Below are 113,320 nucleotides of genomic sequence, written 5' to 3' on the forward strand. Positions count from 1 at the left end.
CCGCATCAAAAAGTCGGGAACCGCCTGAATTAATGCCCGGTTGGTTGTTTCACTCGCTTGAAGCGCGGCTTCTGTCTTCTTTCGCTCGGTAATGTTAATGTGGCAACCAATCATGCGCAGCGGATTCCCCGCATCATCCCACTCAATCACCTGCCCAGAGCAAATCACCCAAACAATCGATCCATTTTTGTGGCGATAGCGCACTTCGTTGTAGTACCGGGTTGCTCCACGGCTTTGAAAGTGCTGTTCCAACTGCTCATTCACCCTGAGTAAGTCTTCCGGCAAGAGCAGCGCTTCCCAGACTTTGGGAGAATTGGGCAGCTCATGGGTTTCATAGCCAAACATGCGTTTAAAGCCAGGACTCAAATATGCGTACTCGTTGGGAATATCCCAATCCCAATAGCCTGCAAAACTAACGTCAAGAATTTGTTCTAGCAGTTTGAGTTCTCCGCTAACTTCTTTCGCTTTCAGTTCCAGCGCATCTGCCCGCTGGCGTTCCGATTCAAGCTGTTTGTTGGCGGTAATGTCCTGCACGATGTAGGAAAACTGCGATCGCCCACTTTCGGCAACCCCAATGTGGGAGACCACAACCGATAACCAAGCATGGTGAGTTGGTGTGATGTGTTCATAGGTAAACTGAACCGGCTGCTGACTAGCTTGGCTCTGATGGTAGTATTGCATCCACTGGCGAATGTACTCTGGCGGTACCCCAATCTCGCTAGCCCATCGGTGGTCTAGGGTTTCAGGAGTCACCCCAAAAAAGGCCAACGTAGCCGGGTTATGGAACGTATGGAAAATATCGTGGTCGGATAACTCTACCACTCCCATCATCAGTGGCGATGTTTCGTAAAAGATGCGGAGAGTCGCGGCTTGCTGTTGCAGAAGGGCTTCGGCAGCTTTGCGATCGCTAATATCTCGATGGGTGCCTGCCATGCGCAACGGTTGGCCCTGTTCATTGCGGGCAACCACCTTCCCGTAGTTGGTCATCCACCTCCATTCGCCCGATTGGGTGCGAACTCGGTAGTCAAACTGGTACGGAACGGAGGAATCGGCTAGGTGGGCTTGCAAGCGATCGGCAACCCAGGGCCAATCATCCGGATGGCTAATCTGCTCCCAGATCTCAGCATTGGGGTGTAATTCTCCCGGTTGAAATCCCAACAGCTCACACATGCGAGGATTAAAGAACACCTCCCCGGTTTGAAGGTTCCAATCCCACAGGCCATCTCCCGAACCTTCGAGAGCCAGTTGCAAACGCCGCTCACTTTCTTCCAGGGCTGCTTCGATTTTTTGGCGAGCAGTTACATCAATGCCAATGCCACCGATCGCCACATGACCCTGCTGGTCATAAATCGGAAACTTGCGACTCAGAAACGTATGAGGCTCTCCATCCATCGATACGGCGCTCTCTAGGGCTTCTAGCACCTCGCCCGAGTCCAGAACCTGTTGGTTGTTGCGCAGGTACTCTTGAGCAATTTCTGTGGGGAAAAGGGAAGCTAACGATGCGCCAAAGGCCGTTTGCTCGGTGAGACCAACAAACGCTAACCAGGCTGGATTGGCATAGTTGATAATGCCCTCCGCATCTGCGATCCAGGTTGCAGCAGGCACATGGTTCATAAACGACTGGAAGCGATGCTGGCTGGCCTGGAGCGAGGCTTCTGCTTGGTGGCGTAAGCGCTCTTCCTGCTTGCGCGTGCGAATGTCCTGAATGATTTTTGACGTGCCAATGACGTGCCCATCTGGATCAATCACGGGCGACATTGTAATGGAGACATCAATCAAGCGCTGATCTTTAGTAAAGCGTTGGGTTTCGTAGGTTTCTAAGCGTTGGCCCTGGTTGACTCTGGCCTGAATGTTCTCGGCTTCTGGTTGATGCTGTGGAGGAATGAGCATCTTGAACGGTTGGCCAATGGCTTCTGTTGCGGGATAGCCAAATAGGGCTTCTGCGGCCGGGTTCCAACTGGTAATGATGCCGTCTACCGTGAGGCTAATGATGGCGTTTTGGGAAGATTCAACGATTGCGGCCAGCCGCCGAACCTGGTTCTGTTCTTCTAGCAGTTCGGCTGCGGTTTGCTTGTAGCGCTGAATTTCCTCACACAGTTGGGTGTTGGTTGTTTCGAGTTCGCGAGTTCGGTTGGTCACGTCGGTTTGCAAAGCTGCCTTGGCGGTTTGCAATTGCTCAATTAACGCAGCCTGATCAATGGCAATTCCAACGTGTAGGGTCAGCAGTTGCAGTCCTTCTATTTCGAATGGCTGCCACGATCGCGCGGCTTGGCAGTGGTGAACGATGAGTAGTCCCCACAGACCTTCACTGCTAAAGATGGGGCTGATGAAAGTGGCCTGAACGTGGAGTCTGGCGAAAGCTTCGGCGTGGCCCTGAGGTAAGGTGGCGGTGGCCACATCGGCGATCGCCCAGTAGGGTTGATCCTCCTTTGCGATGAGCCCGCTTAGGTAAACCCCAGGATCATCGGCGGTCTGCTCCATCAGCGACCATTGAGGTTCGGATACGGCCTCGACAACAATCGTGCCGGACCCTTCGGCATTGAACTGATAGATGAACGCGCGATCGCCCTGCAACAACCGCTGCACTTCGCCAACCGTTGTGTGTAGCATTTGGGTTACATCACGAGCCTGACGGATGCGCTGGGCCATCGTGTGCGCCAAATTGCTCCAGGATGCCCCCAATCGGGAGCTGGAATTGCCAGTATTACCACCATTGGGAGTGCCGCGATCGTGTGGCGTCTCTGCACTGCTCATCCGTACTATCTCCTTCGAGCTAAACTCAACTCAATCTCGCGTAAACGGGTAGGGATTTTCTATCGATGAGCCGTTTATCCATGCCCCCCTCTTAGTCTCTACTCCCAACTGCCCAATCCTAAACGCCCAAACTATTCAGTGCCTAATACCATAAGTGCCCAAGACAAACAGGTGGATTCCCGTAGATTATCAAAACTTTGGATTATCTAGCTTTAACCATATCTGGCTCCCAATAGGTGCGATCCATCTGCAAAATCAGTCTGGGCCGTTCATGATGTTCAATAAGCTATGCCCACGATAGCTTTTGGCAGATTTTGACAGGTTGCTAGCCAGCCTCAAGCGGTTCAGTCCCACCAAATCAATGACCTCAGACAGAGGTTGCTTGTTCTTCCCGTTCACTAGCATCCATGCAATACATCCAAAAGGAATAGGTGGGTCTTTGATTGGTTCGCGCTGGTTGTGTACGATTGCGCTGAGATGCGATCGCACACAACCATACCGCTGGTTTATGCCTCGGTTAGGCATCGCTGTAGATTCGCTGCGGGCAAAACGGGTTTTGACCACGGCTTCTGTGATGTTTGATGCGGTGCATGGTCCAGGTGGCTCACCCAGTTTTGGCTGCCCCTTTCATCAACCATCTGCTTTGATGCACTCTTACATTGGCTGCATGATTTTTGGGGTGTGGGCTTGGCCTGCCCTCCCCAAAATCATGACCTGGTGGGATGCATCTTACCTACATCTCACATGCATCTCAATCGATGAGAGGCCGCGTGTTTACGAAATATCAGAAGTTCATCAAAGCTTCTCAAGATTGAGCTATCCTCGGTCGGTGATAGGCGAGAGAGGGAACTGCCATATGCCAAATGGACAGTCGAATGGACAACCGTTGATCATTGATCCCACTGATTTGGAAGAAGTGCACCAAGCCTTACCCTGCGCCCCCGCGTTAAACAGCTGGGATACAGACGATCGCAACATTTTGGTCTTGCATTACGAACCTCATCCGGCGCATGAAGTGCCTGAATACGCAACCCAGCACCATGTCCTGCCCATTTGGAGCTTTAACAGTCAGGCAAAAATTGAAGCGAGATTAGACGATCGCTCGTATGATGGCATGTTTGGCAATGGAGCCAGTGGCCTCATTCCTGCAAACTTCAATCATTGGGCCGTGTGGGATCGAGACATTATTTTAACGGTTGTATTTTTGCATCCTAAGTTTGTTGAGCAGGTGGCGTCGGATCTCGCTAAAGGTGGCTTGGTTGAACTCATTCCCAAGCACAATACGGAAGATATTGTGTTATCTCAGTTGGGATGGTTGCTGAAAAGTGATTTGGAGCATGGATGTCCTTCGGGACATTTGTATCGAGATTCGATCGCTACGGCGTTGGCTGCTCGTATCGTTAGCTATCATTCGGTCTGTTCGATTTTGCGCAAGCCAGCGTTACAGGGTTTATCAGCGCAGCGTTTACAAACTGTGATCAGCTATATTCACGATTTTTTGGAGCAAGATATTCGCCTGGTAGATTTAGCTGCGTTGGTTGGTTTGAGTGAGTATTATTTTTGTCGAGCGTTTAAGCAATCTGTGGGAGTTTCGCTTCATCAATACATTATTCAACAGCGGCTAGAAAAGGCAAAACAGTTACTTCAATATCGGCATTTAACTCTGGCCCAAATTGCCCAGGAATGCGGCTTTAGCAGCCATAGTCATTTGACTCAGCAGTTTGAACGGGTGTTTGGAATTTCGCCAAAAGTGATGCGATCGCAGGGGCAAGATTTTGACAATTTGGAAGCGCAAGAATCTGAAAGCTGATTTTCGACAAATCCATTAAAGTGGCCGGAGCTTTATGTAGAACAGGACTTATGCAAGCCCACTAAATCTGGTGTGTTGGTGTTGTGGGTAGGGTGCTTCGCACCCTACCCACAACACCAATGCGTAAGTCCAATATGAGTTAATTCAAAAACTTGATCCGTTTGTTTGCAGTCACGCACAAAGCCAAGGCACTTTAGCAGAAGCAATTGACCTCGTTTTGAGAAGCTACTTGCCAGAATTGTTAATTCATCGAGACGAGATTGTTCGCTTCATGTGGATTTTTATGGCCTGCAATAGATTATCGCAAGGCTCACAAACGATTGTAAGTCTAGCAATCATGGGATATGAGCGTAGCTCGCATCCCATGATTGAATCGTGTCACTCCTAGCCCAATGGACTTCTTGCATCAATGCATTTTTGAAGGCGTGAATTGGTGTGTGGCACTGCCACACACCAATTCACGCAAGAGGTCTAATGAAGGTGGGTGATGGGAAAGACAATGGGTGCTTTGTCAGGAGCGATGCTGCCCTTTTTGGAAAAGTGCAGTTATAAAGAGAAAAGCTCCCTCTCGCGCATTCACCATTTTTTCCCATGAACATTGCTCCACAGGCCTGGGTTCGGCGTTGGATTGCAAACTGGTGGTTTCGTCAAGGACTCGCCAATATGCGTAGAGCGGCGTATCCCCGTGCGATCGCTCACTTTTCGAAAGCCCTGCCTCACCACTCGGACCCCACCCATGTCCTGGTGATGCGAGGGTTAGTCCATTGGCGCAATGAGCAAATTTCTCAAGCGATAACAGATTTTGATGCGGCGATCGCCCGCAACCCCACCTGTGCCAAAGCCTACGGCAATCGTGGCCTGATGCGCTATCAACACGGCGACGAAGTGGGTGCCCTTGCCGATTGGGCCCTCGCTCTGCATTACCGACCGGGCTATGCCGAAGCCAGCTACAACCGAGCGTTACTGCATGCCAATCAGCATCGCTATGTCGAGGCCCTTGCCGATTTTGATCGGGCACTCACCGCCAACCCAAACTTAGCCGATGCCTACTTACATCGAGGCAATGTTCGTCAAGAACTAGGCGATCGCCTCGGTGCCATCAAAGACTGGGAACTGGCCTTAATCAACGATTTAAGCCTAGAGCCTGCCCGCAAACGACTCCTTGCCGCCCGCAAAGAATCGCGCGATTTGCACCTGGCGCAAACCTTACAAACTGCTCTAAAGACCGACGACCTCACCATCGAGGCTCACGTTCACGGCAACGATATCGACATCATCATTCATCGGGCTTTGGGCGCGGCAGTCAACTATTTCAAAATGGCAAACCAACTGCGCCATCATCTCCAATCTCTCAAAATCAACGGTATTCGCCACTTTCGGATGATTGGCCGAGTGGGCGATCGCGGCTATCCCGAATGGGAGCAAAGCTACCGATTGTATGACGAAAATCCTTGTCCACCCAGTTACTGGGGCCTTGCCATTCTCGCTACAACTGCGCTGTTTCCTCCTTTGGGAATTGTCGCGCTTGTCTATGCCGCTCAGGTGAAACGGCATTATCGCAACGGTGAATTGAGTGCCGCCGAACGGGCATCCAAAACAGCCAAACAGTTGTCTCTTGTGAGTGCTGGAATCTTTGGATTAATCGTGAGCGTTGGCGTGGTGTATGTGATGCTGAATCCTGTCAATCATTGGATGCTTGAACAGGGGCCTCCTGTGCGCACGCGGGGTTGGCTCTTTCGTCGATGAACCGTTATCGCTGACGTGAGCGTGTCGAGGGCATCAAGCATTCCATCTTGCATTACAGCTTGAGCCAACTTTCCATGGGTTCCGTGGATTTCACCACGTGCATTCCGGCGGTGGTAAACCGTTCATAGGCAGCATCGGCCTGGTTTGTAAAGTCCACCACACCCGGTACCACAACTGGAGACGCACAATCCTCCAGCAAATAAACTTTTTGCGCCAGCTTGGGGTTACGCGCCTTAATTTCGCGCAGCAGATCATCCACGGTCCAGGCGACGCAATGGCTCTTGGCTTGCCCTGCAATCACCACGGCATCAAAGTCTAGCAAAGTGTCGATCAAGCCTGTATTTTTGTGCGCGATCGCCCGCTGATGGTGATCCATCATTACCTCTGGCTTGAGCACCGAGTAGTTTTCGGTCAGCGGATTGCTGCCCTTTAGCTCAAATCGAGTTTGCTGCTGTCGTGCGATCGCATGGAAGAAGCATGCCTCCTCAAAAGCCGACACCAACGCATGGCCAACTCCGCCCAGCATGGAGTGATACGGCCAAATTGTGAGCGGAAACTTTCCTTCCGATTCCAACTGCTGCACATAGTGTCGTGCATAGGCCTGCAACTGCTCTGCATCTCCGCCAAAGATGCGGGAACCGAGCGCCGGATTGGCCCGCCACACTCCTCGCTCCACGTCGTCTCGGGTAATCATGGTCATTGCAGGGGGGTGCTCACCCGCCTCATTGACCCACGCAATGGCGTGAAACACCTGCGCCGCCGTGTGGGTATCCATCGTCACGACCAGTTCTGTCAACCGAGCCAGATTGCGATATATAAACTCACACAGGCGCACATTGTCCTCTACTGCGCCCATGCCCGATCGCCCACCGACAAACAGCTCATAGCTTGGAATGCAAAACGTATTCTGCACATCGATCGCCAGCAAGCAAATGTTGACATCATCCTGGCTGGCTGGGGCAATGCCATACTCATTGGCCCATGCCGCCGCCGCGATCGCGCGTTCCTCATACGGCACACGCCACACCTCCGCCACACGACGCGAATCAAAATGGGTAGGAATAGGCAGCGGTGTGGTCGTCAGCATAATTTTAGTAAATTTCACCAAAATTCAGGATGCTTCGATTATGCCGCAATTTTTTTTGATTGTCAGCTCATCTTTCAAGTTTGCTGGCAAGTTTGCTGGGGATCGGGAAGGGCGAACGTTCGGCAGAATGGCCCATAACCCGGCATCCCCATGCACGATTCCGATGGCATTTGATAGGGAGATGCCCGTTCACCTGCTGGAAAGCTGGCAGCTCAGTTTATTGACACAGATTATCAAAAAACTCACAATCAGGAATTGACATGACCAACAGCTAATTGAAATCCATGGCGATCGCACTTTCCAATGCAACGTGGCGCGAACTTTGGGCAGAAAGCCGACAGCAGGCTTCTCAGGCGGATCTTGAAGATGCGGGCGATCGCATTGCCCAATGTCCAGCCCAGTTTGCAACGGGGTACAAGCGCGATATCGCCTTGCGAAATGGCATTGATCTAACGCTACATCGGTACGAGCTTTATGACGATCTCGTCTTCACCGATGTTCAGCCCGAAGATCAGGGTTGTGTAGAGTTTGTGTTCAATCTGTCATCCCGTTTTAGATATTGGGATGGCGTTTGTCTGGAAGCTGGGCAGCATTGTTTGCATGGGGTGTTTGCCCCAGAGAGTAAAGAAGCCTTCATTCACTTTGCTCAAGAGCCAACTCTGGAAGTCGATATTCATTTAGAACCTGCGGTACTTCAGTCGTTGCTGGGTCTCGACCAGCCAACATCCTCCAACCTGATGGAACGGCTTCCGTTGGATGTGCAGCGCATCATTGCCGGAGAGAGCGACGTTGCAATTTCTGCCATTCGTCATTGCTCACCTACCATGCGGGTGGTGTTGCAGCAAATTTTGGACTGTCCCTACCAGGGCATGGTAAAGCAACTGTATTTGGAAAGTAAATCGCTGGAAATGCTGGCCCTTTGGCTCAATCAGGTGTTGTCTGACGAGGCTGTGTCTCACCCATCGCTGTCTGATTTGCGCTCGGATGATGTCGATCGCATTCATCACGCCCGAGAAATTTTGATGCAGCAAATGGAGCATCCTCCTTCGTTGGCTGACCTGGCACGACAGGTTGGCCTCAATGATTGCACACTAAAACGCAGATTTCGTCAGGTATTTGGCACTACGGTATTTGGCTATTTGCATCACTATCGGATGGAGCAGGCGCGATCGCTGTTACGTGACGATCAACTGTCTGTAACCGCGATCGCTCGCCGCGTAGGATACAACAATCTGTGTGCTTTTAGCACCGCATTTCGCAAAAAGTTTGGCGTCAGCCCACGGGAAATGAGAGGCTAGCGGGTCATTTTGGAAGAATTCCGTTTCAACAAACAAAAATTCCGTTTCAGCAAAGTTCTCCCCTATCCATGGGTTCCCATTTCAGGCAAAGTAATTGAGAAGAATTCCTAACTGTTGAGCTGTGGGCTAAGTCAGGAGTGTTGTGGGTCGCGGATGCAGAGCATTTGACCCACAACACAAACTCCACGAGGGATGGACTGACGCCAGTCTTGGGGCTGTGGGGGTGGAATGCTTCAACGTGGGATGCCTCAACGGAAGAGGTCAAGGTGTGAGAAGCATGCAGAGCAAGTATCTATTGATCGGTTTGATGAGTGTGTTGTCGGGGGTAACAGCTCAGCCCGGTTGGGCAGATGAGAACACCCACATCACCGCAAATGACCCGCCATCTTTGGAAACAGGGGCGATCGCAGAAGTACCGTACTTGAGTGAGTTAGAGTCAGCCATTACTGATTCAGCAAGGACTGATGTAGATGGATGGATCGCACAGGTCGCGCAAACACCAGCCCCCATCACCAATATTCGGCTGATCCCAGCGGATGGCAGCCTTGAGCTGATACTAGAAACCCAAGCCGAGATCACGACAGCTCCCGTTACTTCAACGCTGGGCAATGCTGCGATCGCTGAAATTGCCAATGCGGTGCTAGCCACCCCAGAAGATGGTTCATTTGAGCAGTTTGAGCCGGTAGACGGGATCGCGCTTGTAAGCATCACCGAGTTGCCCAATAATCGGGTGCGAATTTCGATTACGGGAACCGAGGCACCACCCGAAGTTCAGGTGCGTCTGGAAGCCGGTCGGCTGGTGCTGGCAGCGATGCCAAGCTCATCTGTAGCCAGCAGTGCCGAAGAGACCGCAATTCAGGTACAAGTTACAGGAACCCAGAACGAAGGATATGCCCCCTCCACCGCTAGCACTGGAACCCGTATCGAAGCACCTCTGCGCGATGTGCCGCTGACGCTTCAGGTCATTCCTCGCGAAATTATTGAAGACCGTCAGATTACGCGATTAACGGAACTGGCAGACAACGTTCCCGGTGTTGAGCCTGCTTCTGGCTATGGCGGGCTACCTTCCAATGACTATTACATTCGCGGCTTTAACGTAGGGGAAAGCTTCCGTAATGGGTTTCGGGATTTCACGTTCATTAGCCCGCGCGATCTGGCCAATGTAGAACGGGTTGAGTTTCTGCGAGGGCCAGCTTCTGTGCTGTACGGTGGCGGCTTTAACCTGAGTGGTGCGGTCAATACCGTAACAGAGCGGCCTCTAGCCACGCCTCGCTATGAACTGGATGGCACCATTGGCACCGATGGATTTTATCGCTCAGCCCTTGATTTAACTGGCCCCCTGGTTGATGATTCGTTGCTGTATCGCCTCAATCTTGCGTATACCCATGCGGATAGTTTTCGCGATTTCAACGAAAGCGAGAGTTTATTTGTGTCTCCAGCATTGACCTGGAATCTTGGCCCAAACACGACGTTAACCGCTGAATTTGAACATCAAAATTTTGACTATGTGTTCGATCGTGGTTTTCCACCAGGAGAGCTATTTTTACAACTGCCGCGCGATCGCTTCCTATTTGAGCCAGATCTGAATCGTGCTCAGTTTAGTTCAAACTACTTTGGCTATAACGTCACCCATGAATTCAACGATCAGTGGAAGATCCGTCAGGGATTTGGTGGGCTAATTATCAACGGAGAGACTGAGGCAGCGGTGATTACCAATTTCTCGTCGCCGTATGTTGCGGCCGATGGCCGAACCCTGGAACGAGAAGCCCAACGCACTGATGAATTTCAAGAGAACTTTTCCCTACAAACAGAAGTGATTGGGGAATTTAGCACAGGTTCCATCAACCACAATTTGCTGTTTGGAGTGGAATACGCTCGCTATCGGTTTGCCTACGATTTCTTTAGCGCGCCACTAGGTTCGATTGATATTTTCAATCCGGTTTATGGTGCGAGACCAGGAGCCTATTCTCCTAGCTTTTTTGATGAATATGGCACCGAGAATATTGGCCTCTATCTGCAAGATTTGGCCTATCTCACACCCAATCTCATTGTGTTGGCCGGAGGTCGGCTCGATTTTAACGACAACTTTTATCGCGATAACCTGAACAACACGACCTACAGCGAAAATTCAGAAACTGCTTTCTCACCGCGCTTAGGCTTGGTCTATCAACCCAGCGAAGATTCATCCATCTATTTCAACTGGGCCAATGCGTTTAGTCCCACTATCTTTGGTGGCAGAACTCGCACAGGAGAAGCCTTTGAGCCAGAGCGGGGAGAACAATTTGAAGTCGGTTTTCGCCAGGAATTGTTGGGCGATCGCCTTGCTGCCAACTTGGCGCTTTATCACCTGACTCGGCGCAATGTTGCAACTCCAGATCCACTAGATCCCAACTTTAGTATTCAAACTGGGGCGCAAACTAGCCGTGGCATTGAATTCGATGTGACGGGCGAAATTTTACCCGGATGGAACGTGATTGCCACCTATGCCCATACAGATGCCTTTGTTAGCGAAGATAATGATCTTCCCGTGGGCGATCGCCTTGCGGGTATTCCGCGCAACACGGCCAGCCTGTGGACAACCTACGAGATTCAAAGTGGCACGTTGCAAGGGCTAGGCTTTGGTTTGGGCCTGCTATATGTGGATGAACGCGAAGCTCAACTGCCCAATACCAACGTGACGCTGCCTTCTTACTTCCGGACGGATGCCCGTTTATCTTACCGTCGCGATAACTGGCAAGCCGCTGTAAATATCAAAAACCTGTTTAGTGTTGAGTACTTTAACACTCAGGGATTTTTCATTACACCACAAGCGCCGTTCACCGTATTGGCCAATGTTTCTGTAGAGTTTTAATGCATTCACAGTACCATACAAGCCATGATCAGCATCTTTCGCCGTATTCAATTCATGCTTTTGTGTCTTTTGGCTTTTGCTGCTGTGTCAGCTTGTAGTGGGCGATCGGTTCAAGTTTCTCCTTCGCCTGACGTGGCGAATGACTGCCATATCATTCAACATGTCTTTGGAAAGACCTGTGTACCGCTACATCCTCAGCGCGTTGTCACTTTGGGTGTGCCTAGTATGGGCAATGCGTTGGTTCTGGGCGTAAAGCCGATCGCCTCGACTTTGTACTTTGAGGATCCACCGCCTTATCTTGTGGAACATCTTCAATCGATTGAAAGTTTAGGCACTGCAGAACAGCCAAACCTCGAAACGATCTTGTCATTAAAACCTGATTTGATCATTGGGATTGAATATTCGACGGAAGCCATCTATGCGCAGCTATCCCAAATTGCTCCTACTGTTGTAGGGAAATGGAATGGCTACCCATCCTGGCGCGAGCATTTTGATTTTGTGGCGGAAGTGTTGGGTAAAACGGAAGAGGCGGAGCAGGTATGGGCAAATTATCACCAGCGAATTCAAGCCTTGCGTTCTGCATTGGGCGATCGCCTGCAAAATCTGGAAGTTGCCTTTGTTCACATTTGCTGTGGCACGATTGACATTGACCTGAGCAATTCGTTTAGCGGCAGCATTTTGCAGGATGCAGGAATCAAACGACCTCCGGCTCAGGCGGCTACCGTAGATGGGGGAATTGTGCTGCTTTCGGAGGAACGATTGATGGATATTAACGGCGACATTTTGTTTGTGGCTGCAAACGGTAGAGAAGCTGCCCTTAAGTTAGAAGAACTTAAGCAAAACCCGCTGTGGCAGCAGATCAAAGCTGTTCAGCAAAATCGCATTTATTCCGTAAACTACCCCACTTGGCGCGGAGGAAATCCCCTTGCGGCTGATGCGGTCATGGATGATTTGTTTCGGTACTTGGTGAATAGCCAAGAGTCGTAACTTTTGGAGCGATCGCTGTCCTTCTTGAATCACCCTATCGAATTTCTACATTCATTTTCCGCATTTCCTTTTTCGAGATGCTGATTTAGAGATGCTGAGCTTGCATCATTCTTACAGCAACAGGTAGAGCCTAGTGTGCTCCAATTTCTGCTGTTGATGTAGCGCCGTTGTCGTTCGTTGAGTAACTGCTTGTTATGCGTACCTTTATGACCATTTGGCTAGGTCAGTTGGTTTCCACCACAGGCAGCTATATGACCGAGTTTGCCATTGAACTGTGGACTTGGGAGTTAACTGGCTCTGCTACAGCGTTGGCGCTTGCTGCATTCTTTGCTCAACTGCCTCGCATTCCTGTTACTTTAGTTGCTGGCATCCTGGTTGATCGCATCAATCGAAAGCTGCTCATGATGTTAGGAGATGCGATCGCCGCCCTATCCACGCTTGCAATTCTGCTACTGTACGCTACGGATTCACTCCACATTTGGCACATTTATTTGATCAGTGCCGTAAATGGTGGATTTGCCCAAGTTCAAAGCTTGGCCTACTCAACATCGCTAGCGCTCATTGTTCCTCAGCAGCATTACACTCGCGCTAGCAGCATGGATTCTATCGTGCACTATGGCTCAGCTATCGTTGCACCAGCCCTAGCGGGCCTGTTGTATCCCGTGATTGGTTTAGTTGGCATTGCACTCATTGATCTGATGACGTTTGCGATGGCGATCGCGACTCTACTCTCTATCTCTATTCCTCAACCCCAACCCCTAACCCACCAACCCGTCAAAAGCTTTGCCGCATTAGCCTCTACCCTTTGGCAAGACATGACCTTTGGCGTTCACTATATTTGGACACATGCCAGTCTACGTGCGCTCCTAGGAGTTACGCTCCTCTTCTGGTTTGCTCACGACTTGGGAGGGGCTATCTACCATCCCATGCTTTTGGCTCGCACCAACAGCGACGCGGCCGTTTTGGGGAGCATTGCCTCTGCTGCGGGAATTGGCGGAGTGACTGGCGGCATCGTCCTGAGCATATCGGGTGGCCCCAAACGGCGCGTTCACGGTATGCTGCTCGGGTTCATTGGCGCAGGTTTGAGCAAAATTGTCGTTGGACTTGGGCGATCGCCTGTGGTTTGGCTCCCGGCTCAGTTCTGTTCCTCTTTGAACTTTCCCTTGCTGGGCAGTTCCGAAACCGCGATTTGGATGACTCAAATTGCTCCTGACATTCAGGGGCGAGTGTTTGCCGCCAATTCGCTGGGATTGCAAGTTGTGAGTGCGATCGCCACCTTAATTGCAGGTCCACTGGGCGATCGTGTCTTTGAACCTGCGATGCAATCCAACAGTCAGCTTGCGTCACTATTCAGCCCAATTGTGGGTACAGGAGCCGGATCTGGCATGGCATTGCTGTACATTATGACCTCGGTTGGCCTGCTGATCGTAGGCATCAGTGGCTATGCCCTTCCCAAACTGCAGCAGGTAGAGGAAGGGCATCCGGCTCAACCAAATGACGTATCTAGCTAGCTAGACAACATCAATAGCCTTAATTTAATTTACTGTTACCAAACGTTAGCGGCTGCTGTAGCGCTCTTCAGCCCAAGGTTCACCTCGACGATGGTAGCCGTTGCGTTCCCAAAAGCCCAACTCTTCATGGTCGAGAAACTCCAATCCTCGAATCCATTTTGCGCTCTTCCAGGCATAGAGGTGAGGCACCACAAGCCGCAGTGGCCCGCCATGCTCAGCTGGAAGAGGCTCACCAAATAGCTTGAATGCAAAGAAATTTTCGTCGCGGAGAAAGTCTTCGAGCGTCAGATTTGTGGTGTACTCAAAGCTTCCATCAGCATCCCCATAACAGTGCTGCATCACATGGGTTGCAGATGGCTCTAGCTCTACCGCCTTCATAAAATCAGTCACTTTAATACCGATCCACTGTACGTCCAGCTTGGACCATGTCGTGACACAGTGGAAATCAGCCGTAAATTCACAATGGGGCATGTTCATCAGATCTGCCCACTTCAGCGAAAGAGGCTTAGCCAAACCCCAAACTCGAAACTCCCAATTCTCCAAACTGATGTTTGGAGTATCGCCATAGGTTAAAACTGGAAAGCCTTTAGCAAGATGCTGCCCCGGTGGAACGCGATCGCTCATTTCTGGGCCCGGCTTTTGGAAGAATTTACCAATCATGGAGCTACTAGATGGAACGGTGATCTGTCGGTTTGGGCTCATTCTAACGCTGCTACTGCGATCGCGCGAGCCTAGCAAAAACGGCAGGTCAACGAACCGTAGCTCCAATCACGGCCTTGTACACTAGGCGTCCTCTTCGGTCTCATCCTCATCTTGAGGATAGTAGAACCCTTTCGAGCGACCTGTTAATACTGATTTGCCTAGAGAAAGCGCACGCTGAGCTTGCAGAGCAGCTTTGCGCTTCCAGGTTGCCTTGCGCTGATCGCGCTTACCATTCGAGGTTTTCTTCTTAGGAACAGCCATGACCGTTAACTGCTAAAAATCGTCACAACCTTTCAATTCTAGTCCATCTCACCTCAAACTCAGCACTAATTTTTTATCTTGGCCTAGGACTTACGCACGTCATCTGAAAAATCAAGGGGGTTAAATTGATGTTTGGAGCGCTTAGAGATCCAAACATCATTCAATTGCGTAAGCCCTGTTGGCCCTTTGCGACAACTGCGATCTATACATATCTAGACCACCACCCATCTATACTCTGATAGCCATATCTGATATCCATCCTCTGATGTTCATCATGGGGGCAAAACGAGGGGTGGTTTCACGGGAATGAGAACGAACTAAGATCCAGTTTGCAGAGTTGGTTCAGGGTTTCGATTCGGTTCAGGAGCTGCAATTTGAGGTCGGTTTTCTTCCATTAAAGGGCGAGCTGCCTCAAAGTAAGTCGCCCAGGCTTGGGGGTTGGGCAGGCGTGTCCAATCCTGCCGAGAAACCCGCAGTGACAGGACCGGAATGGCTGCTCCAGCATTGTCGCCTTGCACGATGACAACCACACTGCCGACATTGCCATAGGTGCGAAATGCAATATCAGCCGCAAGTTTGGCTGATTGCTCAGCCCGACGAATAAATTCGGGATAACTTTCAAAAGATGCCCAGGTGATGGGCACGCTGACTTCTAGCGTTCGTTCGGTGCGATCGCGCTCGATGGAGCGATCCGCATCCATTTGCTGGATGGTGCGAAAGGTGCGGCGAGGAGGAGCCTCTGGAGCCACCGCAGGCGCTGCTTCCAGTGAGCGAAAGGTGCGACGAGGGGGAGTTTGCGCCAGGGTGGATGTGCCGAGCAGTCCGCTAAAGACTCCGGCCAGGGCCATACAGCTGAAGGCAAGTTTCATCGTCATAGCAAATACCAAGATGAGTGGTTCACTGGTCAAACCCATTGCCGAGTGAATCAGAGAATTGGGTTAGGCTGTTTTTTAGCCTTGGAGATTGAGCCAGCCTTGGGATTGAGCCATCTATAAGCCACGCTCTATAAACCAAGCTCTATGAGCCACAATTTGGTGTTTGGCTATAGGCGAAGGGCATCAAAGCAGGGGTTAGGGCTTGCGGTAGCTTCAGTCCGGCTAAGCTTTGACCAATGGGTCTCAGTTAAAATACTGAGCTTTTGTCCAAGAGCTCGATAATACACCAGCTGCTAAGCCACGAATGCCTTCAATCAGAAAATTTTTAAGAGATTTTTACTTTTTGGGGCAAGACATGATCCAAAGTTGCGAGAGTTGGCTAAAACATTACCAGTAGCTCAAGTTGTTATGGATGCTTGATGGTTGTGGGTTTGCTAATGTCCATGCATACCATTCGGTTCAAGCTCTGCATGATGGTTTAGGTGCAAATCTTGAGTGGATGTGAGATTCATCTAGGGTCAGTTTGGGAATTCTAAAGGATGTGCCCGATTGATTCGGTTCGCTTTTGCGCTGTTGTTACTGTGCTGCGTTGGATAGGACGTTTGTATGAAAAACTATTGGGCGATCGCCGTTGGCATTAATCAATATCAGCGATTTCAGCCGTTATTCTATGCTGAGCGCGATGCCCAACTGATCCAGCAATTTTTGGTGCAGGAGGCTGGGTTTCCGGCGGGGCAGGTGCATGTATTGGGAGACTCTTCGCCTAATGGAAAGGCGGATGCTGCGTATCCCAGCAGGCTCAACATTTTGGAAAGCCTGACTGATCTGTGCCAGAATCGGCTGCAGCCCGATGATGTGTTGTGGGTGTTTTTTAGCGGCTATGGCGCACAGCTCCAGGGCAAAGATTATTTGTTGCCGATTGATGCCGACCCAGCGCGAATTAACGAAACAGGCATTTCGATAGAAGCCGTGATGGGCATTTTGCAGGCCGCACCGACGCGACAAGTGCTGCTGCTGCTGGATATGAACCGCAGCCAAGGGTTGCTGGCAAGCGAGGGAGCAGGACGACAAACCCTGGCGATCGCCCGCGACTTTGGGATTTCGACGGTGCTGTCTTGCCAGCCCGATCAGTTTTCGCACGAAACGATTGTGCTGCGGCAGGGATTGTTTACCGAAGCATTAGTAGAAGGAGTCCGGCACCATGGCTGCCTAACGCTAGAGCAACTGCTGCTGTTTTTGCGCGATCGCTTGCCTCAGCTTAGCGAACACCACTGCCGCCCAGCCCAGAATCCCGTTGGGTTTGTGCCGGATGAATTGCGCTATCAGCTGATTGTGCCGGGTAAGGCGAACCAGCCTGGTGTGGCGCAACAACCCAGCGAATTTGAAGGGAATGCAGGGGGGACTCATACCACCGTGGGTCAGGCAGCGTTCAATGCATCAGAAGGTCACGAGCCAAGCAGCAATGGCTTACCCGTGCCGCCGCCCCTACCCGACTCGGCATCACAATCCAACACGTCCTCGACTTCACAGGCGTCTGTGGGGCATAATCAGCCACCACCACCTGACACGATTAGCCCCAGTGATGAGCGCACTTGGCGGCGCATGTTGCAGTGGGGCGGTTCGGCCCTGGCAGCATTGTTGCTGTTTGTGCTGGCTCGCAATATTGGGACGGTGATGCAGCCACCGGAACCTCAGGCAACGCCCAGCCCCACGACTGAACCCAGTCCGGCCGTAGAGCCGGTCTCTCCTGAGGCAACCGCTCCGACTCCAGTTCCAGAAACGACGGCTCCGGCTCCGACTCCAGCCCCTGAAGCGGTGAGTGAGCCTGCTGTTCCAGCCCCAAGCCCAACTCCTGATGGATTGGCACCTGTTGGCCAGCAGCCAGCAGCAGAAGGGGAGTTCTACGGAACGGTGACGCCGACATCGGCGCAAATTTCTGCGGCACAACCGATATCGACCATTGCGCCAGTTGGCAATGAAACCCAGTGGTTGCAGGGTGCACGATCGCTCGTGGCATCGGTTCAAGTGGAGCCGGGAGCGTCGGTCTCGCGCATTAGCGAGGCAATTCGGATGGCTAAGCAGATTCCATCTGACCATCCCCTCTATGCCGAGGCTCAGCAAGACGTGAACCGCTGGAGCCAAATGATTTTGAACATTGCAGAGTTACGGTCGGTACAGCCTAATGGGGGCAATGCGTTAATTGCCGCCGAAAACTTTGCCAATGCCATTGCTGCGGCTCAACTTGTTCCTGCGGAGCAGGCTGAATTGCGATCGCTTGCGGATGCCTCAGTGACTAAGTGGAGCAAGCAGATGGTAGACCTGGCTACGCTGCAAGCCTACTGGGGAGATTTGTCATTGGCGGTGAATGTAGCCAAATTGATCCCTAGCAACACTCCCAGCCGCGCCGAGGCCGAGCAGTCTATCGCATCGTGGCAGGCCCAAATCGAGCAGCAGCGGATTGCGGCTCAACAGGCCGATGCCTATTACACCGAACCGAGCTACGAAAACACCTACTAAAACCTCCGAAGTGCCCATTTTTGCGTGCGCAATGCGCACGCAAAAATGGGCACTTCGGCTTATCTATAACTCACGTTACTAAACGTTCGTTTTGGTGAGGGGCTTTTGAAAGAGGTTGCGCACTGCGCAACCTCTTTCAAAAGCCCTTTTTTGTGTGCGCTCAGGTGGGAAGCCACGTTTGCACGGTGCGCCCTACAATTTCTTTGCCGAGCCAGGGGGTGTTGTAGGACAGGGATGCGATCGCTTGAGGAGTGACGGTCCAGGTTTGGGCTGGGTCAAATAACGTTAGCTCTGCGGCTTGCCCGGCGGCAAGGTTGGGATAGGGTTGCCCCAAGCACTGAGCCGGATTGGTACTGAGCGATCGCCACAAAGCCAGCGCCGAACATGCCCCCGTTTCCACCAGCGATCGCCATAGCAACGGCAATGCCAACTCTAGCCCAATCATCCCTGGAGGCGATTCGGCAAAGGCAACGGTCTTTTCCTCGTAGGTGTAGGGCGCGTGGTCAATGGCGATCGCATCAATTACCCCAGAGGCAACAGCCTGCACCAGTGCCGCCTGATCGGCTGGTGTGCCTAACGGAGGCTCAATGTGCAAATTGGGATCATAGCTTTGCAGCGATAGGGTGTTCAGCAACACATGCATCCAGGTTGTGCTGGCCGTTACGGGCAATCCCTTTGCTTTGGCCTGCGCGACTAACTCTACACCCCGCGCCGTGGACAAGCGCATGAAATGAACCGGAGTGCCAATCATTTCCACACACTCCAGCACTGCTGCGAGTGCGGCCGTTTCGGCGATCGCTGGAATGCCCGGTAATCCCACCCGCAACGAATCATGCCCTTCCCGCATCACTCCGTTGCCGTGCAGTTCTGTATTGCAACACCACAGCGCCAGTGGCTTGTTGAGCGATTGGGTGTACTCCATCACCCGCCGCAAAAGTAACAAATTTTGCAACGGCTGGCTATCGGCAAAGCCCACCACTTGGGCCTCTGCCAATTCGGCTAGTTCGGTCATTTGTTGCCCCTTGCCGCCCAGCGTGAGCGCGCCCCACAGATTCACCTGCGGGGTCGCAGTCGGTAAGTGCGATCGCACCCATTCCACACTAGAGGGATTATCCAGGGCGGGATCGGTATCGGGCAGTAGGGAAATTCGGGTAAAGCCCCCCGCGATCGCCGCTGCCGATAAACTAGCCAACGTTTCGCGCGATTCGTATCCCGGTTCGCCGCTGTGGCTATACATATCCACCAGCCCTGGCCCCAGCACTAAGCTACGACCATCCTGTACCGTCACCGAGTCCGGTTCATCGACTGAAATGTGATCGTCAACTGCGCGAATGTGACCATCTTCCAGCCAAACGTCGCATGGGCGATCGCTGTTTGAAATTGGGTCTAGCAAACGAACCTGGCGCAGAAGGATGGAAGACATAGGTCAGAAATTGAGAAATAAAGATAGAGCTAGGAATAAGAGTTACCAAAGCGATGATAGGCCTCGGCCAAAGCAGCCGGAGTGCCAATATCTAAAAATTCACCCTGAGGGAAGGGATGGGCCTGCACCTTCAGCCCATGGGCGATCGCTGCTTGAAAAACGTGGCCCAAATACAGTTCGGGAAGATTGGGATTGACCTCGCGGGGAGGGCGATCGCGCTGCAAAAAGTCATGCATGAACCGGGTAAATGCTGGAGTCCACACTGCCAAAATCCAACTTTCCCGCAAATCCGATTGGGGCGGCTTGATCAAAATTTGGGAAATGTGCCCGCTCACCTGATCCCACGCAACTAGATCAGACCGTTGAGCTTGCTCCGCACTTCGCACCGGAAACAAACCCAACACCACATCGGCACCTGTTGTTTCTTGCCGTTGGCGCAATTGCACAAACGCATCGCTGGGTTGCAGCAAAATGTCGGGAAACCCCAACATGACGTTGGCCTCTTTGACAAAGGCGTAGACCTGATCCAGCGTGTAGGGAGAACCATAGGGAACCGTGATCACCGAGTAGGCGATATCCAACCCCATGCCCTGGCCCGCCTGGTAGTAAGCGGGAATATCCCATTTTCCAGGCTTCAGGATGAAGAAGGCTTTGGTTGCTCCAGCGCGCTGGTAGTGCTCTAGCAAATATTGTGACACTACTTTTGGACGCTGCTTTCCGTCGGGGGTTGAATGAAACCCAATCGGCAACAGCTCCTTGCTACAGGGCAACGGCTGCAATCGAGTTGCTGACCCACCCGCTGGAATCACACCAATCCATTCACCCGCCATGCCTTGGCTCACACTCCGCATCTTTAACTATGGGCAAAGTGCGATCGCCTAACTGCATAGCGCTATCCTTTGCCTTTGGCCCACAACTTTGGTGCACCCAGTGAAGCAGGATTCTGAGCAGTATTGAGTGGAATCCCATCCAACGTCCTACCCGACTTATAGCGCCCCAGCCGCCGTGCGATCCAACACTCCCGAACCCAAGTGACTGGTGATGTTGATGGCTTGCACCAAAGGCCGACCCCCAGCCCCTTGTGGGTAGTCAATCACACTGACGGCACCATTGCCCTGCTTAAACGCCCAGAATTTGCTGGGATCTGCATTGACCAAGTGACACAAAATCGCTTTGTTCACAGCATCGTGGGCAACCACCAGAATGGTGATGGGCTGACCATCGGCTGAGGCCACGATCGCATCCCAGGCTGCGATGGTTCGCTCCCATACATCCTGAAGGTTCTCGCCTTCGGGCATTTGCACCGTCTCAGGAGCGACCTTCCACTGCTGAAGCTCAGTTGCGTAATCGACTTCAATTTCTGCCTCTAGCTTGCCTTCCCACAAACCGTGACTAATCTCTTTCAGCCGATCTTCTTCCTCCAACACCACGTTGGGGTGAGCCGCCAAAATCAGTTCTGCCGTTTCTTTGGGACGCAGCATGGGGCTAGTGACTGCTCGGTCGATGGGAATTGACTTGAGGAAAAAGGATGCTTTTTCACCTTGGGTGCGGCCTTGCTCATTCAAGGGTACGTCGATTTGACCTTGAAAGCGCTTGTCTCGATTCCAGTTGGTTTCGCCATGGCGCACCAGCAGAAGTCGTGGCCCTTTGTGCCCACTCCGCACGGGGGGAACGGGCATGTCTAGATGAGCAGTTAGATTCATGGATTCCATCTGCACGACATCGCCCAGTCCCCCGGCAAAGTTGAGGATGCTAATGCCGCAGTTGGTTTGGTGGAAACGGGGGTAGTTCTCTGCATCCAGCCCGATCGCTGTTTGAATCAAGGCTCGATTAATGCCGCTGTGGCCCACGAGCAACACGGTTTCGCCGTTGTGCTGCGCTAGCACCTCATTCCACAGTTGCCGCGCCTGCTCATAGAGCGATCGCACTGGGTAAAACTGCTCTGGCCCATTGGGGGTTTCGCGGGTCATGACCAAATCGTGAGGGCGATCGCGCCAGAGGGCATATCCTTCGGGAAAGCGCTGCTCTACCTCGTCAAACAGCAACCCTTCCCACTCTGAGAGGTTAATCTCTTTGAGCAAATCGGTGTAGGCGACCGCAGGCGCATCGCTCAACTGAGCCGTAATCAGCTCTGCCGTTTCTCTGGCTCGCTTGAGCGGACTGCTATACACCGCGCTAAAGGAGAGCCCTTGCAGCGCCAGCCCCGTTTTGCGCGCCCCCTCGCGCCCCTCATCCGTCAGCAGTGAATCATCAAAATGACCCTGCACCCGACGCTGAACATTGAAGCCACTAATTCCATGACGAACCAAAATGACGCGAGTAGCCAGAGCCGTATCCTCCCAACCTGCAAAACACCAGCATTTTACCCGACTGGGGTATCCCAGTGCGATAATGCCAGGAAGATACTTGCTTTGGAGTCTTGGCCCGAAAGCACATGACCTTGAAACGACTCGTTCTTAGCGCTTTAACCCTGATAGTGGTGGTACTGGTTGGGAGTTCGCTGCTGGGCAGCTTGGGCCAACCGCAAATTACCAATCGCTTACAGTTGTATCAAACCAACTTGCTCCTCTCTGCAACGGAATATGAGGGTGACGGTTCTGACCAGTCTGCCCAACTCCGCAAAGTGTTGCTGGGAGACGACCCGCTGAAAGCAGCCCTGACGCAGTATGAGGAGGTGCGAGAAACTGCGGAATCGGATTTGGGCAACATGGTTTCGCGGCTAGAAGCGCTCCCTCAAAATTCGACTGAAGTTGGTGCTTCTGAGAATCCAGCACCTCGGGCTCAGCTTGGGCAGATCGTTCAACAGCAGCGATCGCTCTTGCAACAGTTAGATCTCAACATTGGCTTGATTCAGGCAGAGCGGGGAGAAGTGGAAGCTGCTCGCACCCACTGGCGATCGCTCATCGACACAACCGAGGCTAGTTCTAGTGCTACCTCGAAGGCGATCGCGCCGACTGCGCAAACCTTGCTTGGCCTATGGGAATCCCCTCCTCGCATCGTGCCCGATGCTGAACCAACCCTGCAAAACAATTTGGATGGCTGGTTTCGGGTTGTAGCGCTCACTCGGCTGTATACCTTGCAGCAACGTCCCGATGCCCTTGCAACTCTGCAAGCAGCCCAACAGCAGCAAGCAGAATCCACGCTGTTAAAACTGGGTATTGTGGGAACGGTACCCACATTGGCTGGCATTGCTGGCGTTGGCCTCATCATTTTCTTAATTGCCCAGCGGCTCACTCAAGGCAAACAGGCCGTCTTATCCATGCAAGGGGCTGCCCCTTGGGAAACCGCATGGGATTGGGAAATTATTTGGCAGGTCTTGATTGTTGGCTTTTTCTTTGTCGGGCAAATTGCCGTGCCTTTGTTGCTGGGTGGCTTTAGCAGCTTGTTTACTGGATTTGGCACCCGTGCCCGCGCCCTCTATTCCATGACCTATTACCTGCTAATGGCGGGGACGGGGTTACTGGTTCTGTATTTATCCATCAAGCAGCATTTTCCCCTCAGCAAAGACTGGTTTCAGTTCAAGTTCAATCGCAAATGGATTCTGTGGGGCTTTGGCGGATACTTGGTCGCGTTGCCTCTAATGGTGCTGGTATCGCTAGTTAATCAACAGATTTGGCAAGGTCAAGGCGGCAGCAATCCACTTTTGCAAATTGTGCTGGAGGAGGGAGACCCGATTGCGTTAGGCATTTTCTTGTTTACGGCAGCGGTTGCGGCTCCTGTTTTTGAAGAAATTTTATTTCGCGGATTTTTACTACCTTCGCTCACGCGGTATGTACCTGTGAGTGGCGCGATCGCCCTCAGCAGTTTGTTATTTGCGATCGCCCACCTCAGTTTTTCTGAAGTGCTACCCCTGGCAACCCTGGGGGCTGTTCTTGGGTTTGTTTATAGCAAATCGCGCAACCTGCTTGCCCCCATGCTGCTTCATAGTTTGTGGAACAGCATCACAATGGTGGGCCTGTTCATTTTGGGCAGCGGAGCCAAATAGCACAGCCCAAAGACGTAACTCCACTGCGCAATCCCTAACTCCAATAAACGTCGAAGCTGGCAACACGGTTGCCAGCTTCGACGATTTAGAAGACCCCCTCATTAGCATTCGCACCCTGCAGCAAATGCTGATGAGGCAACTATCAAACCTCCGCTTCCAATCGCTCTACTATCAAGTTGTGATGCCATGCTGACGTGCGATCGCAGAAACTCCTCTGAATAAGCCAGCCAGTAAACCAACTGGGTTACAGCAAAAAGGGGTGTTCAGCCACGCTGAACACCCCTTTTTGCTTTACTTTGATGCCCTGAACATCAATGTCATGAATTAAGCTTGGTCGCGCTTGGCTGCTTTGCGAGCTTGCTTCATGCGGTAGCCCATACCGGCGGCTGCCACCGTGCCCAAAATGGTGAAGGGCTCGGGAACAGGTTGCCCGGCAGGAGGAGGTGTGGGAGTTGTGTCTTGGCTGAGCACAAAGATCGAGGCGTGAGACAGATCCTTACCCGACTTGCCATTGCCAGCCAGCGACACCCCAATCGTGTCGAAGAAGCCGCTAGTCACATTGCTGACGTTGTCGAAGTAGTAGGCACTGTAAGCATTGCCAGCTTTCAAGCTCAGAACAAAAGAGCCTGTAATTTGCTGACCACCCAGCAGGCTCCAGCCACCCGTGCTGGACTTACCAGCGCTGAAACCACCGTCATCCGACTTGCCTAGCAAGCTCCAAGTGCCACCACCTGTGCTGAACAGGCCATTGTTGAGATCGTTCAGCAGAGTGCCCTGGGCTCCGGTATCATTGCCGCTAAAGGAACCTGCACAAGCGGATGCAAAAATGCCGCCCGACAACGATACGTCGGTTGTTTTGCACAGTGTTCCAACAGAGGTTTCTAGTTCAGAGCCACTCTTGGTTTCTTGAGCAGGGCCACCCTTGTTCTCATTAGCAGGATTGGCTTCCTCCTTAGCAGGATTGTTTTTCTCCTGCTTACTGTCCTCTTTCTTTTCTTGGACGGGATTATCCTTCTTTTCTTGACCAGGATTGACAGGCTTTTTGGCGTAAGCGTCCATGCCAGTCATGGTGATCATTGCAGTAGCAATTACAGCAGTTTTGGCCAAAGTCCCTACCCAAGTGTTGCGATGGGCGCTCATTGCGTTCTCCTAGTGACGAATCGTGTTGGTTTGCAGTTTTTCACTGTGTCCCAACATTAACAAGACAGGAGAAAACTGTAATCTGAGATACCACCATTTTTATCGTCTGTTTATTCATAGGCTTTGAATAAAGGAATTTGCTTTATTTGTATTTTGCTGCGAGGGCAAAATCAAGCCGCTAAGGTAGATATATCAAGGCTTTTGGGTCATGTCTGATTGCGTCAACTGTCTTGAATCGCTCTGTTTGCTAGATCCGTAAATCTGCGGCCGAGCAAGGCATCCCGTTGCAGAGGAACTTTATTCAAGAGCCCGATTTTGCTGTCTTTGTCAGCCAAAACTGTAAAAACTATGACTCAACGAATACTCATTCTGGGAGGCCGAGGCCGCATTGGAGCAAGCGTAGCGCAGGATTTGCTGCACTATACTGATGCAACTGTGGTAATTACGAGTCGGCAGCCCGTTGCCTCTTGGGTTTTGTACTCAGAGCGAGTTACCCCTCTACAGCTTGATATTGCTGATCAGGCTGCACTGAAGACGGCGATCGCCTCATCCGATTTAGTAATTCACTGTGCTGGCCCATTTTTTTATCAAGAACCTGTCGTTTTAGAGACGTGCATCCAGCTTGGGGTTACCTATGTGGATGTGAGCGACACGGTTCCATTTGTGCGACGTGCCCAAGCGCTGCATGAGGTCGCCGTTGAGCGCCAAGTAACTGCAGTGCTAAGTACGGGGGTGTTTCCTGGAATTTCCAATAGCTTAGCAAAGTTATGTTTAGAGTCGCTGGACGATCGCGATGAGCTGCATCTTAGCTACATCGTGGGAGGCTCTGGTGGTGCAGGCATTGGCGTATTGCGCACGACTTTTTTGGGATTGATGCATCCATTTAAGGCATTGATCAACGGCGAATGGGTGACAGTGAAGCCCTATAGCGATCGCGAGGCCATCGACTTTCCTCCTCCCTTTCATCGAGGCTACGTGTATTGGTACGAGGTTCCCGAAACGGTGAGCCTGGCTGAATTGTTTCCGATCAAAACGGTCATCACCAAGTTCGGCTCTGTTCCTGATCTGTATAATCGCCTCACGTGGATAACGGCCCATGTGTTTCCTAAGGCATGGCTGCACAATCCCAACTTTCGAGAGGCAATGGCCCACATTAGCTACCGCATGACTCGGGTGAGCGATCGCTTCGGCGGTATTGATATTGCAATTCGCGTACAGGTCACCGGAACGAAGGATGGTAAGCCTTGCAAAGTGCTGTCTACTATCGTGCATCCCAATACGGCGATCGCGGCTGGTTTGGGAACCGGGAGCGTTGCCCAACTCATCCTTTCTGGCCATCTTCAAAAACCCGGCGTTTGGTCTGTTGAGCACGTTCTACCCACTGAACAATTCCTGCAAACGATGGATAGCCGGGAAATTTCAATAAATCTTACTGTTCAGTAGGCAACAGGTGCTATACTGTATAGCTGTTCGCCGGTGTAGCTCAGTGGTAGAGCACTCGATTCGTAATCGAGCGGTCGCGGGTTCAAATCCCGCCATCGGCTTTAAGAAGAAAATCCTTATAAAACAATGATTTCAAAGGCTTTGGGCTATTCGGATATGGCTTTCAGGGTCTTGTTTCATAGTACAAACTTTCTATAAGTTGGTCATTTTGAGACCATACAAGCCAGTTTTTTGGGGTAAATTTGGGGTAAAGAAATTCCTCTTACCCCAAAAATCGTTATGACCTCCTCCAACTCCTCACCCCCTGGAAAACAGCGACGGAGCAAAGGCACCGTTCAGATTAAGGTCTCCAATAGTCGCCTTCAGCTTGTCTTTAGCTGGCAAGGACAACGGTACTATCTGAGCATTGGACTGCCCGACACCCCACTCAACCGAAAAGGTGCCGAGCGGGTCGCACGGCAAATTGAACTTGACTTCGTATCGGGAAACTTTGACCCGTCCCTAGACAAATATCGGCCTCAATCTGTTCTTCGGGTTCAAGAGCCAGACATTACCCCAAAAGTTACCCCAAAACTGAAAGCCCTGTGGGAACAGTACATGGATTACAAATCTCCCCATGTTTCCCCAAAAACGATAAATGGAACTTATGAGCCTGTCGTTGCTCATCTCAAACGGTGCAAGACAGATGGTCTCCAAGACCCCTTGAAGTTTCGGATGGAACTGCTCCAAGTCACAACCGAGTCACAAGCACGTCGTACATTGATGCAACTGTCTGCTGCTTGTAAGTGGGGGACTAAACATTCCCTTATTGATACAAATCCCTTTGATGGGATGTATAAGGATCTCACCCCGTCTAAACCAGCACCGCCTATAGCATTCTCTATTGAGGAGCGCGATCGCATCATCAAAGCTTTTGAGAACGATACCCGACCCGGAATCAATTATCGGCATTATGCTCCCTTCGTGAAATTCCTGTTCTGGACAGGGTGTCGCCCGTGTGAAGCGATCGGCTTACGGTGGGGAAATGTCTCACCCGATTGTAGCCGAGTCCACTTTTGCGAAAGTATCGTTGAGGTGTCAGGAAGACTTGAGCGACGGTATGAGGACAAGACTGCGGTGAAGCGATGGTTTAGCTGTCCTCCACGACTCAAAGAGTTGTTACAAAAGATCAGACCTGAAAATTTCGGGCCTGATGACTTGGTTTTTCCGTCCCCTACAGGAAAAGCAATGGTCGAAAGCAACTTCTCTGATCGAGCATGGTCAAAGATTCTTGAAAAAGTAGGGCTTGCTAGTAAAGATGGCATCAAAATGACCCCTTACAACTGTCGGGACACCTTTATCACCCTTCAAGCAACACAGGGTAATTCTTCGACAACGATCGCCCGGTGGGTTGGCAATTCTAGCAAGGTGATTGAAGAGCGGTATCTTGACAGAATGAAGCTGGATCATCTGAGACCCACCGATGTGTAGATGTAGATATAGCTGTGTAAGTTACCCGACATGTGTCGGGTAACTTTTTTAGAAACAAATCTCCTCAAATGCCAGACGAGAGGAGAAGAAGGTTCTTTAGTAGTTACTAAAGTTTGCATCAAAACCTCAAAGCATCTCTTAAGAATTACCAGATCTTAGGAGATGTGATGAGGAAACTTGATATGGCTTTAGAATTAAAACCTCTACCAAGTCGTTATGCGTTTTCGGGAGAATCAGTGGTTGTCGTAGTCGATGACAACTCGATTACTATTCCTAGCCCTGATAATGAATTGCATAAACAGCGACAGCAGAATTGGCCGTCAGAATTGCGGTCGCGTCTAGTGCAGTACCGAATAACTAGTTATGAAATAGGACGATATGTCAGAGTGTTACAGGAGAAACTACCAGAAGAGATCGTTTCAAAGGCGATGGCCAAAACCTTTAAGGCGATTAGAACTGTTCAGCTAGAGGTTGAGAGATACGGAAAAGAGCAACTAAGTCAAGTAAGTCCTAAGCAGCTTCGTTTCCTTGTTTTGGAGGAAATAAGCATTTCTTCTCCTCATTACCTGTATGTGGAGAATGAGCGGCTAACTGAACTCAAGATCATAGCTGTGATGTTGGAGTTTGTCGGCATGTGGGGTGACCGCGTAACTTGCCAGCTTGAATCCGTAGACTAGAGGTTTAAGACTTAAAGCAGCCAGTGGTTGAAGGAAAGCTCAACCACTTTTTTTACATAATCTGTACTAAGCTTACAGAAAGTATCAGACTAAGTCTTTGCTGATATAGATAATGCTGAGCCTCAACTGCCTGATTGCTACTCAAGTAGTTGCTCTAATGCAGTTAGGAGATCTTCTAATTGTGCTCGTCGTTTAGTACAGCTCCACACATCATCAGTCTTTTTCACCGTACTAAGGACTTTTGTGAGTCTTCTCTGCAAAGAATTAACTTGAGGCTTAGCTTCTACCTTTGTTTCTTGTATTCGTGTCTTAATATCTTCAACTGATAGCCGATTCTCAATAGCATCATTAAGAATTAAATTTTGTTGCTCCTGATCTTTAACCCGCCTAATCTCATTGGCATGACGGACATCAATTCTGCCCGATCTGACGGCATTAAGAAGGGTTTCTGGAGCACTTAGCAGGGGCAATTCAAATCGCATAAAGTGACTGAAGCGAATTCCAAGAATTTCAAATACTCGGTCAACAATTACCCGAGCTTCATTACCCGACTCGTGTCGGGTAACTTTGCCCTTGTTCTCATTTTCGAGCCGATATAAAACTGACTTGGCTTCAGAGACAGAGCATCCTAATTTGAATGCTAATTCTTGCAAGACTGCATCGACCCTATCCACTACATTCAGATCTTGCCGCTGTACATTTTCAAGCAATGCTAATTCCCAAGCTTGCTCATCAGTCAGGTTCCGAATAACAACTGGTACTTTTTCAAGGTTAGCTAGCTTTGCGGCTCTATACCGCCGTTCACCAGCCACAAGGCTATATCGCTCATTAGCGATCGGTCTAACAATCAACGGTTCCAGGATGCCATGTTCTTGAATCGAGACTGCTAATTTCTCTAGCGCTGCCTCATCAAAATATCGTCTAGGTTGTTTTTCTGGTAAAGCGATCGCTGACCAAGGAATCTGTCGTGCTAGTTCTTGGTCACCAACGGTTCCCTCCGGATTGTTTGTTTGAACAACTGAGAGAGACTTTTCTGGCTGGGATTTCAGTCCTTTTAGCCCCTCGAATGCACTCTTTTTACGTTGTACTCCTGCCACCCCATCTCCTGCTTAATCTCTTGTCCTAGTGCTTGATAGCTTAACCATGCTTTCTGAGCGATCGCTCCACCAAAATCTTGTACCAATGCTCCATGATCAGGTGCTTCCTCAAACACGGCTAGCTGTTGAATTTCTGTTTCAAAGACTGGAATCTTCTCTTGGTATAAAAATTCTCGTGCTGTCATTCGCTTCGTATGTTTATCTGTTCGCTTAGGTGGACGCACCATTGTAAGCAACACCTTATACGGAGCTTGTAGCTGCTCTAATGTCCGCACAGTTTGTAATAAAGCGTGCAAGTCCAAAAAAGATGGCCTAGAGGGTAAAACGAGGAGATCGCAGTTTTCTGCCAAAACTTGAATATCTTCTGGCTCAGGATGTGCTTTCGTATCAACAATTACGTAGTCGTATTGTTGCTCTTGTAAGTGAGTCTGGACAATAGAGGAATCAATCGTCTTAAAGGGAAAAGATTCTCTGTTTGCCCAAGTCAATGCTGAATCATTTGGATCTCCATCTACTAGCAAGGTAGAACCCAAAGTTTGGAAATAAGCCGCAAGATGTACTGCTGTTGTGGTTTTTCCAATTCCGCCCTTACGACCTGTAATTGTTATAACCACGACCTCTCCTCACATAAAGCCTGTTTCATTTCCTGTTTTATGGCTGCTTCTCCTTATGAATGCAAGGGATAATTCTGGAAGGACGTAATGCCCATCCGGGAACTTTCGAGCGCCATCTTTATGAATCAGCATAGAGAGGTAGCCAATCTTAGGTGCAAGAAGGGCAAGGGGCAATCTGGTTAGCCTCCAAAATGACGAGCTAACAAACATGAAATATCTTAATAAAAGGCTGATAAGTAGTTATTTAGCCATAGGGAACTTTCGAGTTCTTAAAACTTGAATCCGGGAACTTTCAAGGTCAGTTTAAAGGTATTTCCGGGAACTTTTGAGCGAAATTATATAGGATTTCCGGGAACTTTCGAGTTCTAATCCGGGAACTTTTAAGGTCAAAATCGGGAACTTTTAAGGTTAAAAACGGGAACTTTCGAGTTCCAATTCGGGAACTTTCGAGGCCAAAAAATCAAATAACTCATTGATATCTGTATCGAAGTAGGCTAAAGACTCTTATGACTATTAAGACTATATAAGACTACGTAAGACTAGGATGGTTCGTTCTCTTTTATATTTTTAATCTATGTTTTAAGACCTAACTATGGCTCCAGCGAAACCACCTGTCTCCGTCGCAAAGAGCGTCCCCTTTGAAATCATTCGAGCAGAAACTACTCTCTCCAAATACCCAATTCACAATTTGGTTAAAGGCAAGCCAACAACGATCGACATTCGGACAGTGGATCGACAGGGAAGGAGTATTCGATGGGAGGTTTCCGCTAACCAAAAGTACGGTTTACCTGGTCAGCTTGCTTATAAACTCGACACGCTTGTTATTAACCGTCAAATAGAAGAATCTGGACAACCTATTCCAGAGATCATCTCACTCGGTAGTCTACGGCAAATCTGTCAAGCTCTAGGCTTGACCGACTCTGGTAAAAACAAGAAGAACATTACCCATGCACTCCAGCAGAATGCTTTGACTGGTATTACTGCCTGGTTGCGGTACAAAGGTAAGGACAAGGTTGAACACGAATTGAAAGCCACTTTTACTCGCTACAACGTTATCTTTACAGGTCAACAAATGCCTAATGGGCACAGTGCAGACGGTGTTTATCTCATCCTAAGCCAGACATATCGGGAAGTTCTTGCTCAATCTCCTACACGCCCCTTGGACTATGAGTACCTCAAAGCATTGACTCCGACTGCTCAACGGTTCTACGAGATCATCAGCTATCAGATCTTTGCAGCCTTGAAATACAACCACTCTCATGCTCGTCTACGATATTCAGACTACTGCCTTTACTCAGCTCAGACTCGATATGAGGATTTGAGTGCCGCTAGAAAGCAGATGTACAAGGTGCATCAACCTCATTTGAAGTCTGGCTATCTTGCACAAGTTGAGTTTGAGGGAGGTTTTGACCAGGAGGGGAAACCAGATTGGATAATGTCTTATCAGCCAGGACCTAAAGCTAAAGCCGAGTATGAGATTTTTACCCGTAAACGGAAGTCCAGAAATGAATTCTACAGCCAACCCGTTATTGATTCTTCTACGTTAGAGGCTGAGTTAATGGATGAGGAAGTTCCTGAGGAAGAGAACCTTTTCCAGCAAAGCCTTGCCTGGGATTTAGTGAATGACGTACTCAATAAAATGCGTCGAGTGCCTTAAACATCTATTCTGAACCGTTCTAAAGCTTGTGGTAGCGATTTCTGATCTGCTCTTGGCAAAAACCATAGGCCATCCCAACTCTCCTACAGGGGCGTTCTCCAAGCCTCTGAAGCAATTGCCTTAAGACACAAGCAATTCTGGCTAAGAGATGTTCATGCTCTACAACGTCTTCGGCTCACTCTGAAAAATGTTCCACAGTCATTTCAGAGTGATTTTACTCTGGACTGTTTTTGAAAAAAGATGAATTATTACAGTTGTCTGGCTAGATATCGATAGTCGCATACTCGTGGAACATTAGAAAACTTTTTCCCATTGGGGGATTGTGTGGAGGATCGTGAATTTCTGAAACGACAAGTTCTCAATCTTCGTCTTGCAGGAGTTACCACTCCAGAGATCTGTAGAAACCTCAGTTTAGATCTTGATACTGTTCTTGCGTGGCTCATTAACGAACAACTTGTTCATACAGTAGCCCTCTTAGATCCTGAAGAACCCGTAAGGGGTAGCCACAAAAAATATAATTGGGTTCATCTGAGTACGATCATGTCACGACTGAGTGAGCCAGCATCCCGTTATGGTTACTCTGGAGATCTTTGGACACCGTGCCGTTTGATCTCTCAGTTCAATTTGCCACGAGGTACTGTTTACCGATGGATTGAGAAGACAGACCTCACATTTACCAATCGGCTCCGTTCTCAGTTTTTGAATAAGGGGCAGTATCAGCGGTGGATCACTACTATCCTTCCTAAGATCGCTGCGTTGGTGGAGCGTCGTAAAGCATTGCTGTATTTGCTTGATGAATTGAGACCAGAGGATTGCCCGAATGCCCACATAATTTGGGAATCAGCCCAAGATTGCGAAGAGTCAGAGGCAGGAGACCCTGTTTTTATTTGCGGTATTAGCTCTACAGGACGTATTGCTGGGCAACTGCATTGGTGTCGTAAGCGAGTAGCCTCTGGGCAGGTACTCCAAGTCTTACAGGGATTTCTCAGTATTCACTCTCAACGGGAGGTTGTCATTTTAGCTCGAATGAAAAGTACGTATCGAACTCGGTCTATCCAGGATTTTTTGGAACAGCAGCCAAACTTACGGCTTGTTACCTTTTAACCAGAGCGGCATTGTGGTTGCCGCGAAGTAAATGGCGTTTGGCTTCCATCGGGTTAAAGGTAATGGGTTGTAGTCCGGCTACCTTACGGCGTTGATTCACGTAGTGAAGTAAATGCTGTTTCTGCCGAACAACGCCAGGAAAGTTGTAGTAGGGGAGGGAGGCGATCGCCTCTTCAACGACTGATTGAGGTTGAAATATTAAATCCTCCATGTGCCGCTCAATCCTTCTCCAAACCCTGCTCGTGACTTGTACTGAAACTGTAGATCCCTTGAAACCAATTGAGTAACCCTGGAAATGAAGGGGAGCATCTTTCATGTCATAGCTATGCAATCGGGCAAATGCTTCATGAGTGCCCTCAGTAGCAAGTAATACAAAGGAGTGTCTAAATCGTAGATACTGTACCCGTGCCTTACCTTGCCGTTTCATCCGCATCCGAGCCGTTCGGCAAGAGGTAACGTGGTAGGCAGATCGAATTTTTTGGTCGATCGCGGCTGGGTCTTTGTCTAGAGGTATGTCTCTTAACACGTACCGGGTATATCCAAATCTAGCGTAGTCGATCGCAATTCGACGTAAGAAGTCACCCAGTGATTGGGCTTCCCACTGTGCCATAACCCTCCATCCAGAAATAGCGACTGGTTGATAGGCTCAACCAGTCAAAAGCCATAACAGCAAGCCACCCAGTTGCAGACAGCCGTCTGCGAGCATACGGGCAGCGGTAGCAGTCCAGTTGCCGCCGACCACTTTCCAATAAGCTGCAACTTTAGTTGTCGTTTCAGGCAGTTATAACCCTTGAGGAAACGATGTCTTATTGGTGTCAGCAAGAACGCTGCGATCGATAAATGCTGTCTTTTGGATTGTTAGTGAACTGTCTTTTGAGTTTGTTTCGTCATACGAACTCCGTTTCGTAGAGTACCTGTGACGGCTGTGGTGGTTTACGAATGCCCCCTGTTTCAGGGACACTCGTAAACCCACGACAAAACGTCAGACTACATGATCAATGTGAGTTCCGTCAGTGCTTTCGTTGTTGGTTGTCTATATCGGTTACCAGCCGATACCCAAATGTCCATTGGACTGCCCAGCCCGCTGTACACGGCTTCAAAAAAGCCCTTCTACTTGCACCACGCTCCCAGACTCCCGCGTTTGACACCTGATCTGTACCTGACCAGGCACCGGATTACCATTTCCGGCAGCGAGAGTCCTTCCCCGATTATTCACAACAGTTGGTAGAGAAAGTCTTGTCACTAGTTGATTGCTATCAACAGAACATGCATACCGAGGGGTATTCCCCTTTTCATTCCAGATTTCAGGAAGCAGAAAGCAGAAGCTCTTCCTTACTAATATGCAGTCTCTTCGTCGTTGGGCACAACTCTTTCTCTCCTCACCAGCAAGCGGTTTCCCGCCTTTCATCGTTGAGCTTTTCATGTTGGCCTTATTGAGACCATACCCGGAGATGTCATACTCCGGTCGCCACGGTCACCCGTGTACGAACTCCCGACGCTGGCAGAGGTTACACGCCTTAGAAACTCCGTAGGCTATGTCCCCTCTGATGGATTTTCACCATTTCTGTTGTGACGGCCTGTTCCCTGAAGTCAGGGAGCAGGTCTGTCTCGGTCGCCCCCTTTCAGGGATTAGCGTTAACTTTATGGAATAGAAGCACAGGATTACTCTTTAACAGTCACCTCTCTTTGAGATGTCTTGTATAAAGGATTACTCCGTACAGCCTTCCTCGTGCTGGGCGAGCGACTCTCATCGCACCCAGCGCTACGGATAACAGCACGATGCTTTCAGGTAAATCGAAAGCTCTCCTTAGCCAGAATGGTAAGTTCTGGTTTACCGGAGTGTGCCGTCACACGATCAAGTAGCTATTCCGTTCGCCATGTTGGGCGATTCAGAAACACAGCCATTAAGGTTGGAAGATAGCGAAAAGAAATAGTAAATTAAAGCAAATTTTCAGCGCAGTAATTGGTGAGTAACAGGCAAGGAGATTCGTATGGTGCGATCGCACCAACAGTGAAAAGAAAAGCAGGGACAAACCCGCAAGAAAGAAAGACAGCTCACAGGGATGTCCCCGCGAACCTCTAAGTAACAACCAAAGGAAACGTATCAACATCATTAAAAGCACACAAGAGAATCACATAATGACTCCATAAAAAATGAGCTTTCAACCTACAGGTGAAAAGCTCATTGTTAAGTTTATTAATAATACGAGGGGAGCAAGCCCCACTCAGGGGCTGATGTTCTGTTAATGATGAAATCAACAAGACTGAATCACATAGGCATCCTCGAACCAGATCGCTCGAAAGCGATCGCCTGCAATCTGCCCAAGTGACGCATGGATCTGAACCTGTCTTTGGGTTACCCAATCCTGAAGCTGTTGGTCATCACCCATCATGAGTTTTGTAGCAACTTCAGCGAGAGCCACAGTTGGACTGGTTACGACTATCCAGAATTGTTTTTCTCCATCATAGGGTTGCAAGGATTCACGAGGCACCATATCTATTTGTCCCTCAAAGTAAGCTGTATTAATTTTGTTCATAATTGATCTCTCATAAAAGCCAGAGTACCAACGAGGTACTCTGGTTTGTTTGTTAGAAGTGTTCAGTTCATCTCAGTACCGTTTCGGTCATATGAGGCGAACGGGAAAAGGCTAAGGGAGGTCGTTAACCTAAACCCTTAACCTTCTAAAATGAGCTAGCGCAAGAGCGTCAGCACTTTTTCGATCACCTCTGTTCCCATTCTTTCGTTAGACGGAATAAATACCCTGCGTCGCCACGAGATGATCTCCGTGAAACACCCTGCTGCTTTGAGCTGATCGCAGAGTGCATCAGAGACCGTTCCTGTTAACTCCAGGCGAAGTTCACTCATCACCGTTGATGACCGCAATGACAGCCCTCCAGGGAGAGGAAAGCTTTGCCTTTGGGACATCACAACGTGGAAGATTTCAGAAGCAGAGAGATCGACTTGATGTAGCCCTAACGAAGCTGCGATGTGCTGCATCTTCTCTGGCTCAATCACTCGTCCAAGGAGTTGTTCTCCTGTATCCGTTTGGAGACGAAATACCCGTAGGTTCTCCGAATCCAAGGAATTCCAGATCGGCAGGAGTAATCCGCAGATGAGGAAGAACCGCTTTGTTGAAAAAGTAGGGGCTTCTGCCACCTCCTTTTCCCAGAAATGTTGCCATTCTTCCTGAGGAACCGATTGCCATGAGCTATGGGTTAGCTCTGCTTGTGTGAGCTTGCTTCTTCCAGTTGGTCGCACCAATGCCACCCGTGGGACGACTGCTCCAGCTTCATCAACAGTTGATGAGGTAGGAATAACCACCGCTGCACGGACTGACCGGGTGTTAAAAACCAAACGCCCTTGATGCTCCATGAAGAGCTGCAATGCTGCTGACGCAGACAGAACCTCCGTTGTCTGAGTTTCTTCAACCTCGACACAGATGGTCTCTGCACCGGATGCGTGGGTATAGACCGCGTTACGGTTTAAGACCTCGAACTTCTCAGCCCTGAGGGTTTCTACCCCAAGCTCAAACGTTCCAGATGCGATCGCGGCCTCAATCCTGGTTTCAAGCAACAGCTCAAATACCTCGAACAAGTCGTTCTGAAGCTGAATGGGCAATGCCAGTAGCCGATTGAGAAACTGCTGAATGTTTGGCAGGTTTTCCCTAAACTGGCCTTCATCAGTCTTCAGGGCTAACCCCGTTGAGGCTTCAAAGCGAGCCAATGAACAGCACTTCACCTGCCCTGAATAAAGGAGCATAAAGAGGTGCTGGAGGGCTGCTGCTGCGTAGATCGACTCCAAATTATCCTTTGGATCAAAGAGTCCTTGACCTCCGGTTTGTCGTTGACCTCGCGTGAGTGCCCCTAATGCATCGAGTCGTCGAGCAATGGTTGAGATAAACCGCCGCTCTCCGCGCACATCCGTAACAACAGGTCGAAAGATGGGAGCGATCGCCTGGTTTGTCCGGTGACTCCGGCCTAACCCTTGAATCGCGTTATCCGCTCTCCAACCTGCTTCCAGCAAGTAATGCACCCGTCGCCTTGTATTGCGGCAGTTCAGATCTGCATGATACGAACGTCCTGTGCCACCCGCATCACTGAAGATGAGCACCTGTTTTTCGTCACCCATGAAAGCAAGGGCTTCATCCAAGTTGGCTGAGCCTGGGCGATTACTCACAAAGAGCCGTCCAGTTTCTCGCTCACAAAGAATGCGTTGCGATCGGCCTGTCACTTCTGCCACACGATCATGACCAAAGTGATGAATCAACTGATCCAATGCTCCTGGTAAAGGAGGCAGGCTTGCTAAGCGTTCAATGAGTGCATCTCGCTGGGCTACCGCCTCGCGAGACAAAACCGGATTCCCGTCAGCATCAACAATCGGACGAGACAAGATCTGTCCTTCCTCCGTGGTGTACTCCTCATAGAGATGTACCGGAAAGGCATGAACTAGATAGCTCATGACGTTCTCACGGGGAGTGATGTCGATGTTTAGATCGTTCCATTCCTCTGTCGGTATCTCTGCTAAACGTCGCTTCATCAGCTCTTCGTTCGTGGAGACAACCTGGATGACCACTGCCATACCTGCTTCCAGATCCGATTCAATTGCTCGAATCAGGATGGGGCATTTGATCGACGTGATCAGATGATTGAAAAACCGTTGCTTGTGTGATTCAAACGCAGATTTCGCAGCCATCTTTGCAGCTCGATTGCGCGTGCTACCATCACGACCGACAATGTTGCAGATTTGGAGGGCTAGTTCCAGGTGATTGTGGATGACGATAAACGCATCCGCGTAGGCATCGTAGATGGCAATCTGCTCAGCCGTCAGCGGAACGTCTAAAGCTTCATACTCCACCCCTTCAAAGCTGATGTTACGGGCAAAGTAAAGCCCTAAGGCTTTCAGATCCCGACAAACCACTTCCATTGCAGCAACACCACCAGACTCGATCGCGGAGATAAACTCTGATCGGCTCGCAAAGGGAAAATCCCCTGTTTGCCAGAGTCCTAACCGTGACGCATAGGCCAGATTGCTCACTTTCGTTGCACCCGTGGCAGAGACATAAAGTACCCGTGCCCCTGGTAGTGCATGTTGTAAGCGCAGACCCGCTAAGCCTTGTTGGGAAGCTTGCTTGAGTCCACGACCCCCTAACTCTGCGATCGCATTACCCATCGCGTGAGCTTCATCAAAAGCGATCACCCCCTCAAAATCAGACCCAAGCCAATCAATGATTTGCTCTAGCCGTGACTTTTTACCCTGCCGACTGGTGCCGCGCAGCGTAGCGTAGGTTGTGAACAGAATGCCTTGAGCGAGAGAAATGTCGGTTCCTAAATTGAACTGTGACAGCGAGTAAACGTGGGCTTCATCGCCACCTAAAGCAGACCAATCTCGCCGAGCGTCTTCGATCAGTTTGTCTGACTTTGACACCCACAGTGCTTTGGTTCGCCCCTGCATCCAGTTGTCCAAAATAACACCAGCAACTTGGCGACCTTTGCCTGACCCCGTACCGTCTCCCAGAAACCATCCTCTGCGGAATCGCACCGCGTCGGGATCGTCGCTGCTACAAACTTCAACCGAATCAAACGATTGATCAACCTTGTAGGCTCCACTCAAAAATTGCGTATGAGCCTCACCCGCGTAGACTACACTTTCCAGTTGCGCCTCTGATAACAGCTCCTCAATTACCTGTTTAGGTAGCCGAGGACGGTAGGTTGGTGCAGGTGGACGCACTGATGCCAGAGCAACGGACTCACACAACGTCGTTGGATGAGGTTTTGCCCCTTGAATCGCAATGCGTTGAGGATGATAAACCTCATAGAGCGTCGCTTCCAAGGATTTCTTCTCAGTCACCTCAATGAGGTTGTACTGGAGTTCAGTAACCTCATCCCAGATTGAGATAGGGGTTGCCGCAGGGGACTCCGAGAGTGGTGTTTCCGGCTCAGGCAATGCTTCCGTAACCGACGCAGACTCCTCAATTGGGCGAGTGCTTCGTTTCAGGCAGATATCAAGTTCTGGAACAGAGATCACTTCTGAGTCAGAGACCTCATTCACTGGCTGAACTTCACCTCGTGGGGGAAGCGACTTCAGCAAGTAAGCAACCTTAGCCATCTCTAGCGATCGCACTTTGGTTGGGTGCTGATTCACAGGCAGGATTATCCATTCCGTGCCGATGTCCAGGGTGATAGATTCTCCCTCAGGTGCTTGCTTATCAATGATCGTCAATCGAGTTTCGATCGAAGTGCCATGCTTGGCATAGACCTCACCCGACAGCACAACTGTTGCTCGCACACACACCTGATCTTCCAGTCCAGCAAAAGCTGATTGCCAGAATGAGGAAGTAGGAGAGAACCAATGTCCGGTAATCAGTACCATACGTCCCCCTGGTATGAGCCGAAGGAACGCTGAGCGCACATGCTTCCCTGTAGCCTGAGGATTCCGCCTGTCCTGTTTCGGAGAAGCCGAAAAGGGAGGGTTCATCAGTACAACCGACGGGCGGATTGTCTCAGGTAGAAAGTCATGAATCTGTTCCGCATTAAACGGGTAGATTGGACTTTTAGGAAACAGGAGCTCAAGAAGCTGCCGTCTGCGATCGCTTAATTCATTGAGAACGACTTCAGATCCCCGTAATGAGCAGAACCGAGCCAGAATGCCAGTCCCGGCTGATGGTTCTAACACAAGATCTTCTGCACGAATTCGCGCACAGTGCGAGGCAACATACGCTAATTGCAGCGGCGTTGAAAACTGCTGCATTGCGATCGCCTCTTCACTGCGACGAGTATGTGTGAGACCTAAACTCTCCAAACGAGCAAACTGCTGAAGTACAGTCATAGCTGGGAGATTCCTCAGGTGCTCAATGTAATACGGCAACATGAACACCAGCGAAACTTCCTGGGCTTCGTAAGCATCCTTCCACTGCCATTTCCCTTCCGCATCTGAACCACCAAACTCCTTTTGCATCAGAATTTTGGCTTGATTGTTTGGTAGTTTTTGATGTTTCCAAAAGATACGCGCCATCTGCCGCGCAACCTCTAGGACTTTAACCTCATAAGCGACTTCAACAGGTTCGATATCTGCGAGAGTCAACTGCGTTACATCTTCCATAACCGTTTCCTCTGTGTAGGACGAAAGGCTGGAGAACCTGAGGATCCCTTGCCTTTTCCTGTTCGCCTCTACCCATGACCTGGTTGTGGAGATGTCAGTATTAACTTGATCACAGTCTTGAGTTATGTCATTTTTCATATCGATTTCCATAAAAATGGGGATTTAACCAATTGGTTAAATCCCCGCATGTTGATGAGTTGCTGAAGTACCAGTTCAGCAACTCGATTTCTTGGCTGCATCGTTAGCTACGGTGCAGCACCTTATTGTTTGTGGATCTGGTAGACATCTTTTCTTGCTACCAGAGTGCTAGGTGCGCTAAGAATGATAATTCCTTAGATCTCTACAGGTAAGAGTGCAATATAGGCTGTTGCTTCTGGTGTTTCTGCGAAACAGGTTGATTGCACCCATATTTCTAGGAAGTCATGAGGGCAGTTAGTAAAGCCCATACTTTCCTCATAAATGACTTTGTTGTTTTCATACTCACAAGTAAGAACGAACGGATTACCAGAACTTCCTTGCAGTCGCCATACTTGATGCTCGTTCCGTTTCGGATGATACTTGACGGTTGGGTAGCTTTGGAGCACAGCGATCTTCTCAAATAACCATTGAAGACATCCATGATCAGCTACCGCTTTTGTTCCGTCGGAGAGTAGGAAATGAGGGAAGAGAAGTGAGAACCGATGATACCGTGTTATCCATCCAGAATGGCATAGATCACTCAAGAGCCATCCACGCCTCATGTGCTCTAGGAAATCATCAAAGGACAATGATGTAAGCACTTTGATGGCTTTCCCAATACAGTTCTGGCGCTCTCTTGGATCTAACCATGCATACTCGGCTCTATCTTCATGAAGGCAGATTTGAAGGCTTTGGATAGCTTCTAAGACCTCGGAACTGAGGGGTTTTCTTTTATAATGCTTATCTTCTTGAGCAAGGATTTGAGTTGTGTTATTCATATTTTTGTTCCAATAAAAAGGGGGATTCAACCAATTGGCTGAATCCCGAGTTTTTTGGGTTACTGAAGGTTCAGTTCAGAAACCTACTCAAGAGCTGCACCGTTGACGTGCTTAGTAACGTGCTTCGGTGTGGCTTTTATTTTTTGGCGTAGCTGTCTAGCACTGAGCCGTTCAGAGATAACTCGTTCGAGCTTCTCCACCTGACCCGTTAGGTCGGTCAGGGAGCTAGAGCTAGGCAACTTCTCCATATGAGCTGCAATGACATTGAGAGTCTCATGCACTGCTTGCAGCTTCTTTCCTGGACGCAACCGTTCTAACCAGTCTGCTGCTCCATTCACTATATAGGGCAAGCACACACCGAGAGCGAGGCTACATACAGGCAACAATCGTTCGTAGATGTTTTCCATCTTTTCTCCTTATTTTTTACGTTAATGTTTTCCAAAAACACATTCCGGTTTTGGAGTGTGTTCTTGTTGCCAGAATATGGCGCGACGAATATCGCGATATATTCCGGTTGCTTTGGTTAGCAATTTGGTAGAGGCATACTTCTGTACAAGAATTCAGTGCTTTTTCTAGGAAAATGTTCCGGCACGTTTCTTGTGACTTTTAGCGGAAAAACAGTGCTGATTTTTATCAGAGAACTGTTCAGGGATGACGAGGAGATGCTGCGTACTTTAGAGGATTTCCACAGACTATCTCGGAAATAATTTCTGGCAATATTTCCGCTAATAAATACCAGAAAAAAGAGCGAGAAACGTTCCGTTTTCTTATCCCGGTAATGCTTGACGGGAAACGTTTCGAGAGATGATTTCCTAAGGGGAAATCGGAAGAAAAAGCATTACACTAACGGTTTTATCTTAGCAGATACAATAGAATTTGAGTTGTTGAAAGAGGATTGATTTATGCTTGCAATTGCGAGGGTTAAATCTCCCCGCTACTACATTGGTACAGCACAAAAACAGGATGAGTTTGATCCAACGACAAAGGGAGAGCCACCAGGTAGATGGCTTGAGACAGCAGGTGCCGTTTTTCTTGGGCTTGCTGGTAGAGTCAAGCGTTCTGACTTCCTTAGTCTGACTCAAGACTTCTCGATAGGTGAGAAGACACTCATTCATCCTGCTAAGGAAATACGACGAGTACCAGGCTGGGACTGACCTTTTCTGCCTCCAAAAGTGTAAGCCTGCTCTGGATGGTGGCAGATGTAGTGACAAGACTAATCATTGAGCAGGCCCATGCTCAGGCGATTGCAAAAGCGATTGCGTACCTTGAGCAGGAAGCATTTGACGGCAACAAAAGCCTCATTATTGCCTCTTTTCAGCAGGGGAGTAGCCGGGAAGGGACAAATTCCATTCCTGATCCGCTGTTGCATACCCATGCGATCGCCTTACCGATGGTTTATGAAAAAGCCAGTGGGAGGATGGAAAGCCTATACCCTTATGCCAAAGCACTTTACCGTCACAAGATGGCAGCGGGAGCCGTGTACCGGGCAGAGTTTGCAGCACAATTGCAACAGAGCTTAGGGATTGCTCTCCAACGTGAGAAGAGCTGGTTTGAGCTAAAAGGCTTCTCCCGTGAAGAAGGGGTCTATCAGGAACTGATGAATCATTTCTCCTCACGTCGTCTTCAGATTGAGGCAGCAAATCCGCAGGATGCGATCGAAGCTCAGAAAATTGCCTATGCAACCAGGCAACGAAAGGAAGTAGCTATTGCTCGAAGTGAACTATTTGCTCAGTGGCAAGAGACCAGTGAGCAGTATGGATTTGGGCAGAAACAGGCACTCAAACTTCTCCATGATCCACGAGAACGAACAACAGTGCGGCAGAAGTGGCAGGAGTGGCGAACACTGAGGGAGGCGGCAACCGCCGTTGTGCGCCATCAGAGCCACTTTACCCGACGCGATATGGTGCGGGCTATTGCTGAAGCGGCTCAAACCAGGGGATTGAATAGCTACGATGTGCTGAGACTAACCGACAAGTATCTTGCCTCTAGACAAGTAGTGGCGTTGGGTCTGATTGATCGGGATGAACGGTGGGCTAACAAACGGCTCTATAACTTGGAAAAGCAGATGCTTGCTCAGGTGCGAAAGTTGGAGCGAGATACTACGTTTCGGGTTTCGACTCGTTATGTGCGATCGGCAGCAGAAAATCATCGTCTAACCCATGAGCAGACGCAGGCACTTGAAGCGATCACGGCTAGAGGGCGAATTAAGGTGCTTTGTGGGCTTTCTGGAACAGGAAAAACTCATACCTTGGCTGCTGCCTATCAAGCATGGAAAAGCCAGGGGTATGAAGTGGTAGGAGTTTCCCTGTCAGGTAGACAAGCCCAGCGGCTTACAGAGCAAACTGGTATCGGACAGCAGAGTTTTCTTTCCAAGGTTTTTGTGGGGGAGAAACAGCAAAGTGTGACGCTCTCGAAGTTGTTGTGGGATATCGAGAGCGCAGCAGATAATCAGCGTCGCTACGGTAGCCGTTCCGTTGTTGAGTCGCCTCTGTCTGCAAAGACCGTGGTGGTCGTCGATAATGCTCAAGCGATCGGTGTTTCTCATATGAAGCAGTTGGTTGATGAGACACGAAGGGCAGGTGCCAAGCTGGTGCTTTCTGGAGACTTACAGCAACCCCAGGCGTATGAGCATAGCGGGGCACTACAGGCGATCGCCCAGAACGTAGGAGCAGTAGAACTTAAAAGGATTCACCGCCAGGAAGAGACGTGGGCACAACAGGTGGTGCAGAAAGTAGGGGAAGGTCAGGCGAAAACAGCACTGGAGTTACTGGCTGACCGAGGGCTGCTCTCCATCGCTGAGACTAAAGAGACTGCAATGTTGGCTGTGATTACTGCATGGTCGGAGCGGGGGATGAAGCGACCTCACGACCACCTCATTATTGCTGAGACTCAGGAGGATGTTCAGATTCTTAACCGTTTGGCTCAAGCCAGGTTAGTTGAGGCAGGGTATCTTGGAAACTCTGCCGTGCGGGTGGGTGCGGAACATGTCCGGCGAGGAGAGCGCATTAGATTCCAGGAAACATCCCGCACCTATGGCGTGATGAAGAACGGTATGGGAACCGTGAACCATATTGATCCGATTTCTAAGGTTGCGCTGGTGCGACTAGATACCGGAAAAATGAAAGCGATTAATGTACGGCATTATTCCGGGATTGAGTTAGGGTATGCCGTAACGACAACGGATGCCAAGAATATGGAGGTGAGACATTCCTATGTCCTTACCCATGGCAAGGGACGGGATGCAGCCCTGGTACAGGTATCGCGAGCAAAGTCTGAGACGAGAGTGTTTACCTATGCTCTGGATAAAGAGGTGGAAACATCCCTGAAGCTTGCACGGCAAATGAGCTGGGAAAAGGCAAGTGAGCTGGCAATTATGCTTGAGGAACGAAGGCTGGAGCAGGAGAGGTGATAAGTGGGGAAACTCCTTAGACATGGAAGTCCTGAGAAATTTTGACACAGAGATTTTTGAAAGGTTTAGATAGGATCTCTCGCAAGGCAGAGGTAACCTTGCAGAAATGCTAGACTCTCTTCAGTCCAGAAGATTATTTACCGATATGGTAAACTGTTTACCAATATGGTAAATTATATTTATAAGCTCTTATGGAAATCGATTTTAAGGACAAAACGCTCAAAGACCTATGTGAGCAGACAAAGCTGGCCCAGCGTAAGCTGGGTCCCCAAATGGCACGAAAGCTACGGGCGAGGCTTTCTGACTTACTTGCGGCCTCATCGGTTACTGACCTGCCCCGTGCTGGCCGTCCTCATCCATTAACTGGAGACCGGGCAGGACAGTTTGCGTTGGACTTGGTTCACCCACGTCGTTTGGTGTTTGAGCCAGCCCATGATCCGGTGCCTCAGACTGATGAGGGTGGTATCGATTGGAGCCGAGTTACACGGGTCTGCATTATTTGGATAGGGGATTATCATGGCTGAGATTTTACAAACATTTGCCCCAGATTGGGTATCACCGCCTGGTGACACAATTGCTGACTTAATTGAAGAACGGGAGTGGAGCCAAGTTGATTTGGCAAGAAGGCTGGGATTTACCACCAAGCATGTGAGCTTGTTAATCAACGGAAAAGCACCCATTACAGAGGAAACAGCACTTAAGCTTGAAAGCGTTCTGGGCGGCAGTGCAGGTTTCTGGTTAAGTCGGGAAGCACAGTATCGTGCCAAACTGGCGCAGCAAGAGGCGGAAGCTGACTGGCAGCAGTGGGTTCCGTGGCTAGATGAGTTGCCAGTAAAGGAGCTGATGGATCAGGAGGTCATTCCTAAGCGTCGTAGAGATGACAAAAATAAACCCGCTATTGTTCGAGATCTGCTCCGTTTTTTTGGGGTAGCCTCCCCGGAAGAGTGGCAAGAGTACTATGCCGGTATGGAGGTCGCTTTTCGTCGCACTCGGACTGAGCAATGTGATGTGGGAGCTATTTCAGCATGGTTGCGTCGAGGGGAAATTGAGGCAGAAAAACTTAATTGCCCTAAGTACAGCAAAGCAAAGTTTGAGAAAGCTGTTCACACAATTCGACAACTCACCGTGCTACCTCCTGAGGACTTTGTGCCGCAAATACAGCAATTGTGCTGGGATGCAGGAGTTGTCTTTACCCTTGTACCTGCAATTCCACGAGCACATACCAGTGGTGTTGCCCGGTGGCTTAATCCTCACAAGGCACTCATTCAGCTCTCGCTCTATGGCAGAACCAATGATCGCTTCTGGTTTACGTTCTTTCATGAGGCAGGACACATTCTCCTGCATGGGAAAAAGGATATTTTCTTGGATGAATTTGATGGAGGAGAGAAACTAGAGTCGCAGCAGGAAGCAGAAGCAGATAGATGGGCTAGTGAATTCTTGATACCACCTGAATACGAAGCAGAATTACCAAGTCTCAAGTCAAAACAATCTGTTACTAAATTTGCAGAGAGGCTTGGAATTCATCCGGCGATCGTCGTCGGACGTTTGCAACATGATGGAGTGATTCCTATGAAGTGGATGAATGAGTTTAAGGAGTATTGTCGTCAGATTATATCTGAAGTAACAACAGCCGATCGTGTTCGAGAGAAGTTAGAAATTTTGGAGATTACTGAGGAAGATATTGCAGAGGCAGTTACCTGGGCACGCCAAGATTCCTAGCAATGGTGATGCGAGTTGTTTTTGACACAAATATAATCGTGTCTGCGTTGCTGTTCAGTAAAGGGCGATTATCTTGGTTGCGGGAGGTATGGAGCCAAAACCAAGCTACCCCGCTTATTTCAGAAGTAACAGAGGCAGAGATTCGACGAGTATTAGCCTATCCAAAGTTTAAGCTTTCTAATGCTGAGCAGAAGGTGCTACTTGGGGAGTATTTGCCGTTTTGTGAACGTATTACTATTCCCAATCCACCTCCTTCTGTTCCAGAGTGCCGGGATCCGAAGGATGTTTCCTTTCTGCTCCTAGCTGTCGCAGGCGGTGCAGCGTATTTAGTGACAGGTGATCAGGATTTGTTATCTCTAGCAGATGAATTTCCAATTCCTATTGTTAGGGCAGAGGCACTTCAAGAGATTTTGACATCAAGGCAATGAGTGACGTTTGAAATATCACCTTTTCAAGATAGCAAGCTACGTAATCGAGGACTAACTAGATAGTGCCTTGGATAAAAGCTAAATCTGTATACAGCATTGAAGTAGTGTGAGGAAATGAATGGCAAGGGCAATTGCTGCTCGCAATCAAGGGGATGATTACCAAGCTCGTTGGTTTTGGTTTCAAGCGTGCCGTCTGTTTGGCGATCGCACAAAAGTTGTTCGCGTTGTTTACGAAGCGAATAACATAAAATCCTTTGATGATATTTCAGTCTATTTTGATGGCAGATTTGATGAGGAGGGCAATCCGCTTCATGCTGAGTACTACCAGGTGAAATTCCATGTCACTTCAGCGGGAGCGTTAACTTGGGAAAACCTAATAGATCCAAGCTTCATCAATGCTACCTCGGTCTCTCTTCTTGAGCGATTAAGAGACGCTCAAAAAAAGTATGCTCCTCGTGGTACAGAAGCTCACTTTATTCTTCATTCACCGTGGACAGTGCATCCTGACGATCTGTTAGCAAAGATCCATTCTGAATCTGATGGGCGATTGGATTGGCATCGACTCGCTGAAGGTGGATCGAGATCAGAATTAGGCAAAGTTCGCGCAGCGTGGCGTGCTCATCTAGGCATTAAAACCGATGAGGAACTGCGGATTATTTTACGTCCTCTTAGAATTCGCCAAGGACGAACCTTACAAGAATTAGCAGAATCCTTAAACGATAAACTCTTTCGAGCAGGCTTACGACCAGTAGATGAAAACTGTCTATGTCATCCCTACGATGATTTGATTCGCAAGCTCTTGCAGTATGGAAAAACAGAATTTACACATACTGATATTAAAGATATTTGCAAACGGGAGAATTTATGGATGGGACACTCTGCTGTTGAACCCACTATTCGCCAGATAGGCATTCGTAGTTTCTTACGGTGGGCGGAGAACCTCGAAGATGAGACTGATGCAATGCTTGACCTTCTTCGCTGGTTTGATGGGCGAAATATTCGCTCACCTGAACTTTGGCAGGAGATTTACCCGAACATTGAATCCTTCCTTTCTAAGGAGTTGCGACCATCTCAACGATACGATTTTCATCTTCATGCTCATGCGTCCATTGCTTTTGCAGTTGGATATTGTGTGGACTCGAAGTCAGGGATTGATGCAGCAGTTGTTCAATCTACTCGCGCTGGGCGTCAAATTTGGCGACCATCATTGCATATAAATGCCGAAAGATATCCAAGTTGGACGGCTAGTAGCGAGTTGATATCCCAAGATGAAACAGATACTGCTGTTGCGCTCTGTGTTACTCACAACGTTACTGCTGACATTCGACACTATATTGAGCGGGAAAATTTGCCCATTGGCCGTATCCTGGCCTTCTCTCTTCCAAGTGGATCAAATCAGAGTTCCATTCTCGATGCTGACCATGCCAAGTTACTGGCAGAGCAATTAGCAGCACTTTTACGAGAACAGCGAACAGGCCGTGAGCGTCAAGGCAAGCTACATCTTTTTGTTGCTGCTCCCAACGCCTTAGTTTTTTTCATCGGGCAGGTTTCCCGAAGCTTTGGCTCATGCGTTTTCTATGAATATGACTTTGATAGTAATGCCCCTGGCGCGTATCAACCCTCACTGGCTTTTCCACCCAGCAAATGATGCCAAAGAATGAGGAACGGTTGATTTTTTGTACACAGAAACGCTATGGGCAGCATAAGTTCAAATGAACTATACTATGGATGGTGGTTTTCTTTTTTACTCATTGCGTGATAAGGAACGTAATAATTATGGATCTGCCGAGCTACTTCACCGATTTTCTTGCTGCAATTCGACCTCAAGAAAATCATATTGAGGATTTCAAAACAGGTCACAGGACTCTCAGAAAGAGGCTTAAAGAGTATCAAGACCTCTCTCCAGTTATAGTGACTACATTCTTGCAAGGGAGCTATCGGCGAGCTACAGCAATCCGTCCTCAGGGCGATAAGCGAGCTGACGTTGACGTAATTGTTGTTACTAAATTGAGTGAGAATGAATACAAAAATCCGAAAGAAGCGATGGATCTGTTTATTCCGTTCCTAGAGAAGCATTACAAAGGTAAATATGAAATACAGGGACGATCGTTTGGGATTCAGTTATCTTATGTTGATCTCGACCTGGTAATAACTTCAGCTCCATCTGAAAGCGAAGAGGGAATCCTTAAATCTGATAGCGTGAGTTCGTATGAAACTCCGGAGACGTTTGGTGCCGATGAAGATTGGCGACTGAATCCATCATGGCTTTCTCTCGAATCAAGATCTATCCTCTCCTTTAGCTCTCAACAATATCGCTTGGATGCCGCGAAGAAAGAAGCTGAATGGAAAATATCGCCCCTTCGTATTCCCGATCGTGACACTGAGGAGTGGCAGGATACTCATCCACTTGAGCAAATTCGGTGGACATGGGAGAAGAATCGAAAATGCAATAAGCATTACGTTAATGTTGTTAAGGCAATTAAGTGGTGGCGTAGAGAAAATCATCCAACACCTAAGTACCCTAAGGGCTATCCGGTCGAGCATTTAATTGGAGAATGTTGCCCTGATGGTATTACCTCTGTAGCAGAGGGTATTACGAAGACATTGGAGACGATCGCACAAACCTACCAATCGTATGCTGCGCTAAAATTAACTCCTAATCTCCCTGATCGTGGTGTACCGTCGCACAATGTCTTCAAGCGGGTTTCGGGTGAAGATTTTGCTGAGTTTCATGCCCAGGTCTGTGAGGCAGCAGAGATTGCACGCGCAGCTCTCGATGCGACAGATATACATACAAGTGTCGAGCACTGGCAACAACTCTTCGGCAAAAAATTTCCAGATGCTCCGCCAAAAAACAATAGTGGTTCAGGAAGTGGTGGATTTACACCTCGGCAAGGTCCTTCTGTGATCACAGGAGGTCGATTTGCCTAGTGAATCAGAGGAGTATACCAGAATCGCTCCGAGTTGCTCGTAGGTCTCTTGAGTCAATTCCGTTAGTCAAAATTCTCCATGATTGGATCTGGGAAGAGAATGTCGCACAATGGGTACTTCACTGTGAAATATCCATTGCATCATCCAATTATGAGTTAGTTCCTGACATCACAGAATGGTATGTTCTGGTCTCTCCAGATTATCCTTGGGGATTGATTGAATTTTTCCCAAGTAAGAGAAACGGACTGACTCATACGTTTCCACACCAAAGTTTTAATAGCATAGGAAGAGCTAATTGTCCTTGGCGTGACGGAAACCTCTGCTTGAGTACACATCTACGGATATTAGGTAGCTATGAATACGATAGTGAACCATATGACGTTTATTGGCGGCTGCATTGGAAGTTTGAAAGAGCTATTCAATGGTTACACGCAGCTTCACATGGCACCCTTACCTTACTAGGTGAGCCTTTTGAACTTCCTGTTTTCCCAAAAGGATCTTTAAGTACGGTAGTCTTTTCGGAAGGAATCAAGTCCTTTAATCTTTGGCAGCAAATTCCAAACTCAGCAGGTTTACTGGATGTAGTGCCGTTAGATAAAAAGCCAGATACGTTTTTCGTAAAATCTTTCAGATCTGCTAATGGCCATGAACTGCTGGTTCCAGCATGGGGCAAAGTCATGACCGAGATGACGAATGAAAAGGCAACTGGAATTTGGGTTCGTTTGAATCATGTTCCTGTTCTAGATCCGTGGCAAACTCCATCAGATTGGAAAGAGCTAAGAGACATTTGCAAAGAACAGCATATTGAGCTAGATGAACAGCTCAGATCAACAGTTAAGGGAATTCGAGATGGCCAACGCCACATTCTACTTTTGGGTTTTCCGGTCCCATCACAAGTCGGGCATTCCCCCTGTCAGATCCATTGGCAGGGGCTTGAGCTTCCAGTGCTGTCTCATAGTACCAAGACAGCAAAAGGATTTAGGACAAATGAATTGGGTTACTGGCAGCGCGATCGCACTGAACTTCTGCGAGGAACGAGAAATTTATTGTGGATGAAATCTGAAAATTGGCATTCTGAGCACATATCAACTCGTGGTAGCTTTTCTGAAATGATGGCGAATAAAAAGGTATTGCTACTAGGCGTTGGGGCAGTTGGCTCTCTCGTAGCAGAGCTTTTAGTAAGAGGCAATGTTCAGCGTATAGGCTTATTGGATTCCGATAAGCTTGAAATCGGCAATCTATCCAGACATACATTGAATTTGGAAGATCTTTTAGAAAGTAAAGCTGTCAATGTTGCGAAACGTCTTAATGTTGTATCGCCTCATGCAGTTGTTGAAACTATGGAATGTGAGTTTCCCTTTGTTTCTGAAGCACAGCGGGTATACATTCAGCAGTGTGATCTTATTTTAGATTGCACTGGGAGTGATAGTGTTCTTTATCATTTGGAGAAGTTCGCATGGGAAGGTGAAAAGATTTTTATCTCTATTTCACTTGGAAGGGATGGAAAACGCCTTTTTTGCTTTGTGTCTCAAGGTCGCAGCTTTCCTAGCCATATTTTTAGAGAAATGATCAATTCTTGGTTGGGAAAGGAACAAGAAGAATTTAAAGATCAGCCATTACCCTGGTCAGGAATAGGTTGCTGGCATCCCGTGTTTCCTGCAAGAGCTGATGATGTCTGGATGATGGCATCAGTTGCCGTAAAACATATTGAGTCTTTGATAGAATCCAATTCGCTAGATAACAATCTCGCTGTTTTTGAACAGGTTTTTGATAAGAACGATAACTTTTGTGGTGTTCGTCTGGTATAACCTCATGTTAAAAGCACGTAGCTTAGAGTTTATATCTGATGATCAAAAGTTTGGCGTAAAAATGAAACGCAAAGAGATCTTTCGCATGTTAAAAATATGCAGAGATGCTAGAGATCAAGAGGTTGGTGGAATACTTATAGGGACATACGACTTAGAAAATAGATATGCTCTTGTAAAAAGTATCTCAGACGCACCCTGTGACTCATTACAGAGTAGAAACTGGTTTCAGAGAGGTGTTCAAGGGCTGCAAGATATGCTTAATTATTCCTGGCAAGAAGATCGTCAGTTCTATCTTGGAGAATGGCACTTTCATCCATACAGTAACTCGCAGGCTAGTCCATTAGATGTTCAGCAAATGCGAGATATTTCTCTATCAAAAACCTCTAATTGTCCTGAACCAATACTTCTTATTCTTGGCGGCAATCCGAGAAAATCTTGGGAAATTAGTGCTTATGTCTTTCCACGTAATCAGATGTGGCTAAGACTGAGGAATGTATCACGAACTTGTCTTTGAAAAAGATTTTATACTGGCTTCTCAAAAGTCTTAAGAAACTCCTCGTTTCTTGTTGAGAGCTTCTTAGCTCTCATGACATGACGAAGTTCATCCACATCATCAAGCAGGTCTCTTTCCCTCTGATATCTCTTATCAGGATCGCGTGCTAAACAACGCCCAATAATTCTATCTACTAGATGCCATGCTTCAAGTGGAAGCCGATTCTTATCGATATTAAGAATACTGGCCGCTTGACTGGGGGGTTGGTAGGCTTGTTCGGCTGTTATGATCTCTTGTTGGTTTAGCCTACGGAAGTCTCCTCCATATCCTCCATAAGGATACTTGAGCGTTAAAAGCTCGTACCAAATGACACCAAAGCTAAACTGGTCGCTGCGATCGTCAGCAAAGCACTGTTCAGAATCTTTCGCCAATAGTTCTGGTGCTGCATACTTTGGACGGTTCCCATCTCCAAGATCTCGATTCAATGTATGTTCCACAAGCCAAGCACTTCCAAAATCGATCATCACGAGTCGGTTTGGGTTGCGTTGAAGAATTAAATTTCTTGGATTGAGATCGCCATGAACTATGTTCAGCCGATGAAGTTGCCGCAGTCCATGAGCAAGACTGATCATTAACAGACAAACTTCATAGGCACTAGGGCGAGGCTCGCATTTCATCCCAGTTTCGCGCTTCTTAGCGCATATCAGTTTTTTCTGAATACACCTATTTCCCTCATGCTCACAGTGATTTCCATTTTTGACACGTTCCAAATAGCACCCTAAATCTTCACCCTCAGTCCATGAGGTAACAAGGTAGGCTCGCTCACGGCCTATCCGGTCGTAGCTAAAAATGACAGGAAGCCTACCATCGTTTCCTGACAACCGTTTCAGTTTCTCAACCAGTCCTGGCTGCCGATTCTTATTTCTGGCATCGAGGTTCTTACCATCAATGCCCAAGATGCACCACATCTCGCCTCTGTTTTGGCTCCATCTATCGAACGCCATATACCGTTCACGTTTCCCTGAGAGATCTTTGACGATGTAATAGGTCTTCTTCCCAAGAGTCAGGGTGTGGGTGACGTTATAGCTTTTCCCAAGCCAGCGGATTTCTTCTGGCTCATCAAGTTTTTTAAGATATTTCCTACCCCATTCATTCACAGTACATATCTCCCTATGTAATTGCTGTATCGGGACATGGATTTAAAGAATTGTGCGTGGAGGAAGTTATTGGAGATATTTGTCTGATGCTTTTTCATGAGGGGGCAACCATTTGAAGCGATCGCCACATTCGCTGTGATAGTAGCGGCGATCAATCCCACTAACATGTAGATTTACTGGAGAGTTTAACCTTCCGGTTCTTGCATCACTTTCGCCCTCTCGATAGGCAAAAGGCTTTCCTTTTGGACAATTGAGACAATTTCGTTCATCTGGGGGTGAGGGGTTTTGTCCACCTTTAGCTGAGGTTACAGTGTGTCGAGCTTCTTTCAAGCCTTTGTGAAATGCAGCACGAGATCCTACACCGTTAGAAACGGTAATTCCTTCATACACTTCTCTTCCAAGCAAAATAATACCGTAGGGGCTACGTCCACCTTCTGCCTTCTCAAGGAGATGGCAGTATGCAGCCATACGAGCATAGTGCTGTCCTTTCAGTTTTCGTGTTGACGCATTCTCATCTTTCCGTCTCCATACAGGTATACGTAAAGACCCCTTCTTAAGGACACGCCACGGTTTTCCTGCTACTCTATATTTGCGGTCTCGAAGCGGCTCTTGATAAGAAACTGATTCAAACCCAGCAGCAAGCAGATCCCACCAATTTACGGATTCATTATCAGTTGAGAGAGCAGGTTCTTTTGGCTTTGCCCTCAACGCGGCTGCTCGTCTCGCTTGTAGAAGTTTTATATTCGATTCTAAAGAAGATATATTTGAATCCGAATAATACACTTTAGGGATACGAGAAAGAGCAAAAAGATAGGCGATACCAGCCATTAGAAGGTGTAACCATGAATTGAAGCCTAAGAAGTAGAGAACAACTATTGTGACAAAAGCTATGGCTGAAGTTACAATTAATTTTTTCTTCCGTAGTTGCTGTTGCTGAAGTAGTGATTCGTCTCTCTTTGCTACGCGAATTCGCAGTTCATTTATAGACCAGTTGAGCCTTGTTTCTATTTCACTGGAGTTGTAACAGGGTAGGTACTGGAGGTTCGTTCGTTGCTCTTCGTAATACTCGTCATCGTCCTCCTGTCCTAACTCATACGCGATGAGACCAGCGCGTGGGCAGAACATAAACTCAGTCATGGCGTGAACCCCGATCCAAGGGGTATGCTCACGAGCTGTCAACCCTTCACCTGGGCTGCTCTTGCCGCTATATGAATACGTCATGTCCTACCCCTGGTTCCTCCTAAACGCCAAAAAGATAGAGCTTTTGATATTTCCTTCGCTGAGTGAGGTCTTTCGTCAGGATAAATACTTAGACAAGCCTCTACTTGTTGGTAGAGTTTTTTAGAAAACACACTGATGCAGTGAGGAAGATCGGCTCTTTGGGGTTGTAGGTTTCCGGTGGCGATCGCAACGAGGATCATTGCCCAACTGTAGAGATCGGCTTCCACGGTCGGGTTCTCATCCCCCTCTACAAGTTCTGGCGCTCGGAAGGGATTAGCTATTAGTCCTCGATTGGACACTGATGATTTTCCAGTAATGATCTTTGCTAGCTCGAAGTCGAGGACAAATGGTTGCTTATCAGTTCTGATAACTATTGATCGTGTATGGAGGTCTCGCAGAATAATACCTGCGGTATGAAGCTCATGCATTGTAGTTAAAAGACAACGAGCAAAGGGAAGGATATCTGTGCAAGAGAATTGTTTGTTCTTCACCAATGTTTCTACGGTGTCCCCTTCAATCCATTGATCAATAACCCACCACTCATAAGGTTCTTCTGGATTATCGAGGAGGGCAGTGCGGTTTACGGGAATACCCTTGACTTGTCGCGCGGTGAGCAGATCAACCACCTTCTTATGTCGGGAAAGTTTTGATTGAAGTGCCTTCTGCTCATCAGTACTGAGATACCTGATGTCATAACATTTCCCTCTATCAATACGATTAAGGTACTTTTCACAGAGACGAAAGACACGATATTGAAGTCCATTTGAGGCTGTAATCCACGAAGTAACACAATCTTCAATAAGCCAATTATTGATGCTCTTTTGTGCTGTTGTAGTGGATAGTTTTACAGGAAAAAATGTGCTCGACGACGAAGACTCTTGGCTGGAATATGCGTTGATGCTATGAGATTTTTCCCTAACAGACAAACCAGTTTCAGGGATTGAGCCGGGATATTTCTGTGGAGGATTTCGAGTGAGATATTTGTCTTTGAGTTCCAGCTTTAGTGCAGAGAAGAGCAATTGAATTGAACGCCTTGCAGCACGCTTTTTCTGTCCAAAGATATTTGAAATCACCTTCCTATCTACATCTATGCCTCCATTACTTTCTGCAATCAGGTTTTGGAGGTATTCAAAGGACACGCAGTCCTTTTCCTCGTGTCCAGCTAACTTGTCCCGCTGCTCTTCAAGGAGTTTTTTCGCCTCGTTAGTTATGAAGAAGCTATCGCGGTTACGTTGTTGCTTCGGAAGGTTCATGGATCGCCGGGTGGGGAACGCATATTTTTTCCCTCTACAGGCGATCGGCTTGATGATCCGGATAGATTTAAGAAATGTGTTCTTGCTTTGTTATGAAGATTTCAGGCATTGTTTAATCGAGAGACCACAACTTAGAAGTATTCAGGATGAGCAAGTACGGGAAAAACTGTGAATGTAGATAGTAAAAACAGATTGTGGAAAGCCATAGAAAAAATCAGGCTCTTAAGCAAGAAAATATTTGCGGTATTCCTATCCATTTCTATGAGTACTTATATCCTGGGAGTTTGTATTTTTGCTCCTTACTATAATTGGCAGTATTCCCAGAAAAATGGCTTCATAAGTTGGCTATTCTTTGGAGAAGTTATTTCTTGTTTACATGCAGTTGGATGGCCATATTTTGTTTTAAATCGGGCAGAATATGATACGAGAACAAGCATGGTTGTTGCTCAGAAACAAGAATTTTCCTCATTACCTGAGTCACAGGGAGAGATAGTTCCACCTCAAGAAGCTGAAAGAATTGCAGTCCAAAGAGCATGGGAAGGTTTCTTACAAGGGGCAAAAGAGAAGGGACTTACAGAAGTGGAAGCAAGAGCGATATGGGTTCAAAAATATGAGCCTATTGTTAAGCAGCAAATTAAAGAACTTTTGAAGAAAGTAGAAGTCGTTAGGTGATGTCTAACTCTGGATGAATCTATGTTCTAGATAGCCACTCGTTACTATGCTTCAGCTCTTAAGGTTCTCAAGAATCTAAGAATAAAAGTCCCTGTGACTTTAGAGCGCATTTCCAAATAAAAGATTAAGCCAACGGGGTTGATAGATAAATTGGAACAAGATCAGAAGTAGTGTTCTCGATGCTGGGAAAATGGTAACAACTTTGAAGCCTCGTGGCTTTAGCCGTGTCAGTGAACGTGCTGCTAAACGCTATAGCACTGACTTAAGCGATCAAGAATGGCAGATTATTCGCCCACTCCTTCCGCCTCACCCAACAGGGCGAGGACGCAAGCGGGAGGTTGACGAACGGGAGATTCTCAACGCCATCTTCTACCAAATCCATAACGGGTGCATCTGGAGCGACCTGCCCAAAGACCTGCCTGCTTGGCAAACGGTCTACAAATACTTCCGCCGCTGGCAGCGTCAAGGGGTCTGGCAACAGATTCATGACCAATTACGCCGCAAAGTCCGTGTATCGGTTGGAAGACAAGCCAATGCGAGTGCTGGCAGTATAGATAGTCAGTCGGTCAAGACGACGGAAAAAAGGGGGAAGTCTATGGCTTCGATGGGGGCAAACTAATCAAGGGACGCAAGCGGTTCATTCTAGTAGACACGCTAGGACTGTTAATCTGTGTTGTTGTTATAGATGCGAATTGCTCAGAGCAACGAGGAGGGGCGATTGTTGTGCATGAGATGGATGCACAACAAGCAGCAGCATTGCAGTTGATTTGGGTAGACCAGGGGTATCAAGGTGAGAATTTTGCTCGGGTGGTAGAGCAATTATGTGGTGCGAAAGTCGAGGTGGTGAAACGTTCTGAGGCGGGGTTCGTTGTTCTTCCAAAGCGATGGATTGTAGAACGGACGTTTGGTTGGCTGAATCAAAACCGTCGATTAAGCAAGGACTATGAACTGTTACCCGAGATGAGCGAGGCAATGATTCAGGGAGCAATGATTCGCTTAATGTTGAAACGTCTCGGTCAACAGCAGGGATAAGTTTCACAATTTATTTGGAAATGCGCTCTTAGGGAGGGGCACGAATCTAAATTTTTGTGCTATTCCAGTCAAGGAATGAGGCTGACCAATCGCTACAAAGCTTTTCTAAAGGGGATTCTAGCGAGTTCATAGTTTAACGCTTAAAGTCCCATCCTTAAAGCCCCTATTCTCCCAGACAAACCATTGTGGATGTGCAATTCTGAATTATCGAGCAAATCAACAAGCGACTGCTGGAAGAGGCAGAAAGAACTGCTTAATTCATAGTCATGAGATTCACACAGCCACAACAAAACCAGTAACGTTCGCTGAGGAGAAACACAAACTTGTTTACTAGCCATGCTCAGATCGGGCAGATTGCTTTGAATGTATCAGTTTTGGGATTTGATGTATCTCTTAAATGTGAACTGAAGATGGAAAGGAGTCCAGAGATAACTCTTCCTTCTACTCATTCACTAGATGTGCAACCCAGAAGTGCTAAGCCTAGATACCACGATCGCGCCGTACTCGTTGATTTGACGCACATCTATACAAGGGCACAACATGAAGGACTCTGGATTGATGATGTGCAGCTTTACCACCAACTTACTAGAGATGGAGATGAACTATTGGGGGTCTTTGCCTATTTAGTGATTCGTCCAGATCAACAGGAGAAGGTGGAGAGTTTGCGACGAATTGGCTATCAGGTTAGCCCACGAGTTGTTCAGCCTCGATCTGATAATTCCGAAACCAGGAAGGATATCGATACATGGCTGATCTCAGATGCAAGTCTCTATGCACCTTTCGTCAAGACACTTGTGGTTGTAAGCAGTGACTCGGACTATGCCTATCCGCTTAGGAAGCTTAAACAGGAGCTAAATAAGCGCATTGAGGTGATTTACTTCTCAGAGCAAAGCCTGAGTAGTGAGCTGAGATTTGTTGCAGATAAGTGTACACCCATAACCGCCCTTCCTGGTGTTTGTAAACCACGTCTGCCTAGCAGGAAGCCTGAGAAATGAGTGTCCATAAGCTATGTAGGGTGCAGATGCCATATCCATCTACTAGCGTTTGAACCATTATGCAAGCTAGAACAGCACAAACTGAAAATGAATCAATTGATCGCTCCCATGTTGCCGCTCTTGTTCAATCAATCGATGCTGCAAACCTACCTGCAACGCTTGTTGCGAAGCAAGGCATTATAGCTGCCATCTCAGTGAGTAATTCGACACTAAAGAATTACCGTAAACAGTTCTGGATCGAAGGCATTCACTATTTCTATCTTGGCCCAAAGTTGGTGCGCTACAACTTAGAACTGATTGTTGACTGGGCTATTCATCGAGGAGATCCACAAGCACATCAGCGTGCTATTGAGGCTTTCCTCTTCAAATTGGAGAGCAATCAATCCACTAAGAAACGGCAACGACAATCTAAATAGAGAGGCTCAACTATGTCAATTCGTCCCAACGCTGGGACTGGGGACGATGCAGAGCGAGAAGCTGCTTTTCTAAAGCGACTTGAATCTTTGGAGGCTAAACCTCGGCGGCGACAACAGAAAGCAACACTGCGAGACCTTGTGGTCAAATATTACCCTATTCTCAAACCTGCTCAGGAACGGGGACAGACCTATGATGAACTCGCTTTGATCTTCGAGGAAGAGCTGGGGGTGGACATCTCGCCAGGAACCTTACGGAAATACATGGCTTATGCCAAGAACCATTCAGGAGACAACGCTGCTCTTCCAAAGTTATCTGTTGCGAAGCCTACAAACACTCGCTCCCCTCAAGTATCGCTCCAAGTCCAACCAAAATCCACAAGTATGCCGTCAGAACGACGTGAGATGTTGTTACGCAACGCTCAGAATGACGATATCGAATCCGAATTTGAAAATCTTGAATGATTGGAGGTAATTTCAGTGAATAAGCGACTAGCGGCTACAGTTTCCATCAACCCTGAGCGAAAAGTTTGCTCTGTTGGAGGTGACAAAGGGGGCGTAGGAAAATCTTTCACTAGTTGTGTCATGGCAGAATTTTGCTTAGCTAAGGAACTAGAATTTGTTCTTGCTGAATGCGATCGTGTCAACCCAGATGTAGGACGAATTTATCGCAATTCCGGCGTTGATGTTAAGTTTGCTTACTTCAGTGAAGATCCTAGAAAACGTACTAAAGCTGATACCTTATTTAAGGCAGCTATTGATTCACCCTTAGTGATTTGTAATCTCCCTGCTCAGGTTCATCAACCTATGAAGGAGTGGTTTTTGGAAGATGATCTTTATGAATTAGCGCAGGAACACAACATCACCTTCTATCACTGGTATGTCACAAATGGCGGGTACGATTCCGTAAAGCTCTTTCTCAAGTCACTGAAAGAGCTAGGTCCCTATATGAAACACATATTCGTGAGAAATTGGGGACTCTGCGATAGTTGGACTCATGTGGATGAAGATGATGAGGTACAAGCTGCGATAACTGAGCATCACATTCCAGTTATCGATTTGCCAAAGTTTCCCTATGCTGAGAGGAATCTGATTGAAGAGCATCAACTTACCTTTACACAGGCACTGCAACATCCCAAGTTTGATTTGGTATCACGGCAACGGGTGTACAAGTTCCTTCAGAAAAGCTTTACCCAAATCGAAAGCACAGGAATATTGAGTGGTGAAAAGCCCTAAACGTCCTGGGGCTGGCAATCATGATTTGTTCAACGATGTGCTTGCAGGTGCTAGTCCAGAAGCAAGGGAGAAGCTTCTACGAATTCTTTACCATTCTGGCATTAATGAGGGAGATCCGATATTTTTGATACTCGCTGCTCTCACCAATTGCCAGATGTCAGTTGAGCCAATTCCAGAAGAACTAGCAAGTTTGAGGGAAGGTATTAAAGCCGTCTTACTAGCCCTTTGTGAAGAAGTCGAAATTAGTCTCCATCGACACGAGGAGTTGAATCACAGCTTCTATGTCACTGCTGAACGGCTAAGCACTATTTTGAATCAGAAATTATCTGAAGTTGAGCGGCATCAGAACCGCCATAAGAGTGCAATCTCTCTTTCTCTCAAAACAGCTTTGCTCTGGTGCCTTGTCACTTCTGCGATCGGTGGTATTGCTGGAGCACTCTTGATAGCAACTGTCATGATTGTTGCTGCTGCCCATTAACAAGAGGAAGTAACTCGTTGGTTCAATAAATTCCTGACACAACGAGTTCTTCCTATCCCGTGATTTTGAATTCCGATCCCTTCATTCGCTTACAAGCCTATGATTACATTTCTTCGGCGATTAGCCTCAACTGTAGGGCTAATCATACTCTGGGCACGCCTGTATCCATTTATTCTCGCGATAATTAGCGTCCTACCCTACAGAGATAACCTCGCATTCGGTTGGATTAGTCCTGAGTTGGTGCAAAGCATTTTCTTTAAGGTGATAACGCTTCTCTACCTTACATTTTGGTTTGGGACGTATCTCGATGGCTTCTTCAATGAGTGGTCTTTGTTGAGATTTCAGTCTCTCCAAATCATGGCTTGTGGGTGTCGTTGGTTATTTCAGTCAATTACCAGGCTGTTACTACCTTTCCTAGTCAGCATTGGTGAATATTGGGGACTGGTTCATTTTACGACAACACCTCCGTTACTTCAGCGAACAACAGCCATTGTCTTCTTCATTATTTTGGCTCTTCTGGGTTGGTGTTATCCAAACACAAAAGTAGCTCAGATCCATTATTGGAAACAGTTTCAGTGACACATTTCTCTTCTTCTAAAAAAGGACACCGATATGAGTAGTAAACAACCTGTAGATCTTCGTGAAAGGATGCTTCAGTCTGTACAAAAATTTCCTGCATGGGGCAGGGGAGCAATAGCTAGCCTCTTTGTCATAATCACTGCTCCATGCATCTATGCACTCGGTTCAGGAGTTACGGATCTCTTCTTGAAGCTGTTTCAGCTCTCTTTCTTTAATCCTGGTAATGTTGTTGGTCATTTCGTTGGTTTACTGTGTTCAGCAGGGAGTTCCTACGTCATCTTCAAGGCCATTTCTGTATTGGTTACTCTCAAGAATTGGCAAGAAGGGCTAATCCCGTTGAATTTCTGGGGACTGTCAGTCTTTGCGGTGATTGGTGCTGGATTTGGGACTCTAAGCCTAAGTCTCATCATCCTTCCCAGTATCAGTCTTAAACTCGCTTTGGTGTTTGCTGTCTTTATTGCAGGATTGGTAACAGCGGCCTTGGTGGAATCACAATGGGTTCTTTGGGATCGAGTGATACGAGGGAAAAGGCTTCGATATTCTGGCGATATCAGCAATCGTTTAACTGAAGCAGCAAATCATCCTCTGCCGTGGGGAAAGTTGTGGGTCAAAAAGATTCAGGAATCCTTAGGCTACTTCGTTTTAGGCGCACCTGGAATGGGGAAGAGTACTTGGCTAGAGGTGCTGATGACGATTGCCTTGTCAGGCATTGGCATTATCCCAAATCATCGTGGGTTGCTTTACGATGCAAAGCCAGATCAAACAGCAGGTTTGGTTCCGTACCTAGAAGCACTAGGTATTCCCTATAAAATCCTTAACCCGCTTGATCGTCGTTGTACCGGATGGGCAATTGGTAAGGATATTCGAGGTGAAGCAAGTGCTGCGGAGTTTGCGGCGGTACTGATTCCAGAGACTGAGAGCAATAATGACAATCAGTATTTTATTGATGCTCCTCGATTGCTGATCACAGCAGTAATTGTTGTTCTCATCAAAATATTTGGAACGAACTGGACGTTGCGTCATCTGATTCTGTTTTGTAGTGACAAAGTGCTCATGCAGAAATTGTTGGAGAAGCATCACCCACGCCATCAGGCATACATGGAGTTTTTTAAGGAGAAGAAGGGACAGAAAAACGAGGTGATCACAACAATTCAGTCAAATCTACTGCCCCTCGCTATTGTTGCTGCTCGCTGGGAACATGCTCAAGACATAATTTCAATTCGTGACTGGCTTAAGGGGGAATATGCTCTCGTCCTGGGCAGTGACTTTGAATTCCCAGAGACCCTCAAGCGAATTAACCAACTCATGTTCCGCTTCGTAACAAGTGGTCTTAAGGGGCTATCTGATGACCCGGATCGTCGTGTCTGGATGTTTATTGATGAATTAGCAGCAATGGGTGATTTGCCTCAACTGGAAGATATTTTAGCGTTAGGTCGTTCCAAATCAATCTGTACGTTTTTATCTACTCAGAATGTCCCTGCATTACTAAGGATTTTAGGTCGAGAGAAGACATGCGAAATCATCGGTCTTTGCCGATGGAAAGCAATTATGGGAGTCGATCCTGAAACCGCTAAATTCTTAAGCGAGTACTTCTCTGATTACGAATACGTCGATACCAGCTATAGCACTTCAGTCTCATCCGGGCCTCAAGGCAGCACGTTCACTTCAGGGGCACAAGAGCGGATAGGCAATCGACGCACTGTCACAGCTCAACAATTTATGGATATGAACATTCCATCTCCTGGTCCTGAGAATGGATTGCACGGTTACTTTGTTGGGCCTGGAGAAGGAATCCATTTTCATACATATGGGTGGGATGAAATTGAAAGGATGAGAGCCAAGCGGGTGGACTATGTGACTGCCTACGATCGCATCAGCGACGATGACCCTACAACCTCACTGCTTCCCTGGACGGATACAGAGTCCGAAGCTTTAGGAATCTAGAAATCTCATCTCTCTTCTCACACTCAACTCCGCCTCAATTTTTACCTCTAAATCAAGGAATAGAGAAGCCATGCCGTTATCTTCTGACGACTCAAAGTGCAGCATTCTTGAGAACCAGGAACAGCACCCTGAACAGCTTATCGACTATTTGAAGGGAGAAGCACTTTTAGCTCCCTTATGGGAAATTGCTGCTTCTAGAGGAGAACTGAAACTTCCGCAACCACCACTCTGGAAGAAACTGCTCAAACCACTGACAGATCTTGCGTGGGCAGATTCAGAAACACTATACGGTCGCAGTTACGTCACCCCTGAGCTGGTTACTGAGGCAAAAACAACAGCAACGATCCTCGGTACTGCTAATCTCATCAACATTTTGACGACCTATCCCTATCTTTATTATGCTTTTGCGGGAATGGGCGGTAGCGGTACAGTCCTCGCAGTTGTGCTGGGAATCTTGCTCAACAAAACGGGAAATGCCCTCGGAGAAGCTGCTTGTCGTAACCGCCATCCCAAAGGTGCGATCGCTGCTTTAGCGGGAACTATTCTTCTAAACGTTGTGCTCACGCTGACTGCGGGGCCAGGGACAGAACTCTTGCTCAACTCATCAGGGCTGGCTGAGCAACGTGGGCGGGAACTGATTCAGGAGAAGATTCTCGACACTACCCTCCAAGAGCAAAATCTTGCTCAACGCCAAGAGTGGCTGAAAGCTGCACAGGCAGACTGCCAAGGAGTGCTTGATGAGCTTCACGTTTTAGCACCGGATCACCCCAATAGAGACCTGTTGTATCAGCGAGCCTATGGAACCTGGAGTGAACGCGATCGCGACTGGAACCAGGTGCCCACGACGAATCTTCCCCTTTGCCGGAAAGCAGCTCAGTTAGAACAGGAGGTTCAGGTATATGCCACCAAACTCCAAACAGAGCAGGAAGCAAAACAGGCTGAGATTCATCGGCATGGAACTGCTTTGCTCTATTTGAAAGCAGTTCACCCAGACATTTACCACACTTATTTTGATGAGTATGGTCAGATTCGTTCTGGACTTGAGGCAAGCCGATTGTCACTTCAGGGTTTTACTCAAAAGTTTAGTACCGGAGACCTCGCTGATTTGGGCTTCCCCCTGTTCTATTTCGTTATCAGTCTCGTAACCAGTGGTGTGGCGATCGCCAAGGTCGCTACGTTCGCTAGACGGAAGGATGTGTTGCGGAGTTGGGATCCGGCAATTTACCAATTGAGGGAAGAGCTTTTCTATCGAGCAGGGAAGGGGCTTCAGCAGAGGGAATACCAGGATGTTGCAACCTTACCCAATGGCAAAGTGCCTCATTAAAACCCTCGGTACTCAGGGTGCGATCGCACACGAAATTCTCCCAAGTATTTTGATGTCTCCTTACCCCTATTCACCACAATGAACAGCAATCATTTCATCACTTCAGCACAGGAACGCACGTCTCAACAACGGTTTTTGGCTCTCTGCCTCGAAGCAATTCGCCAAACGGGGCAATGCTCCTATCCACCGCTGCTACGGCTGATTGAGCTGTCTGAGAAGAATGTATCAATGGAATCGGTTCCTCTTAAGCAGAACTATCCTGAGGGACTGAAGCAGCAGGTAACAGCAAGTCACCAGACCATCGTCACTGCGGTTCAAACACTGCAAGCCCAACCAACCTGGAACTCCTCATCAGAAATTGAACAAGCTATCCAGGTAATCGCTCAAGAAACTAAAGCTCTGGAGATGCATCTCCAACCGATTTATCCAGCAGGCTCTCAAGGAGCATCAGTCCTCAGCAGACTGAATTACCTGCGGGAGTATCTCTTCAAGAAATTGACCGATACCCATTTCCTCTCTCCTCAGGGCTTACGGGCTGAACAGCCGATGGTGTTTCTCCAGCAGCATCAACGAGTCTACCGCTACCTCAGCCAACTTCAATCTGTAACGCAAGAACTAATCGAGATGCTTTGAAATTCCAGTCTCCAATGAACAGGTAATTGGCAGGTAATTGGTATGAAGAACGTAACCGAGATGAATCCGTTCCATAAACGCGCCCTTACTCACCAGGAATTTGAACAGGACTATTACCGAGACCAGCGGGATTTTAGGCGTACCCGTCTGATTGGCGTTGACTTACAAGGGATTGAACTGGCTTCGCTGAACCTTCAAGGTGCTGATCTGAGGCTTGCGATCAACTTGCATCGTGCAGTTTGGCAGGGTGCGAATCTGAGTCAGGTAGATTTGCGTGGTGTTGACCTGACAGAGCTAAACCTGAGTCAGGTGGTGTTCTGGAAAGCCAAACTTCAGGCAACCAACCTCACCCATGCACTGTTGACGGGAAGCAACTTAACCCGTGCGAACCTAAACGGTGCCAACCTGAGTGGAGCGTTGATTGATCATGCCAACCTCGCTTATGTCAGATTTCAGGGTGCCAATCTCAGCAAGGCTGTTCTCATAGGCAGCAACTTAAGTTTTGCCCGGATGGAGCAGGCAAATTGTGCCCAAGCCTGTTTTACGGATACCAACCTGGAGCAGACAAAGCTCATTGGGGTTAATTTCAGTGATGCGCTCCTCGATCGCAGTAATCTGAATCGTGCTGATCTAGCCTGGGCAAATCTAACCAGAGCTGACCTATCAGGGGCTTCGTTAGCCCAAGCAAAACTCTGGCAGAACAATCTCTACGATACTGACTTCCAGAATGCCAACCTCTCTCAAGCAGATAGACATGGGGCGAGTGAACGAGGCGTGAGTGCGAACCTGAGTCTGAAAGAGATATTTATGGGGAACTATTCAAGCCAAAATGCTCAGCAACAAACACAGGGATAGATAACGGAATTCTCTGGAATTAGCCAGGGAAGCGAATTTTCAGAAGGGGGAATAAATGGTGGAATGTCCTAACGGACGGTTCGGACACCTGAAATACCCCCGTCGCGTGTCAGCAGACAGAAGTCTTGGCGCACCTGGGTTTGGGGCTGCATACAGATTGTCAGCGATTGCACTTTGAGAGTGCGTACACTTCTTGCTGTGAATGGGGTCAGCAGTGCTGGCTTAGGTTTCATGAAAAAGCAGCTTTCTACAAAAACGGTTAGTTTTCGGATCGATGGTCAGTTAGCGGCAAAACTCAATCGACAAGCCCTAGATCAACGATTGAGTCTCCATGAGTATATCCGTGAACTTTTCCTGGATGCTCTGAGTCAACAGCCATTACGGGATGAGGTGATTGAGTTGCACAGTGAGTTGAAAAACATCAGTGCAGAAATCGATGACCTACGGCATGACCTGTCTGTCATCTTGCAAAAGTTCCTGATGGAGCTAGCGGATATGGACGAGGACGAGGCACGAAGCTGGATGATCAGCAGATTGTCTTCTCAGGGGTTTCAGGTGGCAGATGAGGATAACGCTCTGGATTAGGGCATGAGCGGATAGTGGTAGCTACCGCGTCAGTTGGAATAAAGTTACCCACGCTTGAGCTGGGGTGAAGGGCAAAAGGACGACCCGGAACCACAGCGAAGGGGTGGATAACTTGCGAAGTTGGTCATGGGTTTTGCATAGGGGCTGAATGCCGCCTGTGTAAAACCTGTGAGCAAGTGAGCGCAATTTCCCTAGCAGTTCTGAAAGCACCAGGGAATTATGCCGCTGGGAACAATTCCATGCCGGGTGCCTTGTTCCAGGTGAATGTTAAGAATTTTCATAATGTACCTGTCATTCCCCTATCCCTGCTTCGCAGGCTACGAGGAATGACAGGTTCGATATCGAGAAGCCAGAAAAAATATTGACAGAAGAAAATCCTTATCCAAACTCCTAAACAAATAACGTGACTCAGGAGGAGGATGTCGTCACTGAACAGCCATAGAGAAGAGGACGAGTTTGAGCAGCTCTCCTTGGACATACAGCTAGAGGCTGCGCCCTCTGAGCAAAATTGGTCAGGTCATTGCTATGAATCCCCTCTTGCCCAACATTCATTTGGGGTGTCACTGAATGATCTACCACCAGGGGAACGACCTCGCGATCGCCTCGTCGATGTTGGTGCCTCAGCATTATCTACGGCTGAATTACTCTCGATCGTGGTTGGCACAGGGCAACGGGTTGGAAAATTTTCGGCCTTAGCTCTGGGACAACACCTTCTCCAAATTCTAGGAGCTGACGGCATCGATCCTTTAAGACGGTTGCGAGGGATTACCGTCGAGGAACTTACTACGGTGCTGGGGATTGGGCCAGCGAAGGCTGCGACCCTGGTAGCAGCGATCGAACTGGGGAAGCGGGTATTTTTGCCTAAGCCAGAGAAACGGGTTGTGATTGATGATCCAGGGGTGGCTGTCGAGGCACTGTCCCAAGACCTGATGTGGCGAAGCCAGGAGTGCTTTGCGCTTGTTCTGCTGGACGTTAAGCACCGACTGCTGGGCACCCAAGTGGTGACAATTGGTACTGCAACAGAGACACTTGCCCATCCAAGGGAGGTGTTTCGAGCGGCGATTCATCGAGGGGCAACCCGAATCATTGTGGCTCACAACCATCCAAGCGGTGCGGTTGAACCTAGCCCTGAAGATTTAGCCTTGACGAAACAACTACTTCAGGCAGCATCAGTGTTGGGGATTCCGGTGCTAGATCATTTAATCTTGGGTAATGGGCAGTATTGCAGTCTGCGACAAACGACGAACCTGTGGCAGGAGAATCCTCAGGAGTAGAAGCTACCAAAGCTCAATGAATTTTATTTCATCAAGAGTAGAGTTAGGAAATAAGGTGTTTCCGAATATAATCAGCGCATTGCCTTACTATTTTCTTCTTACAGGAAAAGAACAATGCGATCGCTGGCTTGGCACTATAAACTGCTTATTTGTATCTTATACGACATTTTTGATTTCACGTTTGGGCGTGCATTATTTGTTCTGCCTTTTTCTGGTGAAATTGTAGGCTGTGTCTTTGCTCATTTCTTGTTTGGAGCAGATGGTTTCTTGTATGGATTGGAAGCGATTGATCCAACTGAGCAAATAGATGGCTTTATTCCAACTGCAACTTTCATAGCTATGAAGAATAAACCGATATAGTCAAGTTCTTCTTGAGAAGCAACTTTCTTCACAGTTTGTCACTATTAAATCTCTACACTGCTAAGTTGAGCATCCTTCAGGAACATGGGGTGTAGCTTCGTGCTCCTGAAGGATGTTTTTGTTGCCTGAAAAAGCTTCTACAAAAGGGTTAGGTTACTGAGAGGGATTAGGTTATGGCAGATGAGCAACGAATGCAGGCTTATGGGGCGTTGATTGAGCAACTGCTAAATTGTCCTCAGGGTGAGGAAACTAACATTTTGCAAAGTTACCCAGACCTGTTTGATGCTGGATTACTAGCGGTGATGGAGCAGGTCGCGGTGTCTTTGGAGGAGAAAGGGAATGGTAATGCCCAGTGGTTGCGAGGATTTGCAACACGATTGGCAGAGGCAATAGGTTTAGAGACATCTACACAGCAAGATCGAGAAGTTGCTCGCCAGTTTTTGCGGGAAACGCTGCAATTGGTTTCGGAGAAACGTGGTGATTCGCAACAGATCTACTCGATATGGTCGCAACAGCAAGAGAGATTTAATGAAGAATTGCTTGCTGTATTACCTGGTGTTGCGACCCAGCTATTACAAGCAAATCCAGAATCGCTGATCTTTGTCTCAGCAGTCTTCGGGTTGTTTGGGAACCTGATTCAAAATTTTCCCTTGGGAACACGCTGGCTTAACTTGGAGTTGAGCATTGCTGCCTGTGAGGAATCCTTGCAGATGATGACGCGAGAGACCATGCCTGATCTGTGGGCAGAGTCGATGAATAATTTAGCAATCGCTTACTATTCCCGCATTCGAGGCGATCACTCTCAAAACATTGAAGATGCTATCGTTGCTTATCAACAAGTGTTACAAGTGTGGACACGCGAAACTGTCCCTGTTGAGTGGGCAACATTAATGATGAATCTGGCTGTCGCTTACTCTAATCGTATTCAAGGCGATCGGGCAGAAAATCTTGAACAAGCGATTGTTGGTTACAAACTAGCACTGCAAGTCAGAACCCGCGAAGCGTTCCCACAAGATTGGGGAGCCACGCAGTACAATTTGGGAAGTGCTTATTTTAAGCGTGTTCGAGGCGATCGCGTTGACAATCTTGAACAGGCGATTAAAGCCTATAAATTAGCACTCCAAGTTTATACCTACGAAGCGTTCCCAAAAGATTGGGCAGACACCCAATACAACTTGGGAATTACTTACTCCAAACGAATTCGAGGTGATCGTGCAGAGAATCTTGAACAGGAAATCAGCGCTTACGAACTAGCACTGCAAGTTAGAACCCGCGAAGCATTCCCAGAAGATTGGGCAAGGACACAGAATAACCTAGCAATTGCCTACTCTAATCGCATTCGAGGTGATCGCGCTAACAACCTGGAACAGGCTATTAAAACTTACGAACTAGCACTGCAAGTCAGAACCCGCGAAGCATTCCCACAAGATTGGGCAAGGACGCAAAATAATCTAGCAACCGCCTACTCTGAACGCATTCGGGGCGATCGGGCAGAGAATATTGAACAGGCGATTAAAGCCTACAAACGGGCACTTCAAGTCTATACCCGTGAGATGTTCCCAGAAGATTGGGCAATGACACAGAGTAATCTAGCAGTCGCTTACAAAGAACGAATTCGGGGAGATCGCGCTAGCAACCTGGAACAGGCGATCAAAACCTGCGAACTGGCACTGCAAGTCAGAACCCGCGAAGCGTTCCCAGAAGATTGGGCAGCGACACAGGATAACCTAGCAATCGCCTACTCTAATCGCATCCGAGGCGATCGGGCAGAAAATCTCGAACAGGCAATCAAATTCTATGAACTAGCACTACAAGTCAGAACCCGCGAAGCGTTCCCAGAAGATTGGGCAATAACGCAAAATAATCTAGCAACCGCCTACTCTAAACGCATTCGGGGCGATCAGACAGAGAATATTGAACAGGCAATTAAATTCTATGAATTAGCACTACAAGTCAGAACCCGCGAAGCATTCCCACAGGACTGGGCAATCACGCAATATAACCTAGCAAATGCCTACTCTGATCGCATCCGGGGTGATCGGGCAGAGAATCTCGAACAGGCAATCAAATTCTATGAATTAGCACTACAAGTCTATACCCGAGAAGCATTCCCACAAGATTGGGCAAAGACACAGAATAGCCTAGCAAATGCCTACTCTAATCGCATTCGAGGTGATCGGGCAGAAAATCTTGAACAGGCGATCAAAATCCATGAATTAGCACTACAAGTTAGAACCCGCAAAGCATTTCCACAAGATTGGGCGATGACTCAAAATAATCTAGGGATTGCTTACTCTCAGCGGATTCGTGGCAATAGAGCACAAAATATCGAGAAGGCAATCACTGCTTATGAACTTGCCTTGCAGGTGAGCACTCGTGAGTCCATGCCCGAAGAGTGGGCAATGACCCAACACAATCTGGCTACTATCTACCCTGATCGGATACAGGGTGACCGAGCACAAAATATTGAAGATGCAATCGCTGCCTGTGAGCGTGCCTTGCAGGTGAGCACTCGTGAGTCCATGCCCAAAGAGTGGGCGCTATCGATGCAGAGTTTAGCCAATGCATACTGGCAGAGAATTCGGGGAGACCGAGCACAAAATATTGAAGATGCCATTGCTGCCTATGAGCAAGCCTTGCAGGTGAGAACCCGTGACGATTTCCCCGAAGACTGGGCGATGACGCAAAGTAACTTGGCAGTTGCCTATAAAGATCGAATACAAGGAGAACACGTTGATAATGTTCAGCGGGCAATTGCTGCCTATGAAAAAGCACTGGAAATTTATACCCCACAGGACTTTCCTAAGGACTGTCAGCGAACAGCGGTTGGTCTGGGCAACTTACTCTTTAAAGAGCAAGCCTGGTTCAAAGCTGCCAAAGCCTTCACTCGCGCGCTGCGCGCTGGAGAACTTCTTTACCAAAACTGTATTCTCTTGGAGAGTAAGACAGCCGAACTTGCTAAGACAGGTAGCCTTCCCCATTTCGCTGCCTCTGCACTCGCACGCTGCGGACATCTAAAAGCTGCAACTTTAATTTTAGAAAGGGGGCGTGCTCGAGAACTCAGCAACATCCTGGAAAGGGATAGAGCCAATCTAGAAGGGCTTAAACAACTCAATTCTGCTCTCTATCATTACTACAGAGACCTTACTACTCAGATTCGCAACCTGGAAGCCCAGCAAAGGGAACATGTTACCAATGGCGCTACGGTTGAAGAGAACCGCCACCTTCGCCAAAGCCTTACCCCTGAAGCCCACAGCGTCAATGCTCGTCAGTTATACGAGAACCTAAATGTTGCTATCCAGCAAATTCGTCAAATTAAGGGTTATGATGACTTTCTTAAACCAACTAATTTTGCTGATATTTGCGCTGCTGCCCAATCCGATTGTCCGCTGGTTTATATAACATCAACCGGAGCTGGAAGTTTCGCGCTGATTGTAACTCCAAAGAAGGTTTTTGATTTATGGTTGGATGAACGTACTTGGGATGTTGTTAGAGAAATCTTTGTCACCGGGCTTACAATTTATGGGGAATATAAGCTTGGTCAAATTGATCAACCAACATGGCTAAAACGGATTGATCAAGATACCCATCAACTCTGGCAGCTTCTGATGGAGCCTCTAATTCGTAATCTTAAAGCCCAGAACTTCAGTCAAGCCATTCTCATTCCTGCCGGGCTCTTGAGCTTTGTACCACTTCATGCGGCTTGGACAGACGATCCGGCAACCCCTACAGGTCGCCGCTACGCTTTCGATGAGATTCACCTCACCTACACCCCCAATGCTAAATCTCTCACCACTGCCCAAGCTATTGCCCAGCAGACTCCGTCCTACTACATCCTCGCCATCGACAATCCCCGCCAAGATCTGCCCAACTCCAGCCGAGAAGTGGTTGCCGCAATTGCTAGCTTCCCCCAACCACAGGTCTTACAGCATGACCAAGCCACAGTGGAAGCCATCCTTACAGCCCTGCCCCAATGCCACGTCCTGCACCTCTCTTGCCACGGTACTGCCAACTTGAATGAACCCCTGACCAGTGGCTTGCTGATGAGCGATGGACTGCTCACCCTGCGGGATTTACTGAATCTGAAACTGTCTGGGGATGAAGGCAGCGGCATCCGTCTTGCTATCCTCTCTGCCTGTGAAACTGGACTCTCTGGCATTAAGAACGCTGACGAGGCTATTAGCCTTCCTACAGGACTACTCCAAGCCGGAGTCGCAGGTGTCGTTGCCTCCCTCTGGGCTGTAGAAGATCGCAGTACTATGCTCCTCCTCAGCAAATTTTACGAACTGTGGCGCACCAAAGACCAAGAACCCTCAAAAGCTCTGCGCCACGCCCAAATCTGGCTACGAGATAGCACCGAAGCTGAGATTGCGCCTCTTCTGGGAAAGCGTCCCCGTAACCCAGCCAACCGCCCCTTCTCCCATCCCTATTACTGGGCTGCCTTCAGCTACACTGGCGTTTAGCCATTCCACTTGCCGATTCTTAATTCATCCTTATGTTTTTCGACAATGACCAGATACTAGCTGCTAGCCGTACGATTCGTCCCTTATTGCCCAAGCTAATCCCAGCCTTGGCTGACCAAATCGATCTCCAACTGTCCCAACTCCTTAACCAAACCGATCTGGACGAAACTACCCAGGTTAATCGCCTGCTAGAAATTTTGGATGCCCACCCCGAAACCAAAAGCTGGCTCGATCAATTCCTAGAGATTCCTGCTGGCGAACGAGGATACTCCAGACCTCCCGGCGACTCCCCACTTGCTGCTGCCACCCCCTACATCTGCCCTATCGGCAACGACTACACCTGGTATCGAGAAGCTAACGAAGACATTCCTCTCTGTCCCGACCATCTCGTTCCTCTGGTTCCCGCTCCAGCGTAGGATGGTTCCATGACAGCAAAAGTTATGGAAAGCTTCGGTAGCAAACTTGCCGAGCAGTGGGTTGCCACACTCCTCACCCCAGCCTTCATCTTTTGGCTAGGTGGTTTTCTCACAGCCATTCAACGACTGGGCTTGAACACGCTAGTGACACAATACACGGCGTACCCCGAACCGCTCCAGATTGCCATTTTGGTCGGTGCTCTGTGCATTGTTGCCGCCTCTGCCTTTGTCGTACAACGCTTTGATACCCCCATCATCAGGTTCTTAGAGGGCTACTGGCACCCGTGGCTTCAACCTGTTCGCCAAGTCCGCATTGCCCATTATCATCAACACAAACAAGTTCTCATCCAACAGAGTCAAACCCTGAGAACCCTCGAAGCTCGACAAAAAGCAAGATTTCAAGCCCTCAAAACCATCATCGAAACCCAAGGAGCTACCAGCCTCAACTCAACTGAGCGGGATGAGTATCGCCAACTCAACGAACGTCTCCTCACCCCTACCCAGCAAGAAACCCTGACACGAGTTCGCCTCGCTCTCCACAATTTACCCGCCAACCCTGACTTGATGCCCACCCGCATGGGCAATATCCTGCGTACCGCCGAACGCAGACCTCTTGAAAAATACGGACTGGATGCAATTATTTGCTGGTCACGCCTCTGGCTGCTCTTGCCTGAAGCCGCTAAAAAAGACCTCCAAGATGCCCGTGCCGACCTGAACAACGCCGCTCGCCTGTGGCTTTGGAGCATCCTGTTTTTGATCTGGGCAGCTTTAGGAGCCTGGTGGGCTGTTCCTCTGGGTATTCTGTCTGCCCTATTTTCCTACTACACCTGGGCGATCGCCGCTGCCACCACCTACGGCGATCTGATTGAAGCCAGCTTCGACCTCCACCGCCAACTTCTCTACCAAGCCCTCGGTTGGAAGAAACCGGATGATCCCAAGGAAGAACGTCGCGTGGGACAGCAACTTACTGACTACCTATGGCGCGGATTTTGAAGGAGCGATCGCCCCTTGCAATGTACTAGATTAGTTGCCATAGAACTAAAGCTTGATTTTTCCCGTTAAGAAGGAAATTTTTGGGGTAGAAGCGGGGAAATTGGTTTTGAAGGTTGGAGCAGTATTACAGTCTGTGATAGACCACGGATTTTGGCGGGAGAACCTTCAGAAGTAGCCCCCACTAGAAGAAAGCTCAGTTTGTTCAACGTAGTTCGATATTTCGTGACGTGACAGGGTTACTAGTGCCAAGATATTGGGAATACTGATCAGTGGGATATTAGGTTCATTTCTCTGGGATAGCGTATTTTGTAAAGGGGCTTACTTGTGGGTTTAGAAGCGGATGGCTATATAACGATACTGTTTTTATCAGCCAATCCATTTGATGATGAGACCCCGCCTCTTCGGGTTGATAAAGAATTTCGAGAAATTCAGGAGCAACTTCAGAGGTCAAAGCACCGTGATAAGTTCCGCTTGGAAATCAGACCAGCAGCTCGTCCTAGAGATATCTCCCAGGCAATTTTAGATGTTGAACCGAATATCGTCCATTTCTCTGGTCATGGGTATGAAACCGGAGAGTTATGCTTTGAGAGCTTGACCGGAGAGCCACAGCCAGTTACCCCTCAAGCGTTATCTAGTCTCTTCAAACTTTGTGCTGATCAGGTGACCTGTGTCTTGCTGAATGCTTGTTACTCAGAGACCCAGGCAGAAGCGATCGCCCAGCATATCCCCTTTGTCATTGGGATGAACGATTCCGTTGGGGATGATACGGCCATTACCTTTTCCACGGGATTTTATAAAGCACTGGGGGCGGGTAAACCCGTAGATAGTGCTTTTAAGTGGGCTTGTGCAGAGATTGAACTAGAAGGCATCCCAGAAGAAGATATTCCCGTATTGCACCCACAGCGATCGCTCCATGAAACGACCAAGTGGGTGCTTTCCATTGAAGGGACTGTTGACGACATCAATAAATCTTTTGTAGATAAGGCGTTAGCTGAATTGCAGCAAAAGATGGGGGATTTGTCATACAAATTCACAAAGGCAGTTCCGGGTAGCATCAACCTTCTCTTTGAAGGTGACTGGAAAGCGTATGAACATCTCCGATTCCTCATTGAAACAAAGCAGCTAAAAACACTTGCGGGTTTTCCCGTACTGGAGGTCAGGGAAACATCCAACCGTTCTCGGAACCTTCCAGTTGCTAAAGATATTGAGGTGAGGAAGCGGCTTGACTTTGCTGCATCGCCTGAAGTCGTTTGGGCGATCGCCGAAGGAGAGCGGTTAGCCTATGGTCATTTAGCCAATCCTACGTTCGCTATTGAAACGTCCCTGATTGACCCGTTACCTCATCAGCGGATTGCTGTTTATCGATATTTGTTGAAGGAGCCACGGCTTCGGTTTCTCCTGGCAGATGACGCGGGGGCTGGAAAAACGATCATGACGGGGCTTTATATCCGCGAGATGTTGAGCCGTCGCCTGATTCGTCGGGTTCTGATTGCGCCCCCTGCCGGACTGGTCGGAAACTGGCGACGGGAGATGCGATCGCTCTTTAATTTGCCCTTCCGAATCGTCGGAGGTGGGGGAGCAAAGTCAAGTAATCCTTTTGTCGGGCCAGACAGCGATCTCGTGATTGTCAGTGTGGATACGCTGGCTGGAGATCGGATGTTTGCTCGGTTGCAGGAAGAAGCGGTTGAGCCGTATGACCTGGTTATCTTCGATGAAGCCCACAAGCTTTCTGCCGATCGCGAACCTGATTTGACCATTCGCAAGACCAACCGTTACCAGTTAGCTGAAGCATTAGCTGGAGCTAACAAAGACACCCAGGACGATCGCTGGTACTTACCCTGGAGTTGTCGTCACCTGCTTCTGTTAACAGCCACACCCCATATGGGGAAGGATTACCCCTACTACTTCCTCTGGCGATTACTGCAACCGGATGTTCTATCAACCTATGAGGCATTTGCGGCATACCCGGCTGAGGCCCGCAGCCATCACTTCATCCGACGCACCAAGGAGGAGATGGTTAAGTTCGATGGGACGAAGCTTTATCCCATGCGGGTGTCAGCAACTCTCAGCTACGATTTGAGCCAAGGCGAAGTAAGTGAGCAGACGCTCTACGATGATACGACTCACTACATCGACTACTTTTACAATCGGGCACGAATCCTAAATCGCTCGGCGGCTCGCTTGGCAATGAGCATCTTTCAACGGCGTTTAGCCAGCTCCACCTATGCGCTGATGCGATCGTTTGAACGACGGCTGAGAAAGCTAGAAGACTTGATTCAGAAGATTGAGTCAGGTGAGATTTCCGAAGATATCGCAGCACAACAGGCCAAATTAGATAAAAAAGCCCGTGATGTTCTTGATGAAACTACCGCAGACGAAGAGCATGTCGTCGGAGAAGAGGAGGAACACGACCAGGCTGAGAATGAAGCTCTGGGTGGATTTGCAGCAAGTTCATTAGATGAACTGAAGACTGAGCGTTTCCGGGTTGAAGAACTGCTTCACTTGGCACGAGCTGTCTATGAAAAAGGTGAGGAGTCCAAATTTGAGAAGTTGCGGGAAGTGCTCTACGACCCGAAGTACAAGGACGAGAAAATCATCATCTTTACAGAGCATCGGGATACGCTTGACTTCTTAGTTTCTCGCCTCGAAGGGTTAGGATTTACGGGGAGGATCGCTCAGATTTACGGTGGAATGCCTTACACGGAGCGAGAAGCCCAGGTTGAATTCTTTCGTAAGTCCCCTGAACAGGGTGGGGCGACGTATCTGGTGGCAACGGATGCAGCAGGTGAAGGAATTAACCTGCAATTTTGCTGGTTGATGATTAACTACGATATTCCGTGGAACCCAGCTCGATTAGAGCAGCGCATGGGGCGGATTCATCGGTACAAGCAACAACGTGATCCGGTCATTATCCTGAATATTGTGGCCGGGAAGACACGGGAAGGTAAGGTGCTCAAGACCTTGCTCGACAAGCTGGAGCTAATTCGGAAGCAACTCCAGGCTGATAAAGTCTTTGATGTAATCGGTCGGGTGTTTGAGGGAATCTCGATTAAGCAATATATCGAACGAGCCTCCCAATCTGATGAAGCCTCAGAGGAAGTGAGTCGAGAGATTGAAGGACGGCTAACACCACAGCAGGTAGAAGCACTACAGGCCCAGGAGCGCAAGCTGTACGAAACAGGTGGGGATGTGAAGGCTCTCCTGCCTGAGCTTCGGGCTGAGATGGAGAACGAAGAGCTAAGGCGACTTCTACCCGGATTTGTGAGACGGTTTATCCAGCGAGTGGCTCCACTTTTAGGACTAGAGATCAAAGGCAACCTGGATGAGGTTTTCTCACTAGAGCCGTCAAATCCAAATGCGATCAATCCACTCTGGCCTATCTTTGAGATTTACCCAGAGGAAGCTCGAAATCGCCTGACAGTTCATAAGCCAGCCAGTAAGGATGACGCGATATTCCTGCATCCTGGAGAACCTGTTTTTGATTACCTTTGGGGCTTAATTGATGCTCAATTTGAGGCAGAGGCTAGCAGAGGGGCCGTATTTATTGATCCAACGACGACGGAACCGTACATGTTCCATTTAGCGTTGGTAACAATCACCCGTAAAGCGGATCCTCAGAATCCCCATTTACGCCGAGATGAAATCATTGAGCAGCGGCTTGTAGGCTTAAAACAATTTGAATCGGATGCTGTAGAGGAGCGTCCGGCTGGGTATTTATCGCTGTTGAAAGGAGGGGAAGGAATTCCACCGCAAGCAATTCCTTTGGTTGCTAAATCCCAGTCCTTGCTGCAACTGGCAAATGCGTATGCTGTTCAGCAGATAGGGGAAAGCTTGGTTCAGGCACACCGACAAAAATTAGAATCAACGCTGGCAGATCGCGAGAAGTTTTTGAAGCAAGGCTTTGGCTATCAAGAAGCTGAACTGGCTCAGGCGCGACGCAAGCAGAAGGAAAAAGCTCGTTCAGGCAATACGGGTGCTAAAAGCGAACTGACCAAGATTAAGCACCGCCAGGAGCATTTGAAAGAAGAGCGCGACATTGCCTTAGCAGCCTTGCGAAATGAGCCTGGGTTAATTGTTTTGGAGAAAGTTGAGTTTGTTACCCATACGCTGGTGGTGCCGACCAGTGATCCAGAGGAGCTGAAACGCTTTGATAAGCAGGTTGAGCTAGTAGCCATGCGAGTGGCGATCGCTCATGAAGAAGCTCAGGGGGCACGAGTGCGGGATGTGTCAACAGCTAATCTTGCTCGTGCGGCTGGATTAGCAGATTATCCTGGGTTTGATTTGTTGTCAGAGTATCCCGATGGTGAGCGCCGAGCCATCGAGGTGAAAGGTCGGGCTTGGATTGGGGATGTAGAGCTAACGGAAAATGAATGGGTTGCAGCCTGTAATCAGCGCGATCGCTACTGGCTTTATGTGGTGTATGACTGTGCGAGTTCCTATCCTCGGTTAATGCGGGTGAACGATCCCTTTATGAAACTCGTGGTTCGCAGTAAAACAAGTGTGGTTGTTGATGAAAAGGAGATCTTCCAAGCTGCTGAAGCGGAAGGATAGGAGCACATGACTGATACCCCCCGGCTGATTGAAGTTGCTTTCCCCCTCAAACAGACATCGATCGACTCGGTGCATGAGAAGAATGTGCGGCATGGTCATATTTCGACCCTACATATTTGGCCTGCACGACGACCGTTGGCGGCTTGCCGTGCTGCGTTGATTGCGACGTTACTCCCTGATCCTGGCAATAAGGCAGAGCGAGATGAGATTTATCGCCGCATGGCGGGTCGAGTGGTGGAGAAGGTCAAGACCAAGAAGAAGGGCGGAAAGGTCATCGAGGAGATTAAGGAGGAAACTGAGGGAGGCATTCTCCACTGGGGCCGGGAGTCGGGTGAGGATCTGGACTGGTTCCGCCAGAAGATTCGAGAAGCCTATGGGGGCAGAGCGCCGAAGGTGCTTGATCCGTTTGCAGGTGGAGGCGCGATTCCGCTGGAGGCAATGCGGTTGGGCTGTGAGGCAACAGCGATCGACATCAACCCAGTGGCATGGTTCATTCTGAAATGTACGCTTGAGTATCCTCAAAAGTTAGCGGGGCAGACGGAACCTCTACCCGATTTTGTGGTTAAGGATAAGGACTTCATGGAGTCCTTTTTTAAGGCGCAGGGTTACAAAGGAAAGGCGTTAGAGAAGCAGCTAGAAAAGCTGGGCTTTACGGATGACAGTACGGACCAGCAAATTGATTTGATCGAGGCAGAGACTGCAAAACTAGAAGCAAATCTGGCTTGGCATGTACGGGCTTGGGGTTGGTGGGTGTTGCAGCAGGCAAAGGCTGAGTTGGAGCCGTTTTATCCAGTAGTTGATGAAAAGCCGACGGTGGCTTACCTATGGGCACGGACTGTGAAGTGTAAGAACTGTCGGGCAACAATCCCGCTCTTAAAAACGAGGTGGCTTTGTAAAAAAGACGACAAGCGAGTGCTTCTTACGATGGAGCCAAATGAAGATAGGACGGGGGTGGTTTTCGGCATTCAGCAGAATGTGCCCAAGAAGGGGAGTGGGGCAACGCTGAGGGCAAATGATAAGAAGTTGGGTGCTGGAACAATGTCTAGGTCGGGTACGGCCTGTCCTTGCTGTGGGGCAATTATGACAATGGAGGATCTGCGAATCGAAGGTCAAGCTCAGAGGCTTGGTTTGAGGATGACATCTGTAGTCATAAGTGAAGAAAAAGGAAAAGACTACAGGCTACCAACTGATTCAGAAATTCAAGTTGCTGTTAGTGCTGAGAGAGAGTTAAAGTCCGTTTTTTCAGAAATTCCTTTTGGAATTCCAAATGAACCCCTTCCTGGTAAAGAAGCTCTTGGATTTCGTGTGCCCTTATATGGCTTTGATGAATGGTGCAAGCTATTTACCTCAAGGCAGCTTCTCGCATTAGGCACTTTCGTGAAGTTAGTTCGGTTTTCCTCTGAATCAATGCGAGCCTATCATTATGACTCTAAGTGGATAGAAGCTGTCCATAGTTTGCTTGCTCTGGCTGTAGATAAACTTTCAGATCGCTGTAGTTCATTATGTCAACCCGATCCTACACCTACACAAAGCGGAGTTATTCATGTATTTCATCGATTCGCTTTGCCCATGAATTGGGACTTTATTGAGGGAGTAACAATAGAATCGTTCAGTGGAGGTTTCTTAGGAGCAGTTGAATGGATAGCTAAGGTTATGGATCAATCTAGCGCCTTTAAAGAGTGCCCTGAGCCTAAGGTGATCGCTTCGAGTGCTATAAATTCTAATCAAAAAAAGTTCGACCTAGTGATTACCGATCCTCCATATTATGACGCAATAGCCTACTCAGACTTGATGGATTTTTTTTATGTATGGTTACGCCGAAGTTTATATGGAATTTCTCCAGAAATTGATAAAGCATTTCACGGAAAACTAGCCCCAAAATGGAATCACGAGCAAGAAGATGGTGAATTAATTGATGATTCAAGTAGGTTTGATGGGGACAAGACAAAATCGAAAGCTGTTTATGAAGACGGCATGTTCCGAGTCTTTCAGTCTTGCTTTCATTCACTTGAGAGTCATGGCAGGCTAGTCATAGTCTTTGCTCACAAACACCCTGATGCCTGGGAAACCCTTGTTTCAGCTATCATTCGTGCTGGTTTTGTCGTAGATGGAAGCTGGCCCATTCAAACTGAGATGGGCAATCGAACCCGTGCGCTTTCCTCTGCTGCGCTTTCATCTTCTGTCTGGTTAGTCTGCAAAAAACGCCCTATAACCACTCGTCCAGGTTGGGACAATCGCGTTCTAGACGAAATGCGAGAGAAAATTAGCGACAGACTGAGAGACTTCTGGGATGCAGGCATACGTGGCCCTGACTTTGTTTGGGCAGCAACTGGTCCCGCAATGGAAGCCTACAGCAAATATCCTGCCGTCAAGAAGGCAAATGAACCCGGTCAACTCATGCCCGTGAGCGAATTCCTCAGCCAAGTGCGGCGGCTAGTACTGGAATTTGTTGTGGGTCGTGTTCTGTCGATGGAAGGCAGAACCGAAGAAGTCAGTAACCTCGATGACATCACCACTTACTACCTGCTGCATCGTCATGACTTTGGTATGGACGACGCACCAATCGGAGCCTGTATCCTCTATGCCATTTCCTGTGGGCTTTCTGATACGGCATTAGCTGATCAGTACGATATTCTGGCTCGCACTAAAGGGAAGAGCACTGACGATGATGACGATGATGACGAAGACACCGCAGCCGAAGATTCCGCCGATGAAGTTGAAGAAAGTTCTGGCAGTAAGGTCAAACTCAAAACTTGGATGCAGCGGAAACGGAAGAACATGGGCTACGAAGCCCCTGGTGGTCGTTCCGTTCCGTTGATCGATCAAATTCACCGACTGATGCACCTCTGGAAAGCAGGAGATGTGATCAAAGTGGATGAGTATTTGGACGATCATGCCTTGCGTAACAACGCTTTGTTCCAGCAAGTGCTTCAGTCTTTGATTGAGCTGTCTTCTGCTGGCAGCGATGAACGGGCGCTGTTGGAAAGCATCAGTAACCACATTGGGGTACGAGGCAAGGATACGGGGTATCGGCAGACAGAATTAGGGTTTGCGGTAGAAGCGAATTCGGCACTATAGCAAGGTTAAAAGGGGATTAGCGCAATGAGTAAACTGGGTTGGAAGCCGTGGCCGGAAGTTGTCCCGATTCGAGATGACCTGAAATCGGGGGAACTAACTCTGAGCATGTTTGCCGCTGATCTCTATGATGTGGCGATGCAGAAGGGCAGACGACCGATTTACGAAGATCCCGTTGAATTCTTTGCTCTGACCTATGCCACCTATAACCAGCGAGAGTTAGCTAAAGAGGTGATCCATCGTCTGGGAGGCTGGAACGACAAGGCTGTGCGGCAGCTTGCCCTCACTTATGGGGGCGGTAAAACGCATACCCTGATTACGCTCTACCACCTGGTCAATGATCCCTCTACCTTACCGGATTTACCCGCCGTTCGAGAATTCAAAGAACATGTCGGTATCGCTTTGCCCAAGTCCAGAGTCGTGACCCTTCCCTTCGATAAGCTGGATGTCGAAAAAGGGATGGAAGTTCGGAGTCCGTTGGGTGAGTACCGATGGCTGAAACACCCGTGGAGCGTAATCGCCTATCAGATTGCTGGAAATATTGGCTTAAGACTACTGAACGCAAATGATCAGCCAGAAGAACGGGAAACGCCGCCTGCTGAGAATCTGCTGATTGATCTACTCAGCATTCCCCATGCTGAAGATCTCGCTGTGCTGATTCTGATTGACGAAGTTCTGATGTACGCCCGTGAGAAAGTTGGGTTAGATCCCATATGGCGAGAGCGCCTGGTGGATTTCTTCCAATACCTAACTCAGGCAGTCACAAAAGTTGATCACTGTGCAATGGTGGCATCCCTCTTAGCAACCGACCCTAAAAAGAGCGATACCCTTGGCAAAGAAATCACCCAGGAGCTTTACTCCATCTTTGGTCGCCAGGAAGAGGAACCAATCCAGCCTGTTGTGAAAGAGGATGTGGCAGAAGTCCTATGCCGTCGCTTCTTCCAAGCAGATGCCATTCGCGATCGCCCAGCGTTTCAATCCCATGTCGTGGCTGCACTTAAGGGCATCACTGAACTGGACGAGCAAACTAAAAAAGAAGGCAAAGCCGCAGAAGAACGCTTCCTTAAGAGCTATCCCTTCCATCCCGATTTAACAGAAGTGCTCTACCAGAAATGGACACAGCTCGAAGCGTTCCAACGTACCCGTGGTGTATTGCGAACCTTTGCTCTGGCACTCCGAAACGCCGCTCATTGGGATACTTCGCCCCTAATCGGAACAAACGTCTTCCTCTCTGCACCAAACGAGGATGGACTTTCTGATGCCTTGTCTGAGTTAGCTAAAGTCGCTACGACCGAAGATTACGAAGGGAAGCGCCAGGAATGGAAGAGCATTCTAGAAGGTGAACTTCAGAAAGCCCAGGAAATTCAAACCCAGACCATCGGGTTAAAAGAGCGCGAGGTGGAACAGGCAGTTGTTGCCACCTTCTTGCATTCCCAACCGATTGGACAAAAGGCATTAACGCGAGAAGTTTTCTTACTGCTAGGGCATACCCGTCCCGATCGCATTGAACTGGAAAAAGCCCTCATTAGTTGGGCAGAGGCTTCCTGGTTCCTTGATGAAGACTTTCTGCAAGATATTGCAGCCCGTGACGCAGGTCAGAAAACCCTGCCAAAACAATGGCGGCTTGGCTCCAAACCTAACCTGAAGCAAATGCACCACGATGCTTGTCGTTATCGGGTCAGCGACGATTACGTCGAGCAGAAGCTATTTACTGAAATAGAAGGACTCAAGAGCTTAACGAGTGGAGCGAGTGGTATTGGAGTTAAACCCCATACGTTACCGAAGAAAACCAAGGATGTGGATGATGATGGCGCATTCCACTACGTGCTCTTAGGCCCAAGTGCAGCATCCCGATCAGGCAGTCCCAGTGCGGAAGCCAAACGCTACATCGATGAACACGCAGGCTCCGATGATCCACGGGTTTATCGCAATGCCGTCATTTGTGCCGTCCCCGATCGCGATGGTCTGGAAGTCGCACGGCAACGTATTCGGGACTATTTGGGATGGGAAGAGGTGAAGTCCCAGTTGCAGAACCAAGATTTGGATACGATTCGGCGCGATCGCCTTGACCTCAACATTAAAGATGCCAAGGCAAAGGTGCCAGAATCCATCCGTCAAGCCTACTGCATTGTTGTGACAGCGTCCGATCGGGATGATGTACAAGCCTTCAAACTAACTGTTGATCCGAGCGAACCGCTCTTTCAGCAAATCAAGAATGACAATCGTTCCCGAATTCAGGAAACCGCGATCACCGCAGATGCACTACTGCCCGAAGGCCCCTACGATCTGTGGCGTGAGGATGAACCGTCGCGTCGGGTTAAGGTGCTAGTGGAGTCCTTTGCCCAGTATCCGCGTCTACCCAAGATGCTGAACAGCAAAGCCGTTCTCGATACATTGGTGGATGGCTGTAAGTCCGGGATATTTGTCCTCCAACTGCTCCGACCTGATGGTTCAACTCGTACTTTCTGGCGAGAACAACCTGAATCAGAAGTTCTGAAAGATGCCGCCCTCGAAGCCGTATTACCAGAGAAGGCAACATTGGGAAATCTGCTCCCAACACTGTTACTAACTGGAGAATTACCCGAATTATGGCAGGGCGACACCTTAACCCTAAAAGCTTTGCGAGAGTACTTCAGCGGATCAACCATTGTTCAGGTTCAGAAAGAGGGTTATGCAGAACCCATGTCGATTCCGAAGGCAGCAGCAGGAGCGATCGACTATGCGGTGCAAAATTTGGTTCAACAGGGGAGACTCTGGCTACTGCATGGCAATACGAGCTTATGGCGGGAGGAGGTTCCTGAAGGAGCATTAGCCGACGATGTAGAGCTGCGATCGCCGCCAACCTTACTGAGCTTTACCGATGTCCTGCCCACCAACTTGGCTGGTGCCTGGAGTAGTGGGGAAGCCACAACGGCGCTGAATATTTTAGAAGCACTATCCGAAAAGGCAGGAGTCCGCTTACCGTGGGCACTCGTGCAGGAAGCACTCAAAGGAGCTTTTAACGCAGGAGTGTTGCAGCGATCGCCCGACTCAGGACAATGGCCCTGTGACCTTGCTGGAGCATCTGCTGTAAAGGTGCAAGTGCCGCAGGGTAAACCTACTGACCCAGTGATAACACCACCCGTTTCTCCCGGATCCCATGAGCAAGCAGGAGCTACTTACAACAATGGGCGTACTCTGGTTACTGAGGCAGAGTTAGAAACCAATGAAATCCAAAACCTGGAGGAGCAACTCGACGATCTCCAAAGAGCTGCAACTGAAAGCGGACTGGAATTAAAATTCAAAGTCCGAATTGAATTGACTGGAGAAGAACGACCGTCAAATGATGCGATCGCAAAACTAAATGAGCTACTGAAGGAGGTTTCCGATAGCTTTGAGCTAAAATAGTACATCCGTATAATTTAAGTGCTATATTCAAAGCTCTTGACGATTGAAATGAGCAGCCTATGGGTTCTTCAAGAGATGGGAACGGAAACTCATTTAATTCTGCTACTCATAGCAGGAAGCTAACGCTTAACTTTGCACCAATCCAGTTTGATGATGCAGAAGTTACTGTTGGCCTTATGCCCTATGAGGGTAAAGAATCGCTTCGGGCTTTACGGCAGAATCACTCTAATACTCATTTGTTCCATCGGTATGGGAATCAGATTTTATCAGTGGCTCTGATCTCCGATGTTGGTGTTCTGGGTGACAAAGTAGAAACAGTCAATCTCTCGAATAATCTTTACCTCACGGCTACTCTCGTTCGTAATGCGCTTATAAACTTTTTGCATCGTCTTAATCGGCGAGTTCTTAAGTTCAGTCCAGTCGAATTCGTCGCAGATCCTCTCAAGGAGAACTTATTAGCGAAAGTCTGCCCGTCTGATATTCAGATCCCTGATTGGATAAGTATTTGCCCTCGTTATATTGCGGCAATTCGCACAGCTCGATTTGATGGTCAGCCGACAACATTAGGACTTGCGCTCAATGTTCGCACAACGAAGTTGATTGAGTTACCGTGCAGTGTGCTGCTTGAGAAGGGCGTTTCTTTGTCTGGCTTGTATGTCAGTGAGCTAATTCGATCAAGTGATTCTCGCATAGCTCCCTATTCCAAACTTCTTGGACAAGTGCAATCGATTGAAGGTGAGCAACTCAAGTTGATTGATGCACGAGAAGGCGTTGAATTAGTCTCAGCACAAGAGGTTTTCTTAGAGCCTCGTCGAGAAGCTTTCAATCGTTGCCTTGAGCATATTTTTGCAGAGCGATCGCCTGATGTAGAAAAAGATTTAGATAATCTGTTAGCTGATTTTCGGAGTGGCCCGTCGCGACTTAGGCGACTTCAGGCTGTAGCAGGTTATTTGTCTGAAAAATCTCTGGAAATGCTGCCTGGAGTAACATTTACTCTTCAACCTTTTCTTTCTGAAAACAAATCTCGGACACTTCCGCCAGTTCAGTTAGCACCTCGTGCGGTTTATGTCTTTGATGACTCTGGTGAAAAGACTGATACCTGGCATGATCGAGGACTGAACGAATACGGCCCCTACACATCACCAACCTTTACACCCTCAACCCCCCGCATCTGCATTATTTGCCAAGGTACGCGAAAAGGAAGAGTAGAGCAGTTTTTGTACAAATTACTCAAGGGAGTAACCGTTCCCCAAATTACAAAGAAGGGCAAGCCGCAACCTTTCGCCAAAGGGCTAATACATAAATACGCTCTTGATGATGTCGAAACTCACTTTTTTCTGGCGACTGATAAGACAGCCGCAGCCTATGATCGAGCAGTAAGAGAAGCTCTTAGGCATCAAAACCGTGAAGGATTTAGATGGAATTTGGCACTCATTCAGATTGATGAGGCGTTTCATAATTTGTACGGTGACAATAATCCCTACCTCACCTCAAAGGCAGCATTCTTAGCTGAACAGATTCCTACACAAGATTTTGAGATTGAGACAATTGATGTCTCTGACTACAATCTCTGTTACATCCTCAACATTATGTCCTTAGCTATTTATGCCAAGCTAGGGGGAATTCCGTGGCTCATTAAGGCAAATCCAACAATAACCCATGAGCTTGTTTTTGGGCTTGGTAGTGCAGTTTTGAGTGAAGGGCGGCTAGGGCAACGAGAGCAAGTGGTAGGTATCACCACGGTATTTTCCGGTGATGGCAACTATATGCTTTCCAATTTATCAAAAGCTGTACCTGTCCTGGAATATAAGGATGCATTGCTTGAGTCTCTACGAGATACTATCGAGAAGGTTAAGGGTGCTATGAATTGGCAGGTAGGAAGCCACATTCGGCTTATCTTTCACGCTTTCAAGCCATTGAAAGATAGTGAAGCAGATGCTGTGAAAGAGTTAATGAAAGAACTCGGTGACTTTGATGTTGAATATGCCTTTATTCATATCGTAAAAGAGCATCCGTTTATCCTGTTTGATGAGTCTGAAAATGGAGTTTTTGATTATGAGACTCGAATATCTGGCAAGGGTAAGTTTGCGCCTAAGAGAGGGATGTTTCTCCGAGTCTCAAAGTCAGAGGTTTTGCTCTCGCTAACTGGAGCACACGAGGTTAAACGTCCTGAAGATGGTATTCCTACTCCAGTTTTACTGCGTCTTCATCGAGAATCAACCTTCGGTGATACAACGTACCTTGCGCGACAAGTATATACATTCTCATGCCATTCATGGCGCAGTTTCTTCCCTTCGCATATGCCAGTAACGATTACCTATTCAGAGCTTATCGCAAGAATGTTAGGGCAACTAGGAACAGTTTCCTTTTGGAATCCAAATGCAATGATTGGACGGGTAGGTGAGACGCGATGGTTCCTGTAGTTTCTTCAAATGAACTGCTTTTAGGAGATGCAAGGAGTGCTCTTTTACGAGAGCTGATGCATCTACCCGGAAAGGGAAATCTTGAGGAAGCTTTCTCCACGTGGCTGCTCGGAGATACTGAAATACCATTTCAGCTCAATGATGCTGCATCTAGTGTAGCAGAGCACATTGGGGGGCAGAGGAGATATCAAGATGTGGCTATTCTCGGTTACGCTGCTGCATCCGATCGGCTACAGGTAGGGCATCAACATACTTTGAAAGAAGGCTTATATTGGATAGTAGGCCGTGAACCTTTATTAGATGGACGACCACAAGGGTTTTGCACAGATATTATTGCTCTTTTAGGATTAGTACTTGGTGCTAGATCGCTAGAAGATGATTCTGTCACAGCTCAATTACGTAGCTGGCTCAATAAGTTTATTGACCATAGCTTTCAATTCCGCTTACAGGATTGGCAAATATGCCTGCTGATTGGAGCCTGTCAGGTTGGAGAAGTCAATGTTCAGAAAATTATTCCCGCTACAAGTGACATTGCTGATGTCAGATTAGCTCTGTGGTCGAAGGGAGTTTTGAAGTATAACTCATTTGATCAAGAACATGATCAGATAGAGACTTTACGACTGATGAAGCATGGTCTAGGAAATGACATAGGCAGTAGCCGCGCGGCACTTCGTCTTACAGCCTTTGAATCGATTCAAGTAACTTCTCCAGCAATTAATGTATTCAAACCGACGGTAGAAGATGTTTCGCAAATTCTTAATCGTGTACCTGCTGCGTTTCGTCGATGGACTTGGGAGGATAAGGCTCGAACGAGAGGGGGGGAGGCTCGGAAGTGGCATATCGACAATGAATACCATGTTCAAAATTTTCTTTATTTTTTGTTATTGCCTGTTTTCCCTGACCTGAAAGACGAAGACTATACTCCCTCTATCGGGCAAATGCATCCACGCGCAGATCTTCTGATACCAAGTTTGTCACTTATTGTAGAAGTGAAGTTTATGAGAGCAGGTGATAAGCCTCAAGATATGATCGAGCAAATCGCCGCTGACTCTAGTCTGTATTTAGTTAATGGTTCTATCTATAAACAAATAATAGCTTTTATTTGGGATAACTCGAATCAGTCACAGGAGCATGATTATATGCGGAATGGACTACGGCAGCTTCCAGGAATTGTTGACGCAATAGTTATGTCGCGCCCCGGAAATTTGAAAGAGCAGTTGTGAAAGAGATTTTACAGAGTTTTCTCATCTCGTTCTAGTCTACCAAGATGCCGAGTTATTTGAAAAGGTGTATGGCTATATCCGACAGTATTATTGATGAGGCTTGCTGTGTATGAACCCAGAAGATAACGAAAAAGAATTCGCACAGAAGCTCTTAGAAGCAACAAACGATCATGAAATCCTTCAGATTATTGATAAGGCATGGATATCTTCTCTCAGAAAGGGAAAAGATAGAACTTTTGCCGAAGAACTGATTCAACTGCACAACAGTAAGCAAATAGATCTCGTTCATGTTTTTAGTACGCTAGAGAATAGAGCTAATTCCGACATCAGATTCTTTTCAGTAAGAAATATCTTTGAAGAATTGCTTCCGAATCTGAATGCTGAGATGTCACAAGTGATGGACTGTGTGCTCCATCTGGTAGCACAAGCTGGTCAAGATTTAACTGCTTGTATTCTTTTTCGACCATTTATAGAATACTGTAGTGCTGAAACCACGCGCCCTAAACAAGGACTGAGACTAATTGAAGATTCGGCAGATAAATACAAGCCGTTTTTAGTATCAGTTCTTACGGCTGGTTCACAAGCTGATTTTGAGCACTATTTTCATGAAGCTATTCGTCTAGTTAATGATAAAGATATCGGCATTCGCAGAGAAGCAGTATGCTCACTGGGATCTCTGCGATATCCCGAAGATCTTTACTACGTTGATGAAGCATTTCAAGTCTTAGAATCTGCTGTCAATAAGGAAGCAGACGATATACTTTTAGCGAGTGCAGTTAAAGTAGCTTTTGATTTGTATCAGCGCAACAACCTGCTGACTGATCGTGCTACTCAACTGGTTGATTCGGCTTTACTGAAAGGGGGTGATACAGCTTTATGGGCTGCATCACGTTTATTCGGATTTGATTGCAAGGACCTTCCAGAGTCTCTAGTAGACGTACTCCTCAAACACTTGCTACGAGTTAATCCGAACCATAAAGGCACTTTGGATAATATTGACTATGGAGTGAACCACCTATTTAGCTCTGGAGCGTATGAGAAAGGTCTGAAATTTATCGAAAGAATGCTCTCAAGTCATAAAGAAGCTATATCTCTGAAAGTATTTGATAGTACATCCCATAATCTTATCCAGAATAAAAATAATATACTAGGCCGTATCGTAACGAGGTGGTTCCTCCAAGGTAAACAAGAACTCTGTGAGGGAATTGTATCCATTTTGGAGGTGGTTCATGGTCACGAGCTGTTGATTTCTCTGGAGCAAGAGGAATTAGAAGAATTGGAATCTGAAGCCATCATATTTGTGGCTAGAAAGTCCATTGGATATCTCTTCTTTCAACCAGTATCCGCAGCGAGTGTGATAATTTCTCTCATGAGTTTTACATCAAATGATAAGACTATTCAGACTTTATCTAGTCTTCTGTTTGACCCGCTTCTCATTAATTACTCAGGAAAAGTTGGTGATTATCTGAAAGCACAGCTTGAAACGCACGTAAATACGCATGTAAGGCAAGGAGTGCAGAGGGCGATTGAATCTTTTGAAAGTTACATTGAAGATTTGAAATCCATAGGTGATATCCCTGAGCTACATCCTTCTCAAGAGAATAGAGAAGTCTATAGACGGCGTATGACTCGCCAGATGTCAGAGGCGATGAAAAATGCTGAAAAGGAATCAGTATTCCTGTCTATTATTACTAAATCCATTTTGTTGTATGGCCGCAAATCAATAGATTACGTCTATGGCCCTGATGGTGAATCAAGACGTATGGAGATGCCTTTGAAAAGCTTTGGCACAGAGATGGAGTTTCCACGCCTTGATAACATTGACCCTTTTGGTTTGGACTATATGATTAGGATTTTTAGAGCGGAGCAGAGAAGGGCAAATGAAGCTGATAATTAAACAGTACTTAGCTTCGCTAAAGGAACGTAATGAACTGGATGCAATATTACCAGACTTGTTAAGCGAACTCGGATTGAATGTGTTTTCACGACCAGGCAGAGGCACCCGACAAGACGGTGTTGATGTCGCTGCTGTAGGTAGTCTGAATGGAGGAGAGGAAAAGGTATACCTGTTTTCTATAAAGGCAGGTGATTTAACCCGGAACTCTTGGGATGGAGATGCTCTTCAATCTCTTCGACCTTCTCTCAATGAAATTTTGGATTCTTATATTCCTAACCGACTTCCCGATGAGCATAGAACGAAATATATCGTTGTTTGTCTATGTTTTGGTGGGGATATTCAAGAGCAAGTACGACCTCAAGTTGAAGGATATATTAAGCAAAATAAGAAAGAAGGAATTTCGTTTGAAGAGTGGAATGGTGACAAGTTAGCATCACTTATTCTCTCCAGCTTTCTGCGTGAGGACCTTCTTCCTGACAACGCACGATCTCAACTGAGAAAATCACTTGCCTTGATTGATGAACCAGAATCTTCATATAGGCATTTCGCCGTACTCCTCAAGATGTTAACTAGTGTAGAGACTAGTCGTGACAAAGAGCGGCTTACTTTGGTTCGTCAGATTACAATATGCTTGTGGATACTTTTTTCTTGGACTCGTGAGGCTGGCAACCTAGAAGCGGCATATTTATCTAGTGAGATTTCCCTTCTGTATGCATGGAACATTGCAAAGCCCTATCAAAACCAAAAGACAAAAGTGGCAACAGAAATTCAGATGGCTTTTCAATCAGTGTTAACTGCATATCTTCAAATCAGCTCTGAATTTGTAAACACGAGAATTTTGCCTTCTGTTTCAAAAAGACATGCTCTATCCACTGCTATTCATTCGTCTTGTAGCTTAGATGTCAATCTCAAACTCTTTGAAGTATTAGGTCGCCTTGCACTAGAAGGTGTTTGGGCTTACTGGATTATGACGAGAACAGAAGAGGAAGAGCAAATTCATAACGCCCTAAGGGAAAAGGTTGTAACTATTACAGAGTCCATTAAACAACTCATAATTAATAATCCAGCACTATTTCTCCCGATCAAGGATGATCAAGCAATTGATATATCTATCGCTGTGTTATTGTTAGCCGTCGATGGTAATAATCATGATGATATTGCTCAATGGCTTTCTGAAATGGTAAATCGAGCTGACTTTTCATACAAGATAGGTGGAAAGTATCCTTGTAATCTGCGTACTTATAGCGATCTTCTAGATCATCCTCAACGGATAGAAGATGAATACCGCCGCGAGGTAACTGGGGGCAGTATTCTTTTTCCAATAATAGCTTTGTCAGCAGCCTTACTAGACGAAGATAATCTTTACAGCGAAGTACAGACCATTAGAGAAAACCATCTCGCTCATTGTAATTTTCAGTTTTGGTACCCAGATGAAAGCTCTGAGGAGCATTTCTACATCAATAGTGATGCACATGGAGGTACTTTATCTAACGTATGTATTGATCGATCAATGAAAGAGTATTTGGAGCAAGTCTTTGGCGAGTGCTCACACTCGCCACAATTCAACTCACTCTCAGCAGTTGAAAGTGGACTATGGCCTTTAGTCATTGTTGCTTGTCGCCATTATCGGCTTCCTCTGCCTCTGCACCTCTGGAAAGGATTTTATGTCACTGAGCAAATAACAAAGACGGGGTAAACCCAACAGCCAGTGAAAAATCGGCGACTTAGCACGATGTTCTATGAGTGTTTTTTACATGACGCATAGATATTTACCACCCCCCTCTGGCCCAGTCTCAAAATCGTAATTTCGGGTTGCGTTCTTCAATTAAACTAATCAAAGATTTCGATTCTATCTTAATTCGCTCCTGATCCTCTGAGGAGATCTTCTCCCAGTGACACTTAGAATAGGGATTATTGGGCGACTCGAAGCGCCAAACAGTCCCATCTTTAGGATACAGATAATAGTCTCTATCCCATGACCCCGTTGTGGAGCCGAGCAGTATCATATTTTCTTTGTCTGGAGCGTCCATAAGTGACGGAAGCATAACATAAATTTCAGGGTGATAGGAACTAAGCTGAGAGGAGCTAAGACACGGGGTGTGTTAAGTAGAAGAGCAAAGACTTTGAAATAGGATAGAACGTATATTCAGAAATAAGAGCGTCAGTGGAAGATGCTGGTTGGTCTATCCATGAGTAGGGTTAAACCTACCACTTTCGCGGCCATTTAGCATGTTGTTTAATTAGTATCGTTTTTAAGGTACCCTTTTTCGACTGCCTCAGTAATGAGCTGTGCCGCGAGACTCCAAATGAGCGTCGCTCCTTCTAGAATACTCGCATTTTTCCTAATGACTTGCTCAGCCGAAAGTTCTAGTTCTTTCCAACTGCCGCCATTGTTATTTGAGTTCATAATGAACGCCATCAGCCTATCCACACTTGTAGCAAACTTTGCATCATCCGTTTCCTTGGCTTCAAACTCTTTCCAGAGTGATAAGAACTCTTCGCCTTGTTTGTCGGGCAATATTCCGAAAATTCGTCGCGCTGCAATAGTTTCATTTTCATATGTCGAGCTAGATTTGTTGTAATGAAGTGTATCTCCGACATCAATTTCAACAAGATCATGAATCATCAACATTTTCAGGACTCGAAGGATATTTACTTCCTGATTTGCATGTTCTACAGGCACAAGAGCGGATAACATCACTTGCCAGCTATGCTCTGCGGAATTCTCTTTTCTTTGTTCACCGATAGGCGAGGTCTTCCTCAAGATGCCCTTGAGTTTGTCTGCTTCGATGATAAATTTGATTTGCTGCTCAAGGTTGGCAGTAAGTTTATCAGCACTTCTCTGATTCATCGTACTTTAAGTCAACGCAGCGTTGGCTAATCTCTTCCTTGCTGTATGCCTCAGCAAAGCTTCTTTGGCATGATGACTATAGCAGCATGACGATCAGGAGACTATCGGGTAGTGCCGTTGAAATAGAGTGCGGGAATTAAGGCCACCACGGATCTCGAATCCATGCCTGAAAAGCGTTTCGATGGATATCATCCCACACTGAAAAAGCTTCAATGAAATCGAATGGTCCACATTTCCAAGGACAGTTCTTCATTGTGGTGTGTCCCCATACTGTCTGACGACAATTACTTTTCGCCTTCGCGTCAATTATACGTAGAAGCGATCGGAGCCTGTAGCAAGGGGTTGAGCATTTGTTCTAGTTGTCGTTTTACCCAAAAGTAATTGTCGTCAGATACCATACAGAAAGCACAAATTGAGCAGTACAGCGTTCCCCGTGGGAGATGGCAGTAGTTGCCCATGCATCAAGTTTGTGCTGATCCCAAGGAGATGCCCCTGGAGCATTTTGCAGAGACGGAAAACCCAATACCAACTTGCTCATTTTCGTGAGCTTGATTTTTTCGGGGCTGATATCGGGTGTCGTAATCATGCATTTTTCCTGGCACTACTAAGCAAAATTCGAGAGACACAGCGACGACTATATCAATGGTCATGGTGAGTGCAAGCTAACCACAACAATCAGTCAGATCCTTAATGAGGGGAACACCCCAACCAATTAGAAAAAGCCTAAATAAATCCCCTATCTTCTGAGTTTTTATCTTACATAACTCCTCTTTATGTCATATAGTTCAGAGGCGAAAAACTAAGCCAATTTCGGCGTTTCTTTGTATGTCATGAGCCTTATTGAAATACCAGAGAAAGGTTTAACCATACCTTCACTTACTCAATGCTCAGGTCTTTCATTACCAATTTTAATAACAAATGCTGGGCAAGAAACTGCTCGCCGTTTTGTAGAGTTTTTCATTGTTAGTATCCGCAATCAAAACACCAGAGAAGCCTATGCTCGCGCTATCAAGCAGTTCCTTGATTGGTGTAACGAATACGGCTTAGAGTTCTCTGACATCAACTCACTTGCGATCGCAGCATATGTTGAACGTCATCCTGGATCAGCCCCAACGATTAACCAGCATCTCGCAGCGATACGCATCATGTTTGCCTGGATGGTGACGGGTGGCATTCTTAAGGAAAATCCAGCAGCGGAAGTGAGAGGGCTGACGTATCGAATCAAGCAAGGAAAAACCCCAGTGCTCACTGATGATGAGATGCGAGAGCTACTTGACTCCATTGATGTATCCCATGTCGTTGGGCTACGCGATCGAGCACTGATTGCCACTATGTTTTTTAGCTTTGCTCGAATCGGTGCTGTGTTAGGAATGCAGGTAGAAGATTACTTTAAAAAGGGCAAACGGTATTGGCTGAGACTGCATGAAAAAGGCGGCAAATACCATGAGGTGCCAACCCATCACAAAGCTGAAGAATACCTCGATCAGTACCTAGACGAAGCTGATCTCTGGAATGAGAAAGGTACTCCCCTCTTCCGCACAACGATTGGGAAAACACGAAAGCTTACTGAGCGGGGACTTCAGCGGCAGGAAGCCTGGGCAATGATCAAACGACGAGCACTGGCAGCGGGAGTCAACACTGATGCCTGCAACCACACTTTCCGAGCTTCAGGAATCACGAATTACCTAAGAAATGGCGGCAGTAGGGACAACGCTCAGAAGATTGCGGCGCATGAGGATAGCCGAACTACGGCGTTGTATGACCGACGGGAAGATACGATCAGTCTCGACGAGATTGAAAGAATACGTTTGTAATAATCAATTGACCAGAAATTTCTAGAAGAAAGCAGCGTGACCAAGTAAACCTTTGCCACCTGCAAATTAGCCAGGGAAGTGTATCCCGATTTTTAAATCAATCTGCCTGCTCGCTGGGGAATGAATATCGCAGCTCTTGGGTGAAGCAATCCCAAAGTATCACCAACTTCCTTGATGCCTAGTGCATTACTCCATAAGGAGAACGCAACCCTTCACCCCAGAAAGGAAATACAATTTCATCAAGACTATAAAAGTCTTGGGTAAGCACCCCGGATGTCTTTCCTATGCGATGTTGATGTAAGTAATCAGAATTGATGGTGTAGAGAGAAGCTCCAACACAGGTGCTAAAACATCCTCTAATTGTTCCAGTCTCCCAGACTCTCGGAAAAGAGGCAAAGATATTTGACGGAATAAGTTGAGCATCTCGAATACTCTCATCGAGAGTTTTGCCAATGTTTTGATTTCCAAATGCACCGTAAGGCTCATCATGGAACGTGTTGTTGGACATATTCTCAGAAGTTGAAACATCATGATGAATAAACTCAGACGTTCCAAAGAAGTCACTAGCCCACTTAGGAGTTTTTACATCCTCTAAGCGGAGAAACGCTTTGTTTCCAAACTTCGCGAGAAAGGATTCATGCTGCTCATCATAATGTTCCTCAACCTGGGCAATATCGTGATATGAAACAACAGTAGATACACCATACTTACGCCCTAAATCGAGAAGATCAAGCATCCCCTCCACCTTTCCTATCTTTGATCCTTCATCGATGATAATCCAGGTTCGCCGTGGATTAAAAGCATCTTCGGCAAAGTGTTTTGAGGTCAATATCTCATCAATAAGGCGAGCAAGAAAAAGACGGTTAACAGTTTCTAGTGTTGATTGCACTGTCTGATAGGCTCCAAGTAAGAGCACATAACTACCTTGTAAAAAACTAGAAACCGTTACCTTTTCCTTTGCATAGCACCAAAGAGCAGCAATCTCGATATAGTCTGTAAGAACAGTTCTTAGAACCTCAAGAATGCTTGAAGTCATCTTCTCCGCAGGACTGGAGAGTAATCTGACTTGAGGAGTGTTGGTACGGCTCCATCCTAAAAGCTCTATCAGGAAGCTCTCCTCCTCAAATAAACACACCTGAATAACATCCCGCAGGTTCCACTGCCGAGGATACCTCTCGTTCATTGAGATAAGGACACCAGCAAGTATATTGCGGGCAGCATTATTCCAGAATGGATCAGTGACTTTCGGATTGTCAGGGATGACGATCCGTGCAAACTGGCGAGCCAGACTCGGAGCTGTAATATCCTGAGCGATATCCCAAGCAACACTTCTTCGATCAAACGGATTAAGCGTCTTGAGAAACCCATTCTCAAAGGTAAATCCGAGATTATACATGACCGATACACTCTCCCCACTATGGTCATGTATCAGCGCACGGTGATCAGCGTTGGTTCCTACATAGCCAGGAAGTACCGACTTCATTAAGATATCAATGAGTGTTGATTTTCCAGCTCCGGGAACGCCAAAAACAAGAAAGTTCTCGACTGCTGAGGCATACGGTAAACTGACCCCACCAAAAGCCGGAAGAGGCTTCATAGTGCTAGCTTCCGCGAGTTGTTTAGCCCGTTTTTGATACTCCTGTGGAGTTAATAGTTTCCTGCCGTTGTAGTGAGTTCGATAATTCATCGCAAACCTTTTCCTCTACTTTTTCATTGCACCTTTATCAGTGCACACTGCTTTCTTCTAAATCTCCGTAGACATCTACCCAAAAAATTACCCGTTTCTCCAAAGAAACGGGCTTAGTAAGATGCAACCTTAGTAAAGGTAGTACTAGGTATTCAACTGATTGAAGAGTCGAGATCAGGATCATCACTCGCTGTGTCCGGGTATTTACCATTACGAGCGCTCAGAGGGAAAGCCTCCTCGACACTGCTAGTACGATCGCTACCAAGCGAGACCTCTTGATTTTCAAGGAGCCTAGCTGAGTTCGGTTCAGCGTTTCGTCGGTCTTTGCCTGATTGAGTGGGGATTGTACGGTTCTTAGTACGGAGTCGAGATGTATTTCTTGAACGGCTTAGATCAGTACCGCTACGCTCTAGATACTCTACTCCAAACACCTGAAGGAGTGTCTGTCGATACTGTGCCTCAGTATCCATTAGGAACTTACTGAGTGCTTTCATATCCCGTTCAAGTGTCTTCTTCTGTCGTCGATACTTCTTCAACTCAGCTTTGAACTTCTCATGCCATTCATAGGCTTTCAGTATGTTGTTTCCTAATTGCTCCATCTGCGCTCTGATTGCTCCTCGGTCTTTCCTGGCTATTTCATCAATGATTGAAGCCGTAAGAAAGCTAAACCCAACAGAGAGCGCGAAAAGAAGAAACGACCACAGATCAAAAGCAACTCCATCAACAACCATGCTCATAAGGATTGATACGCCAGAGATGACGGCATCAACTATTACAAACGTGATAAAGCCTCGAAGCCGCAGTTTTTGCTCTATACTTCTCTCGTTTGGTTTTGAGTAAGGAGAGAGAATAGCATCTCGAAAAACTAATTCCAGTAAATGCTTTCCTCCAAGAAACAATGCAGCTCCTCCGAGAAAACCGATGGTATAAGCACCAAAAGCAAAGGGTACCCAAAACTCCATCAACTTTCCAATGGAGATACCTGGCGCAAGAGAGAGTCCAGCGATGACTACCGTGTACCACCACGGAATCTTGGTTCCCCTCACGATGAGAGCCTGAGCAGAGTTCTCTTTTGCCTCTAGCTCGTCAAGATAATCACTACTCTTCTCCAACTGAGCCTGGAGATTGGACATCTCAGCAATGGTTCTCTCCTTAATCAGAGATAAATCAATCAGCTTGCTAATTCCCTCTCCATCGAAAGCTTTAAGGTCATGCTCGTTGAGCATGTTCGTATCGAGGAGATCGTCTATGAAAGCTTCTCTCGCAGCTAAAAATTCAGCATTTGTGTAGATTAGCTTGTGGGCAAAGGAAGCGGGTGCAGGAGGCAAATTTTTCCTCATCATCAAAAAATCCTATTGATGTGTGCTTGGTAATTACCTAAGGAAGACAGTTAGAAATCTCTTCTTGAAGAGAAGCAACAGTAACTTTGTCACGCGGAATGCCTTCAAAAAGTGAACCTGTCTGCGTGCGTACTTCACCCTGAACTCCGTAAAGGCAGAGCCTTGCAAGCTTCTGTTGCTCAGATGCAATCGCTTGAATGAGTGGTTCTAGACCGTTTTTCTGTGCAGCCGACGCTGTATTGTCGTCAGAATGACCTATCCCCTTAGTCACAATGACCGCATATACTTGCGTGTTGCCGTTTGATTGTTTGAGGATGTAGGACAACCGTTTCAGCCCCTCGTAGAGTGCTGTTGGATCCTCTCGCTCTGCTGTCTTCTCTACGACTTGCTGTGAAAGCTTTTGATGCAGCCCACTTTGGTAGGAAGTCCTTTGAACTGCTCCTCCATAGACAACATAGTGACTTGATGACAGCACATCGACATCTAGCCATGCTGGTACAGTAGACCACGGACCTTGTGGTTTAATGGCTTTACGGAGAATCGTTGTAACTACTTTCTCTTCGTTTGTATCTCCAGAAGCAAAGCCAACATACACTCTTCTCGTGATGTCTTGTTCGACACTTCTACCCTGTGAACTACAGGCTACAATTCCGCATAGCAGAATGAGCTGAAGCCCTTTCAGTACTTGTTTCAACACGAAATCAACCTCTTTTCAACCTGAACGGTCGGGAGGCTACCAAACAGCTTTTACAGATGCAACACTGTTTGTTTAAGTGGCCGATACTACCACCATTTACGTTGTGCCAAATGAACAGAGAAAAGGTTATGTAGAACCTTCTGCTCTGTAGAAATGTGAAGAACCTTAACAAACACCCTTATCGCTCGAATTCCCAGTCAATCTGCCGATGCTTAACAGAGTGACCTGATGCCTCGTCACGCTGTTTCTCCTGAAGAGCACGAGTTTGCTCAAGGTTCTGTTCAGCGTGCCGGAAGACTTTGCTTTGCCGTTGCCTGTGCTGTGTGACACCTTGTTCAAGACTCGTAACAGCGTGCTTGACAGGATCAAACGGCTCATTTTCTCCGCGAACAGACGGATTCCTCCAGTGTTCTGGAACAGGTACACGCTGCGGGTTAAATGACGGATTATTTAGTGAGACTTCAGGAGTCTCCTGCTCCCTATCTAATCGATGCTCGCCATTCGATGAACTACTACTCTGTTGAGTCATTGCTGCTGCGAGATCCTGTCGAGCTTGAAATGTCTGCTCTTTGGCGCGAACTGCCTCAATCAGCGCTTGGTCACGCTGTTCGAGCTGAGTCAGCCGATCGTGTAGCTCTGACTGTTGCTTAGCAAATTGAACTTCTCTCTGCTTTGCTTCAGTTTCAAGCTGTTTGACCCGCTCCTCTAGATCGCGAACCCGTTGCTGTTGCTCAGCCTCCTTTTGTTTGGCGTATTCTTCAACTTTGCCTTGAGCACGAGCTTCAGCTTCTTTGCGGGTGGCTTCAGCCTCTTTGAGGTTGGCAGTCTCCTTCTGAACAGCCTGCTCGTGTTTCTTGATCTCTTCAGATTGAGATTTCTCTTTGGCTTCAGCAAGCTGCTTTTCAGCAATTTCTTTCTGGAGTTGATAGTGGCGCTCGTCAAGCTTCGCTTTGTTAAGCTCTTTCTGAGCTTCAATACGATCTTGTTCTGCTTTAGCCTTTTCTACTTCACGCTGCTTTTCAATCTCGCTCTGGTATTTCTTGGCGTTGGCTTCCTTGAATCTCTCGTCAGCGAGCTTTTCCTGCTTCTCAATCTCCTGGCGCTCTCGATAAAGTTTTAGCTTCTCGGCGTCAACCTTGAGCTTGCCTTCAGCCTCAAGCTTTCTAGCTTGTACTTCGGCTTGCTCAAGCGCTTTATCATACTTATTCGGGAAAAGATGCTTGATCTCACGTTTCTCGATCTCCCAAGCAGCCCAAAAGTTACCCTGGATTAAGTGTTCTGCTTGCCACTGGCGATAAAGACCAGGATCAGTAAAGAAGCCTCCGCCGTAGCTAAGAGTCTTAGCGTGGTCGTCTTTCTCCATCTGAAAGACAGGACTTTCATTAAGGCTTACTGAAGTAAGCCAGTTAAGAGAATCCCATGCCCAAGGATGATGACGTTCACATCCTTTTCTCTTGGTATCTTTCCACAAACCACCGTAATATTCTGTCATTAACCTTCATTGAATTCGACAACAAAAAACGCGCTCAGTAGCGCGTTGAGAAAAACCTTTAATGGGGTGGTAAAGACCCAGCCCTTTTAAGGTGCTTTTTTATCTTTTTTAGATTTTGATTCACTCAGCAAGCGAGCAGTGGAGACGTGAGGTTTGTCTTTTTTCCATTCGGGTTTGGGGACTTTCTTTTTCTCTCCTCTGGGGTGAGAGCGGAATTTCGACAAGTCCATCTGTGCGGCTAACTGTTGGAGCAATTGAACGGTGGAGTCTACATCGAGGCGAGCAAACGGTTGCCATTGCAGCGGCGGAATGGCAATCATCATGCCCTCATAAACGCGGCGAACTTCATCAGCTAGATAATAGGGAGAAATGCCCGCTTCGATTTTGTCAGCTCCGTGCACACTCCGCATCGCGGCTTGAGCGACTGCCAGCAGGTTGTAGCAAATCAGCGCCATGACAAACCCAAACAAGGCGGCTCTGGGATACGCCAGAGTGTTAATTTCACCTCGGAAACATTGTTCCAGCACTTGAAACAGGCGTTCAATCCGCCATCGCTTTTGATACAGTGCGGCAATTTGCATCGCATTCGCTTTGGCGGTCGGCAGATTGGAGAGCAAGGCAATTTCGCGATCTCCATCTCGAGTCGGCTGATTGAGTTGCACGACAATTCGTCGCAGCGTTACCTTTAACGTGTCGTTGAAGACCAATTGCACCGATTGTTCAAATACCGCTCCGGTTTCACTGTCACCCACGAAAACCATCTCAGTGCGCGCTTGCCAGGGTAGCAATCCGTGTTGACGAATTACAAAGGCTGCTCCCCGCCCATGCAGACCAAAGAGAAATCCCAACGTGCAAAAGTTGCGGTCAGCAATCCACAAATCTCCACTCACTACAGTCGCCAACACCCGACCCAACAGCGACCGTTCTTGAGCATGACCATCCTCACAGGCAAACACATCAATCGCCAACATCAACGCCGGGTCTAAAATCACCAGCGCATGACCAGGCAGGGGCGCACTGTTGAGCGAACGGAGTACCTCCAATCGGCGTTCGGTTGCCGCTAAATGATTGCCATCGAGAATTTTCACCCGGTAGCCTTCCAACAGTGGTGGCAGAGTACCCCCCAGTTGCTCCATCAATCCCTCAACCCGGTTGACCACATGCCGCAGTAAAGCCTCGACAATCTGAGGCTCGATCCCATTGAGCTTGTTATACACCGACTGAATCGTGACTCCGATTCTTTTAGCTTTGGCCTGATAGGCGGCATTGACCGACGGTAAGATGCCACATACCACCAGACTCATCAAATTCACAACCGTCGAGAACAGCAATTCTCGCTGATATTGTCGTTGGGCTTGTTGCTCAAACAACGCATCGATCTCCTCGGCAGGCAGACTTTGTTCTAAGAGCACCCGCAGCATCACGCTGAAAGGACTCTCAGCAACGAAACGCTCAAATACTTCTCCCAAAATCATGGCTCAAACGGGGGGGTTAGACGTTCAGCTTTTAGAATAGAAGCCTGAAAGCCAGGAATGACAGGGATGATAGAAAATGCTAAGAAGCTCTCAAATGACCTTTAGAGGGCTGGTGGTAAAGACCCTAAATATTCTCATCACCTGGGTAACCCATTGCGATGTCAGAAGGACGCTTATCATCCTTCAAATAATTCACGAGAAAACCTAGATCTGAAACGAAAATCTCTCCGTATGTACTAAGATCTAACTCTTCTCTTAACCATCGCTTCAACTCCCTTCGAGGAGTATCAAGAAGACTTTTGCCCCGAAAGTAAGCCTTGACTTCCAACGCTTGAATTTCTTCTTCAGAGCTACCGTGATGATCGATGTCACCGAAGACGATCTTCTTGAGAGTGAACTTGATTGGGTCATAGTAGAAGGAGAAAGGAACAACCGGAAACCCATCGTAGGCATATCCTCGAAAGTAAGGATCATATTTATAGGTGTCACGGACTTTAGCTCTCACCTCATCTATGTGCATACCGAGTGTGATTGTCTCTACAGAACCGTCCTTATACAGTAATTTCATACTGGGTAGGTCAGCTTCTGGCTCAAACTCAACTGCTTTAAGTGGCTGCTTTGCAGCTAACGCTATTACTTCATCAGACAACATGGAAACTACCTCCATTAGTTGAACAAACAGGCACCTTGGATAGAAACCCTCTATCCTTTTCACCTGTTCATTTCGCACATCCTGTTATGAACTTCTACCCCTAGCAGGTTATGAATATCTAGATAGAGAAGACTGGCTTAAAAGTAAACTTGATTTTAGAGGCCGAGGTATAAGTGAGTAAAATCTGCTGGTTTTTATTTATATGTATTTGCAGAGTTGGAAGTAGTCCATATCAAGTGAGAATGATGTGAAAGCGCTGAGAAAAACCTTCAAAGGTAGGTAGCAGAGACCCTAGATATTCTCATCACCGGGATAGCCCATAGCGATGTCTGAAGGCCGTTTATCATCCTTCAAATAGTTGACGAGAAAACCTAGCTCTGAAACGACAATCTCTCCGTATGTACTAAGATCTAAGTCTTCTCTTATCCATCGCTTTAACTCCCTTCGAGGAGTATCGAGAAGACTTTTACCCCGAAAGTAAGCCTTTACTTCTAACGCTCGAATTTCTTCTTCAGAGCTACCGTGATGGTCAATGTCACCAAAGACGATATTCTTAAGAGTCAAGTCATTTGCGTAGTAAAACACGAACGGAACATTATCAAATGCATCAGAGGGACATCCCTTAATACTAAATGGGTTATAGTCGTATGTACTTTTAACTCGACTTCTTACCGTCTCCTGATCCATCCCTAAAAGGACTTCAGTTTCTGTACCATCTTTGTACAGAAGCTTCATCCCACGAGGTGGATCAAACTCAACTGCTCGAAGCGGCTTCGTCGCAGCTAACTCTTTTACGCTTTCAGACAACATGGAAACCTCCATCATGTTGATAAAAACAGATGCCTTAGATAGAAACCTTCTATCCTTTTCATCTGTTCATTTCGCACATCTTGTTATGAACTTCTACCCCTAGCAGATTATGAATATCTAGATAGAGAAGACTGGCTTAAAAGTAAACTTGATTTTAGAGGCCGAGGTATAAGTGAGTAAAATCTGCTGGGTTTTATTTATCTGTATTTGCAGAATTGGAAGTAGTTCATATCAAGTAGCTATGAATGTGGAAGTTATATTGGAAAAAGCCTTCAAAGGTAGGTAGTAGAGGCCCTAAATATTTTCATCGCATGGGTAACCCATAGCGATGTCAGATGCCCGCTTCTGGTCTTTCAAAAAGTTAACGAGAAAGCCAATCTCTTCAATAAAAAGTCCCGAATCGTAACTAGGACTAAGATCAGCTTCGCTCTCGAACCAATCATCTAACTCACTCTTAGGTGTCTCGAGAAGATCTTTGAGAAGCTCACCTCGTCGAAAGTAAGCCTTTACTTCCAACGCTCGGATTACTTCTTCAGATTTGCCGTGATGGTCGATGTCACCGAAGACGATCTTCGTGAGAGTGAACTTGATTGGGTCATAGTAGAAGGAGAAAGGAACAACTGGAAATCCATCGTAGGCATATCCTCGAAAGTAAGGATCATATTTATAGGTATCGCGGACTTTAGCTCTCACCTCATCCATGTGCATACCGAGTGTGATTGTCTCTACAGAACCGTCCTTGTACAGTAATTTCATACTGGGCGGGTCAGCTTCTGGCTCAAATTCGACTGCTTTAAGTGGCTGCTTTGCAGCTAACTCTTTTACTCTTTCAGACAACATGGAAACCTCCATCATGTTGATAAAAACAGATACCTTAGATAGAAACCCTCTATCCTTTTCATCTGTTCATTTCGCACATCTTGTTATGAACTTCTACCCCAACTGAAAATAGTGATTCTGTAAGTACGATAGTGTGATTTTTAATAAATTCAAGAAAAATCAGGTAATACTAGGCTTCACCGACTTCGTAGTAATACCTGGTAAATAGATTTCTCCAAAAAGTATTCCTTTAGCAAAGAACGCCTCATTAATGACTCAGTAAATCATGCAGGGCAAAGGAAACTGTACTCCCCTATCCTGCATGGCTGTGTTCAAACAATCCAATCATCCTTAGTATTCAGATGGTAGTAGCACTACTCCATTCTGGAAGTACAATCTCACTTGCTTAAGCGGAAAATCAGTGAAGGGAATTTCTTGCGAAACTGCAACATCCCCTTCATCTCGTTCGCAAACCAGGAGTGCTGACCGATCGTCATTTACTACCAGTTTCCAAAACTGAATCTGCTGAAGCATAGGATCTCGATGTACCCGTGGATCGATCTGCCATGAGGCGATCGCGTCGATGAGCCAATAGGCTCCCGCACGTTCTGCCAGGTAGTGAACCCCATCCGTATACTGAACCCCTAGCGAGTGCTGATAATAGGTGCTCGTTCCCGTGAACTGAGCGAGATCAGCTTCTGTAAGTGGCTGTGGTGATTGAGTCATAAGGCAGTGCCCTCAAAACAACAGAGAGTTCCTGCAATCACAGGCCATGCCGATGAAACCCTATGGTTAAACCACAAAGCTTTGCCCAGCATGGTCTTCTGACCCGAATGAAATGTCTTCTACCCAGCCCACACAGCAGAGGTGAGCGTAACTGTTCTGGTTTCCAGGTTCAAGGAAAAAAGATTTGATGATGATAGGGGAATGGCTGAAGCGATCGCCATTCCCCTCAGTATGAAGTTTCTTAACAACCTTCTGGGTTCTGTTCGAGTGCTTGGATGGCACTAATAAGCCGAACCACGAACTGCCAGCGATGCTGTGGCGGAGTCTTGGCTAAGTACTGGTCTACCAACGTCTTGATCTGCAACCGCATAAGAAACTGCTGCTGAGCAGCGCGGTTCAAGCCCTCCTTTTCCATCTCCTGAATTACCCAATCAGCCAACTGTTCAGCGCGAGCTTCGATATCATCCTCTTCCTTAGTCGGAAAGGATGGGTCAAACAGAGAGAGCTGAAACGGTTCCATGTCCAGCACCTCCATTACCATTGAGCGATGCTACTTCCTGTATTGACTTTCGATGCTGTCTCTTAGGCTTTGTCTCTCTCTGGTGGTTCCACTGTTCCCACTTAGAAATCACCTGACTAGCCTCGATCGCAACTGTCCCGTAGACGCTTTGAAGGTCTGAGAGCCTGATGACTCGATCCCCACGCAGGGAGAATGTCTTGATTTTGCCTGGAACTGCGATCGAAATATCATCACTCCTCACAACAAGTTGTCCGTGAAGCTCGTAAATTTGGATATCCAGAATAAGCGGTGCGTCTTTTGTTACCTCTTCTTGTGAACCTGATAAATGCACTGGCTGAGTTGTTGTAACCTCTTGCTTAAACTCCTTTGCGAACTGCTCTTGCTCCTCCATTTCGTTACAGATCACATCTGCTAGGCTGATCGCAATCAGGGCTGCGATCGCGTACATCACAAAATCAAATCCACCAAAATAAACGTGAAACATGAACCTGACCTCCTGGGTCAACCTATGACTTCAGGAGTGGGTTATCAAAGGAGAATCGAAACTTCAATCAAAAAGAGAAGTTTCTCTTCAAGAAAATAATTGACCATGTAGCTCAGAATCCCTAGCATCCAGCGGAAACGAGGGGTTTGGTGGAGGAAGTTATGGAGAGCGGAGAAGCTACGACTATCTTGAGTTTAAGCATTGCTGATCTGACAGCACTCTTGATGATGGGCTTAACGTTTGTCACGACGATAGCCAACATTCTGCTTTGGATTTCCACACGGCAAACAGTACTGCTTTTGCTAGGTCAGGTTCAGCACCAAGTGGCAAGCGGATACAGTGAGGCTCAGCGGAATATTGTGGATGCTCACCGTGACCTCTTTTTTCAGATTCTTAACAATTCAGCATTACTGGAGAGATTTGCGAAAGCTAACGGGCTGAACCCAGCCGAATGGGAGCTTAAGAAGGTAAGCTCATTTCTCGTCAATCAGGTGATGATTGGCTTTCTTAACTTCAGGAATGGCATCATCTGCTCCAGTCACTTTGAGGGTTTTAAGCGGGATGCCCAAGATGTCTTCTCCTACGAGACGGTGCGATCGCACTGGCAAAAGGTTCGGTTAGCCCACTCAGAGGAGTTTCGTCGATTTGTGGATACGGAGTTGCTCTGGCGTGAGGACGGAGCCACCTGATACAAAAATTCCCGACCCCTAGAAGAGAAGCCGGGAGCAAGAGAAATTAGATACAGGGGCAAATTACTGTGACTTCAGAAACGTAATCAGCTCAGGAGAGATTTCAACTACTGCCTCGTGATCGGGCACCATAAGATCTGCGTGTTGTGTTGGATTCAGTTTGCTTCCTTGTACGAATACCCGACCAGCCTCATCGGTATAAAGCGCTGGACACATACCGCTATCACAGGGACGAACGAGCACTTTCAAACTATTTTGGGTCGTCATACGCAACTCCTTGCTGAGAGAAAATTTGATGATTAGGCAAATGCACCCAAACCTAATTGCCGGGAACATGAGGCAGATTGTTCACTTACCAGTTCCACGGGAAAATTCCTTTCACCTGTTCTGAGGCATCCTCTACGGTATCGATAATCTGCTGATGCCGTTCACGTTTATTGCCATCAATAGCAGTTGCTTTCAGGCGATGAGTCGCGGCAGTTTCACCGACGATATAGGCAGATTGAGCATCCTGCGGCAGCGTTGTGCGATCGCCCCGTCTCCCCTCAGTTTCCTCGTAGAGTTCATCGGTACCACATCCGAACAGTCTGCGAGTCATCCTTTCAGTAGCATGGGCTTGGGTGCGACTGTCCCCACCCTTATCTTGAATCGTTCTTGTGAAATCCTTCCGAACCGTTGCCCCGTCAACGCGAGATCGGACTGGCTTCGACTCTTCTAATAGACTCAACTGGGAGCTTTCCGAATTCTCTTCCGGTTGATTCCTCAACCAATTGATAAAACCCATCGGCTTGTCCTCTCTCTTCAGATGTGAAGTCGCGGGAAAACAGTTGCTCTAAGCCAAGCTTGATCAGCTCAAGCCCATCTGGGAGAGTGAGAAACTCTTCCAGAATCTGATGGCGGTATTCATAGTCCCAGCGGTCAGGCGTGAAATTGAAGGTGTAGAGGATGAGCGTGTGAGCATCAAGGAGTCCAATCTGGGCGTTGAGTGCCTTGAAATGGCAAAGTGCCTTTTCCCATGTGACTTTCCGACGCATATCGCCAAAATGCTCTCTAATCTCAGGCTTAAACGTTTCCGGTTGGCAAACGACCTGCTTGAACCAGCAGTAATCTTGCCATTCCTCGAAAACCTTTTGCTTGAGTTCCTTCAGTTTCATTAGTTATTTGAGAACTGGGCTAGACGAATACCGAGCCGTGCTCAGGAGCACGCCGAGGGTTTGTGCCTCTATTGTATGTCCTTTGCTTTAGCTCCCCAACATCATAGCACAAGTACAGCACTCTACAGTGAAACACAGTTTTAGGCAGCGAAACGCATTACCCTGCTGGGGATAGCAGTGGCATAAGATGTGCTGGCAGTAGGAGACAGCACATCAAGCATGACGACACAACTAGAACCCGTGACGGTATATATAGAGCCTGAAGTGAAAGAAGGTTTAGCTGCTTGGGCAAAGAAGGAGCGGCGATCGCTCTCTAGCCTGACTGCCTATTTACTCACGAAGGCATATCAGGACTATCAACAGCAGCAGAGCCAATAAGCACATTTACTCATTAGCTCTATATGAGGGAAAGCTTAGGTCATGCAGCAAAGCGTGTCGAAATATTAAGCCTCTTTTTGGGGTAAATATGGGGTAAGTATTTTCATAAAACGCCACATTTCCTCTGGTGCAAGGCTTTTACACTCGATTCGTAATCGAGCGGTCGTGAGTTCAAATCTCATCACCGGCTTCTGTACTTGCAGATTCGCAGATTAAGTGTCGCGGTTTGCAAATTGATGTCGTTCTTGTACCGTCTCGACGATACCCTGAGCATATTGCAGCAACTTTGGAAACGCAGCTTTGCGTTCGCCTTGCGATAGATGTTGCGTTTGGGCTTGTGTAAAGGACCCTGTGCTAATGGTTGAATCACCTGTTGTAGTGCGCTAGAACTCGGTGAAGATGTGGCGATCGCCCGGTTCCATCGCTTGGGTTTCCATCGCAAACCATGATTCAACAGGCAATGCTTCCACAACCAATAACCACACATTTGAAACACGACACGTTAGGGCTACCCCGTAACCAGCTGAGGTTGGCGATCGCTGTTCCACATGACATTTGGGCGATGATTTGATTGCGATCGCCCTGGCTAGTCTGCTGGATGTAGGGTTGAGACGCTGGAAAGCCAAGTCGATGCCGATGTACTCGACGCTTGTCAGCAAAGAACGATGTAGCCAACGCAACAAGTCATTAAATTGTTAGATTAGCCACCTCGTACGTCAAATTCATAGTAACAAATCATAAATTAAGAAGTTTCTTCTGTCTCTCGTAAGCATTGATCTACTGATAGTTCTTAATTTTGCTGAACCTGATTTTTACAAACTTGTCGCGGTTCACGAATAATGTTTGTGTAAACTCCATCTGGGCGTATGATGTTGTACATCTGCTGGCAAGCGATCGGTAGCCATCCTTGCCAATCTTGCCTCCAAAAACGCAGAGTGTCATCAGCACCTACGCTAATAGCGATTTGTCCATCTGGTAGAAATGCAACCGCATTCACTTCAGTTGCTCCATCTTGGTTTCCATGCCCTTCAAGAAGTGTTCCAGCGGAGTTGACCTCTAAGTTCCATAAGTAGGTCTTTGCATTCCATCCTCCACTCAAGATTTTCTTGCCATCAGGAGAGAACGCGAAGGAAGTAATTGGGTTGCCTTGATGGTCAGCATTAGTGATTGTTTGTAAGAGTTGACCTTCTAAACTCCAAATCTGGATTTGTCCAGAATCAGCGCCAGTCGCGATCTGTTGACCGCTCGGGGACAAAACAACTGAACCGTTGAGCAACGGTCCTTCTTCAGCAAGGAAGGAATGCTCCGACTGAAGCTCATCGGCATTCCACCAGTTAAGGGTTCCATCAATACTGAGAGCAAGAATCTTGCTGCCATTAGGAGCAATAAAAACAGACTTGACAGGATAATCGAATTTGTGGAGGGGATGAGTTGCTTGGCTATCTAGGTGCCACAACCAAACAGTTCCTGTCTCATCACCGCTCACTAAAGTTTGTCCATCTGAGGTGAGAGCAATAGAATTCACTGCTGCGTCATGATTACCCAGAAGTTCTTTACTCCAGTGATTACGCCATTGCCAGCGCTGAACTTTCCCATCTTGTCCTGCGCTAATGATAGTTTGTCCATCTGCAGGAATGGCAACTAACGTTGTTCCTTCCGGGTGAGCAGGCAACCGATCCGTGAGAGGAACCCCTTCTCGATTCCAAAGCCGAATCGTTCCATTTTGACCGCCTGTCACAATGACCGGTACATCTTGTGCCACAGCCACCGAGGTAATACCGCCCTGCCTAGCGCGACGCGGAAACCATAAAGGGAATTCCTCTAGTTGCCAGAGCCGTCCAACATAGTCGTGTCCGCCAGTAACCACGGATTTGCCGTCAGGAGAAACAGCGATCGCTGTTATGCTATCTTCATGAGTTGCTAAAGGCTCTCTAATTTGACTGCCTTGCAAATTCCATAAGGTTGTTACTCCACTATCATCACCACTGATTAAAATCGGTTGACCCTGATGATTAGTGAAAGCTAGGCTGCTAATCGAACTTTCAAGGCTAATAGGATCGGATAAGGGTAGAAGACGATTGTTTTGAAATTTCCATAATCTTAGTTTTTTATCCTGCCCTGCTGTTGCGATGTAGCTTTCATCTTGATTCTCGATTTGGGAAACAGCAATTGCCCTCACTTGCTCTTGATGGGCAGATACTGGGGGGCCAACTAGCTTGCCCTGAGTGTCTAGTACGCGAATTGTCCCAGTCGTGTCACCTCCAACCATAAAGAACCCAGTTTGATGAGGAGATAGAGCCACAACAGCAAATCTCTCAAGTACTGGAAAGACAGCGTTTTTCTGAATGTCCCACAACTCCAGCATGCTTGAAGCCTGTAGCCCTAGTTGCATGACTTGTCCGGTTGGCAGAAAAGCGATCGTCAACGTGCCGGGGGAAGGAGCTGTCCAAGATGGGCCTATGGAATTACCGTTTAAATCCCAAGTTCTTATTTCACCATTAGCCGCGCCTGTGATGATTGTTTGATTATTTACAGAGAAAGCTATCGAAGTAATCTTGAAATTTTCATGTGCTTGAAATGTATTAATGAGTTGCCCTTGAGCTGTCCACAGTCTAACTTCTCCTGTGTAATCGCCTGTGGCTACCACTTTCCCGTTTGGGGAGAAAGCGGTTATCAATACACTATCCGAGTGACCATGAAGAACGCGCTGTGGCAAGATTCTGGAAAGCGGTTCCTCAATCAGCTCTTCGGTAACAGGCGCAGGCGATGACCAATTGGGGAAGCGCACTAACTTTGAACGACCTAGTGTCACGGCTAAAATGCCATCCTGCAAACTACGCATTGGATCAGAAGAAACAGACTGTTCCGCTAGTGTTTCATAAAGTCCCATTCTCAACTTCTCGGCTCGACGCAGCTGAAATAGAGCAGTCCCCGATGTAGTGATTGCAAGTACTAAACCGCTGATGAGCCCGGCCATCACTAGCCGCCGCCGCCGTTTGCGGTTGTGCTCCGCTTGCTGAGAAGCCCTGCAAAACTCTACTTGCAGAGGCGTCATGTTATTACCCACCCGCTGGTAGTATTGCTGCAACAATTCCAAGTCAGGCGATCGCCACAGACTCCCCTCCAGTTGCCCCTGCTCTTCCCAATAATGGGCTGCTTCATCCAACCGACGCTGAAACCGGATATCGTCACGACTGTTGTCTAGCCAACTCTGCAACTGCTGCCAGCTTTCAAACAGTGCCTCATGGGTAACTTCAGCCGTTTCGGTGTTGCCATTAGCGGAAAGGGTAATGAGCCGTACACCGGGGGATGCAAACAAGCCGATGACTTGTCTTACATGGGCTGGCTGATCTTGATAGGAAACTAAACTATCCAACAAAGCCCGACGACGGGTGTCTTTGGTGCCCTCCCCCAGTTGCACCAAGCCCAAGAATAAGCGACGGGCGATCGCTTTCCCATCTTCATCCAACGAGTCATAAATCCGTTGTGCCTCTCCTGCTAGGGCACCCCCCACCCCACCAATCACCTTCAACGTTTCAGCGGGTGGCTTGCCCTCTGCCAATCCTTCCCAGATGCGAGTCAGGGCAAACTGGAGCAGGGGTAAGGCTCCTTCTCGCCCCTCCGTATCCTTCACCAATAGGTCAATCGTGGCTGGATCTAGAGGATGTCCTGCCAGTTCAGCGGGTTTGGCGATCGCCTGTCGCAGTTCCTCTGGAGTCATGGCGGGCACTAGATAGCCCTGTTCGCTAAACAGCCGATTTAAGACTGCATGTTTCTGCGTTTCGCCCAAAAAGTCACTACGGAGGGTAACGATGACGGTGACTCGTTTGGCGCGATCGCCTGCTGCATGGAGCAAATTCCCGATGAAAGCATCGCGTTCAGCCTTGTCTTTACAAAGGGTGTACACCTCCTCAAGCTGATCAACCAGTACGACCAGTGGGGCGATCGCAACGTCTGGCATGACATCAGCAATTCGTCGCAACCCGTCGTATTCTCCGGCTTCGTTGACCTGTTTCAGTTCTCCAGCAAACTCACGCGTTTTAGCAACCGGGGTCAAATCCTGCGTCACAATTCTAGCGAGAACGGTGGCTAACGACTCCAGCGGATGGGTTCCTGGCACCAGAACGGCAACCCGCGCTCGATCGTACCCAGGGATCGGATGCCGTGCCAATTCTGGAATCAGTCCTGCCCGTGCCAACGAAGACTTGCCAGAACCAGACGGCCCATAAATGGGCAAAACACGAATGGCAGATTCCGTTTCATGCAGGCTGCGAAGCTTCTCCCAAAGGGCCGTAATCTGTTTCTCTCGCCCAAAGAAGCGATCGCCATCGGTTTCCTGAAATGCTGTCAGTCCCTTGTAGGGATTCGGACCAATAGCTGATGGAGTTGACTTGGAAGCAGCCGAGGTTGATTCGGTTGAGCCTGGGTGAAAAACGGCTTGCCCACCGCTGACGTACACCACAATTCCACCTAGTACCTGGCCGATCGCCTGATTGCGATCGCCCGCTACATTTTGAGAAGGAGTTAGCGAATGGGGTGGGGTGGGGGCTGGGTCGTTCATGGTGGGGGCTAACTAACGGTGGTGAGAACTTAGTCGAATTCAGGTGCCCAGATGCTAGAGACCTCCATTTCCCAGCCAGGGAGAAGGTCGGGAACGATGAAGCGATCGCCGTTATGCAGGGTAACGGGGTCTGTTTGGTGTCGAAAGACTTCGATGGTTTGGGTGCGGTAGTCTACCAGGGCACCGACAGTGGTGCCGAGGTCGAGGAACTGCCGGATTTTTGCACGTAGGGTGTCGAGATCGTCGGTTTTAGAGCGGACTTCAAAGATCAGGTCGGGGACGAGGTTGGCATAGTCTTCAGTGGTGCGTTTGAGGCGTTCGGCTTTGACAAAAGCGGCATCCGGGGCGCGGACATCTTCACCTGCGTTGGGGAGTTTGAAGCCTGCGCTGGAGGCAGTGACGCGCCCTAATCGTCTGGGATGAACCCATGCCCAGAGTTGGGCGATAATGGCGGCCGCAATTTCATCGGATTCAAAACCAGATGGACTCATGACAATGATGGCTCCATCGACGAGTTCGAGGCGGTAGTCGGGATGTTGTTGTTGGAAACGTTTGAGGTCTTCGACGGTGAGGGTCATGGAGTCCTCCTACGAGGTCTGGGCGATCGCATCTGGGGGATGTAGGTAAACGCACAGCGCGTTATTGATAGCATAGGCGATCGCTTCGGCGGTCGGTGATAAGCCATCAGGGTTTCCCTCGTTTTAACGGCATTGCCGCAACATGCTCTAGAAGCATTCGATTTATTGAAAAAATTCTAAGTACAGGACAAAAATTGTAGAACATCCCGAAAATCATTCATTTTCTGCTCTAAGCTGAGGACAATGTGGCGAAGATAGTCAAAGCCATAACGGAAAATACTCTTGGCTCTACGTCCATGCTT

The 113,320-nt window shown here is 47.8% G+C and carries 85 protein-coding genes, 1 tRNA gene and 1 pseudogene (1 of these 87 running past the window's edge); 50 read left to right on the top strand and 37 right to left on the bottom strand.

Going from position 1 to position 113,320, the window contains the following annotated elements; all coding sequences use genetic code 11:
• A protein-coding gene (locus tag ACQ4M4_RS10630) for a PAS domain S-box protein (RefSeq protein WP_430684477.1) crosses the window boundary here: on the bottom strand, window positions 1-2,754 show its 5' portion. 4,491 nt of this gene lie to the left of the window's left edge; only the first 2,754 of its 7,245 coding nucleotides appear in the window; the start codon lies at window positions 2,752-2,754; its stop codon lies off the left edge, out of view.
• A gap of 856 nt (window positions 2,755-3,610) precedes the next feature.
• Between ACQ4M4_RS10630 and ACQ4M4_RS10635 the strand changes: the two genes are divergently transcribed.
• Together ACQ4M4_RS10635 and ACQ4M4_RS10640 are read left to right on the top strand one after the other, a co-directional pair.
• On the top strand, window positions 3,611-4,564 hold the full coding sequence (locus tag ACQ4M4_RS10635; protein ID WP_430684478.1) for a helix-turn-helix transcriptional regulator: 954 nt from the start codon (window positions 3,611-3,613) through the stop codon (window positions 4,562-4,564).
• A gap of 591 nt (window positions 4,565-5,155) precedes the next feature.
• Window positions 5,156-6,310: a tetratricopeptide repeat protein gene (locus ACQ4M4_RS10640; protein ID WP_430684479.1), complete on the top strand. Its 1,155-nt coding sequence runs from the start codon at window positions 5,156-5,158 to the stop codon at window positions 6,308-6,310.
• Between the two features lie 52 nt (window positions 6,311-6,362).
• On the opposite strand, the gene ACQ4M4_RS10645 is transcribed toward ACQ4M4_RS10640, so the two are convergent.
• On the bottom strand, window positions 6,363-7,397 hold the full coding sequence (locus ACQ4M4_RS10645) for an isochorismatase (protein WP_430684480.1): 1,035 nt from the start codon (window positions 7,395-7,397) through the stop codon (window positions 6,363-6,365).
• Window positions 7,398-7,681: 284 nt separating this feature from the next.
• Between ACQ4M4_RS10645 and ACQ4M4_RS10650 the strand changes: the two genes are divergently transcribed.
• The 4 genes from ACQ4M4_RS10650 to ACQ4M4_RS10665 all read left to right on the top strand — a co-directional run bounded on the left by ACQ4M4_RS10650 (window position 7,682) and on the right by ACQ4M4_RS10665 (window position 14,044).
• A complete protein-coding gene (locus ACQ4M4_RS10650) occupies window positions 7,682-8,695 on the top strand; it encodes a helix-turn-helix transcriptional regulator (RefSeq protein WP_430684481.1) in 1,014 nt (337 codons plus the stop codon).
• A 277-nt stretch (window positions 8,696-8,972) separates the two neighbouring features.
• Window positions 8,973-11,546 carry a TonB-dependent siderophore receptor gene (locus tag ACQ4M4_RS10655; protein ID WP_430684482.1) on the top strand — a complete coding sequence of 858 codons (2,574 nt, stop codon included), beginning with the start codon at window positions 8,973-8,975 and terminating at the stop codon, window positions 11,544-11,546.
• A 24-nt stretch (window positions 11,547-11,570) separates the two neighbouring features.
• On the top strand, window positions 11,571-12,533 hold the full coding sequence (locus tag ACQ4M4_RS10660; RefSeq protein ID WP_430684483.1) for an ABC transporter substrate-binding protein: 963 nt from the start codon (window positions 11,571-11,573) through the stop codon (window positions 12,531-12,533).
• Window positions 12,534-12,739: 206 nt separating this feature from the next.
• Window positions 12,740-14,044, top strand: coding sequence for an MFS transporter (locus ACQ4M4_RS10665; protein ID WP_430684484.1), 1,305 nt, complete (start codon window positions 12,740-12,742; stop codon window positions 14,042-14,044).
• A 45-nt stretch (window positions 14,045-14,089) separates the two neighbouring features.
• Here the strand turns inward: ACQ4M4_RS10665 and ACQ4M4_RS10670 are convergent, their stop codons facing one another.
• The 3 genes from ACQ4M4_RS10670 to ACQ4M4_RS10680 all read right to left on the bottom strand — a co-directional run bounded on the left by ACQ4M4_RS10670 (window position 14,090) and on the right by ACQ4M4_RS10680 (window position 15,882).
• Complete coding sequence (locus tag ACQ4M4_RS10670) at window positions 14,090-14,746, bottom strand: sulfite oxidase-like oxidoreductase (RefSeq protein WP_430684485.1); 657 nt, start codon at window positions 14,744-14,746, stop codon at window positions 14,090-14,092.
• 81 nt (window positions 14,747-14,827) lie between these two features.
• Window positions 14,828-15,007: a 50S ribosomal protein L32 gene (locus ACQ4M4_RS10675; protein ID WP_430684486.1), complete on the bottom strand. Its 180-nt coding sequence runs from the start codon at window positions 15,005-15,007 to the stop codon at window positions 14,828-14,830.
• 317 nt (window positions 15,008-15,324) lie between these two features.
• A complete protein-coding gene (locus ACQ4M4_RS10680; RefSeq protein WP_430684487.1) occupies window positions 15,325-15,882 on the bottom strand; it encodes a hypothetical protein in 558 nt (185 codons plus the stop codon).
• Window positions 15,883-16,488: 606 nt separating this feature from the next.
• Here ACQ4M4_RS10680 and ACQ4M4_RS10685 point away from each other — a divergent pair.
• A complete protein-coding gene (locus ACQ4M4_RS10685) occupies window positions 16,489-18,399 on the top strand; it encodes a caspase family protein (RefSeq protein ID WP_430684488.1) in 1,911 nt (636 codons plus the stop codon).
• A 160-nt stretch (window positions 18,400-18,559) separates the two neighbouring features.
• On the opposite strand, the gene ACQ4M4_RS10690 is transcribed toward ACQ4M4_RS10685, so the two are convergent.
• From ACQ4M4_RS10690 to ACQ4M4_RS10700, 3 genes are all read right to left on the bottom strand, one after another.
• Window positions 18,560-19,822 (bottom strand): dihydroorotase, encoded by a 1,263-nt coding sequence (locus ACQ4M4_RS10690; RefSeq protein WP_430684489.1) that lies wholly within the window; start codon window positions 19,820-19,822, stop codon window positions 18,560-18,562.
• A 29-nt stretch (window positions 19,823-19,851) separates the two neighbouring features.
• Window positions 19,852-20,673, bottom strand: coding sequence for a nucleotidyltransferase family protein (locus ACQ4M4_RS10695; protein ID WP_430684490.1), 822 nt, complete (start codon window positions 20,671-20,673; stop codon window positions 19,852-19,854).
• Between the two features lie 135 nt (window positions 20,674-20,808).
• Window positions 20,809-22,131: a histidine phosphatase family protein gene (locus tag ACQ4M4_RS10700; RefSeq protein ID WP_430684491.1), complete on the bottom strand. Its 1,323-nt coding sequence runs from the start codon at window positions 22,129-22,131 to the stop codon at window positions 20,809-20,811.
• A 125-nt stretch (window positions 22,132-22,256) separates the two neighbouring features.
• Here ACQ4M4_RS10700 and ACQ4M4_RS10705 point away from each other — a divergent pair, with 125 nt between their 5' ends.
• Window positions 22,257-23,807 carry a CPBP family intramembrane glutamic endopeptidase gene (locus tag ACQ4M4_RS10705; RefSeq protein ID WP_430684492.1) on the top strand — a complete coding sequence of 517 codons (1,551 nt, stop codon included), beginning with the start codon at window positions 22,257-22,259 and terminating at the stop codon, window positions 23,805-23,807.
• Window positions 23,808-24,131: 324 nt separating this feature from the next.
• On the opposite strand, the gene ACQ4M4_RS10710 is transcribed toward ACQ4M4_RS10705, so the two are convergent.
• Window positions 24,132-24,947 carry a PEP-CTERM sorting domain-containing protein gene (locus tag ACQ4M4_RS10710; RefSeq protein ID WP_430684493.1) on the bottom strand — a complete coding sequence of 272 codons (816 nt, stop codon included), beginning with the start codon at window positions 24,945-24,947 and terminating at the stop codon, window positions 24,132-24,134.
• 348 nt (window positions 24,948-25,295) lie between these two features.
• Between ACQ4M4_RS10710 and ACQ4M4_RS10715 the strand changes: the two genes are divergently transcribed.
• The 4 genes from ACQ4M4_RS10715 to ACQ4M4_RS10730 all read left to right on the top strand — a co-directional run bounded on the left by ACQ4M4_RS10715 (window position 25,296) and on the right by ACQ4M4_RS10730 (window position 28,537).
• The gene (locus tag ACQ4M4_RS10715) at window positions 25,296-26,390 is read left to right on the top strand and encodes a saccharopine dehydrogenase family protein (protein WP_430684494.1); all 1,095 of its coding nucleotides are present in this window, start codon (window positions 25,296-25,298) and stop codon (window positions 26,388-26,390) included.
• 29 nt (window positions 26,391-26,419) lie between these two features.
• Window positions 26,420-26,491, top strand: a tRNA-Thr gene (locus ACQ4M4_RS10720).
• A gap of 178 nt (window positions 26,492-26,669) precedes the next feature.
• Complete coding sequence (locus tag ACQ4M4_RS10725) at window positions 26,670-27,860, top strand: Arm DNA-binding domain-containing protein (protein WP_430684495.1); 1,191 nt, start codon at window positions 26,670-26,672, stop codon at window positions 27,858-27,860.
• 182 nt (window positions 27,861-28,042) lie between these two features.
• Window positions 28,043-28,537, top strand: a complete 495-nt coding sequence (locus ACQ4M4_RS10730; RefSeq protein WP_430684497.1) for a hypothetical protein — start codon at window positions 28,043-28,045, stop codon at window positions 28,535-28,537.
• A gap of 137 nt (window positions 28,538-28,674) precedes the next feature.
• Here ACQ4M4_RS10730 and ACQ4M4_RS10735 read toward each other — a convergent pair whose 3' ends face one another.
• Together ACQ4M4_RS10735 and ACQ4M4_RS10740 are read right to left on the bottom strand one after the other, a co-directional pair.
• On the bottom strand, window positions 28,675-29,634 hold the full coding sequence (locus ACQ4M4_RS10735) for a ParB/RepB/Spo0J family partition protein (RefSeq protein ID WP_430684498.1): 960 nt from the start codon (window positions 29,632-29,634) through the stop codon (window positions 28,675-28,677).
• Window positions 29,592-30,248 carry a ParA family protein gene (locus ACQ4M4_RS10740; protein ID WP_430684499.1) on the bottom strand — a complete coding sequence of 219 codons (657 nt, stop codon included), beginning with the start codon at window positions 30,246-30,248 and terminating at the stop codon, window positions 29,592-29,594. The genes ACQ4M4_RS10735 and ACQ4M4_RS10740 overlap by 43 nt, the downstream gene beginning before the upstream one ends.
• Window positions 30,249-30,840: 592 nt before the next feature.
• Here ACQ4M4_RS10740 and ACQ4M4_RS10745 point away from each other — a divergent pair.
• A complete protein-coding gene (locus tag ACQ4M4_RS10745) occupies window positions 30,841-31,905 on the top strand; it encodes a hypothetical protein (RefSeq protein ID WP_430684501.1) in 1,065 nt (354 codons plus the stop codon).
• Window positions 31,906-32,445: 540 nt separating this feature from the next.
• Window positions 32,446-33,009 (top strand): hypothetical protein, encoded by a 564-nt coding sequence (locus ACQ4M4_RS10750; RefSeq protein ID WP_430684502.1) that lies wholly within the window; start codon window positions 32,446-32,448, stop codon window positions 33,007-33,009.
• On the opposite strand, the gene ACQ4M4_RS10755 is transcribed toward ACQ4M4_RS10750, so the two are convergent.
• The 5 genes from ACQ4M4_RS10755 to ACQ4M4_RS10775 form a co-directional block, all read right to left on the bottom strand.
• Complete coding sequence (locus ACQ4M4_RS10755; protein WP_430684503.1) at window positions 32,999-33,220, bottom strand: hypothetical protein; 222 nt, start codon at window positions 33,218-33,220, stop codon at window positions 32,999-33,001. The genes ACQ4M4_RS10750 and ACQ4M4_RS10755 overlap by 11 nt on opposite strands.
• Window positions 33,221-35,264: 2,044 nt before the next feature.
• Window positions 35,265-35,546, bottom strand: coding sequence for a hypothetical protein (locus tag ACQ4M4_RS10760; RefSeq protein WP_430684504.1), 282 nt, complete (start codon window positions 35,544-35,546; stop codon window positions 35,265-35,267).
• A gap of 155 nt (window positions 35,547-35,701) precedes the next feature.
• Window positions 35,702-40,108, bottom strand: a complete 4,407-nt coding sequence (locus tag ACQ4M4_RS10765) for a strawberry notch-like NTP hydrolase domain-containing protein (RefSeq protein WP_430684505.1) — start codon at window positions 40,106-40,108, stop codon at window positions 35,702-35,704.
• A gap of 332 nt (window positions 40,109-40,440) precedes the next feature.
• Window positions 40,441-41,064, bottom strand: coding sequence for a DUF6876 family protein (locus ACQ4M4_RS10770; protein ID WP_430684506.1), 624 nt, complete (start codon window positions 41,062-41,064; stop codon window positions 40,441-40,443).
• 83 nt (window positions 41,065-41,147) lie between these two features.
• Entirely contained in the window at window positions 41,148-41,471 is a 324-nt protein-coding gene (locus ACQ4M4_RS10775; protein WP_430684507.1) for a hypothetical protein, read from the bottom strand.
• A 495-nt stretch (window positions 41,472-41,966) separates the two neighbouring features.
• On the opposite strand from ACQ4M4_RS10775, the gene ACQ4M4_RS10780 reads away from it, so the two are divergent.
• From ACQ4M4_RS10780 to ACQ4M4_RS10820, 9 genes are all read left to right on the top strand, one after another.
• Window positions 41,967-42,218 (top strand): hypothetical protein, encoded by a 252-nt coding sequence (locus ACQ4M4_RS10780; RefSeq protein WP_430684508.1) that lies wholly within the window; start codon window positions 41,967-41,969, stop codon window positions 42,216-42,218.
• A gap of 50 nt (window positions 42,219-42,268) precedes the next feature.
• Entirely contained in the window at window positions 42,269-44,473 is a 2,205-nt protein-coding gene (locus ACQ4M4_RS10785) for an AAA family ATPase (protein WP_430684509.1), read from the top strand.
• A gap of 191 nt (window positions 44,474-44,664) precedes the next feature.
• Window positions 44,665-44,997 (top strand): type II toxin-antitoxin system RelE/ParE family toxin, encoded by a 333-nt coding sequence (locus ACQ4M4_RS10790; RefSeq protein WP_430684510.1) that lies wholly within the window; start codon window positions 44,665-44,667, stop codon window positions 44,995-44,997.
• Complete coding sequence (locus ACQ4M4_RS10795; RefSeq protein WP_430684511.1) at window positions 44,990-46,192, top strand: ImmA/IrrE family metallo-endopeptidase; 1,203 nt, start codon at window positions 44,990-44,992, stop codon at window positions 46,190-46,192. The genes ACQ4M4_RS10790 and ACQ4M4_RS10795 overlap by 8 nt, the downstream gene beginning before the upstream one ends.
• A gap of 8 nt (window positions 46,193-46,200) precedes the next feature.
• A complete protein-coding gene (locus tag ACQ4M4_RS10800) occupies window positions 46,201-46,620 on the top strand; it encodes a putative toxin-antitoxin system toxin component, PIN family (RefSeq protein ID WP_430684512.1) in 420 nt (139 codons plus the stop codon).
• A gap of 118 nt (window positions 46,621-46,738) precedes the next feature.
• Window positions 46,739-48,268, top strand: a complete 1,530-nt coding sequence (locus ACQ4M4_RS10805; RefSeq protein ID WP_430684513.1) for an SAVED domain-containing protein — start codon at window positions 46,739-46,741, stop codon at window positions 48,266-48,268.
• Window positions 48,269-48,396: 128 nt separating this feature from the next.
• Window positions 48,397-49,551: an SMODS domain-containing nucleotidyltransferase gene (locus ACQ4M4_RS10810; RefSeq protein WP_430684514.1), complete on the top strand. Its 1,155-nt coding sequence runs from the start codon at window positions 48,397-48,399 to the stop codon at window positions 49,549-49,551.
• Between the two features lie 323 nt (window positions 49,552-49,874).
• The gene (locus tag ACQ4M4_RS10815; RefSeq protein ID WP_430684515.1) at window positions 49,875-51,359 is read left to right on the top strand and encodes a ThiF family adenylyltransferase; all 1,485 of its coding nucleotides are present in this window, start codon (window positions 49,875-49,877) and stop codon (window positions 51,357-51,359) included.
• A gap of 4 nt (window positions 51,360-51,363) precedes the next feature.
• Window positions 51,364-51,873, top strand: coding sequence for a Mov34/MPN/PAD-1 family protein (locus ACQ4M4_RS10820; protein ID WP_430684516.1), 510 nt, complete (start codon window positions 51,364-51,366; stop codon window positions 51,871-51,873).
• Window positions 51,874-51,881: 8 nt separating this feature from the next.
• On the opposite strand, the gene ACQ4M4_RS10825 is transcribed toward ACQ4M4_RS10820, so the two are convergent.
• The 3 genes from ACQ4M4_RS10825 to ACQ4M4_RS10835 form a co-directional block, all read right to left on the bottom strand.
• The gene (locus tag ACQ4M4_RS10825; protein ID WP_430684517.1) at window positions 51,882-53,009 is read right to left on the bottom strand and encodes a serine/threonine protein kinase; all 1,128 of its coding nucleotides are present in this window, start codon (window positions 53,007-53,009) and stop codon (window positions 51,882-51,884) included.
• Window positions 53,010-53,075: 66 nt separating this feature from the next.
• Window positions 53,076-54,230 carry a hypothetical protein gene (locus tag ACQ4M4_RS10830; RefSeq protein WP_430684518.1) on the bottom strand — a complete coding sequence of 385 codons (1,155 nt, stop codon included), beginning with the start codon at window positions 54,228-54,230 and terminating at the stop codon, window positions 53,076-53,078.
• Window positions 54,227-55,483 carry a protein kinase domain-containing protein gene (locus ACQ4M4_RS10835; protein WP_430684519.1) on the bottom strand — a complete coding sequence of 419 codons (1,257 nt, stop codon included), beginning with the start codon at window positions 55,481-55,483 and terminating at the stop codon, window positions 54,227-54,229. Before ACQ4M4_RS10835 ends, ACQ4M4_RS10830 begins: the two co-directional genes overlap by 4 nt.
• A 168-nt stretch (window positions 55,484-55,651) precedes the next feature.
• Between ACQ4M4_RS10835 and ACQ4M4_RS10840 the strand changes: the two genes are divergently transcribed.
• The 24 genes from ACQ4M4_RS10840 (at window position 55,652) to ACQ4M4_RS10955 (ending at window position 91,987) form a co-directional block, all read left to right on the top strand.
• On the top strand, window positions 55,652-56,155 hold the full coding sequence (locus ACQ4M4_RS10840) for a hypothetical protein (RefSeq protein ID WP_430684520.1): 504 nt from the start codon (window positions 55,652-55,654) through the stop codon (window positions 56,153-56,155).
• A gap of 190 nt (window positions 56,156-56,345) precedes the next feature.
• Window positions 56,346-57,187, top strand: a protein-coding gene (locus tag ACQ4M4_RS10845; protein WP_430684521.1) for an IS5 family transposase whose coding sequence is annotated in 2 segments (ribosomal slippage) — window positions 56,346-56,733 and window positions 56,733-57,187 — 843 coding nt in all. Because the reading frame shifts where the segments join, the coding sequence is not laid out codon by codon here.
• A 323-nt stretch (window positions 57,188-57,510) separates the two neighbouring features.
• Window positions 57,511-58,182, top strand: coding sequence for an NYN domain-containing protein (locus ACQ4M4_RS10850; protein ID WP_430684522.1), 672 nt, complete (start codon window positions 57,511-57,513; stop codon window positions 58,180-58,182).
• 59 nt (window positions 58,183-58,241) lie between these two features.
• Window positions 58,242-58,598 (top strand): excisionase family protein, encoded by a 357-nt coding sequence (gene xisR, locus ACQ4M4_RS10855; RefSeq protein ID WP_143780470.1) that lies wholly within the window; start codon window positions 58,242-58,244, stop codon window positions 58,596-58,598.
• A gap of 12 nt (window positions 58,599-58,610) precedes the next feature.
• Complete coding sequence (locus ACQ4M4_RS10860) at window positions 58,611-59,060, top strand: hypothetical protein (protein WP_430684523.1); 450 nt, start codon at window positions 58,611-58,613, stop codon at window positions 59,058-59,060.
• Window positions 59,061-59,075: 15 nt separating this feature from the next.
• The gene (locus ACQ4M4_RS10865; protein WP_430684524.1) at window positions 59,076-59,831 is read left to right on the top strand and encodes a hypothetical protein; all 756 of its coding nucleotides are present in this window, start codon (window positions 59,076-59,078) and stop codon (window positions 59,829-59,831) included.
• Entirely contained in the window at window positions 59,818-60,309 is a 492-nt protein-coding gene (locus tag ACQ4M4_RS10870) for a DUF6753 family protein (RefSeq protein ID WP_430684525.1), read from the top strand. The genes ACQ4M4_RS10865 and ACQ4M4_RS10870 overlap by 14 nt, the downstream gene beginning before the upstream one ends.
• A gap of 612 nt (window positions 60,310-60,921) precedes the next feature.
• Window positions 60,922-62,832 (top strand): type IV secretion system DNA-binding domain-containing protein, encoded by a 1,911-nt coding sequence (locus ACQ4M4_RS10875; protein ID WP_430684526.1) that lies wholly within the window; start codon window positions 60,922-60,924, stop codon window positions 62,830-62,832.
• Between the two features lie 70 nt (window positions 62,833-62,902).
• Window positions 62,903-64,156, top strand: a complete 1,254-nt coding sequence (locus ACQ4M4_RS10880; protein WP_430684527.1) for a hypothetical protein — start codon at window positions 62,903-62,905, stop codon at window positions 64,154-64,156.
• A 78-nt stretch (window positions 64,157-64,234) separates the two neighbouring features.
• Window positions 64,235-64,789 carry a hypothetical protein gene (locus tag ACQ4M4_RS10885; protein WP_430684528.1) on the top strand — a complete coding sequence of 185 codons (555 nt, stop codon included), beginning with the start codon at window positions 64,235-64,237 and terminating at the stop codon, window positions 64,787-64,789.
• 42 nt (window positions 64,790-64,831) lie between these two features.
• Window positions 64,832-65,644 (top strand): pentapeptide repeat-containing protein, encoded by an 813-nt coding sequence (locus tag ACQ4M4_RS10890; protein ID WP_430684529.1) that lies wholly within the window; start codon window positions 64,832-64,834, stop codon window positions 65,642-65,644.
• Window positions 65,645-65,875: 231 nt separating this feature from the next.
• The gene (locus ACQ4M4_RS10895; protein WP_430684530.1) at window positions 65,876-66,229 is read left to right on the top strand and encodes a hypothetical protein; all 354 of its coding nucleotides are present in this window, start codon (window positions 65,876-65,878) and stop codon (window positions 66,227-66,229) included.
• A 419-nt stretch (window positions 66,230-66,648) separates the two neighbouring features.
• A complete protein-coding gene (gene radC, locus ACQ4M4_RS10900; protein ID WP_430684531.1) occupies window positions 66,649-67,503 on the top strand; it encodes a RadC family protein in 855 nt (284 codons plus the stop codon).
• Between the two features lie 114 nt (window positions 67,504-67,617).
• Entirely contained in the window at window positions 67,618-67,863 is a 246-nt protein-coding gene (locus ACQ4M4_RS10905; RefSeq protein ID WP_430684532.1) for a hypothetical protein, read from the top strand.
• A 173-nt stretch (window positions 67,864-68,036) separates the two neighbouring features.
• Complete coding sequence (locus tag ACQ4M4_RS10910; RefSeq protein ID WP_430684533.1) at window positions 68,037-72,326, top strand: CHAT domain-containing protein; 4,290 nt, start codon at window positions 68,037-68,039, stop codon at window positions 72,324-72,326.
• Between the two features lie 32 nt (window positions 72,327-72,358).
• A complete protein-coding gene (locus ACQ4M4_RS10915) occupies window positions 72,359-72,742 on the top strand; it encodes a hypothetical protein (RefSeq protein ID WP_430684534.1) in 384 nt (127 codons plus the stop codon).
• A 9-nt stretch (window positions 72,743-72,751) separates the two neighbouring features.
• Entirely contained in the window at window positions 72,752-73,735 is a 984-nt protein-coding gene (locus ACQ4M4_RS10920) for a hypothetical protein (protein WP_430684535.1), read from the top strand.
• A gap of 324 nt (window positions 73,736-74,059) precedes the next feature.
• Entirely contained in the window at window positions 74,060-78,286 is a 4,227-nt protein-coding gene (locus tag ACQ4M4_RS10925; RefSeq protein ID WP_430684536.1) for a helicase-related protein, read from the top strand.
• Window positions 78,287-78,292: 6 nt separating this feature from the next.
• Window positions 78,293-81,364, top strand: coding sequence for a DUF1156 domain-containing protein (locus tag ACQ4M4_RS10930; protein WP_430684538.1), 3,072 nt, complete (start codon window positions 78,293-78,295; stop codon window positions 81,362-81,364).
• 24 nt (window positions 81,365-81,388) lie between these two features.
• Window positions 81,389-84,748 (top strand): DUF499 domain-containing protein, encoded by a 3,360-nt coding sequence (locus ACQ4M4_RS10935; RefSeq protein ID WP_430684539.1) that lies wholly within the window; start codon window positions 81,389-81,391, stop codon window positions 84,746-84,748.
• Between the two features lie 59 nt (window positions 84,749-84,807).
• Window positions 84,808-87,171: an argonaute/piwi family protein gene (locus ACQ4M4_RS10940; protein WP_430684540.1), complete on the top strand. Its 2,364-nt coding sequence runs from the start codon at window positions 84,808-84,810 to the stop codon at window positions 87,169-87,171.
• On the top strand, window positions 87,159-88,394 hold the full coding sequence (locus ACQ4M4_RS10945; protein WP_430684541.1) for a hypothetical protein: 1,236 nt from the start codon (window positions 87,159-87,161) through the stop codon (window positions 88,392-88,394). Before ACQ4M4_RS10940 ends, ACQ4M4_RS10945 begins: the two co-directional genes overlap by 13 nt.
• 109 nt (window positions 88,395-88,503) lie before the next feature.
• Window positions 88,504-90,291 carry a hypothetical protein gene (locus ACQ4M4_RS10950; RefSeq protein WP_430684542.1) on the top strand — a complete coding sequence of 596 codons (1,788 nt, stop codon included), beginning with the start codon at window positions 88,504-88,506 and terminating at the stop codon, window positions 90,289-90,291.
• Window positions 90,275-91,987, top strand: coding sequence for a hypothetical protein (locus ACQ4M4_RS10955; protein WP_430684544.1), 1,713 nt, complete (start codon window positions 90,275-90,277; stop codon window positions 91,985-91,987). The genes ACQ4M4_RS10950 and ACQ4M4_RS10955 overlap by 17 nt, the downstream gene beginning before the upstream one ends.
• A 540-nt stretch (window positions 91,988-92,527) precedes the next feature.
• On the opposite strand, the gene ACQ4M4_RS10960 is transcribed toward ACQ4M4_RS10955, so the two are convergent.
• On the bottom strand, window positions 92,528-93,142 hold the full coding sequence (locus ACQ4M4_RS10960; protein WP_430684545.1) for an HD domain-containing protein: 615 nt from the start codon (window positions 93,140-93,142) through the stop codon (window positions 92,528-92,530).
• Between the two features lie 830 nt (window positions 93,143-93,972).
• Here ACQ4M4_RS10960 and ACQ4M4_RS10965 point away from each other — a divergent pair.
• Window positions 93,973-94,956: a tyrosine-type recombinase/integrase gene (locus tag ACQ4M4_RS10965; RefSeq protein WP_430684546.1), complete on the top strand. Its 984-nt coding sequence runs from the start codon at window positions 93,973-93,975 to the stop codon at window positions 94,954-94,956.
• A 178-nt stretch (window positions 94,957-95,134) separates the two neighbouring features.
• On the opposite strand, the gene ACQ4M4_RS10970 is transcribed toward ACQ4M4_RS10965, so the two are convergent.
• From ACQ4M4_RS10970 to ACQ4M4_RS11020, 11 genes are all read right to left on the bottom strand, one after another.
• The gene (locus ACQ4M4_RS10970) at window positions 95,135-96,643 is read right to left on the bottom strand and encodes a type IV secretion system DNA-binding domain-containing protein (RefSeq protein ID WP_430684547.1); all 1,509 of its coding nucleotides are present in this window, start codon (window positions 96,641-96,643) and stop codon (window positions 95,135-95,137) included.
• 152 nt (window positions 96,644-96,795) lie between these two features.
• Window positions 96,796-97,986 (bottom strand): hypothetical protein, encoded by a 1,191-nt coding sequence (locus ACQ4M4_RS10975; protein ID WP_430684548.1) that lies wholly within the window; start codon window positions 97,984-97,986, stop codon window positions 96,796-96,798.
• 34 nt (window positions 97,987-98,020) lie between these two features.
• A complete protein-coding gene (locus ACQ4M4_RS10980; RefSeq protein WP_430684549.1) occupies window positions 98,021-98,677 on the bottom strand; it encodes a hypothetical protein in 657 nt (218 codons plus the stop codon).
• Window positions 98,678-98,858: 181 nt separating this feature from the next.
• A complete protein-coding gene (locus ACQ4M4_RS10985; protein WP_430684550.1) occupies window positions 98,859-100,172 on the bottom strand; it encodes a hypothetical protein in 1,314 nt (437 codons plus the stop codon).
• An 86-nt stretch (window positions 100,173-100,258) separates the two neighbouring features.
• Window positions 100,259-101,647: an IS4 family transposase gene (locus ACQ4M4_RS10990; RefSeq protein ID WP_430684551.1), complete on the bottom strand. Its 1,389-nt coding sequence runs from the start codon at window positions 101,645-101,647 to the stop codon at window positions 100,259-100,261.
• Between the two features lie 124 nt (window positions 101,648-101,771).
• On the bottom strand, window positions 101,772-102,299 hold the full coding sequence (locus ACQ4M4_RS10995; RefSeq protein ID WP_430684552.1) for a hypothetical protein: 528 nt from the start codon (window positions 102,297-102,299) through the stop codon (window positions 101,772-101,774).
• A 291-nt stretch (window positions 102,300-102,590) separates the two neighbouring features.
• Window positions 102,591-103,109: a hypothetical protein gene (locus tag ACQ4M4_RS11000; protein ID WP_430684553.1), complete on the bottom strand. Its 519-nt coding sequence runs from the start codon at window positions 103,107-103,109 to the stop codon at window positions 102,591-102,593.
• Window positions 103,110-103,403: 294 nt separating this feature from the next.
• Entirely contained in the window at window positions 103,404-103,949 is a 546-nt protein-coding gene (locus ACQ4M4_RS11005; protein ID WP_430684554.1) for a hypothetical protein, read from the bottom strand.
• Window positions 103,950-104,279: 330 nt separating this feature from the next.
• On the bottom strand, window positions 104,280-104,654 hold the full coding sequence (locus tag ACQ4M4_RS11010; protein ID WP_430684555.1) for a DUF6876 family protein: 375 nt from the start codon (window positions 104,652-104,654) through the stop codon (window positions 104,280-104,282).
• Between the two features lie 241 nt (window positions 104,655-104,895).
• Complete coding sequence (locus ACQ4M4_RS11015; protein WP_430684556.1) at window positions 104,896-105,174, bottom strand: hypothetical protein; 279 nt, start codon at window positions 105,172-105,174, stop codon at window positions 104,896-104,898.
• The gene (locus ACQ4M4_RS11020) at window positions 105,146-105,658 is read right to left on the bottom strand and encodes a hypothetical protein (protein ID WP_430684557.1); all 513 of its coding nucleotides are present in this window, start codon (window positions 105,656-105,658) and stop codon (window positions 105,146-105,148) included. Before ACQ4M4_RS11020 ends, ACQ4M4_RS11015 begins: the two co-directional genes overlap by 29 nt.
• Window positions 105,659-105,819: 161 nt before the next feature.
• Here ACQ4M4_RS11020 and ACQ4M4_RS11025 point away from each other — a divergent pair, with 161 nt between their 5' ends.
• Window positions 105,820-106,347 carry a hypothetical protein gene (locus ACQ4M4_RS11025; RefSeq protein WP_430684559.1) on the top strand — a complete coding sequence of 176 codons (528 nt, stop codon included), beginning with the start codon at window positions 105,820-105,822 and terminating at the stop codon, window positions 106,345-106,347.
• Window positions 106,348-106,699: 352 nt separating this feature from the next.
• On the opposite strand, the gene ACQ4M4_RS11030 is transcribed toward ACQ4M4_RS11025, so the two are convergent.
• A complete protein-coding gene (locus tag ACQ4M4_RS11030) occupies window positions 106,700-106,945 on the bottom strand; it encodes a hypothetical protein (RefSeq protein WP_430684560.1) in 246 nt (81 codons plus the stop codon).
• Window positions 106,946-107,030: 85 nt separating this feature from the next.
• Window positions 107,031-107,501, bottom strand: a complete 471-nt coding sequence (locus ACQ4M4_RS11035; protein ID WP_430684561.1) for a hypothetical protein — start codon at window positions 107,499-107,501, stop codon at window positions 107,031-107,033.
• 219 nt (window positions 107,502-107,720) lie between these two features.
• Here ACQ4M4_RS11035 and ACQ4M4_RS11040 point away from each other — a divergent pair, with 219 nt between their 5' ends.
• A complete protein-coding gene (locus ACQ4M4_RS11040; RefSeq protein WP_430684562.1) occupies window positions 107,721-107,879 on the top strand; it encodes a ribbon-helix-helix domain-containing protein in 159 nt (52 codons plus the stop codon).
• Between the two features lie 383 nt (window positions 107,880-108,262).
• On the opposite strand, the gene ACQ4M4_RS11045 is transcribed toward ACQ4M4_RS11040, so the two are convergent.
• The 4 genes and pseudogenes from ACQ4M4_RS11045 to ACQ4M4_RS11060 form a co-directional block, all read right to left on the bottom strand.
• The gene (locus ACQ4M4_RS11045) at window positions 108,263-108,538 is read right to left on the bottom strand and encodes a hypothetical protein (RefSeq protein ID WP_430684563.1); all 276 of its coding nucleotides are present in this window, start codon (window positions 108,536-108,538) and stop codon (window positions 108,263-108,265) included.
• 131 nt (window positions 108,539-108,669) lie between these two features.
• On the bottom strand, window positions 108,670-112,440 hold the full coding sequence (locus tag ACQ4M4_RS11050; RefSeq protein ID WP_430684564.1) for an AAA family ATPase: 3,771 nt from the start codon (window positions 112,438-112,440) through the stop codon (window positions 108,670-108,672).
• A gap of 29 nt (window positions 112,441-112,469) precedes the next feature.
• Window positions 112,470-113,018 carry a Uma2 family endonuclease gene (locus ACQ4M4_RS11055; protein WP_430684565.1) on the bottom strand — a complete coding sequence of 183 codons (549 nt, stop codon included), beginning with the start codon at window positions 113,016-113,018 and terminating at the stop codon, window positions 112,470-112,472.
• Between the two features lie 176 nt (window positions 113,019-113,194).
• Window positions 113,195-113,320 (bottom strand): annotated as a pseudogene (locus tag ACQ4M4_RS11060) (IS4 family transposase); the annotation flags it as partial.

This window comes from Leptolyngbya sp. AN02str (assembly GCF_050565595.1).
In the GTDB taxonomy this organism is placed as follows: Bacteria; Cyanobacteriota; Cyanobacteriia; order Elainellales; family Elainellaceae; genus Kaiparowitsia.

Coding starts and splice junctions, on each gene's coding strand:
- ACQ4M4_RS10645 (WP_430684480.1), bottom strand. CDS start 7,397: ATGCTGACGACCACACCGCTGCCTATTCCTACCCATTTTGATTCGCGT.
- ACQ4M4_RS11050 (WP_430684564.1), bottom strand. CDS start 112,440: ATGAACGACCCAGCCCCCACCCCACCCCATTCGCTAACTCCTTCTCAA.
- ACQ4M4_RS10685 (WP_430684488.1), top strand. CDS start 16,489: ATGAAAAACTATTGGGCGATCGCCGTTGGCATTAATCAATATCAGCGA.
- ACQ4M4_RS10990 (WP_430684551.1), bottom strand. CDS start 101,647: ATGATTTTGGGAGAAGTATTTGAGCGTTTCGTTGCTGAGAGTCCTTTC.
- ACQ4M4_RS10765 (WP_430684505.1), bottom strand. CDS start 40,108: ATGGAAGATGTAACGCAGTTGACTCTCGCAGATATCGAACCTGTTGAA.
- ACQ4M4_RS10965 (WP_430684546.1), top strand. CDS start 93,973: ATGAGCCTTATTGAAATACCAGAGAAAGGTTTAACCATACCTTCACTT.
- ACQ4M4_RS10960 (WP_430684545.1), bottom strand. CDS start 93,142: ATGAATCAGAGAAGTGCTGATAAACTTACTGCCAACCTTGAGCAGCAA.
- ACQ4M4_RS10895 (WP_430684530.1), top strand. CDS start 65,876: ATGAAAAAGCAGCTTTCTACAAAAACGGTTAGTTTTCGGATCGATGGT.
- ACQ4M4_RS11030 (WP_430684560.1), bottom strand. CDS start 106,945: ATGACTCGCAGACTGTTCGGATGTGGTACCGATGAACTCTACGAGGAA.
- ACQ4M4_RS10890 (WP_430684529.1), top strand. CDS start 64,832: ATGAAGAACGTAACCGAGATGAATCCGTTCCATAAACGCGCCCTTACT.
- ACQ4M4_RS10915 (WP_430684534.1), top strand. CDS start 72,359: ATGTTTTTCGACAATGACCAGATACTAGCTGCTAGCCGTACGATTCGT.
- ACQ4M4_RS10695 (WP_430684490.1), bottom strand. CDS start 20,673: ATGCGGAGTGTGAGCCAAGGCATGGCGGGTGAATGGATTGGTGTGATT.
- ACQ4M4_RS10705 (WP_430684492.1), top strand. CDS start 22,257: ATGACCTTGAAACGACTCGTTCTTAGCGCTTTAACCCTGATAGTGGTG.
- ACQ4M4_RS10715 (WP_430684494.1), top strand. CDS start 25,296: ATGACTCAACGAATACTCATTCTGGGAGGCCGAGGCCGCATTGGAGCA.
- ACQ4M4_RS10920 (WP_430684535.1), top strand. CDS start 72,752: ATGACAGCAAAAGTTATGGAAAGCTTCGGTAGCAAACTTGCCGAGCAG.
- ACQ4M4_RS10655 (WP_430684482.1), top strand. CDS start 8,973: ATGCAGAGCAAGTATCTATTGATCGGTTTGATGAGTGTGTTGTCGGGG.
- ACQ4M4_RS10725 (WP_430684495.1), top strand. CDS start 26,670: ATGACCTCCTCCAACTCCTCACCCCCTGGAAAACAGCGACGGAGCAAA.
- ACQ4M4_RS10780 (WP_430684508.1), top strand. CDS start 41,967: ATGCTTGCAATTGCGAGGGTTAAATCTCCCCGCTACTACATTGGTACA.
- ACQ4M4_RS10985 (WP_430684550.1), bottom strand. CDS start 100,172: ATGACAGAATATTACGGTGGTTTGTGGAAAGATACCAAGAGAAAAGGA.
- ACQ4M4_RS10675 (WP_430684486.1), bottom strand. CDS start 15,007: ATGGCTGTTCCTAAGAAGAAAACCTCGAATGGTAAGCGCGATCAGCGC.
- ACQ4M4_RS11015 (WP_430684556.1), bottom strand. CDS start 105,174: ATGGAACCGTTTCAGCTCTCTCTGTTTGACCCATCCTTTCCGACTAAG.
- ACQ4M4_RS10670 (WP_430684485.1), bottom strand. CDS start 14,746: ATGAGCCCAAACCGACAGATCACCGTTCCATCTAGTAGCTCCATGATT.
- ACQ4M4_RS10860 (WP_430684523.1), top strand. CDS start 58,611: ATGTCAATTCGTCCCAACGCTGGGACTGGGGACGATGCAGAGCGAGAA.
- ACQ4M4_RS10770 (WP_430684506.1), bottom strand. CDS start 41,064: ATGAATAACACAACTCAAATCCTTGCTCAAGAAGATAAGCATTATAAA.
- ACQ4M4_RS11010 (WP_430684555.1), bottom strand. CDS start 104,654: ATGACTCAATCACCACAGCCACTTACAGAAGCTGATCTCGCTCAGTTC.
- ACQ4M4_RS10660 (WP_430684483.1), top strand. CDS start 11,571: ATGATCAGCATCTTTCGCCGTATTCAATTCATGCTTTTGTGTCTTTTG.
- ACQ4M4_RS10755 (WP_430684503.1), bottom strand. CDS start 33,220: ATGGAGGATTTAATATTTCAACCTCAATCAGTCGTTGAAGAGGCGATC.
- ACQ4M4_RS11055 (WP_430684565.1), bottom strand. CDS start 113,018: ATGACCCTCACCGTCGAAGACCTCAAACGTTTCCAACAACAACATCCC.
- ACQ4M4_RS10945 (WP_430684541.1), top strand. CDS start 87,159: ATGGTTCCTGTAGTTTCTTCAAATGAACTGCTTTTAGGAGATGCAAGG.
- ACQ4M4_RS10710 (WP_430684493.1), bottom strand. CDS start 24,947: ATGAGCGCCCATCGCAACACTTGGGTAGGGACTTTGGCCAAAACTGCT.
- ACQ4M4_RS10875 (WP_430684526.1), top strand. CDS start 60,922: ATGAGTAGTAAACAACCTGTAGATCTTCGTGAAAGGATGCTTCAGTCT.
- ACQ4M4_RS10975 (WP_430684548.1), bottom strand. CDS start 97,986: ATGATGAGGAAAAATTTGCCTCCTGCACCCGCTTCCTTTGCCCACAAG.
- ACQ4M4_RS10745 (WP_430684501.1), top strand. CDS start 30,841: ATGGCTCCAGCGAAACCACCTGTCTCCGTCGCAAAGAGCGTCCCCTTT.
- ACQ4M4_RS11025 (WP_430684559.1), top strand. CDS start 105,820: ATGGAGAGCGGAGAAGCTACGACTATCTTGAGTTTAAGCATTGCTGAT.
- ACQ4M4_RS11040 (WP_430684562.1), top strand. CDS start 107,721: ATGACGACACAACTAGAACCCGTGACGGTATATATAGAGCCTGAAGTG.
- ACQ4M4_RS10690 (WP_430684489.1), bottom strand. CDS start 19,822: ATGTCTTCCATCCTTCTGCGCCAGGTTCGTTTGCTAGACCCAATTTCA.
- xisR (WP_143780470.1), top strand. CDS start 58,242: ATGCAAGCTAGAACAGCACAAACTGAAAATGAATCAATTGATCGCTCC.
- ACQ4M4_RS10905 (WP_430684532.1), top strand. CDS start 67,618: ATGCGATCGCTGGCTTGGCACTATAAACTGCTTATTTGTATCTTATAC.
- ACQ4M4_RS10940 (WP_430684540.1), top strand. CDS start 84,808: ATGGGTTCTTCAAGAGATGGGAACGGAAACTCATTTAATTCTGCTACT.
- ACQ4M4_RS10650 (WP_430684481.1), top strand. CDS start 7,682: ATGGCGATCGCACTTTCCAATGCAACGTGGCGCGAACTTTGGGCAGAA.
- ACQ4M4_RS10935 (WP_430684539.1), top strand. CDS start 81,389: ATGAGTAAACTGGGTTGGAAGCCGTGGCCGGAAGTTGTCCCGATTCGA.
- ACQ4M4_RS10635 (WP_430684478.1), top strand. CDS start 3,611: ATGCCAAATGGACAGTCGAATGGACAACCGTTGATCATTGATCCCACT.
- ACQ4M4_RS10950 (WP_430684542.1), top strand. CDS start 88,504: ATGAACCCAGAAGATAACGAAAAAGAATTCGCACAGAAGCTCTTAGAA.
- ACQ4M4_RS10800 (WP_430684512.1), top strand. CDS start 46,201: ATGCGAGTTGTTTTTGACACAAATATAATCGTGTCTGCGTTGCTGTTC.
- ACQ4M4_RS10805 (WP_430684513.1), top strand. CDS start 46,739: ATGGCAAGGGCAATTGCTGCTCGCAATCAAGGGGATGATTACCAAGCT.
- ACQ4M4_RS10880 (WP_430684527.1), top strand. CDS start 62,903: ATGCCGTTATCTTCTGACGACTCAAAGTGCAGCATTCTTGAGAACCAG.
- radC (WP_430684531.1), top strand. CDS start 66,649: ATGTCGTCACTGAACAGCCATAGAGAAGAGGACGAGTTTGAGCAGCTC.
- ACQ4M4_RS10680 (WP_430684487.1), bottom strand. CDS start 15,882: ATGACGATGAAACTTGCCTTCAGCTGTATGGCCCTGGCCGGAGTCTTT.
- ACQ4M4_RS10830 (WP_430684518.1), bottom strand. CDS start 54,230: ATGACGTATTCATATAGCGGCAAGAGCAGCCCAGGTGAAGGGTTGACA.
- ACQ4M4_RS10930 (WP_430684538.1), top strand. CDS start 78,293: ATGACTGATACCCCCCGGCTGATTGAAGTTGCTTTCCCCCTCAAACAG.
- ACQ4M4_RS10760 (WP_430684504.1), bottom strand. CDS start 35,546: ATGAACAAAATTAATACAGCTTACTTTGAGGGACAAATAGATATGGTG.
- ACQ4M4_RS10835 (WP_430684519.1), bottom strand. CDS start 55,483: ATGAACCTTCCGAAGCAACAACGTAACCGCGATAGCTTCTTCATAACT.
- ACQ4M4_RS10955 (WP_430684544.1), top strand. CDS start 90,275: ATGAAGCTGATAATTAAACAGTACTTAGCTTCGCTAAAGGAACGTAAT.
- ACQ4M4_RS10665 (WP_430684484.1), top strand. CDS start 12,740: ATGACCATTTGGCTAGGTCAGTTGGTTTCCACCACAGGCAGCTATATG.
- ACQ4M4_RS11035 (WP_430684561.1), bottom strand. CDS start 107,501: ATGAAACTGAAGGAACTCAAGCAAAAGGTTTTCGAGGAATGGCAAGAT.
- ACQ4M4_RS10885 (WP_430684528.1), top strand. CDS start 64,235: ATGAACAGCAATCATTTCATCACTTCAGCACAGGAACGCACGTCTCAA.
- ACQ4M4_RS10910 (WP_430684533.1), top strand. CDS start 68,037: ATGGCAGATGAGCAACGAATGCAGGCTTATGGGGCGTTGATTGAGCAA.
- ACQ4M4_RS10820 (WP_430684516.1), top strand. CDS start 51,364: ATGTTAAAAGCACGTAGCTTAGAGTTTATATCTGATGATCAAAAGTTT.
- ACQ4M4_RS11000 (WP_430684553.1), bottom strand. CDS start 103,109: ATGTTGTCTGAAAGCGTAAAAGAGTTAGCTGCGACGAAGCCGCTTCGA.
- ACQ4M4_RS10970 (WP_430684547.1), bottom strand. CDS start 96,643: ATGAATTATCGAACTCACTACAACGGCAGGAAACTATTAACTCCACAG.
- ACQ4M4_RS10995 (WP_430684552.1), bottom strand. CDS start 102,299: ATGTTGTCTGATGAAGTAATAGCGTTAGCTGCAAAGCAGCCACTTAAA.
- ACQ4M4_RS10730 (WP_430684497.1), top strand. CDS start 28,043: ATGGCTTTAGAATTAAAACCTCTACCAAGTCGTTATGCGTTTTCGGGA.
- ACQ4M4_RS10790 (WP_430684510.1), top strand. CDS start 44,665: ATGGAAATCGATTTTAAGGACAAAACGCTCAAAGACCTATGTGAGCAG.
- ACQ4M4_RS11020 (WP_430684557.1), bottom strand. CDS start 105,658: ATGTTTCACGTTTATTTTGGTGGATTTGATTTTGTGATGTACGCGATC.
- ACQ4M4_RS10640 (WP_430684479.1), top strand. CDS start 5,156: ATGAACATTGCTCCACAGGCCTGGGTTCGGCGTTGGATTGCAAACTGG.
- ACQ4M4_RS10750 (WP_430684502.1), top strand. CDS start 32,446: ATGTCACGACTGAGTGAGCCAGCATCCCGTTATGGTTACTCTGGAGAT.
- ACQ4M4_RS10795 (WP_430684511.1), top strand. CDS start 44,990: ATGGCTGAGATTTTACAAACATTTGCCCCAGATTGGGTATCACCGCCT.
- ACQ4M4_RS10775 (WP_430684507.1), bottom strand. CDS start 41,471: ATGGAAAACATCTACGAACGATTGTTGCCTGTATGTAGCCTCGCTCTC.
- ACQ4M4_RS10810 (WP_430684514.1), top strand. CDS start 48,397: ATGGATCTGCCGAGCTACTTCACCGATTTTCTTGCTGCAATTCGACCT.
- ACQ4M4_RS11005 (WP_430684554.1), bottom strand. CDS start 103,949: ATGTTGTCTGAAAGAGTAAAAGAGTTAGCTGCAAAGCAGCCACTTAAA.